The organism is Planococcus maritimus, from assembly GCF_001687625.2.
GTDB classification, from domain to species: domain Bacteria; phylum Bacillota; class Bacilli; order Bacillales_A; family Planococcaceae; genus Planococcus; species Planococcus maritimus.
Genome location: NZ_CP016538.2, coordinates 2057828 through 2173170 on the forward strand (window position 1 = coordinate 2057828; position 115343 = coordinate 2173170).

Genomic DNA, 115343 nt, shown 5'->3' on the forward strand with positions numbered 1-115343 from the left:
GGAGGCTCGATTCCCGCCCCACGGAAAGCGAGCGATCAGCTTCGGAAAATACGGCTTCTTAACTTTCTCGACAACCTGAAAAAAAACTCCGGACTGTAAAAGTCCGGAGTTTTTTATAATTTACCACCAAACGATGGTGACCATTGTGAGAACAATGGTAAAAGCAACAAATATGCCACTGAACATGAAGAATGCCATCATGCCGTGTCCTTTATTACTCATATGCATGAAGTTATACAGCTGAAGTACGACTTGAACTGCAGCCAATAGCAAAATAATTGGCACGATTAAGTAAGTCGAGAATCCGGCTGCCACCAAAGTGAACGCGATCAATGTCAAGAAAATCATCAAAGCGAATGATGTCAACTGACCACGCATCTCCGTAGCACGTTTTTTCTTAATAAATTCAAACTCTGCTCGAGATCTGTGAATATCGTGAGTATCGTGAGCCATTAACCGATCACTCCCATCAAGTAGACTACAGTGAAGATGAACACCCATACTACGTCAATGAAATGCCAGTAAAGAGCGGCAAGGTAAAACTTCGGCGCATTGTACATGTTCAAACCACGTTTAGCGTTCCGGAGCATCAATGCGATGAACCAGCTAAGACCGAAGACTACGTGAGCCCCGTGAGTTCCGACTAAAGTATAAAAGGCGGAGCTGAAGGCACTATTCGTATAGCCAAAGCCAAGATGTACATAGTGATTAAACTCGTAAATCTCCAAGCCAAGGAACGCAAGTCCTAAAAGAACGGTGATTCCTAGCCAAGCCTGCATGGCCTTGAAATTGTGATTCTTCATATGATACATCGCGTAGACACTCGTCAACGAAGATGTCAGAAGAAGCATCGTCATGGCAAAAACAAGCGGCAGTTCGAACAAGCCGGCAGCGGAAAATTCCATTCCGCTTGGGCCCTTGTCTTTCAACGCAAGATAAGTTGCGAAAAGAGAGGCGAAGGTGACGGTCTCAGCTGCGAGTAGCAACCAGAAACCAACGAACTTGTTCTTCCCTTCGAGCGTCGCCGTCTCAGGATGATCTGGCCAAGTTTGTGGGGTATATCGTTTATTTAAGTCCACCTTTTTTGCCTCCTTCCAGCGCTCTTGCTTCTTTTTGAATGCGTTCGTTATCTGCAATCAATTCTTCTTTCGAAATGTGGAATCCAAGATCATCTTTCAATGAACGAACGAGCATCGAGCCAAATGTAATCGCAAGACCTACGATTAATACAGGAAGCGCCCATGCATGGTCGTCCATATGGTACATGGCACCGAATGCAGCCGTGAACATACCAAATGAAATGACGAAAGGAATGATTGAACCGTTCGGCATGTGAATATCGCCAAGTGGCTCAGCATAGACCATACCTTCTTTATTGCCTTCCATTTTCTCGATCCAATATGGGTCAAGTCCACGGACAAGCGGTGTTTGTGCAAAGTTATAGAATGGCGGTGGTGACGGGATCGCCCATTCTAGCGTACGTCCGTCGCCCCATGGGTCATTACCGACGCGCTCATTTTTCGCAACTGTCATGACGACGTTGACGAGCATGATGATCACACCGATTGCCATCAGCAAGGCACCAGCCGAGCTGATTGCGTTAAACAAATCCCAACCTTGGTCTGCTCCGAACGTGTAAACACGGCGAGGCATGCCCATGAGGCCAAGGAAATGCTGGATAAAGAACGTCAAATGGAAACCAGTGAAGAAGAACCAGAACGTCCATTTCCCAAGTTTTTCGCTCAACATCGTACCGAACATTTTCGGCCAGTACAAATGCGTACCTGCTAAAATAGCGAGTACAACCCCACCAACGATTACGTAATGGAAGTGGGCAACGATAAAGTAAGAATCGTGCAGCTGGTAATCAAGCGGTGCAATTGCCTGCATAACGCCCGTTACCCCACCTGCTACGAACGACGGGATAAACGCGACTGCGTAAATCATTGGCACTGTGAAGGAAATGTTTCCTCCCCAGATCGTAAGTAGCCAGTTAAAGATTTTGATCCCTGTTGGAACTGCGATAATCATCGTTGCAAGGGCGAACACTGCGTTAGCTGTCGGTCCGAGACCAACTGTAAACATGTGGTGAGCCCAAACCATGAATCCGTAGAAACCGATTAGGATGGTCGCAAATACCAAAGCCGTGTAACCGAATAGGCGTTTACGAGAGAAAATCGCGAAGATTTCAGAGAAAATACCAAACGCTGGCAAGATCAAAATGTAAACTTCCGGGTGACCGAAAATCCAGAAGAAATGCTCCCAAATGATCGTGTTACCGCCCATCGTTACATCAAAGAAATTAGCCCCGAACAAACGGTCGAATACCATGAAGAAGATACCGACAGTTAGTGGAGGGAATGCCAGTAGAATCAACGCAGACGCAACAAATGTCGTCCAAGTAAAAAGCGGCATTCTCATATACGTCATCCCCGGTGCACGCATATTGATGATCGTTACAAGGAAGTTAATCCCTGCGATCAAAGTACCGAAACCGGAAATCGTCAAACCGAGTGAGTAAAAATCGATTCCGTGGCCTTCAGATGCGAGTGCCAAAGAAGCGTAGTTTGTCCATCCTGCATCCGGAGCCCCACCTAAGAACCATGAAAGGTTTAGGAAGATACCACCGAAGAAGAATAGCCAGAACCCAAGTGAGTTCAAGAAAGGAAACGCTACGTCACGCGCACCAATTTGCAAAGGTGAGACGGCGTTCATGAATGCCAAAAGAATTGGCATGGCTGCAAGGAAGATCATTGTTGTTCCGTGCATCGTTAAAACTTCGTTGTATGTTCCGGCACTGAGGAAATCGTTTCCGGCTTTCATTAGCTGAATCCGGATCATCATCGCTTCTACACCACCGACTAGGAAGAAAAATCCGCCGGAGATCAAGTAGAGGATCGCGATTTTCTTATGGTCTACAGTTGTCATGTAATCCCAAATTGTAGCGCCGAAACCCTTTTTCTGAGAGTTAGAACTCACAATAGTTTACCTCCTTTTTTAACGTTTACTCTTCAACTTTCAAGCTCATCAAATATGCAGCGAGTGCATTCAGCTCTTGGTCGGTAAGTTCTTTGCCATCATTCAATGAAGCTGCTTCAGGCATCAAGTTGCCTGGTTTGTATTCTTGTGGATTAGCAATCCAGTTTTTCAATGTTTCTTCATCATGTTCCATGAAGCCGGCAATTGTCGTACGGTCGCCGAAAGTTGTTAAGTTCGGTCCAACTCCAGTTGCTGCGCCAGCACTGTTTACAGCGTGACATTGAATACAGCTCAAACCATCTGGGCCAAACAATTCTTCACCTTCTTGAGCAAGAGCTTCAGAAGGAGCTTCTTGTTCTTCTTGCATTGCCGCTACCCAAGCATCAAAGTCTTCGCGGTTAAGCGTTTTGACTTTGAAATCCATCAATGCGTGGGACGGTCCACAAAGCTCGGCACATTTACCGAAGTAAACGCCTTCTTCAAGTTCTGAAGATTCTTTATCGAATTCCAAATAGAAGGTGTTGACGTTTTCAGGGTTGACGTCGAGTTTACCGCCAACCGAAGGGATCCAGAACGAGTGCTTAACGTCTGCCGCAATCAAATTGAAGTAGACGCGCTCGCCAGTTGGAACGACCAGTTCCTGTGCAGTGCGAATTTCCTGTTCAGGATATTCGAACTCCCACCAGTAAAGCTTACCGGTTACGTTAACGGTCAAGTTCTCAGCGACTCCCTCTTCGTCCTGTGCGTCCATCGCTGTGACATCAGCCAGGTCGAATGTAGAGTAGACCGTTGGAACAGCGAGGATCAAAAGCAAGACAATCGGAATCGCTGTCCAGATAAACTCAAGACGCGCGCTTCCTTCAACTTGTTCAGGAATCATGTCCTCCCCTACTTTTGAACGGCGGAATTTCACAATTGCCAATACATAGATGATTGTAACGACGATGATAACGAATAACATGACAATGGATGACAAAATCAGCAAGTTGAACTGATCTTGAGCAACCTTACCAGCCGGTATCAGCGTCGAAATCTCTTCGCGCCCGCAGCCTGAAAGAAAAACAAGCAATGCGGTCATCAAAGCGAAAAGGCGCCATTTCTTAGGTCCTTTCATCATAGCTTTTCATACCCCTCTCTGAATAAAATATCTTACAGTTAAGTAAAAGTGAAATTTAGACGAATACTGCGAAAATGATCATCGAGACAAATAGAATCGTCATATAATTCAACGAGTAGATGAACATTTTCTTCGCCCATTTCAAATCATCAGCTGCTTTGAAGCCCTGGATTGCAAGTACGAGCCATCCGATATTCAACGCTGTAGCTAAGATGATAAAGCCTATCCCCAGTTCCATAAGCAGGAACGGTAAGGGGAAAAGCAGGAAAACCCATGCAAGCATCGATTTTTTTGTCCGGTGGAATCCTTTTACCACCGGAAGCATCGGAATATTTGCAGCCCGATACTCTTCCGTCCGTTTCATGGCAAGCGCATAAAAATGCGGAGGCTGCCAGATAAACATAATCAGAAACAGCGCCCATGCGCCCGTGCCAAGCGTCGGCTCCACCGCAGCCCAGCCAATAAGTGGCGGAATTGCGCCGGAAATGCTGCCGACGATCGTGTTGCCGACATGCCGTCTCTTCGACCACATCGAATAGAGAACCACATAAGCCAGAATGCCGGCGATTCCAAACAGACCTGCTGAAACAGAAGCGGAAAACAAAAAGAGTTCACCTATAACGATGAAAGAAATGGCGAGTGCCAAGACAGCGGATGGCTTGAACCTGCCCGTAACTGTCGGGCGGGCTCTTTTGCTAGCCATCAATGGGTCAATATCTGTGTCGATATAATTATTCATCGCCGCAGACCCCGCAATGATCAATGCCGAACCGACGATGGTGTAGACGAGAATATCCATATGATCCAGGAAATTCTTATCCGAAAACTGGAAAGCGAGCCACAGTCCCGTAAAGACAGTAATTAAATTGGAGTTTACAATCCCAATCTTAATAAGTGCCAGAAAATCTTTAGTGAACGTGCTCGATTCTACAGCGTCAGTCGGTTCTGCAGGCAAAGACCGGCCGTTTGACATATAACTCCCTCCTTTCAAAGTTGTAAGCATATTCCGCTAACCATAACTATATCTAAATTCCAGCTTCTTTTCTACATATTACTGAAATTTCCTGATATAAATGATGATTTCACGCAATTGGTCTTACAAATATTCATCTCTAATCATACAGTAGCCCCCTCGTTATTTTAAGATAGAAAAATCGTTGTTTTTGAACAGTTTGTGAAGGTCGCCCTTAATATGTCCAATTCTTGAAAGTTTGGGCGAACGCCCATTTCTCGTTGTATTTTAAACGCAGTTTCGCTATCATCGAGTATGCAGGTAATCGTTCATGTTAAAAGTTTTTCTAAAAAAAGTAGGTGGCATTTTGAAAAGCAACATTTATATAAAAATATTTGGGGTTCTGGCATCTGTCGGCATGCTCCTCATCCTCCTCGGCGGGGCTTTGGTAACTAAAACCGACAGCGGGATGGGCTGCGGCCGCAACTGGCCTGACTGCAACGGCAACTTGATTCCCCGCGAAATCACTCCTGAGGTGCTGATTGAGTTTTCTCACCGCTTGGTCACAGGTACGGTTGGTATTCTAATCGTGATTTTGGCTGTGTGGGCTTGGCGTAAGTTCGGCCATGTGCGCGAAACGAAGTTCCTCGCCTTTATGGCTGTCTTCTTCCTCGTGCTGCAGGCTTTGATCGGCGCTGCGCAAGTTCTTTGGGGCCAAGGTGATTTCATCTTAGCACTTCACTTTGGGATATCACTCCTGTCGTTTGCTGCGGTATTGCTGTTAACCTTGCTGATCTTTGAAGTCGATCGCAAATTTGATGCAGACCGAGTGCAAATTGGCCGCAAATTGAAATTCCATACACTCGGCGTTGCGCTGTATTCGTATGTGGTTGTCTATACAGGCGCACTTGTCCGGCATACGGAATCGAGCCTGATTTGCTCCGACTGGCCTTTATGCCGCAATGATCAATTCGCACTGCCTGGTAATATGTATGAATGGGTACAAATGGGGCACCGCTTTGCAGCGGCACTTATCGTTATTTGGATCGGTGTGATTGCGCTTCACGCATATCGCCACTACCGCGACCAGCGTGTCATCTATTGGGGCTGGCTGATCGCCTTCGCGATCGTGCTTTTGCAAGCCACGTCGGGAATGCTCGTCGTCTTGACGAAATTAAACTTGGCAGTAGCCTTGCTCCACTCTTTGCTGATCTCGATGCTGTTCGGATTGTTATGCTATATGGTCCTGCTCGTCTCTAGAAGCAAATTCATTAAATCCAAATAAAAAATCCGGTGCAATATGCACCGGATTTTTTTCAGGTTGTCGAGAAAGGTGAAAAGTCTTATTTTCCGAAGCTGATCCACAGGAAAGATAAGGTCGACCTTCGGGAGACATTATCTTTGTGAAAGTAATGCGCAGCATTATTGAGCAGAAGGGGTTACGAGCGAACGCTTCTCCAAATACTGAGAGAGTTCATTAATTTTTCATTGTGAAATAGGCTCCCACTCTTTTCATTAATAGTGGATAATGGGCTTCTTCAATATGCTAAAAAAAACCGGTGCGATATGCACCGGATTTTTTTTATTGTTTGGCTTCCATTTCAATGAGCAAGTCGCCTGTTGAAATGCCGTCGCCCGCTGTTACATAGATGTCTTGGATTGTACCGTCGAATGGTGCTTGAACGGTGGTCTCCATCTTCATCGCTTCTGTGACCAATAGATGGTCGCCGCGTTTTACTTTCAAGCCTTTTTCACCAATTACTTTTAGGACCGTGCCAGGCATAGTCGCTGCAATATGGTTTTCTTTCGTCGGATCGGCTTTTGGTTTTGCTGCCGAATCGGTTTCAACCGTCATATCTTGAACACTCACTTCGCGCGGTTGGCCGTTCAATTCGAAATAGATGATGCGTGTACCATCTTTTTGCGGTTCGCCAATCGAAACAAGTTTAATCATCAAGGTCTTGCCTTTTTCGATCTCTACTTCGATTTCCTCGCTCAGACGCATGCCGTAAAGGAAAGTTAATGTATCAAGGACCGATACATTCCCAAAGGTTTTGTACATCGTGCTGTACTCTTCGAACACTTTTGGATACAAAGCATAAGCCAATACCTCGTGGCTTGTGACTGGACGTTGCAGGCGTTCGAACAATGTCTCACGGATCGCGTCAAAATCAGCAGGTTCGAGCAGTTCGCCCGGACGTACCGTAATTGGCTCGCGTTCTTTCAAAATCACTTTCTGCAATTGCTCCGGGAAGCCGCCATGCGGTTGCCCGATATACCCCTCGAAGAACTCGATGACCGACTCAGGGAAGTCGATATTCTCTCCGCGCGTCAGGACTGTTGTTTCATCCAATTCGTTCTGGACCATGAACAACGCCATGTCTCCTACGACTTTCGATGACGGCGTAACTTTTACAACGTCGCCAAACAGCATGTTGACGCGGGAGTACATTTCCTTCACTTCTTCCCAGCGCATGCCAAGGCCGACCGCTTTTGCCTGTTGTTGTAGGTTGCTGTACTGTCCGCCTGGCATTTCATGGACATAAATTTCAGAATGCGGGCTGTTCATGCCGCTCTCGAAATCACTGTAATATTTGCGAACATCTTCCCAATAATGAGACATGGTCTCTAGAGATTCGATATCCGCTTTGATTTTCCGCTTGCTGCCGCTCATCGCATAATACAGCGAGTTGGCGCTAGGCTGTGATGTAAGACCCGCCATCGTGCCGAGTGCAGTATCGACGATGTCGACGCCAGCTTCAATCGCCTTGGAGTACTGATAGATGCCATTGCCGCTCGTGTCATGCGTATGCAAGTGGATCGGCAAAGAAACCGTGTCCTTCAATTCAGAAACGAGACGGTAAGCAGCTTCTGGCTTTAATAGTCCCGCCATATCTTTGATCGCTAGAATGTGCGCGCCTGCTGCTTCGAGCTCTTTTGCCATGTCTTTATAGTATTGCACTGTGTATTTGTCACGGCTCGGATCAAGAATGTCTCCTGTATAGCAAATCGCCGCTTCTGCGACTTTTCCAGAGTTTCGGACTTCATCAATCGCGACTTCCATTCCTTTGATCCAGTTCAGGCTATCGAAAATCCGGAATACGTCGATTCCCGCTTCCGCTGATGTCCGAGCAAATTCACGGATGACATTGTCTGGGTAGTTTTTATACCCAACTGCATTAGCTCCACGGAATAACATTTGGAACAATACATTTGGAATGTCTTCACGCAATTTGATGAGGCGCTGCCACGGATCTTCTTTCAAGAAACGATAGGACACGTCAAATGTTGCCCCGCCCCACATCTCCATCGAAAACAAATCGCTTTGGAGACGAGCTGTTTCTTTCGCGACTGCAAACATATCGTGTGAGCGCATCCGTGTTGCGAGAAGCGACTGATGGGCATCGCGCAAAGTTGTATCCGTCAGCAATACATCCTCTTGCTCAAGAATCCATTTCGACAATCCTTCAGGACCACGCTCGTCAAGGATTTGCTTCGTACCGGCTGGAACTTCAGTAATGATGTCGATTTCCGGTTTACGCGGCGCTGGGTGGATCGGTTTCTTTTTCTGTTCGATGCCTGGGAAGCCGTTTACGGTTACATTGCCAATATAGCTAAGCAATTTCGTCCCACGGTCTTGACGCACCGGGAACTTGAACAATTCCGGCGTGCTATCGATAAAGCTGGTGTCAAAATCACCGTTGATGAAATTTTGATGTTTTACGACATTTTCAAGAAACGGAATATTGGTTTTGATGCCGCGAATCCGGAATTCCTGTAAATTGCGGTCCATTTTGGCTGCCGCTTCTTTAAACGTGGTTGCCCATGTGGACACTTTCACGAGCAATGAGTCATAAAACGGGGAAATAACTGCTCCTTGGAAGCCGTTTCCTGCATCCAAACGCACCCCAAAGCCGCCGCCTGAACGGTAGACCATCAGTTTTCCGGCATCCGGCATGAAATCATTTAACGGATCTTCTGTTGTTACGCGCGACTGAATCGCGAAGCCGAACAACGGAATATCTTGTTGTTGGGGAATGGCAATTGTTTCACTGTGCAACATATGCCCACGGGCGATATGGATTTGCGCATGAACGATGTCGATGCCTGTAACCATCTCGGTAATCGTATGCTCCACTTGGATGCGGGGATTTACTTCAATAAAGTAAAATTCTTCACCCGCCACAAGAAATTCGACAGTACCGGCATTTATGTAATCGATGTTTTTCATTAATTTTACGGCAGCGTCGCAAATTTCGTTGCGCAACTCATTGCTGATCGAGTTGGACGGTGCGATTTCCACGACTTTCTGGTGGCGCCGCTGGATCGAACAATCCCGCTCATACAAGTGGACGACATTGCCTTCAGCATCGCCCAAAATTTGCACTTCGATATGCTTTGGCTTATCGACAAATTTCTCTACATACATTTCGTCGGATCCGAAAGCAGCTTTCGCTTCCGATTTCGCACGTTCATACGCTGAGGCAAGTTCACTTGCATCTTTGACGATGCGCATGCCGCGCCCGCCTCCGCCGAGTGACGCTTTGATCATTAATGGGAATCCGGCTTGTTCAGCGAATGCTTCCACTTCTGCCAGCGATTCGACCGGTCCATCCGTTCCTGGAATGACCGGGATGCCTGCAGCAATTGCTTGCTCACGGGCCTTAACTTTATCCCCGAACATATCGAGATGTCTGGATGTCGGGCCAATGAATACGATACCTTCTTCTTCACAGCGCCGAGCGAAATGAACATTTTCGGATAAGAATCCGTACCCTGGATGGATAGCGTCCACTCCTGAGTCTTTGGCAATGCGAATGATGTCTTCAATGTCCAAATAAGCATCAATCGGCTTTTTGCCCTTGCCGACTAAATACGATTCGTCAGCTTTGTAACGATGAAACGAACCGCTGTCTTCCTGCGAATAAATCGCAACTGTCCGAAGATTCAGTTCTGTACAGGCGCGGAAGATCCTAATGGCAATTTCTCCGCGGTTGGCTACTAAGATCTTGTTAATCTCTTTCACTCCGACGCACACCCTTTACTTTTTCGTTTTTTCGTATTTATTGAACATGGAAACATTCATTAATACTCCCATAGCTAACGATAACAAAATTACGGAAGTTCCGCCATAGCTGATAAATGGAAGTGTTACCCCAGTTAAAGGAATAATGCCCGAAAGTCCGCCCAGATTGACGAAGGATTGGATGCCGATCATGCTTGCGACACCTGCTGCAAGCATGCGCGCAAGCGGGTCGCTAGTGGTCATGGCAATCCACAATCCACGCAGCACAACAAAGCCTAGACCGCCAATCACGACGACGACACCGAGAACCCCGAGTTCTTCCGCGATGACCGACATGATGAAATCGGTATGGGGCTCCGGCAGATAGCCAAGCTTTTGGATCGACTGGCCAAGACCAAGACCGCTAAGCCCTCCTGAACCGATGGCTAAATAGCCGTTGACAATTTGAAAGCCGAAACCAAGTTCGTCGGAAAATGGGTTGAAAAACGCATCAATGCGTCCCATGCGCTTTTCCGTAAAAATAATGTCCTGAGCGAACACCATCATGGGTACGATGACAATGGCAGTGGCGGTGATGACAATGCCCGCCAATTTGACGAACGGCTTCAAGCGCACCCCAGATGCTGCCATAACAGACAATCCGACTGCCCCAATGATAACCATGGAACCAAGGTCGGGTTCGAAAAACACTAAAATCAACACAGCTGTCAAGATAATGACTGGCGGGATAATCGATTCGTTCAGTTTGTTGATGGAGCCGTTTCGGTATTTATTGGAAAATACTCCAGCCAAATAAAAGATTAAGCCCACTTTGGCAACTTCCGACGGCTGAATATTGGCGAAACCTAGGCTGATCCAACTTTTTGCTCCCCCTGCTGCAAAGCCGATAAAGTGCACAAGAATAAGACCCGTAAAGATTACTGCGAGCACGGTGGCCATCATCCATTTTTTCTTGAAATGCTTGTACGGGAATACAGCGGCAATCAAGAACACAGGATAAGCAATGGCCAAATTAAGTAATTGCTGTTTGTAAAAGCGGGATGGGGGATCGTTATAATAATTCACAGACCAGGCCATGCTGGCAGAGTAAATCATGATCAGCCCGAAGATCGTCAGGACTAGATAGGCAAAGAGAAGCGGGTAGTCTATGTACTTGCCGTATTTCTTGATGTAGGATTTCATTGTTTTTATACCTCATTCAATTGGATTCATTAGTAAAAAAACTCAAACTGGAATCGTTTGAGTTTTAGGTCATTTATTTGTATACGCATCGTGGAGGATGGACAGTTTCTTCTCCAGCGTATCCATTAAATTTTTACCGGTCTCACGTTCGATCAAGCCGAGTTTGACGGCAAAATCGATTTCCCGTGATAAGCCAAACATTTGCGTATCAAGAACTTCTTCATATAAAGGGCAGGAAGGCAAAGTCAGATGATCCATCTGCACCTTGATCAATTGCTCAATTTTCTCTGCATCAGCTTTAAGGAGTTCCAGCGCTTTTTCTTGATAAGTCTGTTCTTCTGTATGTTCCATGAGGACTCCCCCATCACTCGTATTTCTGCTCCATTAGCCTGTTTAAAGTGTATCTTTTACGCTGTTAAATTGCAAGTCTCTCATCAAAGGGATTAAACCCTTTGGGAATTGTGGCCAAACAGTTATACTGAAGAAGAGAGATACTATAATGGAGGGTTTGTTTATGGAATTCATCATACCGTTTAAAGGGAAAGTCACATACAAATTAACTTTGGATCCTACCGTGTGGATTTTTGACGACCGCAAATTGGATCTGCGGACTTTCTTCACCGAAGAGCATGTTGACAAAGACGAGCTTGAAGAATATAAACGCGGGATGGGCGAACATTGGTCACGCGAAATTATGGAAGGCGCCACTGTTCCGCCGACCTTGAACTCTGAGAAAAAGTACAAGCGCCAGGAAAAACAAGACATGTTGACGGGAACATTCGGCATGCGCTTCCAACCATTCCTCGAGAATGCAGAGCCAGCTAGCGACGCATCGAAAGTCGTGTTCGAAACTGCTTCAGGTGAACATGATTTCCCGATTGAAGATGCCAAGCAATTGATTTTCAAATTCAGCCAAGACGGCAAACCGCTTCGTGATGACGGTCCGGTTCATATCCTATTGCCGGATGGCTCGAATATTGATCAGCCGATTACCCACGTCTCCGCGATTCGGGTCGAATAGGAGGGATAGCTATGCGTGTTCAATGTGTCATTTGCGATAAGATTGAAGAACTAGAAGACGATACTTTGCAAGCCAAACGGCTGCGTAATCGCCCAATTCATACCCATATGTGCGAAGGCTGCCACGACCGTATCACTAAACGCACCGAGGAGCGGCTGGCGACTGGCCAGTTTCATTTTTTCCGCAGCTCCCGCAGCATTGAGGATGATTTCTGATGAAAATTCTTAAAGGATTGTGGATTGGTTTCTGGAGCGGGCTCATTCTCGGATTATTGCTGAAGTGGATGCAGGCCGTAACTGGCGTGCGAAATTATGAACTATTATTGAATATCGACTTTATCCCGCTGGTCAATCAAGTGAATTGGTCGGAGTTGACCGAGTTCGTTTTTCATTTGATCATCTCGCTAGTGATCGGCATCGTCTACGTTTATATTGCGAAACGCCGGCGCTATACGTTCGGGCAATTGACGATCATCAGCTTGGTGCTGACCTTGCCCACCTATCTCCTGTTCTTCCCGCTCTCGATGCTTGCCGTCGAGGCAGACGTTCCGGAGCCGGGCGATATGGGGGCATTCCTCTATTGGATTCTGGCCCATCTGACATATGCCTTGCTGTTGCCGATCCTTTATAAGACATTTGAACGCAAAAACGCTGCTTCTCAATGAGAAGCAGCGTTTTCGCGTTTTTCGCGCCATAGGCGGATTTTATAAAGGATGAGAATCAATGCGGCAATAACCAAGCCTTCGACAACGGGAAGGAAAAAGGCTAAGAATGTAAGCCCTAGTCCACCCGCAGCCAAAAACAAGATGATGACGGCATTTTTTCCGATCGACAATTTCTTGGCAAAGCCCAGTTTGTAAACCAATGCCGATAACAGGAAGATGACTGCAAACAGTGCATATCCTGCCACATCGAAATTCGGCAAGTTTTGGTAAAGAATGCGGGCTACCGGATACATATTTTCATAGACAAAAGCCTGCTCGTCCACGGATTATACATCCTTCCAGTTGTTTATTCTTCGATGGCTACTTTCTTTTTCTTCGCCATGCGCTCGCGCTCGTTTTTGTCGAGAATTTTCTTACGCAAACGGATCGATTGAGGAGTGATTTCACAGTACTCATCATCGTTCAAGTATTCAAGTGCTTCTTCAAGGCTCATCAAACGCGCTTTTTTCATCGTCGTCGTCTGGTCTTTGTTGGCTGAACGGATGTTAGTCGCCGCTTTGATCTTAACGATGTTAACTGTCAAGTCGTTGTCGCGGTTATGTTCACCGACGATCATGCCTTCATAGATTTCAGTTCCGACTTCAACAAATGAAGTTCCGCGATCTTCGATGCCCATCAAGCCATAAGTTGAAGATTTGCCGCGCTCCATGGAAACGAGAACGCCTTGGCGACGGCCGCCTACGCGTCCTGATGCAACTGGCTGGTAGCTATCGAATGTGTGGTTAATGATTCCGTAACCACGTGTTTGCGTAAGGAATTCAGTTGTGTAACCAATCAACCCACGGGCAGGTACATTAAATACCAAACGGACTTGTCCGCTTCCGTTGTTGATCATATCCAGCATTTCACCTTTACGTTCACCGAGTGATTCGATGATTGCGCCAGTATACTCTTCAGGTACATCCACTTGAACGCGTTCAACCGGTTCGCAGCGGACGCCATCGACCATACGGACAATAACTTCAGGTTTAGATACTTGAATCTCGAATCCTTCACGACGCATGTTTTCAATCAAGATTGATAGATGCAGTTCGCCACGGCCCGAAACGACCCATGCATCTGGAGAATCCGTTGGATCAACGCGCAAGGAAACATCTGTCTCTAATTGAGCATCCAAACGCTCTTGGATTTTTCTTGATGTAATGAATTTACCTTCTTTACCGGCGAACGGGCTGTTGTTGACAAGGAATGTCATTTGCAGCGTCGGCTCATCGATACGTAGAATTGGCAAGGCTTCCTGGTGATCTTGAGGACATACCGTCTCACCGACGTTAATATCTTCTAGTCCAGAGATTGCGATCAAATCGCCAGCTTCGGCTTTTTGGATCTCAATGCGCTTCAAGCCCATAAATCCGTGAATTTTCGTAATGCGGAAGTTTTTAACAGATCCATCTAATTTCATCAAAGAGACAGATTGTCCAACTTCAATAGTTCCACGGAATACACGGCCGATACCGATACGTCCGACATAGTCGTTGTAATCCAGAAGTGCCACTTGGAATTGAAGTGGTTCTTCACGGTTGTCGATCGGTGCCGGTACGTGGTCCATGATGGCATCGTAGATAACCTGCATGTTTTCTTCTTGGTCAGCTGGGTCAGATGAAAGACTTGCTGTACCGTTCATGCCTGATGCGAAGATAACCGGGAATTCCAGTTGATCATCGTTTGCTTCAAGTTCGATGAACAATTCGATGACTTCATCGACAACTTCATCTGGACGCGCGAAATCGCGGTCGATTTTGTTGACGACTACAATCGGCTTGAGGTTTTGCTCAAGCGCTTTTTTCAAGACAAAGCGTGTCTGTGGCATACAGCCTTCGTACGCATCGACAACGAGTAATACGCCATCAACCATTTTCATGATGCGCTCCACTTCGCCGCCGAAATCAGCGTGTCCAGGAGTATCCAAAATGTTGATTTTAGCGTCTTTATATTGAATCGCGGTGTTTTTTGCTAGGATTGTAATTCCGCGTTCTCTTTCAATGTCGTTTGAGTCCATCGCCCGCTCATCAACATGTTCATTCGATCGGAAGATTCCTGATTGCTGAAGCAACTGATCCACCAATGTCGTTTTGCCGTGGTCAACGTGTGCGATAATTGCAATGTTGCGTAAATCGTTTCTAAGGTTAGTCATACTTTCACTCCAATATTCTTTTTTCGAGCCTATAACTGTGCTAGTATAGCACATATAGGGGAAAAACCCTACGATTTTATTTTCTTGTACGCAGGAGGTTAGATGGTATGAAAGAAGCGATCATAGAATCATGGCATAATATAAAATGGATTTTTGTCCTATTTTCACTGGCAGCAATCGGAGCGATGGTGCTCATTGGGGTCGCAGTGGCACTTCGCAGCGTAGTCGGCGTGTTTCTCTCCATCCTGTTGTTATTGGTTATCATGGGTTTTGGATTCAAACGAAAAAAAGAAATGCGCGACGCAGGCGCATTGTAAACGAACAAAAGAGGCCGGGATTTTCCGGCCTCTTTTTTCGATTCATGATTTAGGTTTCGGTTTAATATAATCTTGCAACAACTTCCCATGAATGGATGGATTGGCTGCTATGAAGGTGTCTGATTTCAACAAGTTTGCCGCTTCACCTGAAAAATTACTGGCGACAGCGCCAACTTCCTTCGCCATGACCATGCCTCCTGCAATATCCCAAGGCGACAGCCTCATGGAAATATAGGCATCGAGGCGCCCGCTTGCCAAGTACGCCAACTCGAGTGCCGCAGAACCATAAGAACGCATGCCGCGCGCTTCATGGACGAGGCGGATCGTCGCTTCATGCTCCACATGGCGGTTCGGTGTCGCCCACATGGAGTTCATGCCGATGATCGACTCACTGATGTCTGTATCCTTTAGCATTGGCAGCCGTTCATCGTTATAATAAGCCCCGCCGCCTGCTACTGCGTGATAGAGATCGTCGTTGACGACGTCATAAATATAGCCTAGCTTTCCGATGCCATCTTCATAAATTCCAAGCGAGATGGCGAAATTGCGCCGTTGATGCACGAAATTCATCGTGCCATCAATCGGATCAAGCATCCATACCGTGCCGCTTAACTCTTCAATCTTGTCTCCGAATCCTTCTTCGCCAAAAACGCGGTGACCTGGAAAATCTTTGCGAATATGTTCAATGAAAAACTTCTCCACATCCTTATCGACATTCGTCACCAAATCATTCGCGTGGGCTTTCGTATCTACCGAAATGTCACTCAGAAACGAATTGCGTATCCGGTGTCCGGCTTCTTTGATCATTGATTTTATGTAGCGGTCCATTGCATGCTGGTCCATATGAGCTCCCCCTTATTTCTTTTTAGTATAACGAAAAAAGCATCCACTGTCTTTAGCCAGCAGATGCTTCTACGGTATGGTCGTTTGTTTACAATGCATGAAGAGCCTCCAGTTCTACTTGTATTTCTGCCAGCCGTTTTTTGCTCTTGTCTTTTTGGCCGCCGTCATTTTGCTGCATGGCATCATACAAGGTGGCTAATTCGTAATCAAGTTCCAGCTTCAAGGTGTTGATGTACTCTTTTTCTACATCCGCTTTTCGGATAATCTGTATCATCTGTTTCATATCGAGCCCCCCCTTCCCCCATAATCGGAATATTCCGATTGTGATGTTTATTACACATCTTTACCCCCTTTTTCGCAACTGAAAACTTATTTATATTCATTCTTCCCAAACTTCGTTAAAATAAATGTGTCGATTAGTTAAGGAGGGAATGTCCGTGAATCCATACTGGACTGAACAAGATTTCGAAGTATTTGAAACCCCAGGGCTCGAAGCACGCATGGAAGCATTGAAAGCTTATGTGCGGCCGAAGTTCGAAGCATTGGGGCAAGATTTTTCCGCTTATTTCTCCGGAGAAACTGGAGATGAATTTTTTCCGCATGTCGCAAAGCATATGCGTCGGACCGTCAATCCGCCAAATGACAGCTGGGTAGCATTTGCGCCGTACAAACGCGGCTATAAAGCTGTACCTCATTTCCAAATTGGCCTATGGGAAAGCCATGTGTTTGTTATTCTCGCTGTTATCTACGAAGCTCCCGGAAAAGCAGCCATGGCAAATAAACTGATCTCGACTCAAGCTTTAGCTGAATTGCCATCCGACTTTGTGATGTCAGGCGATCATATGAAGCCCGAAGCTACTAGTATTGCTTCGCTCGGTGAAGAAGGTGTCGATAAATTGCTTTCGCGCCTGCGCGACGTAAAAAAAGGGGAATTGGTCATCGGCAAACATCTATCGCGTTCTGACGCTGCCGAACTGGACCAAGACGGATTCTATGCCTTTGCAGAAGAAACCTTCCGAGAACTGCTGCCAGTTTACCGGAATTTACTTTTAGCCCATGAAAAAACCGCCGTTCGCTGAACAGCGGTTTTTTTCAGGTTGTCGAGAAAGTGATAAAGCCGTATTTTCCGAAGCTTATCGCTCGCTTTCCGTGGGCTCGCGCCCAAGCCTCCTCAGCCGCTACGCGCCTTGCGGGGTCTCGGTCGTCTCGCTGATCCACAGGAGTCGAGCGAACACTTCTCCAAATACTCAGAGAGGTCATTAACTGTTGAAGAAAGCAAAAGACGCTATTTTTTCATAGTTGAGAGCAAACCATAGACTTCTTCAACACTCTGGAAAAAACCGCCGTTCGCTGAACGGCGGTTTTTTCTATCGTTTAATGCGAATCAAGTCGTCACCTGAAGCTTCCTTCATTTTCTTAACAACTTGGAAGCTGACATAGCCGCTTTCCTCTTCGAACTCACGGAAGTATGTTTTTTCTTCTGCCATCGATGGCACCACTTTTTTGAACTTGCGGTATTTGTCCATCAGTTCTTGACGGTTGATCCCTTTTTCATAAGCTTTTTCTATCGCTTCAAAAAATTCTACGACTTCGACAATCTCTTCAGTCGTCCAATCGATAGAAAATGGATATGAGTATTCCATTGCTGTCACCTACTCTCTTTCAATATTCCCCCAACGATTGCGGATTTCTTCTGTTTGCTGGATCATCCGGTCAAACAATTGCTGTACTGTCGGCACATCCCGGATCAATCCGGTCACTTGTCCCGCCCAGCCGAAACCACGCTCTTGTTCGCCGTCATAAATATAGCGTTTATTGGCAGATCCACTAATATAATCTTTCAACGCTTCATAGCTCGGCGTTTCTTTCTCGATTTCTAAAATTCGGTCGGTCCATGTATTCGACAAAGTACGGGCTGGTGCGCCAATGCTGCGCTTAATAATTACTGTATCGTTTTCTGTGCTGTCAATCAACTGTTGTTTATATAGTGGAGATGCGTGAATGCATTCTTGTGTTGCAATGAAACGCGTGCCCATTTCGATTCCTTCCGCTCCAAGAGCATGCGCTGCCATCCAGCCACGGCCATCGCCAATGCCTCCCGATGCGATTACAGGAATCGATACTGCATCGACTACTTGGGGGATCAAGACCATTGTCCCGATGTCATCACGACCGAGATGCCCCCCACCTTCATGACCGACCACCATGACGGCGTCAGCACCGAGCTTTTCTGCCTTTTCCGCTTGCCGCCTAGCTGCTACCAAGACCAGCTTCTTAATATCTGTGCCTTTCAATTGTTCAAAAATCGGCGTCGGATTGCCACCTGTCATCGACACCACCGGCACACGCTCTTCGATTGCGACATCTAACATATGCGAGAACGCTCGGCCATGTTCTCCTATTGCAAAGTTCACTCCGAACGGCTTGTCAGTCAATTTCCGTACTTTACGAATCTCTGTCCGCAATTCATCTGGCCCCGGTAGACTCATCGCCGTAATCTGGCCTAATCCCCCGGCATTTGAAACTGCCGCTGCTAACTCAGCATAAGCCAAATAAGCCAGGCCGCCTTGAATGATTGGATAGTCGATGCCGAGTAGTTCAGTAACTCTTGTCTGAAACGCCATAATCCCACTCCTTTTTTTCGTCCTCTCCATGTCTATTCGCTTCCATCTCAAAATTTCCTGTTGATTGCATCTACCTTATGTCAGGATGCTGAAAATAAGTCAGACATCTGTACTATATGTATAGTAACGAAGAGACTTGCATGCTATAATTTTTCTTGTTTTCATTTTGAAAAAGTGAGGTGCACGTCCCATTGTCACAACTCGAAACGCCGCTCTTTGATGCCTTATTGAAGCATCGGAATCGGCATCCCATACAATTCCACATTCCCGGCCATAAAAAAGGGCAAGGAGTCGATCCCGCTTTTCGGGAATTTGTCGGCGATAATATTCTGTCTATCGACTTAATCAATATAGCACCACTCGATGACCTCCATTCCCCAAAAGGCGCTATTAAACAAGCGCAAGAGCTGGCAGCAAAAGCCTTCGGGGCTGACCATACCTTTTTCTCGGTCCAAGGAACGAGCGGCGCCATCATGACAATGATCTTGAGCGTTGTCGGGCCAAACGATAAAATCTTGGTCCCGCGCAATGTCCATAAATCGATCATGTCGGCCATTGTTTTTGCCGGCGCTATTCCTGTCTTCATTCACCCAGAAGTCGATCCGGAATTAGGAATTTCCCACGGTATTTCACCTGAATCCGTTGAAAAAGCTTTAATTGAATACCCCGATGCCAAGGCTGTGCTCGTCATCAATCCAACTTATTTTGGGGTCGCGGCAGACTTGAAGCGCATTGTCGATGTTGCACATAGCAAGTCTATTCCCGTGCTCGTCGATGAGGCACACGGCGTTCATATCCATTTCCATAAATCGTTGCCGGTTTCCGCCATGGCAGCGGGCGCGGACATGGCAGCCACATCTGTTCATAAACTAGGAGGCTCCATGACACAAAGCTCCGTATTGAATGTGCGTGAGGGCTTGGTGTCGCCAAAGCGCGTACAAGCGACTCTGTCGATGCTTACGACTACATCGACTTCTTATCCGATTCTTGCCTCACTTGATACTGCGCGCCGCCAACTTGCCATACACGGATTTGACTTGATCGACCAAACCATCCGCCTGGCACAAGACGCACGCAAACGAATCAATAAAATTCCTCATCTCGTATGTGTTGGAAAAGAATTGCTCAATTCTTCTGCCACTTACGATATGGACCCGACCAAATTATTGATCAGCGTCAAAAACCTTGGCATTACTGGCCATCAAGCGGAGGAATGGCTGCGCGAGAATGCCAATATCGAAATCGAACTGTCCGATTTATACAATATCTTATGCTTAGTCACGCTTGGCGACAGCCGCAAAGAAATCAATTTGCTCGTGAACGCCTTGCAGCGCATGAGTGAAGCTTTGGAGACAGAACAGGCAGTGTCGGAACCTGTCGTCTTATTGCCAGAAATTCCACGTTTAGCTGTGACGCCGCGTGATGCTTTTTATGCAGAGACTGAAATTATACCGATAGATGATGCAGTTGGCCGCATTTCTGCTGAGTTTATTATGGTTTATCCTCCAGGCATTCCCATATTCATTCCAGGAGAGATCATTACCGAGGAAAACATTTCCTATATCCACACCAACGTCAAAGCAGGTTTGCCCGTGCAAGGACCGGAAGATGATTCACTTCAAACTCTACACGTCATCAAAGAACATCATGCATTCCGCTAATGGTATACAATTACAATAAAAAGGTTCCAGCGCAATTTGCGCCGGAACCTTTTTTACGATCAGATCCCTTCTATTTCGTTCGGATCTACAAATTCATACCCTTTTTTACGCAGCCCTTCAATAATTTGCGGCAAAGCTTCATTGGTCCATTCCCTGTCATGCATCAGCAGATTTCCGCCGTTATTGAGTTCAGGGGCATTGACCATAATGTCTGTCAACGCTTCAGTTTCCATATAGCCTTGCATATAATCATAGCCGTAAGTCCAGTTCATGCGTACCATGCCTTGTTCTTGAACGAGCGCTTTACTAAACTCGGTATTGACACCAAAAGGAGCACGGAAAAATTTCGGTGCCTCTCCGATGATTGCCTCAACACGATCGTTTAGCAACAAGATTTCTTCTTGCTGGACGCTTTCTGTAGACTGCTTCAAATTCACATGGGTATTCGTATGATTGCCGATTGCGAAGCCCATGTCGTGAATTTCAGACAAGTTCTCTTGTTCTTCTTCAGTATCCAGGAAATGCCCATTGACGAAAAAGATAGCTGGGACATCGAGTTCTTTCAAGGTCTCGGCCATCTCCAAAGCATATGTATCCGGCGCATCATCGATCGTGATCAACACCGCTTGTTCGTTTGCATCGCCAATCGCTTCAACTTTCGAGTTTTGAGGATTGATGCGGTAACGCGGTTTGGCAGCCTGCTCGCTGGCTTCTTCCGACTCTTGCTCCTCAGCATTTTCTTGCTCTTCTATTTGTGCTTGATCCTTTTGTTCGCTTGCCGATTCGGATGCGATATCTTCCTCAATTTCTGTTGGTGTTGCTTCATCTTGTGCTGGATCTACCGGTTCCTGTGCAGTTTCATCGGAACACGCCCCGAGTAAAAATACTGCACATGCCGACAGCAGCCAATTTCGTTTTTTCATAACCAACCTCCCTGTGTAAAATTTTAACATAGTATCGCTGGATAAGGCATAGAAAAAAGGACCGCATTTTGCGGTCCTTTTAAAGTTAATTATTTGATGATGTGAATCGGCGTACCTAGAGCTACTTCTGCCGCTTCCATTGTAATCTCAGCCAATGTCGGGTGAGCGTGGATCGTCATTGCGATGTCTTCCACAGTCATGCCCGCTTCGATTGCCAAGCCAATTTCTGCAACCATGTCAGAAGCGCCCGCTCCAACGATTTGTCCACCTAGCAACAAACCATCTTCTTTACGGGATACCAATTTCACAAAGCCTTCAGAAGAGTTCAATGACAAAGCACGGCCGTTTGCGCCAAACGGGAATTTCGCTGCTGTCACTTCAAAACCTTCTTCTTTAGCTTGTTCTTCCGTCAAACCAACACTTGCAAGTTCAGGGTCTGTAAAGCAAACCGCTGGAATCGCCATGTAGTCAACTTCTGATTTTTCACCAGCAATCGCTTCAGCAGCAACTTTGCCTTCGTAAGATGCTTTGTGAGCCAATTGAAGACCAGCGACAATATCACCGATTGCATAAATGTTCGGGATGCTTGTACGGCATTGCTTATCAACTTCGATAAGCCCGCGCTCGCCCATTTTGATGTTGAGCTCTTCAAGGCCCATTTCATCTGTGTTCGGACGGCGACCGACAGTTACCAATACGTAGTCTGCGTCGATTGTTTTCTCTTCGCCGCCTGCTTCGTATGAAACCGAAACGCCTGAATCTGATTCTTCTACGCCTTTAGCAGATGCTTTTGTGATGACTTCAACGCCTTTTTTCTTCAAGCCTTTTTTGACGATTGACGTCATTTGCTTTTCAAATCCAGCGAGAATGTCTGGTGCGCCTTCAAGGATTGTTACTTCAGAACCCATATTGGCATAGGCCGTTCCAAGCTCAGTTCCGATATAGCCGCCGCCGATGACGAGCAGTTTTTTCGGTACTTCTTTCAAAGCCAATGCGCCAGACGAATCGATCACGCGCTCTGAATACTTGAATGTTGGAATTTCAACTGGGCGTGAACCCGTTGCAATAATCGCGTTTTTGAACTTATACGTTTGAGCAGAATCCGCGTCCATGATGCGGACAGTGTTTTCGTCTACGAAATATGCTTCGCCGCGGACGATTTCCACTTTATTGCCTTTTAGCAAGGATTCAACGCCGCCAGTCAATTTCTTAACGACGCTGTCTTTGAACGATTGCGCTTTTTCGAAGTTCAAAGAAACTTCTTTTGCCACGATGCCCATATCATCAGAATGCTGGGCTTCTTCAAAACGGTGGCCGACAGAGATCATCGCTTTTGAAGGGATACAGCCGACGTTCAAACAAACGCCGCCGATGTATTCTTTCTCAACGATGGTCACTTTTTGGCCAGTCTGTGCTGCACGGATAGCTGCGACATAGCCGCCAGGGCCTGAGCCGATGACGAGCGTGTCTGTTTCGATTGGGAAATCTCCTACTACCATAAGTTTTACGCCTCCATTAATAGTAATTCTGGTTCACTTAACAAACGCTTGATGTGATTTAATGCATGTTGTGCAGTTGCTCCGTCGATCATGCGGTGATCGAAGCTCAATGACAATGCTAACACAGGAGCTGCTACAATTTCACCATTTTTCACTACCGGTTTTTCGGCAATGCGCCCAATGCCCAAAATAGCAACTTCCGGATGGTTAATGACTGGCGTAAACCATTGGCCGCCTGCAGATCCGATGTTTGTAATCGAGCATGACGCGCCTTTCATTTCAGCAGATGACAATTTGCCGTCGCGCGCTTTTGTTGCAAGCTGGTTAATTTCATCAGAGACGGAGAACACGGATTTGCGGTCTGCATGCTTGATGACCGGAACGAGCAATCCTTTATCTGTATCAGCGGCAATTCCGATATTGAAGTAATGTTTTTGGATTACTTCACCGGTTTCGTCGTCGAACGATGTGTTCAGCGCTGGGAATTCACGCAATGTGCTGACTAAAGCTTTAACGACATACGGCAAGTACGTCAACTTAATGTCTTTTTCGGCAGCGATGTCTTTGAATTTTTTACGGTGTGCTACGAGTTCGGTTACATCGACTTCGTCCATCAACGCGACGTGAGGAGCGGTATGCTTCGAATGCACCATTGCTTTGGCGATGGCTTTGCGCATGCCGGACATTTTTTCGCGCGTTTCTGGGAATTCACCTTCTGGAGCGGCTGCAGCTGCTGGCGCTTCTTTTGTTTCTTCTGTTTCTTGTGAAGCAGCTTCCTGTTCTGCTGCTGGCGCTTCTTGCTCCTGGCCGCCGTCCAAGAACGCTTCGATGTCTTGTTTCATAATGCGCCCGTTGTCGCCAGAGCCTTTGACTTTCTTAATATCGACTTCTTTTTCACGCGCAAATTTGCGCACAGATGGCATCGCGATGACGCGTTTGTTCGGATCGCTGTCTGCTTCATCAGCTTGTGGCTGATCGCCGGCACCAGTTTCGCCTTGTGGTTTGCTTTCAGGAGCTGCTTCTTTTTCGACATTTTCGCCTGATTCAGCTGTTCCTGATTGAACCTGCTCTTCTGTTTCTTCTTGTTTCTCTTCTTGTTTCGCTTCAGGAGCCGGTTTTTCTTCGTCGTCTTTCCCGCCTTTGAAGTGAACATCATCGGCATCCGGGGAATCGATTTTTACGAGTACATCTCCAACGACTGCAACCGTTCCTTCGTCTACGAGCACTTCCTCGATAGTTCCTGAAACAGGAGACGGGATTTCTACGACCGCTTTATCATTCTGTACTTCACATAGAATATCGTCTTCTTCGATCGTGTCTCCGGCCTTGATAAACCATTTTACTATTTCACCTTCGTGGATACCTTCACCGATATCCGGCAATCGAAATTCAAAAGCCATTCTAGTCACCCTTTCTATTGTACGTTCGATACGGCGCGCCATATCAAGTGCTGCCATTTCATAGTGATTCAGCCCAGGATCCGAAAAAACGGAAGTCAGATGGGCTGAATACAGTTCTTCTTTCTATATTACCGCTTAGTAAGAGCGCATTCGCTCCCCCTTACCGGTCAATTAAAAGTTCAATACTTTGTTCGCTGTTTCTACTATATCCTTAGCATTCGGCAACCAAACTTGCTCAGCTTGCGAGAATGGGAAAACAGAGTCTGGTGCTGTGACACGGAGTACTGGAGCTTCTAAGCTCAAGATTGCGCGGTCGTTGATTTCAGCTACGACGCTCGCTGCAATGCCAGCTTGTTTTTGAGCTTCTTGTACAACGATTGCACGGTTTGTTTTTTCGACAGATGCAATGATCGCTTCGATATCAAGTGGCTGGACTGTGCGCAAGTCAATGACTTCCACTGAATGTCCGTCTTTTTCCAACTCTTCTGCTGCTTTCATGCTTTCCTGTACCATCGCACCGTAAGTGATGATGGAGAGGTCTGTTCCTTCACGCTTCACATCGGCTTTGCCGAGGGGAATTGTGTATTCTTCTTCCGGCACTTCTTGGCGGAATGAACGATACAATTTCATATGCTCCAAGAAAATAACTGGATCGTTGTCACGGATTGCTGAAATCAACAAGCCTTTTGCATCGTATGGTGTTGACGGAATGACTACTTTCAAGCCAGGCTGTGAAGTCATTAATCCTTCAAGTGAATCAGCGTGCATTTCCGGTGTGTGCACGCCACCGCCGAATGGTGAACGAATCGTTACAGGAGACGTCAATGTGCCGCCGCTGCGGTAGCGCATACGTGCCATTTGGCCACTGATGGAGTCCATGACTTCAAATACGAAGCCGAAAAATTGGATTTCTGGTACTGGGCGATAGCCTTGAAGCGCCAGGCCGATTGCAAGCCCGCCGATTCCTGATTCAGCAAGTGGTGTGTCAAATACACGATCTTCGCCAAATTCTTTTTGCAAACCTTCAGTTGCGCGGAATACACCGCCATTATTACCTACGTCTTCACCGAAAACCAGAACATTTTCATCATTTTTCATTTCTGTTTTCAGAGCGTCCGTAATCGCTTGGATCATCGTCATTTGTGCCATGGCTTACTTCGACTCCTTTGCTTTATAGATATCGAGCTGTTCTTGTACATTGAATGGAACTTCTTCGTACATGATTCCGAGAAGGTCAGAAACTTTTTGTTTCGGCGTACCATCTGCTTCTTTGATTGCCGCTTTGATTTCTTCTTTCGCTTTCTCGATTACTTCGTTTTCTTTTTCTTCATTCCACAAGCCTTTAGCTTCAAGGAATTTACGGAAACGAACGAGTGGATCTTTCTTTTCCCATTCGCTGTCGATGTCTGAAGTACGGTAGCGTGTTGGGTCATCCCCTGCCATTGTATGTGGCCCGTAGCGGTAGCACATCGTTTCGATCAATGTCGGTCCTTCGCCTTTGACTGCGCGCTCGCGTGCATCGCGAGTGACCGCGTATACTGCTAGTGGGTCCATGCCATCTACAAGCACTCCTGGAATCCCTGCAGATACTGCTTTTTGAGCGATAGTTTTAGCTGAAGTCTGTAGTTCGCGTGGTGTAGAGATCGCGAATTGGTTGTTTTGTACAATGAAGATCGCTGGTGCACGGAATGCGCCTGCAAAGTTAATGCCTTCATAGAAATCACCTTGTGAAGATCCGCCGTCGCCTGTGTACGTAACTGCGACTGCTTCTTTTTTGCGCTTCTGCATGCCCAAAGCCACGCCCGCTGCCTGGATAAATTGTGCGCCAATGATAATTTGCGGAGGCAAAATGTTCAAGCCTTCAGCCATTTGGTTCCCTTTAAAGTGTCCACGAGAGAACAAGAAAGCCTGGTGCAACGGCCATCCGTGCCAGATCAATTGCGGTACATCGCGGTAGCCCGGCAAGATGAAATCATCTTTTTCCAACGCGAAATGAGAAGCCAATTGAGATGCTTCTTGCCCTGCTGTTGGTGCGTAGAACCCGAGACGCCCTTGGCGGTTCAATGAAATGGAGCGTTGATCCAAAATACGCGTGTAAACCATACGTTTCATCAACTCTTCCAATTGCTCATCGGATAAATTCGGATCGTAATCCTTATTAACAATTTCGCCTTCTTCGTTCAATACTTGAACCATTTCGAACTTTTCTTCGATCGCTTGAAGTGTTTCCACCGGATCGAATTGCTGATTCTTTTTCGCAGCCATAAAAGCAACTCTCCTTTATCTGTATTAAAATTTTAACACTAGCTTAGTGATACAATCGCCACATTCTTTTTCAGTATACGCCACCATAATATTACGGTCAATCATTGAAGAATATTACAATATACGTGTATACCCGTTTTTATAAATCTTAAAAATGTTCCCAACTGTACTATAAGGAAATAGTCATCTGTATTATAATACAAGGGATTCTAACATCGCTTTTATAGCACAGAAAAAAGCAGCCTGTCCGGCTGCTCATTCGTTTTCGGCATTCATTTTTTCAATGGTTTCGTTTTTCAATTCATTAAACTGTTCTGTTTGTTCGTTGAAAGCTGTTACTGCCTGTTGTACCAGTTCATTTTGTTCGTTTACTTCATCTGTTTTTTCCTGTAGCGTTGCAAGGTCCATCTCTTCTTCAGCTACCATGGCGTATAATTCTTTCTGTCGTTCAACCAACGCCTGGTAAGCGTCAGTGAATTCTCCATGTTTCGCGAAACGTTCGTCCATTTGTGCTTTCAACGCTTCAAGATTTGCTTGTAGCGTTTCATCTTCCGTCTCTTCGATCAATTGGCCGATTTCCGTAAATTCTTCAGCTGCCCCTTGCATCGATTCACGTTCCGTTGCCAATAGTTCAAGCCTCTCATCGGCAGAAGCAATTGCTTCCTGAGATTTTTCTTCCACTTCCGCCTGCTGTTCTTTGGTCAATGCCATAATCGATTCAAACAGTTCTTGCTCGTTCTGTTCGCGACTCTGCAATTCACTTTGCACTTCCCGGTAATCCGCTTCCTCTTCGAAAGTCGCTTCTAGTATTTCGTTCAGCTGTTGCTCAGTCGACTCGCCCGAACAAGCCGTTAGAAAGAGCGTGCCGGTCAAAACCGTGGCGATGGCTATTTTCTTCACAATAAAGTCCCCCTTGATTTCCATGAATTAACTATAGAATGATTATCGGCAAAATACAATGGTAGGAAGAGCTTTTTCTTTTTTCAAAAATGCAATCATGCGCTACAATAAGATGTACTAGCGAGCAGCATGAAAGGATGAACACACGTGATTTTAATGAATGACATTGTCCGCGAAGGACACCCTGCACTCCGCCAAAAAGCAGAAGAGGTTAAACTTCCACTTTCCGAAGAAGACCGTAAGCTTGGCGAAGAGCTATTGGAATATGTAAAAAACAGCCAAGATGATGAGCTGGTTGATAAATACGATTTGCGCCCGGGCGTTGGCATCGCCGCACCTCAAATTAATGTCTCCAAACGGATATTCGCTCTGCATTTCGACGAGCATTCCGGTGAAAACTTGAGCCTCGTTGCAGTCAATCCAAAAATCGTCAGCCATTCTGTCGAAAAAGCCTATCTATCAGGCGGCGAAGGCTGTTTGTCCGTTGACCGTTCGGTTCCGGGATATGTACCGCGTTATGCACGCATTACGGTCAAGGGCTATACGCTTTCCGGCGAAGCATTTAAAATGCGTTTAAAAGGATTGCCTGCTATCGCTTTCCAACATGAACTTGATCATTTGAACGGCATCATGTTCTACGACCACATCAACCCGAAAGATCCGTTCCAGGAAGTAGAAAATGGCTCGGCTATCGACCTCCAAGCAGAAACAGCAGAATGACGAAACCCCGCCCAATCTTGGGCGGGGTTTTATGGTGACCTTGAAATTTTTACATCCGTAACATTTTTAGCGGCTAAGTCCGAGAAACTCAAATGCGCGGGCTAGTCCGCCTTCATCAACATGCCCTGTGACATGATTTGCGCGTTTCTTGGTTTCTTCATGGCCGTTAGCCATCGCAACGCTATAGCCCGCAATTTCCATCATTTGAAGATCGTTCAAACCATCACCGAATGCAATCGTGTCTTCGAGTCGATGGCCGGTCGAACGGATCAATTGTTTGATGCCTTCTGCCTTACTGCCGCCTTTAGGCAGGATATCGCATGATACTCGATGCCAGCGCACAAAATCCACACTGTGAAATTCTTCGTGATATTGGCTTTCTTCATGTTCTTCGCAGAAGACCAACGCCTGATAAACGTCGTTTGTGCGGTAAAATTCTTTATCCTTCTCAGGATGCGGGAGCTTCAAACTTGTGATGCTTTCGTCAATGTCCGGGTGGAAATCGATAGACGATACCATCTTGTGCTCATTCAAGAACACCAAAGGATGGTCCCGTTCTTCTGCAAAAGCCAACACTTTCCCCAAAGTCTCTGCGCCGATCGCCTGTTTGTGCACCGCTTTGTTTTCATAAGCGATGTATTGGCCATTGAATGTGATGTACGTATCAATTGCTAATTCCTCCAGCAATGATCCAATCATAAACGGCGCTCGGCCCGTTGCGATAGCCAGGTGATGGCCATTTGCGCGCGCTGCATTCAAGGCTTTTTTCGTTGCATCCGGCAACTGCTTGTTCGTGTCTAGCAAGGTACCGTCGATATCCAATAACAATAATTTTGACATATTCTTATCTCCAATCTTTTGGGGCAATTCTTGATTCACCCTCTTTTCTTTTGTCAGAAAAAACAGTATACTATACATAAGGAGTGGTGGGCCATGCTGAAACGGTTGAAACGCAGACTACTCAGACAGCTCAACGGCATTATGAATAAAAAGAAGATAGCATAAGGTTTGTTTCGGCCCTTCTTAATAAATAGGAGGGCTATTCTTTATTTTAAAACAATGACATGATAATATAAAGAAAGTGCATTTATATTGAACGTGGAAAAAGGAGAGCAAAATATGATTTTTAAAGTATATTACCAAGAAAACCGTCTTGAAGTACCAGTTCGTGAAAACACAAAAAGTTTATACGTAGAAGCTTCCACCGAGCGGGAAGTCCGTTATCACCTGAAGGACCGCAACTTCAACATCGAGCTTGTACAGCTTTTAGAAGGCCAACATCTCGAATATGAACAAGCCTCCCAAGATTATCAAGTGGAGTCTATCGACGCCTAATGAAATTCGTAAAAAATGACCAAACAGCTGTTTTCGCACTCGGCGGACTGGGCGAAATCGGCAAAAACACTTATGGCGTGCAATTCCAGGATGAAATCATCCTCATTGACGCCGGCATTAAATTCCCGGAAGACGATCTGCTCGGAATCGATTACGTCATTCCGGATTACACTTACTTAGTCAAAAATGCCGATAAAATTAAAGGCCTTTTCGTTACCCATGGCCACGAAGACCATATTGGCGGAATCCCTTACTTGCTAAAGCAAGTAAACATGCCGGTTTATGGCGGTAAGCTGGCACTTGGCTTATTGCGCAAAAAATTAGAGGAACATGGTTTGCTGCGTCAGACGAAGATGATTGAAATCGAAGAGGAAGATGTCATTAAATTCCGTAAAACTTCGGTCAGTTTCTTCCGCACGACCCATAGTATCCCAGATTCATTCGGTGTGGTTGTCAAAACCCCACCCGGAAGCATCGTTCATACGGGCGATTTTAAATTCGATTTCACTCCAGTTGGTGAACCGGCCAATTTGTTGAAAATGGCTCAAATCGGAAGCGAAGGTGTATTGTGTCTATTATCTGACTCGACCAACGCAGAAATTCCGAACTTCACCATGTCCGAACGCAAAGTCGGCGAAACCATCAAAGATATTATGAGAAAAGTTGAAGGACGTTTAATTTTTGCGACCTTTGCTTCCAATATTTATCGCTTGCAGCAAGTAACCGATGAAGCTGTACGTCAGGGCCGCAAAATTGCTGTCTTCGGACGCAGCATGGATAATGCCATGACGATCGGCCGTGAACTCGGCTATATCACAGCACCTGAAGATGCATTTATCGATACTCAAACCTTAAACCGTATGCCAGCTGATAAAGTTGTCATTCTGTGCACGGGTTCACAAGGCGAACCGATGGCTGCGTTGTCACGTATTGCTAACGGAACACACCGACAAATCCAGATCCAACCAAATGACACAGTGGTCTTCTCTTCTTCCCCGATTCCGGGCAACACGAGCAGTGTCAACCGCACAATCAACTTATTGTTCCGAGCGGGGGCTGATGTCATTCATGGTTCATTGAACGACATCCATACATCCGGCCACGGTTCACAAGAAGAAAACAAATTGATGCTTCGCTTGATCAAGCCAAAATATTTCATGCCGATCCACGGCGAGTACCGCATGCAGGCTCAACACGCAGAACTTGCTGTAGACTGCGACGTTCCGCGCGAAAACACCTTCATCATGGAAAATGGTGATGTTTTGGCACTCGGTCAAAACGAAGCTTCTGTCGCTGGCCGCATTCCTTCCGGCGATGTTTACATCGACGGCAGCGGAATTGGCGACATTGGCAATATCGTGCTTCGCGACCGCCGCGTCCTATCTGAAGAAGGGCTCGTCATCGTCGTTGTCAGCGTCGATAAGAAAAAGAGCCGCATGGTCTCAGGGCCTGACCTCATTTCGCGTGGGTTCGTTTACATGCGCGAGTCCGGTACGATGATTTACGAAGCACAACAAATGCTAAACCGTCACTTAAATAAAAAAATCCACAGTAAAAATACTGACTGGGCAGAATTGAAAACCGAAATTTCAGATGTTCTTGGACCGTATCTCTATGAAAAAACGAAACGCCGTCCGATGATTCTACCCGTCATCATGGAAGTATAAAAAAAGAAGCCCTCAGCGGCTTCTTTTTTTATAGCATTGAAAAAGTCTATAATCTTCCATAAATAAAAGAATGTGACACTATTTCACAATTAAAAATCAAAGAACTATCTAAGTATTTGGAGTAGCGTTTGCTCGACTCCTGTGGGATTAGCGGGTTTGAGAGACCCCGCAGGGAGCGAAGCGAACGAGGAGGCTCGATTCCCGCCCCACGGAAAGCGAGCAATAAGCTTCGGAGAATACGGTCTTCTGAGTTCACTAAAGCAAAAAAAGAAGCCCTCAGCGGCTTCTTTTTTTCACTCTATTTAGTTCATGACTTTCTTTTCGAAACGATTAATGTCGGCATCAGATCCGATGATGATGAGGACATCCTCCCGTTCGATTTCCATATCCGCTGGTGGAGACACAATGATGTCATCCCCTCTTTTAATGGCAACAATATTGATTCCGTATTTGGCGCGAATATCCAACTCGATCAATGTGTACCCGGAGAGTTTTTCGTTAGCTTTGATTTCCATGATCGAATGCTCATCGGATAACTCCAAATAATCGAGCACGTTATTCGATAAAATGCTGTGGGCAATTCGGATGCCCATGTCGCGCTCTGGGTGTACGACTTTGTCCGCCCCAATTTTATGCAATACTTTGGCATGGTAATCGTTTTGAGCTTTCACCGTAATTTTTTTCACGCCGATTTCTTTCAACATGAGTGTCGTCAGAATACTGGCTTGAATGTTTTCACCAATTGCGACGATGACCTGTTCAAAATTCCGGACCCCGAGGGATTTCAACACCGATTCGTCTGTTGTATCGGCAACGACCGCTTGTGTGGCAATCGAGGCGAATTCGTCCACCCGCTCATGGTCTTTATCGATGGCCATTACGTCTGCGCCTTGTTCGATCAATTCACGGACGATGCTTCCGCCAAAACGCCCTAAGCCTATTACCACGAATTCCTTTTTCATGTCTATCCCCCATCTTCTTGTTTATTCTTCTTCATCATAGCCTTCTTTTGCCCATAAAAAAACCCCCGCTTATTTGCGGGGATCGAGTGGACGGTTCGGGCGATTCTCGCAGTATTCGCAGCTGATATCGCTGCAGCGTTCTTCGCGCCATTCGTTGCAGCTTGCGCAATAGCTAGCGTCGAACTCGTTATCGAATGTTAATGGGTCCATACATGTGTGGCAAAACGTATGAACGTCCATCCAGTTAATGAATTTTTTGTCGGCTAGTAAGTAAAGTCCTTTTTCTTCTTGTTTATAATTCATGATGGATGGTTTTTGCGCTACCCGGTTTTTTGGGTCGAGAAAAAAATTCATCTTTCCGTTCAAGTTGATCACTCCCGTAGTTGGTTGGACTTTAATGTCCCTGTCATCTGTCAGTTTTACACAATAGAAACTTCTATATCAGTCTTTGTAGACTTTTTGGCTTTTGCACTTTCTCTATAATAGTAATTGCCTTAACTGATTGCAATAGATTCGGATTCATTTCCTAAAGTTTTTTTCCCTTGAATTTCGGCAACAGTTTTGTATAATGAATAAATACTTTAACTAAACTAAAAGTATATTTTAACTAAACTACATTTCTTCGTACTCGCATTTGCAGGCGTCTTTGCCTGACAGGGCTTTTGCTGTCCATTACTAGTTCCCTTTATATTGTACCATTACTAAAGAATCGAGGAGACTTTATGCAAATCGGCAAAAAAATCAAGAATTTACGGCTTAAAAACGGCTTGACCCAGGAAGAGCTCGGGACACGGACAGACTTGAGCAAGGGCTTCATTTCACAGCTCGAACGCGATATGAACTCCCCTTCTATCGAAACTTTGTTTTCTCTTCTTGAAGTTCTTGGAACAACACCAAAAGAATTTTTCACTGATGCTGAGGAAGCAAAACTCGTCTTTAAAGAGGAAGATCACACAGTTCATATCGACCGAGAAGCGCGCTATGAGATCGATTGGCTTGTGCCAACATCTAATAAGAAGGAAATGGAACCAGTATACCTGACCCTGGAACCATCGGGAAAATTTAAAACTTTCGAGCCCTCGGCATCTGAAACTTTCGTTTATGTGTTGCAAGGTGAAGTCCGCCTCGATATTGGCAGCCGTTCCTACACCGCACAAGCCGGCGATTCTATTTACTATAGCGCTGACCATGAACACCAATTAGCTAATTACTCAACAAGACGTGCAGAAATGATCATCGTTGCAACGAAATCTTATTTATAACCCAGGAGGGATAGTATGACGGAACAAGCAATCATCCGCTTCGACAATGTGGTCCAATCTTTTGAAGGGGTGGGCAATGTATTAAACAATATCAGTTTTGAAATGGAAAAAGGGAAATTCTACACTTTGCTCGGTCCTTCAGGCTGCGGCAAGACGACCATCTTGCGCTTGATTGCCGGATTCAACCAGCCGACTAGCGGCGATATTTACATCAAAGGCAAAAAAGTCAATAAGATTCCAGCAAACGAGCGTCAAGTGAACACGGTGTTTCAGGATTACGCTCTATTTCCCCATTTAAATGTCTTTGAAAATGTGGCATTTGGTTTGCGCATCCAGAAGATCAAGAAATCCGAAGTCGAGCGCCGCGTAAAAGAAGCGTTAGCATTTGTCAATTTAAGCGGATATGAACAGCGCGAAATCCACGAAATGTCCGGCGGCCAGCGCCAGCGCGTGGCTATTGCACGGGCGATCATCAATGACCCGGAAGTGATCCTGCTGGATGAGCCGCTATCTGCGCTCGATTTAAAGCTGCGGACTGAAATGCAATATGAATTACGCGAGCTTCAGCAGCGGCTCGGCAAAACCTTCGTCTTTGTTACGCATGACCAGGAAGAAGCACTGGCCATGTCCGACGAAATCTTTGTCATGAATGCTGGAGAAATCCAACAAAGCGGCACCCCGATGGATATTTACGATGAACCAATCAACCGCTTTGTCGCTGACTTCATCGGAGAATCGAATATTGCTGAAGGAATTATGGTCTCCGACTACCGTGTACGTTTTGCGAATAAGGAATTCGAATGCGTCGATCAAGGCCTGTCCCCGAACGAGCAAGTGGAAATTGTCATCCGTCCGGAAGATCTGGAAATCACTAGCCCTGAAACCGGAAAGATGGCCGTGCATGTCGACAGCCAATTGTTCCGCGGCGTCCACTTTGAAATTTCGACATACGATGAAACGGGCAATGAGTGGCTCGTACATTCGACTAAACGCGTGGATGTCGGCTCCCAAATCGGCCTTGATTTCGACCCGGAAGCGATCCACGTCATGCGCTTGAACGAATCGGAAGAAGCGTTCGATGCGCGACTCGAATCATACGGAGCCGTTCCCCATGACTAATCGCTCATCACGCCCATGGTATTTGGCCCCTTATTATATATGGATTGCGTTATTTGTCATTGCGCCGATTGCGCTCGTCGTCTATTTTTCATTTTTGGATTTGGCCGGCGATTTCACCTTGGAAAACTACGCGAACTTTTTCTCATCGACGTATTTCCGAATGACGCTCAGTTCTTTCTGGTATGCGTTTCTCATCACCTTGATCTCGGTGTTAATCGCCTACCCGACAGCATACTGGCTGACAAAAACCAAGCATAAGCAATTATGGCTCTTGTTGATCATCATTCCTTCGTGGATCAACCTCTTGCTGAAAGCTTATGCCTTCATCGGCATTTTTGGGCTGTACGGGCCCGCCAACCAATTGATCCAATTTTTCGGCTCTGGGCCGCTGCAGATCCTCTTTACCGACTTCAGCTTTATTTTTGTTGCCGTTTATATTTTCATCCCGTTTATGGTATTGCCGATTTTCAACTCGCTCGATAAAATCAATCCAGCGCTCATCGACGCATCGCGCGATCTTGGGGCCTCTCAATGGACCACTTTCCGCCGCGTCATTTTCCCGCTGGCCATCAACGGTGTGAAATCCGGCGTCCAAGCCGTTTTTATTCCAGCCTTGTCATTATTCGTGATTACACGGCTGATCGCCGGCAATAAAGTGATCACACTTGGCACAGCCATCGAACAGCAATTCCTGGTGACCCAAAACTGGGGAATGGGTTCGACAATTGCCGTATTCTTGATCCTGTTTATGATCATCATCATGTTGCTCACTGGCCCGAAAGAGAAAGGAGGGGCTTTAAATGGCAAAGCTAAGTAAACTCGCTAAAATTTATTTGGCATTGGTCTTTTTCATTCTCTATGCCCCGATCTTTTATTTAATTTTCTATTCATTTAATAGTGGTGGGACGATGACAGGCTTCGAAGATTTCACCTGGGAGCATTATGCAGCAGTCTTTAACGACACACGCTTGCTCATCATAGTCTTAAACACGGTCATCGTTGCGTTATTGTCCGCGCTCATTTCGACAGCAATCGGTGTACTCGGCGCCATCGGCATTGTGTTCCTGCGCAACCGGAAAATGCGCAACGCCGTATTGTCCTTAAACACCGTGCTGATTGTCAGCCCGGATGTCATTATCGGAGCATCGTTTTTAATCCTCTTTACAATGGTCGGCGTCAAGTTAGGCTTCGCGTCCGTTCTGGTATCCCATATCGCTTTTAGCATTCCGATTGTCGTCATTATGGTGCTGCCGAAACTGCAAGAAATGAGTTCGAGCTTGATCGATGCTGCGACGGACCTCGGCGCATCACAACGCGATATTTTGACGCGTGTCATCATTCCTTATATCAAACCTGGCATATTTGCTGGTTTTTTCCTGGCCTTAACCTATTCACTCGATGATTTTGCCGTCACGTTCTTCGTTACCGGCAATGGCTTCGCCACCTTATCCGTCGAAATCTATTCAATGGCCCGTGCCGGCATTACACTGACCATTAATGCGCTGTCTGCTTTAATTTTTGTTGTCACGCTCGGTCTTGTCCTCGGGTACTATTTCTTTAATCAACGCTCCGCTGCGAACGCTGGAACAGGAGGGACACGCCCATGAAAGGCATCGTCAGAGCAAGCGCAGCTATTGTCATCATATCCGCCATTCTGTTCTACGCTGTTCACCTGTTAGAGAGCAGCACAGCAACAAGTGGAAGTGGGTCGATCTCAGTCTATAACTGGGGAGAATATATTGACACTGACCTGATCGATCAATTCGAAGAAGAAACGGGCATTCAAGTCATCTACGAAACATTTGATTCGAATGAATCGATGATGACGAAAATCGAACAAGGCGGCACCTCATATGATGTCGCTATGCCCTCGGAATACGCGATCGAAAAAATGAAAGAAAACGACTTGCTGTTGCCGATCGATCACAGCAAGATCCCGAATCTCGAAAACATCGATCCGTATTTCTTAGATCTGCCATTCGACCCCGGCAACGAATATTCCATTCCTTATTTCTGGGGCACCGTCGGCATTGCTTATAATCCGACCCTCCTTGAAGGACAGACTTTTGAGAGCTGGGATGACCTGTGGAATCCGACACTCGAACAGGAAGTAATTTTAGTCGATAGCGCACGTGAAGTGATCGGCATGGGCTTAAACAGTTTAGGCTATTCATTGAACTCGACCGACCTTGGCGAATTGCGAGAAGCTACCGATAAATTGAAAACGCTCGGGCCGAACGTCAAGGCAATCATCGGTGACGAAATCGTCGAAATGATGCGCCGCGAAGAAGCAGCTGTTGCTGTCACGTGGTCCGGTCAAGCGGCCGATATGATGTGGATCAACGAAGACATCGATTATGCTGTTCCCCAAGAAGGCTCTAATCTTTGGTTCGATAATATGATCATTCCGTCGACGGCCGGCAATGTTGACGGCGCACATCAATTTATTAATTTTATGCTGGATGCTGAAGTGGCTGCGCAAAACGCAGATTATGTTGGCTATTCCTCTCCGAATGCAGCAGCACTCAAATTGATGGATCCTGAAGTGACAGAAGACGAACGTTTTTATCCGACTGAGGAGATGAGAGATCGCCTCGAGGTCTATGAAAACCTGGGTCTTGAAATGCTTGGCGTTTACAATGAACTGTTTTTGGAATTTAAGATGGATATGGAAAAATGACAGGCAGAACTTCTGCCTGTTTTTTTCTTTGTAAATAAGGTATAGTATATAAGTTCAACACACCAAAATTTAGCCACACGAAATAATAACGAGAGAAGGTTAGGCTCATGGCCGTCAAATCAACTAAATTCGCCTTATACATTCTCATGTTCAATATGTTCATCGCCATGAGTGGAATTGGCCTTATTATCCCGATCATGCCAGCTTACCTAGAAACATTCGGTGTTGCGGGCCAGGCACTTGGCACCTTGATCGCGACTTTCGCTTTTGCGCAATTTCTTTTTTCTCCAATTTCAGGGGAGTTATCCGATAAATACGGACGCAAGAACTTGATCATTTTCGGTTTGGTCGTCTTCGGCTTGTCGCAGCTGCTATTTGGTATGGCAACTGAATTGTGGGTCCTCTACCTCGCCCGTTTCTTCAGCGGGGTCGGCGGTGCGTTTTTGATTCCGCCAATGATGGCATTTGTCGCCGACATCACCACCTATGAGGAACGCGGAAAAGGAATGGGATTACTCGGAGCTTCGATGTCACTCGGCTTCATGATTGGGCCCGGCATCGGCGGTTTCTTGTCTGAAGTCAGCCTGCAATTTCCTTTCTATGTCGCGACCTCTGTCGCTTTACTATCGGCTTTGCTGTCCTTTTTCGCCTTGCCGAATGTCAAACCGGCTGTACAAGCGGTTGGCTATAAACGCGAAAATCTATATCAGCAGATGAAACGCTCTGTCTATACTCCGTATTTCGTCATGCTGCTCGTCATGTTCATCTTCGCGTTTGGCTTGTCGAATTTCCAATCGACCATTGCCCTATACGTCGATAAGCAATTCCAATTCACGCCGAAGGAAATTTCAGTCGTCATCACAGTCGGCGGTTTTGTTGGCGTCATTGTCCAAACATTTGTTATTGACAGCTTGTTCAAGCGATTTGGTGAGATGCGCGTCATCCTTGTCAATCTGCTCATTTCTGCTGCTGCAATGATCGGTATTCTATTCGTCAATACCTTCTGGACCATCCTGCTCGTAGCCGCTATCTTTTTCACAGCAGCCTCCCTCTTACGCCCTGCAATCAACACACTCATTTCAAAACTGGCAGGAGATTCACAAGGATTTGCAGCTGGCATGAACAATGCGTATATGAGCCTCGGCAATATGATTGGGCCGGCACTCGCCGGGATTCTTTTTGATATCGATATGAGTTTCCCCTATATCACCGGAACGTTCATCCTGCTCGTTTGCTTCTTTATCGCTTGGAGCTGGTCATCTCAAAAGAAAGAATTGCTGCAGGAAAGCCGCAGCAACTAAATCATCCAAACAAAAAGCGAGATGCCGCAATGGCATCTCGCTTTTTATCGTTTCTTGAAATAGTCGTAGAGGAATGTTGGCATATATGCCAGGATGCCTTCATCTGGGATCAATTTGGCATGGTGAAGGCCGTAATCCGAGCCAACCCCTGCCCAAAACATCAAAGATGGCAAACGTTCAGTAAAATAACCGAAATCTTCTCCTGTCATGGCCGCTTTACTACGAATAGCTTGAATGCCTGGAGCATCTTGTGCGTAGCGTAAAAACGACTCCGCGAGCTGCTCATTATTGTCCACTTGACGGTAGTTTGCTCCGTAATCGATTGACACTTGGCATTCATAGCCCGTCTCAATTGATCTGCACAACGCTTCAATACGCTGTTTCACACTTTCCATCGACTCCGGCGTCAAAGTACGAATAGTCCCTTCTAAACGCGATCGTTCAGCAATGATATTCTGCACAGTGCCGGCTGACATTTTCCCAACTGTCACCACAGCCGAATCCATCGGGTCGACATTGCGGCTGACCACCGTTTGCAATTGCATGAGCAAAGCAGCTGCTGCCACCGCCATGTCGCGCGTCTGATGTGGGAAAGCGGCATGTCCGCCTTTGCCATGCAGGTCAATAAACAATTCCGAAGTATTGGCAAACAATAGCCCGGGTTTTGTCGCCACAGTGCCAAGGGGCAGTTCAGGCGCGATGTGTAAGGCGAAAAGTTCATCCGGCACCAAGTCGGGACGTTCCTGTTCAAGCCATGCTAGCAGCGGCTCAGCGCCGCCTGGTCCCTCTTCAGCCGGTTGGAACAAAATCACGGCATCGTTAGCGAGTGGATGCTCGATCAATTGCTCTAACAACCCAAGCGCAATCGCCATGTGAATGTCATGGCCACAGGCGTGCATATAACCCTCATGATGTGAAGCAAATGACAAACCCGTTTCTTCGCGTATCGGCAAGCCATCGATGTCCGTACGCCAGCCGATTGTTTTTTCAGGCGAGTGACCTTTTACTTTGGCCACAAGGCCCGTTCGCCATTCAACCAGCTCGAGACGATCGGGAGCCATTTGGGAGATGATCTTTTTTAAATAACTCTGCGTTTTGACTTCCTGAAACCCGATTTCCGGAATTTCATGCAGCGCTCTCCTGATTTGAATAAGATCCATAAATGGCCTCTTACAGCTGGCGGAGTTCTTGCTTGATTTCCGTTTTCGAACGGGTTTTTTCATCCATCAGCTTCAATACGCGTGCTGGTGTTCCTCCAACCACAGCATTCTCAGGAACATCTTCGATCACGACAGCCCCTGCAGCGACGACGGATCCTTTACCGATGCGGACGCCTTCCAAAACGACTGCGTTTGCGCCAATCATGACATCGTCCTCGACAATGACCGGTGTAGCGGATGCAGGCTCGATGACACCTGCAAGTACTGCGCCAGCTCCAATGTGGCAGTTTTTCCCGACTGTTGCGCGGCCACCCATGATGACACCCATGTCGATCATCGTACCATCACCGATCACGGATCCAATATTGATGACAGCGCCCATCATGATGATGCAATTGCTGCCAATCTCAACGTTTTCACGGATAAACGCACCGGGTTCGATGCGGGAATTAATATTTTTCAAGTCAAGCATCGGAATCGCTGAGTTTCTGCGATCGTTTTCCACTACGGAATCTTCGATGACTGAAGCATGCTGCTCAAGTGCTTTTTCCACTTCAGCCCATTCTCCGAATACTGTCGCGTGATTGCCTTCTCCGAATACTTTCGAGCCTTCGCCAAAGTTAAGCGCAGCTACGCCGTCACCTTTGACATATACTTTTACAGGCGTCGATTTCTTCGCATTTTGTATGTACGAAATAATTTGATTTGCATCCATTTGTTCCATTGATCAAAACCTCTTTCTCTCGTGTAATGGTGTTATTATATCTGATTCAGTATAATAATACATCCTTTAGCTTAACAGAGTGGCATGTTTTTTGACAATATCGACAAATGCCCCGACTTGCCGAAGCTGGAAAGACGATTCATAGCCAATCAGCCATGTGTCCCGGGTCAATTCAAGTTCCTGTTCGCTATTCGTCAGCGGCACCGTATGGACATCTTCTGCCCCTGTGAGGGTAATCGATGGCAAAATTGCATAGCCGATTCCATTGACGGCCATTTGCTTACACGTCTCGATCTGGTCGACCGTAATTTGGCGCTTCGGGTTGGAGGCGAAATGCTTTTGCCACCACTGTTGGATTTCCTCATAATAAGTGGAATCGCTTTTAAATTGGATAAACGGCCGCTCGGTCATCATCACTTCTTCGAGCGAACTGATTTCTTTGTCGACCAAATACAAAGTGTCTTTAAATAAATGAATCTTCGGGCCTTTCCAGTCGGTCTGGCCCCGAACGATGCCGATATGCGCTTCGCCGTCGTACAAAGCACGGACAATTTCAGAACTCCAGCCGGTGATCAATTGCACTTTCGCTTCAGGATACAGTGTAATAAAATCTTTCAATACTTTCGGAAGCCAGTTCTGCCCGATAATCGATGCGCAGGCAATTTTCAAGGTGCCATGCACTTTTTCACTTAAAGCATGCAGTTGTTCTACCATTTCTTCCCGCCGCACGACCGCTTCCTTTGCGTATTGGATGACTAATTCACCCGCAGGAGTGGGAGTTAAGCCTTTCTGGGAACGCACAAACAATTGTTGCCCCCACTCCTTTTCGATCGATTGCAATCGCTGTGATAAGGCTGGCTGCGACAGAAACAGCCGTTCTGCTGCTTTTCGCATATTGCCTTCTTCAGCCAGCACTTTGATAATCAGTTCTTCATTGGACATCCGGTTTCACTCCTTTCAATCCCTTCAAGCCGAAAATTAGCAAAACACTGATCAAGGCACAGAAAAATGCGATGCTGTAAACATTGCGCAGTCCAAAAGCCAATGCTTCTTGCAATACTTGCTTTTCTGCTTCAGGCAATTTGGCGCGACTATCTATGCTTAAAATAGCGTTGACCGACTCCAGCGACAGACGGCTCCCCACATCATTTAGCCGGTTTAGCAGCGAGCTATTTAATATGCTGCCGAGAAGCGCCACGCCAATCGTACTGCCAAGATTACGCATGAACATATTCGAAGCCGTAGCAGCCCCGCGCTTGTCGTAGGAAACAGCGGATTGGATGGAGACGATAAAAGCGGTACTCGTCAATCCCATGCCGACACCGACGAAAAAACTCGACATCCCTGCCCATAACGGCCCAAATCCAGGTTGCATGAAAACAAACAACGCGGTTCCAAACAGCAGGAACGCTCCTCCAAGCAGCGAAGTGCGGAAATAACCAATGCTGATCAATAGCCTGCCGGAAAAGACCGAAGCGATTGGCCAACCGATCGACATCGTCGTTAACGTGAAGCCGGCGATTGCGGCCGGCTGTTCCATGACGCCGGTCACATAAGCCGGCAAATAGCTGGATATGCCGATCAAAATAATTCCCGTTGCAAGTGAAACCAAATTCGCATAGCGGATCGCCCGGTTATGCCAAATTTCAAAAGGCATCATCGGATCATTCGACGCACGCTCTGCTTTGACGAACCAAAACAAGAACAAGGTGCCCATCACTGCAAGCCCATAAGAAGGAGCCGAGAGCCAATTGAAAGACACGCCCCCTTCAATCAGCAAATACAAGACACTGCTCAGGGCAAGCGTTAAAAACAAGGCGCCTTTATAATCGATTTTCGCCCGTTCCGTGCGCACTGGTTCTTTTAGATAAATCACGATGCCTAGCAGCGATAAGATCCCAAGCGGCAAGTTGACCCAAAACACATATTGCCAGCCAATCGTCGCCACCAAGACGCCTCCGATGGCAGGCCCCGCGATGGCTGAAATGCCCCATACGCTGGACAAATACCCTTGGATCTTTGCCCGTTCCTCTGCGGAATATATATCTCCCACAATAGTCGAGGCAATCGGCATGATGGCCCCTGCTCCCGCCCCTGGATAAAGCGAAAAGCGATCAATTGCTCCATCGAGTCCGCTAAACCGCAGAGTAATGACCCGAATAAAAACAACAGCATGCCGAAAGCAAAAATCGCTTTCCTGCCAACAAGATCCGCCAACTTGCCATATAATAACACCGTCACGGTACTCATCAATAAATAAGCAGAAAACACCCAGCTGTATTTTGAGAAGCCCCCGAGATCTGCAGCAATACTTGGCATGGCAGTCGAAACTATGGTCGCTTCAACTGCCGAGACGAACATCGCCAGCATGACTGCCAGTAAAATGAGTGGGCGTTTCGGTTGTTTCATGTTATTCCCTTCTTTCACAACCAGCAGAAAAAAAGGCCTCAATGGATGAGACCTTTTTCAGGGTGATTATCGTTTGAACTGGTATAGTTGTTTTTTTAATTGCTTTAAGACGATCCGTCTCGTTAAGATACCCATAAACATTCCATGGTCATCCACAACACACAGGAAATTCTGGTCAATCACTAAATCCAATGCTCTTTGAAAGCGGTCATTTAAATGGATCAGCGGCAAGTCAGTCTGCATGATCTCCTCGACTCGTATATTGCCTAGTTTCTCATATTCTATATGGTCCATTCCAAGAATGGCATCTGTGATGCGCTGGGCATTAATTAAGCCGTGAAACCGGTACTTCGCATCCAAAACCGGGATGGCTGAATAGCCGGTCTTCGTCAAAACCAATAAAGCATGCTCGGCACTATTGCCGATTTGGACATGTGCTACTTTTTCGGACGAGATGACAAATTCTTCAATCGGGGTTTCTAGAAAATCTTTGCTCGGTAATGAAATCATGTGCTCTACTCCTTTTGCATCGCATATGATGCTGAAACACTTCGATTACATCATAACATAATACGGTTCCCGAAACTATTTAATTGGGGATTTCGCCTTAAAAAGGAAACTTATTCAACCACTGTCCACCGTCTAAGGTCACGATTTCACCATTCATATAAGCTGCTTTTTCCGACATGATAAAAGCCGCCAGTTCTGCCACTTCTTCGGGTTTTCCAAGCCGTCCTAAAGGAACAGATTTCAAAGTCCGTTGCACCGCTTCTTGCGACTCAAACAATTTTTCCGCTCCTCCCGTCCGTTCGATTGGGCCAGGAGCAATTCCATTGACACGAATGCCGTATTGCGTACCCCATTCGACCGCAAGCGTTCGAGTCAGCGACATGACCCCGGCTTTTGCGGCGGCAGAGTGTGCAACGCCAGCGCCGGCATTCCAGGCATATGTTGCCAACATATTTAGTATATTCCCCTTTGTTCCATTTTCAATCCAATAATTCCCTACAGCATGAGAACAAAAAAACGTCCCGTTCAAGACGATATCAATGACAGAGCGCCAGCCATTTGGCGATAATTTCTCTGCATGGACGATGAAATTTCCGGCCGCGTTATTGACGAGGCCATCGATTCTCCCGAATTTTTCGTGAGCGAAACTGACCATCGCCTTAGCATGTTCGGGCTCACGGACATCCATCTGGAAAGCTTCCGCCTGTCCGCGTAGCGCTGATAATTTAGTCAAGGCCTCATTCAATTTTTCCATATCACGTCCCGTAATGATGACGTTTGCCCCTTCAGCAGCAAATTTTTCTGCCATGTGAAAGCCCATCCCACTAGAACCACCGGTTACAATTATTGTTTGCTCACTTAACATTTCAACATCCCCTTTTTTGAGTCTTATCTGCAGTTTTTTATCGAATTCGGTTTATGTACAGTGACTGAAAATTTTGATATGATAAGCAAAGATTAATTTATCCACTATTGCGAAAGGAATGAGTCCATGTCCCTGACGACGAAAGATTCGGAAATCGCTCAAGCTATCTTCACTGTTAACCGCCACGCTAAGACTGCTCCTGACAACCAATTTCTGTATGCATTAAAAAAACAATCTTTGAATCTGATGATTCAACAAAAACGAGCTCAAAAGCTTGGCCTGCACTTCAGCAAAAACCCCCGAAAAAGCCAACAACAATCATCTGTCCTCGTAAAATGCGGTAATTATTATTTTCACATGCTTCCCAAAAAGGAAGATTTCCATTCGCTCGAGCATTTTGGTGACTTGGACGAATCCTATCGCAATCCGCCAAGCCGTATGAACCTGAAGCATGCGAAAGAATTGCTTCAAAATTATACGGGGCTGAAGCCACAGGAAAAAAAGACTGCGCTCTCGGCTTTTTCCAAGCGCTATGAACCGAAAGAAACGAATCGTTTCTATACACCTAAAAAATCCTATTTCGATTGATCCACCGGCAAATGCATTTTGCCGGTTTTTTTTTGGTTATTTTTCCACAAAGTCAAAATGACGAATTAAGGCTTGTGTGCCGAAGTCACCATCTCCTCCACGTTCGAGCTCCTCATAGATGCCGAGCGATAACTTCAATCCTGGCAACTCCAAGCCCCATCGTTCAGATTCCTCTACCGCTATTTTCATGTCCTTGATGAAATGTTTGATATAAAATCCAGGTCGAAAATCGCCTTCTATCATTTTCGGAGCCAAGTTCGATAATGACCAAGATCCAGCAGCACCAGCTGAAATTGATCGCAGCACATTCTCCGGGTCCAATCCTGCTTTTTTTGCATAAATCAACGATTCGCAGACTCCTAACATATTATTTGCGATATTGATCTGGTTGCACATTTTTGTGTGTTGTCCAGAACCGGCCGGGCCTTGGAGAATGATGTTGCCTGCAAATAACCGAAACAGTGGAAGCAATTGCTTGAACACGTCTTCCTCGCCGCCGACCATAACGGACAGCACCGCGTTTTTTGCGCCGATATCCCCACCAGAAACTGGGGCATCCAGTGCATGCAAACCTTTAGCACGTGCTGCATCTGAAATTTCCTGAGCCAGTTTCGGCTGGGAAGTGGTCAAATCGACGAGCACCGTTCCTCTGCTAGCATTGGCTAATAAGCCGTTCTCGCCGAAGTAGATTTCTCTGACATCTTCCGGGTAACCGACCATCGTGAAAATCACTTCTGCATCTGTTGCCAGTTCCCGAGGCGTATCTTTCCATGATGCGCCTCGTTCCAAGAGATCGTCAGCTTTTTTTGCAGTTCTTGTAAATACAGAAAGCTCATGGCCTCCCTCCAGCAGATGGCGTCCAATGCTATTACCCATGACCCCTGTACCAATAAATCCAATTTTCATTTGATTGCCTCCTCTGTACTTCCATAATAGCAAAAATTATCAGTCTATTCACCCTTCTTTTTGGCATAAAAAAAAAGGCCGATCCATAAAGGTCCGGCCACAAAAGGGGGAAATGAGAATGTTGCTGTGTTCAAGTATACTATGCCCTCTCCAAACAAGGGCTAAACCTCTTTTCAAAAAAACTTCATCACTTTTTGTAAGACTTACGACGCAACGGCATTTTTGCTTAGATTTTATTTTGATGGTTCTATCGTATATTCGTATTGTGTTTTGCCGTGATGGAATGCGGTTCCACGAAAATGCTTGAAGTCTTCCCTTTCAGTTAAAATCTCACGGAATTTCAGGAATTCCTCTTTCGGGATGTCGAGTGTTTCGATCTCCCCCGTTTTTAATCGTTCTAGTTCATTCGCATAATCAGTCATGAAATGTTCCCCTTTCTTTTCGTTTTGTTAAAATGCTTCTGTTATAATACTATACGGACGAAACCTTACTCGTCCAGCTACATCACGCTTGACCCTACAATATGGGCAGCGTTGGTTGATTTTAGGAGGATTTTTTTATGTTTACTTTATTAAAGCGCCATACGCTGATTTGGCTGTTGCCGCTTTCGCTTTACTTGTACCACTTGGCTTTCGAAAACACCGCCATCTTCTGGTATATGCACACATTTGCGATTTTAGTCTTGATGTCGATCGCGCTTGTTCATTACTCTGTATTCGATGAATTAAAAACCTGGAAATCATTAATATATGGCCTTGTGTTCGGTACGATCATCTATGCCATTTTAGCGATTGGCTACCTGGTATTCGATGTCCTTCCACTGAATGTTGAAGGGCCTGTATCTGCTCTGCAAACCTTGTTTGCCCCGACTAGCATTTGGCATTACCTATTGCTGATGTTTGTTATCGTGCCTGGTGAAGAACTTTTCTGGCGCGGCTATATACAGCAGCAACTGAAAAAATATATGAAGCCGCCATTCGCTATCTTGGGCGCTTCGCTCTTATTCGGCATCGCCTTAGCTTTCAGCGGATTTTGGCCAAGCATCGTAGCGGGCGTTGTTGCCGGTGTATTGCTCGGCTTACTTTATGAATGGAAGCGCAGCATGCCGCTGCTCATCATCACTCATTTGGTGGTGCTCGTTCTCTTGTTCATCGTTCTTCCATTGCCACTGTAAAGCAACGCCCGGATAAAAATAGAAAAAGATCCTCCCAAGCGGAGGATCTTTTTTTAATAGGATAAGTCTTTGATCGACAAACCGATTTTTTTCATCAATTCGATGGCTTGTTCTTTTTCTTGAGTAGATAAAGCAGCCGTCAAGTCATGCAATTTTTGTTCGTGAGACGGGAAGATATCCGCCATAAATGCCTTTCCTTCTTCTGTAATTTCCGCATACGTAATGCGGCGATCGGTCGGGCAGTTGACGCGCGTAATAAAGCCGCGCTTTTCCAACTTATCGATAACATAAGTAATCGATCCGCTCGCTAGAAGGATTTTTCCGCCAATTTTTTGTAGCGGCTGGCGCCCTTTATGATAAAGCAACTCCAGCACTGCAAATTCTGTTGGATTGACGCCGTTTTCCTGAAAAAATTGGTTGGTTTGTTCCGAGATTGCTTTATGCGCACGGGACAACACGATAAACAGTTTCAATGACTGCTTAATGTCTTCATTCATTTTCGTTCACTCATTTCTGCTATAATCACTCGATTGCTTTAATTATATCCCTTTGCTGGCCGAATAGCACGCAAGGCCGACTTATCCAATGATGACACGCTCTTTCGGATAATGGAATTTTGTTGGATCTGTTTTTCCACCGATGGTAAACAAGAAGGAAATCAAGCCAACGCGGCCGATGAACATCAAAATCATGACGATCACTTTGCCGACTGAGGACAAGTCACTCGTCAGTCCCAGCGACATCCCGCACGTACCGAATGCTGAAGTGATTTCAAAGAGAATCTCTACGATCGATGCATTCGGTTCAGTGATGATCAACAGCATCGTCGCAACGATGACCATTGTCCCCGCAAGGAACAAAACTGCAAACGACCTAAACACATCAATCAACTCGATTTCACGGTTGAAAATTTGAATGGTATTCTTGCCTCTTGCAAAATTGATCAAAAACAAAATGGCGATTGCAAAAGTGGTCGTCCGGATACCGCCACCTGCTGAACTTGGCGAGGCCCCAATGAACATAAGCGCACTCATGAATACATTGGTCGCGTCGCTGAACTGGGTAATGTCGATGGTCACCAAGCCACCGGAGCGGGAAGAGACCGAATGGAACAACGCCCCAAAGAAGGTCTGATGCCACGACATTCCTTTAAATGCATTAACCGACTCCAAGATCAAGATGCCGATCGTTCCGACAACAAGCAGCATGCCGAAGATGCTCGTTGTAATTTTAGTGAACAATGAAAAGCGGAAGTTTTTGGTTTCATTCGACAAGAACTCTTTTAACTCGATCAATACAGGAAAGCCAATCGCCCCAAGAATGATTAATAACATATTGACGATTTGGACGAAATAATCATCGACATAGGGCTGCAAAGATGCACCTGTAATGTCAAATCCGCCATTGGTCGTTGCTGTGACCGATCCGAACACGCCGTGTAAAAGTGCTTCACCGAAGCTATAGAAGTATTGCGTGAAGTAGACAGTCAAAATGAGTGCACCAATCGCTTCGATCAACAAGAGAATCTTAACGATTTCGGTAATCAATTTGACGACGCCTGCCATGCTCGATTGGTTGTGGTCGACCATGATCAATTGGCGTTCTCTCAGCCCAATTCGCTTGCCGAGAAGAATCCAGAAAAATGTTCCGATCGACATGATGCCAATACCGCCGAACTGCAAGATGACCATCAAAACGATGATGCCAAACACGGATAAAGTCTGGGAGACATCAATGACGGTCAGGCCGGTAACGCTAACCGCGCTAACGGCGGTAAATAACGTATCGATGTAGGTCATGCTCACTCCAGGCTGCAGGACTCCCGGAAGCCGCAAAAGCAAAAAGGAAAAAGCAATCGCTACGAAATAATACGCTACGATTGCCTGTGCAGGTGTAAGATTTCGGACACGTTGAAATGATTTGTTCATAAGCGTAAAATTCCCTTCTGCAACTAACTCTCTTCCCATTCTATGTAAAGTACAGTGAAAAGAAAAGGGCTTTTTTGTAAAGCACCGCCTTCCTTGTAAATATTCCGCCGGAAACCGCCACTTTTGCTGTTTACTTTCCAAATGCCATAAAAAAAACGCTTTTTTCCCCTAGACATTGCCGCATGGTGCGGTGTTCGAGGAATAAGCGTTTTTTTAGATCAAACCGTCACCGGCTGTGCTACTCTTCGGCCAAATGGACAGCTGTTTTCACAAAAGGCATAACCTGTTTCTCCCTAGTCCTTCGGTTTTTTGGTCTTTTCCTTATCTGCCTTTGATGAATTGCTGTTAGTATTGCTATTTTCCTTGCTGTTGTTGCTGTTGTTATTGCTGTTGTTATTGCTGTTTTTGTTGCTGTTTTTGTTGCTGTTTTTGTTGTTTTTGTTGTTTCCGTTGTTGCTGTTGTCCTTCTCGTTGCTGTTGCTATTATTGCTATTGTCTTTGCCTTTGTTGAGTTTGTTTTCCTGGTCTTTCGGCTTGTCTGGAACTGGATTGCCTTTGCTTTGGCTGTCTTGTTTTGACTGTTCGGCTTTACTGTTACTAGAAGAAGCGGGCTCTTTTTTCGGCTTTGTTTTGGCTTTGGAATTCCCGGAATTATTGCCTTCTCCAGCATTTGAGCTTTTGGGTTTTACGGGTTCCGGTTTTTCTTGTTTTTTCGTCTCTTTTGGAGCCGCTGGTACTTTTACAGCAGGTTCTTTAACTTTGTTGTTGTCAGTGTTATCTGATGCCGGTTTAGACTGAGTGTCTGGTTTTTTGGGCTTTTCCTCTTTATTGCTATTTGTAGAAGCTGGTTCATTTTCCTTTTTAGCCTTGGGAGGTTCAGGTCGTTGAACTTTGGCAGGGGATTCCTGGTCTTCCGGTTCTTGTTTTACCTTGATGCCTTCATTTTGTGCAGGCTGCACGTCGTTTTCTTGGTTGCGCGGCGATGTAAAAGTCCGGTCTTTCTCTATCAGCCTGGCTACTGGCACTTGCTGCTCTTTCGCCTCACGCCATTGTTTTTTATTCGCTTTTTTCAAATGTATTTGTAATGCTTGATTGTTTCCCGTGAACAACGCCGCCAAAGCGATTTGTTCGACTTTGACCGTAGCATCCGTTCCATCACCTTCTTGTACTGTGGTAATGGTCACATGCTCAGTATCTTCGTCTACAGATAAACTGAGGACATTTTGCAATACCGCTTCAAATTCTTCATTTTCCCAATCCGCCAATTTGGCAATCAATTGTTTGCCATCTTCATTCAAGTCCCTCATTGAAATGACATGCCAATCGTCATTCACTCCCATTTCAATACCGGGATTGGATTCGACCTGCACATACCCATACGCTTCATCAGTAGGCAGCACCCATGTGGAAATAAACAAAAACAGCGCGGCAACGGATGCGATAAGCGGCATGGCGAATGGCTTGAAACGACGATTCGAAACCTTTACGGGTTCGAAATATGCCTCATCGCCCACGACCGTGTCAGCTGTTGGCTTGCCGGTTACAAAGCGTCCATCTGCGAGCATGTAGACAGAACGGTCTCCATCAAGTTCCATACATATGCCTTTTTGCATTTGCATTAGTTTAACCGCCCCTTTAAATAATCTTTTAAATAATGCAACTCGCTCATCATCAAGAGAGCCATTGCTATTATGTATTTCCGGTTTCGCTCAATGGTTTTCCTTGAGACCTGGACCAATGCCTCAATATCCTTGACCGGAAGTTTTTTCTTATCGAGCAAAAATTGCTTGTATTCATCTGTTTCCGCCACTAATTGCGCAATCTGGATGGCATTTCGCCTTGCGTCTTCATGCGCTGGAGAAACTTTGGCGATCATTTGGAAAGACAAATCGAACGTTGAGAGCATTTCTTCGAATTGCATGATTTCTTCACGCCGCTTAGCCGTCTGCTCCTGTTCTGAATAGAAAGCAGCCGATGCGCGGTCGCCGATAGGGTTGTGATGATCTTCATTCGGCAAAGCCATGAAATCATGGCTAAATTCCTGCCGCCTGCTCTCTTTCCGAATATGGTCGATCACTCTACGCCGGATGACCATATGGGCAAACGTTAAAAATGAAGCCTCATGTCCCGGACGGTATTGGCGAATCGCCTCATGAAAAGCCAGGAGGGCAATGCTGTATTCATCCTGATGATCGTCGATGAACCGTTTGCATACTTGTGCGGCGGTTTTTTTCACGAACGGGATATGTGAAGAAATCAATTGTTCTTCAGCGTCTTCATCGCCTTGTTGCGCGAGCTTAGCCAAAGTTTCAGCCGGCGTTTCTCGATAACCAAACAAACCGCCCAAAGCAGTCAATAGCATGCAACTCACCCCATTTCAAATCCATTTACTCTATTGTAGCTTTCAGTCTAAGAATTTAGAAGAACGAGGGGGCGTGCTGAGTATTACATTCGTGTGACAAGTCTCTCTTGTGTCCGTCATGTGAAAAATTGCAGAAAAATAACCTTGCAGAGCATTTACTCCGCAAGGTTATTTGTTAAGCGCCTACGCATTTTGTTGCTTGTTCTTTCTAAGGCCAGTTAATACGCCAACCAGAACAATGCCCAGTAATACTAGCCAGAATGTGATCGTCCACCCTGTTGAATGCGGGAAGTCATGCGGCAGGACGCCCAGTTTTTCGTGGGATAAAGTCAAAACGACCAATTTAATGCCTACCCAGCCGACCACTACAAATGCCGCAGTCTCAAGCTGAGGATACTTTTCCAATAGCCGGACGAATTTATGCGCAGCAAAACGCATGATGATTACGCCAATCAAGCCCCCCGCTAACATCACGCCAAACTGCCCTCCATTAATACCGCCGATGTCAAACTCTCCGAGATGCGGCAAAGTCACTGCCAGCGCTACGGCGGCGAGCATCGAGTCGATGGCAAAAGCAATATCGGCCACTTCCACCTTCAAGACCGTCATCCAAAAGCTTGATCCTTTTGTCGTTTCAGGCTCTATCGAATGCTCTTCACCTTGTCGTTGGTCGTATATATGTTTGGCTGAGATAAATAGCAAATATGCCGCGCCGATCGCCTGTATTTGCCATATATTCACTAATAAGGTGATCATGAACAAAGCGGCAAACCGAAAAACAAAGGCTCCTGCCAAACCGTAAAATAAGGCTTTCTTCTGCTGGCGCTTCGGCAAATGCTTGACCATGACAGCCATCACTACCGCATTATCAGCAGCGAGCAAACCTTCGAGCCCAATCAGCACAAGCAAGACCCATGCATATTCCAATAATAATGTATCCATACTTCTCCTCCTATTTTTCCCCGACAAAAAAGACCCAAGCCTACAAAAGGCAAAGGTCTTGCTAAGCGTTATACTATGCGCTATCACAACCGATGGCCAAAAGCCACGTCTTGACGACTGTGAAATAGGTTTCCCTATAGCTACTCCCCTTTGTCGAGAGTCCGAATTATTTGTCTGTAGCTGTATTATAGCACTTGCCTATCCTATGTAAACTATTAGGCAATGGTCACATGATAAGTGCGGTCTTTTTTATGCTCGTTGTAAAAGGCTACCATAGCGGGAATGGTTTCGAGAAAATCTGCTGGCCGGATGCCACTTTCTTTTAATAAGGCAAGCGCATTTTGCGTATCGAAATGCGCTTGCCAGTCCATATAATCCAAAGTTTCCGCTTCGACTCCGAGATGTTTTCGAATGGCTGGCATCGACATCGAGAACTTTGCGAGATTCTTTGGAATTCTTCCTTTCGGATAGCGTCCGGTCATTTCAAAGACCATTGCCCGGTATACTTCTTCTACAGGATGGGGCTCGGGGTCAGTCAAGTGAACGGTTGCCGATTCCGCTTTTTTGAGTTGGCTCAAATAAATAGAGGCGTCAAGGATGTAATCGACAGGCACTACATTTATGGTGGTATTCGAATGCCCAATATACGGGATAGCCGGCAAATGCTTCATTCGGTCAATCATATTCAAGAAAAAATATGGGCCGTCGAATTTGGATGTTTCCCCGCTTACTGAGTGCCCCCTGACGATTCCCGGACGGATGATCGTAGTCGGCACTTGTGGTTTCAATTGCTCGACGAGGAGTTCTGCTTCATACTTCGTCTCTTCGTAATGGTTTTTGAATGCTTGGGGACGGATGAGTTCATCTTCGCGCAATATGCCTTCTCTGTTGCCTGCTACATAAGCGGTGCTGAAATACATATAACGCTCCAGCTTATTCAATGATTTGACTAAGTCGTTGATATTTTGTGTACCGAGAATATTGACTTTTTTCGCGATGTGTTCCGGCACTGCCAAATCGTAGATAGCCGCCAAATGCCAAAAGATGAGCTGTTGGTCTTCCAACCAGGATCTATCTTCCTCTGAAAGCGCCAAGCCCGCCATTGTGATGTCTCCCGGCAGTAAACGGATCGTTCCACAGCCTGTTTGCTGCCTAATTCGATCAGCCTGCTTTTGTGCTTTTTCCATCTCGCTAGGCAAAACGATTGCCGACAAGCTAAACCCTTTTTGTGCACACGACTCCATCAACCGCGTGGCGATAAATCCCGGGAAACCCGTAAAGACCATTCTATTCATCCAATCACACCCCTTTTCTGTATTTTACTAAAAAATGAAGGGGCAAGCATGAAATTTTCAGATGAAAAACCTGTGCAGAGCTCTCTGCACAGGTTTTTTAATTTGTTTATTTATTTCTCTGCTCTAGCCGCTTTTCTTTTCTTGCTGTTCATAAAGCGCGTCTCCCGGTCAAACAAACTGTAGACAACCGGAACGACGTAGAGGGATAGGAAAGTCGAACTGATCAAGCCGCCGATAACGGCAATCCCCATCGGCTGGTTAATTTCAGTGCCTTCTCCAATGCCGATGGCTAATGGCAAGAGACCTAAAATTGTGGTCAAGGCCGTCATTAAGATCGGTCTTCTCCGGTCATGAACCGCCGTCACAATCGCTTCAAAGGAAGCGAGTCCAGCTTCTTTTCGTTGATTGATGTAATCAACGAGCACAATCCCGTTGTTGACGACTATTCCGACAAGGACCAGGACTCCGATGACGGCGGTGATGCTGATTGGCGTCTGTGTGACGAATAGCGCAATCGACACCCCGATGACCATCAATGGCACCGTGAACATGATTACCAATGGATATTTGAATGACTCGAATTGTGCGGCCATCACGATGTAAACGAGAACGATCGCCAATACAACAGCCAATAACATATCATCGATGGAATCTTCGAACAGCTCGCGGTCTCCGCCAAAGGAAACCACTGTCTGATCCGATAGATCCAAATCTGCGATTGCTTCATCGACTACAGTGGAGATATCTCCTAATGTTTGATTGGACGGATATTGCAGCGTGAATGATACACTTTCAGCCTGGTCCACTCGGCTGATCGAAACAGGCCCTTGTGCGACTTCGATATCAGCCAGGTCCTGTAACTCGACAAATGCGCCGGATGGTGTGCGCAGTGTCAGTTCACGTAAGCTTTCAACACTGTCCCGCTGCTCTTCGTCATAAGAAACAAAAACGCTGAGCACTTCATCACGTTCATCGATAACTTGTGTTGCAAGCACGCCGCGCGTGATGTTGTTGACTGTCTGAGCAATTTGCACCGGGGCCAGGCTGTTTTCAGTCGCTGCTTCCCGGTCGATCGTCATCTGTATTTCGTCGATCGTTTCCTGACGGTCGTTGGTCAATTCGACCACATTCGGTAGGCTAGCCAATTCACCGTCAATTGCAGCAACCGCTTCATCTAATCGCTGTTTGTCCGTATCGGTCACCGTAAAGCTCAATGTATTAGGTGTTGAGCCGGCTGCTGTTTGCAGATTAAAGTTGACAAGTGCATCGTCCCCAATTTCCTCAAGGACTTGCGGCTGTACATCATCGACGAACTCAAAGACCGAACGTTCGCGTTCATCCAGCGGCACGAGTTTCACGTAAATTTCTGCCGTATTGGATTCTGCGCTGCCTTGCGCCTGACCTTGTTGAGTCGCGCCGATCAAGCTGACGTATACATCGACTTCTTCTTCAGCCTTCAGTTCTTCTTCTATTCTTTGCACTACTTCGTCGGTTGCCGCTGTCGACGAACCGTTTTCGAGCTCAACCGTAACGCTGACGAATCCTTCATCTGTCGCCGGCAAGAATTCAGTTCCCACTTGGGAAACACCGAATGCGCCAAGGCCAAGGAACAACAAGGCGGTCAACAGCACAAGAATGCGGTGGCGCAATGCCCACAATACGCTTTTCTCAAATCCACGAACACCTTTAGAATCAGGCTTCACTGTCTTTGGTTTACCGTCTTTTTGGCCGAGCATCCGAGAAGCCATCATTGGAATGACAGTGAGGGCGACAGCAAGCGAAGCGATTAAGCTGAACGAAATCGTTAACGCAAACTCAAAGAAAATTTCTCCGATTAGGCCGGAGATGAAAATAACTGGAACGAATACGGCGACAGTGGTCAATGTCGAAGCAGTGATTGCCCCAGCCACTTCACGCGATCCATCTGATGCTGCTTGTTTCGGCTTTTTGCCCATCGCCAAATGGCGTTCGATGTTTTCGATGACGACAATGGCATTATCGACAAGCATCCCAATGCCAAGCGCTAAAGCACCAAGTGTCAAAATGTTCAACGCGAAGTCGGCAAAGAACATCAATACAAAGGTCACGATGACCGAATAAGGAATTGCCACACCGATGATGATTGGGCTCTTGATTCCGCGGAGGAAGAAGAACAACACCAGCATCGCGAATATGCCGCCCAGGATTAGAGTTTGTCCGATATTATTGATGGCCAGTTTAACATAGTCTCCCTGGTCAAATAGAATATCCGCCTCTACAGCCGAGAAGCGCTCTTCTGCAAGCAATTCATCGAGACGTTCTTGAAAAGCGGTCGAAACGTCTGCTGTGTTGGCACCGGATTCCTGAAGCACCGACAGCAATACCGCCGGCTCTTCATTGGCACGCGTCTCGCTGCTAGTTTCCCGTTCTGTCACTGCGACTTCCGCAACATCAGCCACTGTGACATTGTCGCCGGAAAGTGGATCGACCGTCACGATCAAGTCTTCAAGGTCCTCAACACTTTCGAGCGTGCTGACAATGCGCGTTGTTAAATTGCGCCCGTCTTCCGTTTCAATGGGGTCGCCTGGTAAGGAAATATTGTTTGCTTGGATCAATTGAACAATATCTGCTTGCTGCAATCCCCTTTCTTCGAGTTCTTCGGGGTCCAGCTTGATCGAAATATCCTCGATCAAAGAGCCGGAGACGTTCACGCTCGCTACGCCGTCTGTCTGACGCAGCTGGGTTTCCAACTCTTCTGCAATGGCACGGACATCTTGCCCAGCGTCAGTAGCGCGCAAAGACAATTGGATGATTGGGAATTGCGACGGATCGAATTTCAAGAAGCGCGGATCGTTTGAGTCGTCCGGAATCGGCGTTTGGGCGATTCGTTGTGTGACTTCTGACTGCACATCGTCAATATCTGTGTCCCAGCCAAACTCCAGCAAGATGAAATTGGATCCTTCTTGGCTATTCGACTGAACCGATTCGATTCCCGGCAAAGTCGCCAAGCTTTCTTCTAGCGGTTTGGTCACTTTTTCGTTTACTTCCGTCGGGCTGGCTCCTGGGTAATTGGTAACTACTACGCCAATCGGCGGATTCAACTCTGGAATTAACGTTACCGGTATGCGAAGAAACGATACCGCCCCTAGAATGATGACCAAAATCATCGTCACAATGGTCAGTACTGGTCGCTTAATGGAAAAATCGCTTAGTTTCATTTCTTCAATCCCTCTCTATGCCTGGTCCTTTAATCATAAGAAAAAATGCCCTGTACCGCAAACTTAAGGTCGTCTGTTCACAAGACCGCCATGTTTTCCGTAGCAATGAAAAATAATAGCTTGTTTGCCAGTATACCAAAAACAGCCTGCCAAAAAGGCAGGCTGTTGGAAATTTATTTCTTATAGAAGACTATACAAGCGGATTTCCGGATTTTTATCTTGGAACCAGCGCGTTGCAAAATCGTTTTCGAACAAGAACACTAAATTGTCATAGCGGTCTTTAACCAGCATGGAGCGGCCACTTGACATTGACTCTTTAACATCTTCCTCGTTTTCGATCCAGCGTGCAATTTTATTGCCGACTGGTTCCATTCTGACGTCTACATTGTATTCATTTTTCATGCGGTGCTCGAACACTTCAAACTGAAGCTGTCCAACTGCGCCAAGAATGACTTCTTCCAAATGCAGTGTTTTGTAATACTGGATAGCGCCTTCTTGGACGAGCTGTAGAATTCCTTTATGGAAATGCTTTTGCTTCATGACGTTTTTTGCCGTCACTTTCATAAACAATTCCGGTGTAAATTGAGGCAAGGCTTCAAATTCGAATTTCTTGCCGCTTGTGATCGTATCGCCGATCTGGTAATTGCCTACATCGTGAAGCCCAATAATATCACCAGCGACCGCTTCAGTGACCATTTCCCGGTCATCCGCTAGAAACTGGGTGGTTTGCGATAGTTTAAAAGATTTTCCGGTACGTGATAAGGTGACGTTCATGCCGCGCTCGAACTCCCCTGAGACGATGCGGACAAAAGCGATGCGGTCACGGTGCGCCGGATTCATATTGGCTTGAATTTTGAAGACAAAGCCAGAAAACGGTGTTTCTACAGGATCGACAATATCTTCTTGCTTGGTCAATCGCGGCTGCGGTTGCGGCGCAAATTGCAAATAAGTTTCCAGGAAAGTCTCGACACCAAAATTGGCCAGTGCTGAACCAAAGAATACAGGCGTCAATTCGCCTTTTTCTACGCGGTCAAAGGAAAATTTGTTTCCTGCTTCTTCCAGCAATTCGATATCTTCTAACGCTTGCGTGTAATAGGAAGTTTGCTTCATTTCATGTTCTCCAGCAAGGTGGCCGTTTTCATCAAGTTCCATAAAACGCTCGCCATCAGTGCGGAATGGTTCAACGCGCTTGTTAAAACGGTCGTAAATGCCCATGAACTCTTTCCCCATGCCGATTGGCCAGTTCATTGCGTAGGATTGGATGCCAAGCACTTCTTCCAGCTCTTCCATCAATTCAAGAGGCTCTTTACCTTGGCGGTCCATTTTGTTGATAAAGGTGAAAATCGGAATACCGCGCATTTTACAGACTTTGAATAGCTTCACGGTTTGAGCTTCAATCCCCTTGGCAACATCGATGATCATAACCGCGCTGTCGACGGCCATTAATGTGCGGTAAGTATCTTCACTGAAATCTTGGTGCCCAGGAGTATCGAGAATATTGACACGATGGCCTGAATAATCGAATTGCATAACAGATGAGGTAACGGAAATACCGCGCTGTTTCTCGATTTCCATCCAGTCGGACGTAGCGAATTTCCCGGTCTTTTTCCCTTTGACTGTTCCGGCATCGCGAATCGCGCCGCCGAACAGCAAAAGTTTTTCCGTTAAAGTCGTTTTCCCAGCATCCGGGTGGGAGATGATTGCGAAAGTTCTTCTGCTTTCAATTGCTTGTTGTAATTGGTCTGACATTGTATACGCTCCTTTAATTTCCTCTCTCTATCTTAGAGAAGGACCGTGCAAAAAACAAGAACTATCGCCCGAAGTTGCGGAAAGCGCTCATAGCTGAAACGCAAAAATGAACGGGGGAAAATACTTCGATTTCCCCGTTCTCGTTCATGATCCGAATTTACGCTGCGCTTCGTTTTCTGCTATTTCTTTATCACTATGAGGGTATTTCTTGTTTTCGATAATCTGATAATCTTCATGCCCTTTGCCAGCTAAAATGATGATATCGCCCGCTTGTGCCTGCTGTACGGCGTGACGGACTGCCTCTTCGCGGTCTCCGATGCAAGCATATTGCTCATGTTGCATGCCTGCCGCTAGATCGCTCAAGATGCTGTCGTACGATTCATAACGCGGATCGTCTGTTGTCAGGACGACATAATCCGCAACGGAGGCTTTTTCTGCCATGATGGGCCGCTTCGTCTTATCACGATTGCCCCCTGTGCCAACCAAAAAGATAAGCCGGCCGGTCTTGAAGTCCTCGACAGCGGCAATGGCTTTTTCAATTGCATCCGGCGTGTGCGCATAATCGATGAAAACCGAGACGGGTGCATCGATTTCTGCCATTTGCATACGGCCTTCGACTGGAGAAATGGCTTCGAGCGCAGCGATTACCCGTTCAATCGGATGGCCTTCTGCAAATAATGCTGCAATCGCTGCCAGTGCATTATAAACGTTAAAGTGACCGAGCAATTTCATCTGAATCGGAAAATCACCGGATGGACATTGCAAAGTAAAGAACGTTCCTTTTGCTTCTAACCGGATATCAGTCGCACGGAACATCGCGTCATTCTCCAAGCCATACGTATAGACAGGGAAAGGAGTCATGGCTGCAAATTTTTCAGACCATTCGTCATCTACATTCAAGACTGCCCGTTTGTTCTGCGTCAAATCCTGTCCGAGTTGCGAGAACAGCAGCCCTTTGGCGTGGCCGTATTCCTCCATCGTTCCGTGAAAATCCAAATGGTCATGAGTTAAATTCGTAAAAATAGCCGTATCGAACTCAACGCCAGCCAACCGGCCTAGAACGAGACCATGTGAAGAAACTTCCATCGTCATATGGGAGCTCCCCGCCTCTAAAGCGCGACAAATCATTTGCTGTGTTGTTAAGGCATCGCTTGTCGTATTCGCGGATGGATGCAGTTCCCCGTTTAAATTGAAACCAATTGTCCCGGTCAAAGCGGAGGTTTTCCCGAGTTCCATAAGCATCGCGTGAAGCATTCCCGCGACACTGGTTTTTCCGTTGGTCCCCGTCACGCCGATCATATTCAGCCGTTTGGAAGGGTGGTCATAAAAGCGCGCCGCTAAAATGCCAAGTGCCCGGCTTGTATCGAGAACTGTTACGACAGCTGCGCCTTCTAAATTCAGTGGTTTTTCCGCTAAGATAACCGCAGCGCCCTGTTTTACTGCTTGTTCAGCAAAATCGTGGCCGTCAACGGTATAGCCTTTAATGCAGACAAATAAGGAGCCTGGCACAATCTCTCTGGAATCCATTGTGATATGAGAAATAGATTCGGGCAATTCCCCTTTTATGGATGAAATTGAAATATGATTAAATAATTGCTTGCTGTCCATCTAAAATCCCCCTAGTATGATGACCCGAGCGGTGAGTTGATATACGCATGAAGAAGTGCTGCTGTTGCTTTTAAAGAATCGCTATGTGTTCGTTCATACGCGTGGGATGCTTCAATCCCAGGGCCAAATAATGCGTGTTTTACATCAGCACCAGCCCCGATTGCTGCAGAAGCATCAGATCCATAATACGGATAAATGTCCACTTTGTACTCGATGTTCCGCTCTTTTGCCAAAGCGATCAATTGGCGAGTCAGCCCGTAATGATAAGGACCACTCGAATCTTTAGCACAAATCGAAACCGTGTATTCATCGGATTGTTGGCCATCTCCAATGGCTCCCATATCGACAGCAATGTATTCTTCCGTCTCTACTGGAATATTGGAATTGCCGCCATAGCCGATTTCTTCATTATTGGAGATATAGAAATGAGTTGTCTGGGGCAAAGTTTCCCCATTTGCCGCTTGCTTTGCCAATTGCAGCAACAGGGCGGTGCTCGCTTTGTCATCGAGGTGGCGTGATTTGATAAATCCGCTTTCCGTTTTGATGAAACGCGGATCGAATGATACAAAATCTCCTACTTCAATGCCTTGTTTGCGGACGTCCTCTGCCGAACTGCATTTGAGGTCCAAGCGTACTTCCATATTGTCTGCTGAACGCTCAGCTGTGCCCGAATCGCGGTACACATGGACCGTTGTCTGATGAAGTAGAATCGTGCCAGTAATGGTTTCACCGCCTGCAGTGTGGATCAAGCAATTCTCGCCTTCAATGGCGTTGAATTTGAATCCGCCCACCAGCGATAGCTTCAAGCGCCCGGATGGCTTGATTTCTTTCACCATTGCACCGAGCGTATCGACATGTGCCGTAAGCAAGCGATGGCGTTTATCGTCCTGCCCTTTAATCGTTGCGATGACGCCGCCTTTATTTGTTGTTATGTATGGAATGGACACCTGGTCGAAAAAATCCGTGACGAAATTCATTACTTGCATCGTGTAGCCGGATGGACTCGGGATTTTCACCAATTGCTCCAAGGTGTTGATCGTTTCTTGTTCTTTCCAGTCAAAAGCCAATTTAATCACTCCTTGATTTTTTAATCATATCAAAAACTGCCATTTTCGCACAGTCCCGACTATAGTAAGATGAGTAAGACTCTTAGCATGATGAGGTGCAATTATGGAACGCTCACTGATAACCCGCAAGCGCAATCAATTATTTATCCATCTTTTCGGCTTTGGCAGCCTGGCGCATTTGGTCTTAAATTATTTTGTCGACTTTAACGCTTCCATCATCGCGCCGATATTCGGCATGCTCGCCTACTCTGCATTATTTACTCTACTATATACGAAATTGCCCCCTTCCCGGTTGCGTTTTGCCATATTAATTGCATTAAATATCTATATCTTAATTTTGCAGTTTGAATCGCTGTCGTTTATTACAGCCATTTACTTCATTCTCCCGATTGTGGCGGCGTCGCTTTATAACGATACCCGGTCCCTTCTCGCCTTGTCATTGTTGACCATTACCGAAGTGATTGTGCTGACAGTTATTTTCGGGCGCTTCCAGTCAAACGGTTCGTTAGAGTATATCTATGTTTCAATGCTGATGTTTTTCGGGCTGGTGATGCTGTTGACGATTTTGCATAGCGTTTATTTCAGTAATTATTGGCGTCAATTGGAACTGCGCAATGCCTCGATGGAAAAAGCCCTCACGTCTAAAGAAGGCTATCTCGATTTATTCTTCCAGGCAGCCAAAGACGCCATTGCCGTTTTTGACTTTGAAGGGCGCATCATCGCGATCAATCCTGCCTTCGTTCAATTATACGGCTGGACTGCTGATAGCTGTCTCGGCAAAGTCATTCCTCTTTATCCGCCAGAATGCGCAGAAGAAGCAGAACGGCGCGCAGCCAAAGTCCGCCAAGGCGAAAGCTTCACACTGGAAACCGAAGATATCAAGCATGACGGCACACGGTTCCCTGCCCAAATCACGCTGTCGCCGATTTTCGATTCGCATGGTGAGGTCATCGCCACGTCTGTCATTTCCCGTGATATCAGTTATCGCAAAGAAACAGAACGGATGCTTCTGCAAACGGAAAAATTGAAAATGGCGGGTGAAATCGCCGCAGGAGTGGCCCATGAGATTCGGAATCCGATGACCGTCATCTCTGGATTTGTCCAAATGATGCATAATGACCCGAACCACCGCTATCCGAACTACACTTCCTTGATGCAATCGGAGCTTGAGCGCATCAATTTGATCATCAGTGAATTTCTGATTCTGGCGAAACCGCAAGCTTCCCAAAAGAAACAGCTCGACATCGGCAAAGTTCTCGATGAATGTATTTTTTTGTTCGGGCCGGAATTCGTGCTTCATCATATTTCGGTCAAAGCAGACGTCTCGGGGCCATTTTTCGCAGAAGGAGAAGAGCATCACTTAAAGCAAGTGTTCATCAATATTCTAAAGAATGCAATCGAAGCGATGGAACACGGCGGCATTTTGAAAATAACTGCCCATCACGAAGGCGCACAACTGAAGATCTCTTTTAAAGACGATGGTCCTGGCATTCCGCCGCAACTCGCAGAACGGGTATTCGAACCGTTTTATACGACGAAAGCTACGGGAACTGGGCTTGGTCTATTAATTTCTCAAAAAATAGCACAAGAACATGGCGGCAGCTTAGCGATCGCAAGTTCTGAAGAACAAGGTGCCTGCGTCATTGTCACGTTGCCGCTTACGTCTGCACCCTAACCAAAAGCCTCCCACCTGAATGGCGGGAGGCTTTTTTATCTCTTTACTTATTGTCACCATTCCACAAAGCTAAAGCACACTTTTTACTTCAATACTGTCCGGATCCATTTTGCTTTGTTTTTATACGGAGGGAACGTTAAGTTGGTCGATAATTTTGTCGACTTTTTGACGATTGATTTGGCGTGCGTAAAGGTCTCAAAGCTTGCTTTTCCATGATAGGAGTTCAAGCCAGAAGATCCGACGCCACCAAAAGGCAGATAGACGCTTCCGACGTGCGAAACAGTGTCGTTGATGCAGCCTCCGCCAAATGGCAATTGATCCAAGAAGAACCGGACGGCCCGGTCGTTCTCTGAAAACATATAGGCAGCAAGGGGTTTCGGCAAACGGCGAATCTCACCGAGTAATTTTGGCAAGTCGTTGTAAGTGATAACCGGCAGAACTGGCCCGAACAATTCATCTTCCATTGACGGGCTATCCCACGTGACACCATCGATCAAAGTCGGTTCGATATACCGATCCACGCGGTCAACATCACCGCCGTAAACGATGTGGTTGCGTTCCTTCTCAAGAATTTCTGTCAGCCGGTCGTGATGTTTGACGTTAACGATGCGGCCGTAATCTGGGCTGTCTTGAGCATTGTCGCCGTAAAATTTACGGATGGTCTCGATGAACACTTTCATAAACGCGTCTTTTACCGATTCGTGGACACAAATATAATCGGGCGCCACACAGGTCTGGCCAGTGTTCATGAATTTGCCCCAGGCGATGCGCTTCGCCGCAAGCTCCAGGTTGGCTGTCTGGTCAACAATTGCTGGGCTTTTGCCACCAAGTTCCAAGGTAATAGGTGTCAGCCGCTCGGATGCCGCTTTCATGACCACTTTTCCGACAGGCACGCTGCCCGTAAAGAAAATATAATCGAACGATGCGTGGATCAGCGCCGTCACTTCCTCACGCTCTCCTTCCACTACTCTCACATAATGAGGTTGGAAACTTTCTTCTAATATTGTACGCAGAATACGCGCAACATTCGGCGTCGCCTCTGACGGCTTGACGACGGCACAGTTCCCTGATGCCAATGCGCCGATAAGCGGCTCCATTACCAATTGAAACGGATAATTGAACGGACCAATGACGAGCACCGATCCATACGGTTCACGAATGACAAAACTTTTTGCCGGTTGCAAATGAATCGGTGTTTTGACTTGCTCAGGCTTCATCCAGTCTTCAAGATGCTTTGTCATATAGCCAATACTATCGAGCACAAAGCCCACTTCTGTCGCATACCCTTCGAACTCACTTTTGCCAAGGTCGATTTGTAAGGCTTCGATAATATCATCTTCATGAGCTTGAATAGCTGATTTCAAACGCTGCAACTGGGCGATACGGAAATCCGCTGATTTTGTTACGCCTGTAAAATAATAGCCGCGTTGGTCGGCGATCATATCCTCTACGTCATTCGCTGTAAAATTCACGATTGATTACCTCCTGTGGGTTCTTGCAATAATTGATCAATGTATCGCTGAACGACTAATCCTTCATCGAAACCGACGAGAAACGTCGATTGTTCTTCCATTTCTTCAAATAGCGAAGGCACGATTGTTTCCGTTTGCACTTCCACACGTGTTTTCCCTTGTTCTTCCCGGTACAAACGCGACCAGTTTTCAAGCGTCAGCACACCATCTTCTCCGTACACTTTGAATTGCAGCAACTCCGTTTGCCCGGCACCACTCATGCCGGACAGTAGAAACGGCGATCCTTGTTGAGTCTTGCCATGGGCGATAATCCCGGTTTCACATTTTCCGGCGTCTTCCGGAAAATCTGCTTGATGCGCAGCAATATCTAATGTGCCGAACAGGCGGTGCATCAACTGGAGGTAATGAGGGAACACTTCGCGGACAAAGCCTCCCTGATCTCTTGAGCCGATCCATGGATTTTGCTGCCACGGCCGTGGCCACACAGGAAAGACGGTGTGCAATTCGATGCGGCGAATTTTGCCAATATCCCCACTTTTAATGCGAATAGCCATGTCGCGCACAATCGGCGAATACATCAACGGAAAATGCATGGCAGTGTGGATTCGGTTGTTTGTCGCAGATTCCGCCATCGCTTGGGCTGCCTGCGCGTCATGAGCAAGTGGCTTTTCACACAAAGTGTGCAAACCTCTTCTCGCTGCCGTTTCTGCAAGCTCGGCATGGCTATTCGGCGGCGTGCCAATATACACCCAGTCAATGTCGGCTTGGAACAATTCGTCTAAAGAATCGGTGACCGGTATTCCGTATTGCTGTTCGATAAAGTTTAGTCTGTCCACATTGGTGTCAAAAACGGCTTTAATCTGTGCTACGTCGTTTTGCTGGATTTGTTTGATGATACGTTCCCCTACGATTCCAGCGCCTATAATTCCAATCGCTATCAAAGCCATCGCTCCTTTTTCATTTCATTGTTTATAAGTGTAACCTTGTGGGGTATAGAATAGTCAAACAATTACATTCGGAAAGAATGGGAGGAATCATCATGAACGAACAGAAAAACTGGTGGGAGCCGATTTTTACGGGCACATTGGAAATGGGCGTCGACAAAGAAAAGCTGGAAACAATCAACGAAGACAGCCTGTTATACTTCGGAGAATCCACAAATACTTTGGAACAATAAGATGCCTAAACAATTCGCATATACATAGCAGCGCTTGATCCGGATCGATGCGGAGCAAGCGCTTTTTGATGGAATCCGGTCCGTGCATTGTCGCTTGCAATGGTTTTCGCTATAATTCGATATAGAAAGCAGGGATTGCCATGAAACCATTCATCTTACTCATCAGCTTGCTATTATTGTCAGGCTGTACTTTTTCTGAGAGCGCCGACACGGTGAATACTGAAGGCAGAACGGCTGTAGAAATCACCCAGGTCATCGATGGAGATACGGTTAAGATTATCTATGAGGGGAACGAAACGACGGTGCGTTATTTACTAGTCGACACACCGGAAACCAACCACCCTAGGTTCGGCGAGCAGCCACTCGGCCAAGAAGCGACAGAGCGCAACCGCGAACTGCTTGAACAGGCCGAGGAAATCGAAATTGAGTTCGATGACGGCGATCGCTTTGACGACTATGATCGCTTACTCGCGTATTTTTACGCGGATGGGGAGAGCGTACAGGAACAATTGCTTGAAGAAGGATTCGCTCGTGTCGCTTATGTTTTCCCGCCAAACACGCGCTATGTCGATCAATTCCGTGAGGCCGAAGCCGAAGCAAAGGATGCAGAAATCGGCATTTGGGAATTTGAAAATTATTCGACAGACCGTGGATTCAATGCAGATGCTTATCAACAAACAGAAGCAACTAGCATCGATACGGATGACGACTGCCGCATCAAAGGCAATATAAACCGAAGCGGCAATAAAATCTATCACCTGCCTGGCTCTCCATCTTATGAAGGCACCAATCCTGAACAATGGTTCTGCACAGAACAACAAGCAAGAGACGCCGGTTTCCGCAATTCCGGCCAATAATAAGAGGAGGAATATCATGCAATTGCTTGTCCTGCGCCTTGACTACCGCAGCTCTGCAGTAATCGAAGGCCTTCAAAACCAGCTGCGCCAGCCGAATGCCACACCGGCGCTTCAATTGCCACACATTCCGCTGCTAGCTTTTGAACAGACCGCCCCGCTTCAATTGAAGGCAGCACTAGAACCAATTGTTTCTACTATTGCGGCACCAGATTTTCATGCCAGCGATATTGGATTTTCAAAAGATGGCGAGCGATTTTATTTACATATCGAGCCTAGTGGAGCCTTAAATGACTTACATAGCTCATTGAAATTGGCGGGCCGTGAATTTCAAAATGGGCCAGAACTTCATTGGCCACTGCGCATCCCGCTCATCAAAAAAGTACCTGCTCCATTTTGGGGACCGCTATTTGCCAGATTGGCGTTGGAGTTTAATCCGCTGGACGGAACGGGCGCAGCGTTAGAATGCTGGTCTGTAATTGGAGACCGGACGACTATCGAATGGAGCATTTTCTTGGATAGCTAACCAAAAAAGCTGGTTTCTAAAAAGCTAAAAGTTTTTTTACAAAAGCTATTGTCTTTTTTAAAACGGGGATATATAATAATAAATGTCCTTGAGATTGCGATTCCTTAGCTCAGCTGGGAGAGCGCTACCTTGACAGGGTAGAGGTCGCTGGTTCGAGCCCAGTAGGAATCATCAAATGCATGCTACGCGCTGCACAAACACCAGCCGGTTTTCCGGCTGGTGTTTTTTATTATTGCCCAAAACAAAAAAAGAGGGGCAGTCTCTTTTCTTCTAAAGAAATGGCTGATGTCCATTTCGACGGACGCTTTCCGCGGGCACGGCCTTAGCCGCTTCCCTCGCTTCGCTCAGTCCAGGGTCTTCGGCTTGCGTCGCTCCTTCGCTTAGCTCAGTCACTGTTCCCGCTGGAGTCGCCGTCTCCATTCTCATCAGCCAACTACTCTCAGGTGCCTCACCGATAAATCAAAAACAGACAGAGAAAAAGAATTTTTTCTCCGTCTGTTTTATTTTAGGGACTTATGAGACAGCCCCCTTTTTTATTATGCCGTTTGAGCTTTTTTGGTCTTTTTCTCTCTCGACATCCATTGGATTGCGAACAAGATGATAAAGACTGCCGCCCCGATCAGATCCGTGAATCCTTCCGGGTAAATCAAGGCAATTCCTGTCACAAATGTGATGATTCGCTCAATCCAATTGAGCTTCCGGTACCAATAACCGATCAATCCGGCACCAATAGCGATCATTCCGGAGATAGCTGTAATCAACACCCAGATCAATTCGGTCCAGGTTGTATCGATCATCAATAGTTCAGGCGACAAGACGAACATATACGGAATGATAAATGCCGCAATGGCTAACTTCGCCGCATTGAACCCGGTCCGGATTGGCTCCCCGCCTGAAATACCGGAAGCTGCGAAGGCTGCGAGCGCAACCGGAGGCGTGATATCTGCGATGATCCCGAAATAGAAAACGAACAAATGCGCAGACAATGCGACCACGATCGGTACAGCAGCACCAGCAGGCTCATCGACCATCAATAAGGTAATGATGGCAGGAGCGGCAATAGTAGACGTGATAACATAGTTTGCCGTAGTCGGTGAACCCATGCCAAGCACAATTGCTGCAAGCATCGTGAAGAACAATGTCAAGAGCACATTGCCGCCAGATGCCGAAACGAGGCCGTTTGCCAATGACAAGCCGAGGCCAGTTTTAACGACGACTCCGACGATAATCCCAGCCGTAGCAGTTGCTGCAGCGACGGCGAGTGCCGTTCTGGCACCGTCTACAAGCGCATTGATGATGTCTTTAAAGCCAAGGCGTGTTTCTTTATTGAAAGCACTGACAAAAATCGTCAGCAAAATCCCGTACAATGCCGCTTGCATCGTTGGCACCCCGACCAGCAGGAACAAGATGATAGCAAGAATTGGCGTCAGTAGATAAATTTTCTTCAAGACTTCCTTGCGGTCCGGCATTTCTTCAGGCGATAGGCCTTTCAAGCCGATTCGTTTCGCCTCGAAATGCGTCATGATCCAAACTCCTGTAAAGTACAACAGTGCTGGAATCGCCGCGGCTTTGGCGATTTCCCAGTACGTGACGCCGCCGATAAATTCAACCATTAGGAACGCTGCCGCGCCCATGATTGGTGGCATCAACTGGCCGCCTGTAGAAGCTGCAGCTTCTACACCGCCAGCAAATTCTTTCTTATACCCAAGCTTTTTCATCATCGGAATCGTGTAAGATCCCGATGTTACGACGTTTGCGACTGAACTTCCTGAAATGGTCCCTTGCAGGGCACTTGAGAAAATGGCCACTTTTGCCGGCCCCCCGGTCAAATTCCCAGCCAATGACACGGCAAGGTCATTAAAATATTGCCCGACCCCTGTCTTGACCAAGAACGAACCAAATAATAGGAACGTAAAGATGAACGTCGCAGAGACCCCGATCGGTGTACCAAGAATTCCGTCCGTTGTATAGAACATCAACTGGATCAAGGAATCCAAATCCTGCCCGCGGTGGCGCAAAAATCCTGGGAAATACGGGCCGAAGAATCCATAGGTTAAAAACAGAATCCCGATGACTGTAATCGGCATCCCGACGGCCCGACGCGTTGCTTCCAGTGTCAGAATGACAGCTAAAATCCCGACAATCAAATCAAGTTCCGTCACACGGCCGATTCGGAATACCAAATCATCATACATGATCGGCCAATAAGCCCCGATACCGATAGATAATAAGGCGAGTATGTAATCGTACCAAGCCACTTTATGACGCTCGCCTTTCCGGCGGCGCATCGGGAACAAGATGAAAATGAGCGACAGCGCAAATCCTAAGTGGACCGAGCGCTGGATGTACGCTGTATATTGGCCGAAAACGGCGGTATACAATTGAAACAAGGAAAACGCTAACAGCCCGAAAAACACGACATGTTTGATGATGCCCGATAAATCACGGGTGTTCGACTCCGGATCGTATTTCTGAAGAATTTCTTTTTGCTTTTCTTCCGAGATATGGCTCTCATCTTCTGGTGGAAGTTTTTTCTCTTCTCTTTCTTCTGGCGATAATTTATCACTCATAGATGTTCACTCCTTCTAATTGCTGATAAATGGAAAGGCGCTGGGCACGGAAAGTGTAAATCTTGCCTCTTTCCAAACTCTTCTTCAAGTCGAGTTCTTTTCCTGCGATAAGGAAAGCGAGTTCCGCGTCCACGTCCCCGACTAGCAATCGGAATTCGGGCAGCTTCCGCTTCATATCTTGAATAAAGTATTTCCCGTCCTTTTCGACAAAGCGCTCCCCTTCTCCTGCATTCGACGGCATGCCGATATTGAAATCTTCGTATTCAAGTTCTGTCATCACCAATTGCCCGTCCTTATCAAGGCGGTAACTTTCGATGACATCCGATAAATGGATCGAATGCGTATAGCGAATCTTAAAGCGCTCTTCAACAACTGGAACGCGCGCTGTCACTTCATTTGTTTCCGAATCGATGAAGACGAAGTGTTTCTCATATGGGATGAAGAAAAGTGCGGAGCAAATAAGGGTGAGGATGGTTAACATAAGAAGGATTTTGAGAACTTTTTTATTCTGCAAGATGGTCCCCCTAACGACAAAAAATAAATAACGACGATAAAGCTTGCGCTTTATCGCCTGTTATTCTGATCAATTCTTATTCGTTTACTTCGTCGAAGTAACGCTGAGCGCCAGGATGGATGTCAATCCCGATGCCATCAAGAGCTGTTTCCGATTTGATGAATTCAGCTTTAGCGTGTTGGATTTGATCTGTGTTTTCATAAATAGCTTTTGTAATGTCATAGACTGTATCTTCCGAAATATCGTTTTGGACGACAAGCATAGCCAAAACAGACACTGTCGCAACTTCTTCAGTCAATCCGTACGTACCGGATGGAACGACATCTTCAGCATAGTATGGGTATTTCTCGATTAGTTCCGCCGCTTTATCAGCTGCAACAGGAACGATGTTTACATCAGAAGTGGCACTCAAGCTTTCAACTGCACCCGTTGGCGTTCCAGCTGTGATAAATGCTGCGTCAATTTGGCCCGATTGCAAGCTTTCCTGCGACTCGCCGAAGTCCAAGTTCTGTGCGTCGATATCGTCCATCGTCATGCCGTGGATTTCAAGCAATTGTTCCGCGTTGATATACGTACCTGAACCAGGTGCGCCAACAGATACGGATTTGCCAGCCAAGTCTTCAAACGCCGTGACGCCTGATCCTTCAGTCGTGACGATTTGGATTGTCTCTGGGTAAAGTGCTCCGATAGCGGATACGCTGTCGATAACTTCCCCTTCGAACATGTTCGAACCTTCAGATGCGTAGAAAGCCGTATCTGTCTGCACAAAAGCGATTTCGCCTGTGCCATCAGCAAGTGATGTCATATTGGCTGCAGAAGCCTGTGAGACTTCAGCAGTCGTATCGATGCCTGTTTCATTTTCGATGATCGTCGCCATCGCTCCGCCTAGCGGATAGTAAGTTCCTGTTGTTCCACCAGTCAACACACTAATGAATTCCGGCTCAGCTGCTCCGCCGCCTTCACCTTCAGTTGCTGCATCGTCTCCGCAGCCTGCTAGAAATACGGATCCGGCCAAAGCGACAGTCGCATAGAATCCAAACTTTTTGTTTAACATAAATCGGCCTCCCTTTATCTATAGTTTCTTTCATCCTTCATAATACCATGACTTTCTGTCCATCTGTCAATTTAATTTTTTCCAATGGAATCGGTTTCAAACCAAATTTATGGCAATAAAACCCTTTTTTTATATTTCTGCTCCAGGCACGTGAGTTTCGGGTGTCGTCTCTTCTGGTTTCAAATCTTCGAAGCTTCGGCCTTCTTCCTCTAAGTCGCGCGTACGGTGTGCGATACGTGCTGAAGCACAGGCGGCGACGCTCGATACAAGGTCATCAAGGAAGGTGTGGACGTGGTCACCGTATTTCGTATCGAGCTTATGGATAATGCCAATTTTGTTTTTATCCAAATGGCCGAATGTTGTTACGGCAATGCTGCCATACGTAAGAACTGCGCCGAGACCGATCATTTCATCCACACCGAACAAGCCTTCATCCGAACCGACGATTTGTTGGAGTGGCTGGGACAACTTCCCTTGTTCGGCCAATTCATCGAGTTCAATGCCGACTAGGAGGGCATGCTGCATTTCTCGCTTGCGCAAGACACTTTCGACTGATTCGGCACAATGTTCTACAGTCAATCCTTCATTATAAGGCAATTGCATTTCCAACACGATCTCTGCGATGTCTTTAATCGTGACACCTCTTCTTTCCAAAGCTTCATGGGTTGCTTTGGTTACTTCTTCTGAATGCACACGGAAATGTCCTCCATCCATGATACCATCCCCTCTCTCTATTTGGATTTGTCTTCCTGTCCATTATACCTTGCATAGGGGAATATGTTACAATTTTTGTACAATAGAATTTTGAAGGAGGCAACACCATGAACAAAGGAAGCGTAGAAGATTTCACGCTCTATAGCGATGCCTTGGGAGAAGAGATGCAAGTGCTCGTCCACTTGCCGGCAAACTATTCTCCCCTCTATAAATACAGCCTCGTCATCGCATCCGACGGCAAGGATTATTTCCAGCTTGGCCGTGTTCCGCGCGTCGTCGATGAACTGCTGGAAAATCAGAAAATCGAAAATATTATCTTCGTCGGCATTCCTTATAAAAGCGTAGAAGACCGCAATCGGAAATACGAACCGACCGGTGAACAGCATGGTGCTTATTTGCGTTTTCTTGCACATGAGCTAGCGCCTTATCTCGATGAAAACTATCCTAGCTACCAAGTAGGCATGGGACGGACATTGATTGGTGATTCGCTGGCAGCGACCGTTTCTTTGATGGCGGCGCTCAAATACCCTAATATTTTTGGGCGCGTCATTCTTCAGTCGCCGAAAGTTGGACCTGAAATGATTAAGGCCGTCGAGAACTTTTCGATGAACAATTCATTTACGGTCTATCACGTCATCGGATCGGAAGAAACAAACGTGAAGCTAACCAATGGAGAAACTGCCGATTTTCTAACGCCGAATCGCGAGTTGAATGAGTTGATGAAAAATAAAGGGTTTTCCCTGTTTTACGAAGAATTCAAAGGAGACCATACATGGAAATTCTGGCAGCCTGACCTGAAGCGGGCCTTGCTGATGAATTTCGGCATGTAGGCTTTCAAGTAACAAAGCGAACAATTTGATATAATTGAAGAGAAGCACATTTATTAGATGAGGAGGTCTATTGATTATGAAATATGGTATTGCAGCATTTCCATCAAAAAAACTACAAGATTTGGCGAATTCCTACCGGAAGCGCTATGACCCGCATTATGAGTTGATCACGCCCCATATTACATTAAAAGGGCCTTTTGAAGCAGATGACTCAGAAGTAAAAGCAATGGCTGAAGAACTCGGCAATATTGCCAAACGCCAAAAGCCATTCCGCATTCACGCAACGCGTGTCAGCACGTTTACTCCGGTGACGAACGCTTTATACTTCAAAATTGAGCCATCCAAAGAGCTATTGGATCTTCACGAAGACCTCCATTCTGATTTTCTTGGCGGCATGCCGGACCACCCATTTGTGCCCCATATTACCATCGCACAAAAACTATCGGATTCGGAGCATGCTGATGTGTACGGCCAATTGAAAATGGCTGGCATTGACCACGCAGAGACGATCGACCGTGTCCACTTGCTCTATCAATTGGAAGATGGTTCATGGACAGTCTTCGACACCTTCCGTTTGTCAGGAGATGAAGCTTAATTGCAGAAAGTGAAAATCGTTGAAACTGAACTGGAAAAAGAACAAGCTTTTGATATTCGCCGAAAAGTGTTCGTCGATGAGCAAGGCGTTGCTCTTCATGTCGAGATGGATGAGCATGACGACAGTGCAACTCATTTTATCGGTTATGAACTGGAACAACCAATCGCTGCTGCCCGCATTCGCGAGTATGAACAGGGCGTTGGAAAAGTCGAGCGCGTCTGTGTTTTATCAGAATACCGAGGGCATCATTTTGGAGCAGAGCTGATGGAACAACTCGAGGAATATGCTCGGTCAATCGGCTATTTCCGCTTACAGCTTAACTCTCAAAGCCATGCCATTTCATTTTACGAACGCCTTGGCTATGATGTGGTATCACCTGAATTCATGGACGCTGGCATTCCGCATCGACAAATGGAAAAAACGCTATAACAAAAAACCCCTTCCGGAAAATCTGGAAGGGTTTTTGTTATGCCTTTTTACAATACGTGGTAGCCGCTATCGACGTGCAACACTTCTCCGGTGATGCCGCGAGACATATTGCTGAACAAGAACACGGCCGTGTCGCCGACTTCTTCAGGTGTTGTATTGCGGCGAAGCGGAGCTTTTTCTTCGATTTCACGCAAAATCGAGTTGAAATCGCTGACGCCTTTAGAAGACAATGTGCGAATAGGGCCTGATGAAATCGCATTGACGCGAATATCATGCTTCCCGAGATCTGCCGCCAAATAACGGACAGACATTTCGAGTGAAGCTTTCGCCACACCCATAACATTATAGTTCGGCATGACGCGTTCTCCACCAATGTAAGTCAAGGCTACGATGCTGCCGCCTTCTGACATCAACGGTTTCGCGTATTTCGAAACAATCGTCAATGAGTAAGAACTGATATTATGCGCCAATAGGAAGCCTTCACGCGATGTATCCGAAAAATCCCCTGACAATTCTTCCGTTTTTGCGAATGCGATGCAATGCGCAAGCCCGTCAATTTTGCCATTATTTTCTTCGATGGTGTGGAAGCATTTTTCGACGTCTTCATCACTTGTCACATCACAAGGCAAAATCTGCTCATGATTGCCATCAAGTGTTGCAACTAAGTCACGCACTGATTTTTCAAAGCGCTCCCCTGCATATGTAAAGATCAAGTTCGCTCCAGCGGCATCCAATGAACGCGCAATTCCCCATGCAATGCTGCGCTTATTAGCGACACCCATGATAACGTATGTTTTGTCTTTTAATGAAATCGACATATATAGACCTCCTAATATTATTACCTGGTACTAATATTACCTCATAAAAAAAGAAAGTGCAATTGCACTTTCTAAAATCTTTCTTCATTTTACTCATTGCCTATAGATTCGTTAGAAAAGTCGTCGCTAAACCTAAATAAATGAGAATGGAAATGATATCGTTCAACGTGGTGATAAATGGGCCGGATGCCACGGCAGGGTCGATTTTCATGCGGTGAATCAATAAGGGAATAAACGAACCAGCTAGCGTCGCGACAAAAATTGAACTTGCCACTGCTGTGCCGACCAGCATCCCAATCACCAACTCCGATTTCCAAAAATAAACGAGCCCCACGACCACAACACCGCAGATGACGCCTGTAATCAGGCCAGTCCCCGCTTCGCGGAACAATAGCTTCATCTTACTTTCTTCCTCGATGTCCCCTGTCGCAATACCACGCACAGCCACAGCGAGCGCTTGCGTACCGCTATTCCCAGCCATGCCGGCAATCAGCGGGATGAACACAGCAAGCAGCGCCACTTGATCGAGCGTCGCTTCGAACATGCCCATCAAGTTTGCAGTTATCATACCGAGAAATGTCAGCAAGATAAGCCACGGCAAGCGTTTTTTCGCAGCTGTCAATGGCCCCCTGTCAAAGGTATCCATGTCGGAGACGGCGGCTAGTTTAGAGTAGTCATCGGACGCCTCTTCATCCAACACGTCGATGATATCATCGACCGTAATGATGCCGAGCAGGTGATCCTGGAAATCGACGACCGGCAGTGCGAGAAAGTCGTAGTCCTTGATCATGCGCGCGACTTCTTCCTGATCTTCGCTCACTTGGACGCTGACGACCCGGTCATTCATGATGGACCCAATTAACGTGTCTTCATCAGCTACGATTAAATCACGCAAGGTCACAATACCGGATAATTTACGGTCTTCGTCGATGACAAAGACATAGTAAATGGTTTCGGCATTCGGCGCGGCATTGCGCAGGATATTCATGGCAGAACGCACAGTTGAGTTTTTCGGGATGGCGACAAACTCTGTCGTCATGATCGATCCCGCCGTATACTCTTCGTAATGCAGCAAGTCCTTGATTTGCTGCGCGGAATCCTTATCCATAATCGTCAAATAGCTGGCGACTTGATCTTTGTTTAATTCATTCAGTACGTCAACCGCATCATCTGTGTACATATAGGACAAGATGTCTGATGCATAGCGCGTATCCATTTCTTTAAACAAATCTTCGTATTCGTCGTCATCTACTTCAATAGCTTCAAAAATATCCGCCATTTCTTTCGGAGAGAGATACTGATAGAGCAATTGCCTCGTTTCGCCTTCCGCTTTTTCGTAAAAGCTTGCCTGGTCGTATGGATGGTGGGATAAAAACTCTTCTCGGAATGCTTCCACATCCCCTTGCTGCAGCAGTTCATGCATCAATTCTTCGTTTAGTTCTTCATCACGGATCTTCGTTTCTTCCATCATGTATACTCCCTCCTTTCAATCGTTTCAGTTTTTTCCTTTTTATGCGGTACACTAAAATCAGCCATTAGCAGTTAGGAGCTGAAGAATTATGAATGTTGATGTGATTGGTGATGTCCATGGCTGTTTTGATGAGCTGATCGAATTAATCGAACAGCTCGGCTACCGATTCGAAAATGGCCTTCCTGTGCATCCGGATGGCCGTTGTCTTGCATTTGTCGGCGATGCGATGGACCGTGGCCCAAAATCCCTCGCCGTCTTGCAGCTATTGTTCGATATGCAAGATGCAGGCATCTTGCATTATTCCCCCGGCAATCATTGCAATAAACTCTATCGTTTTTTCAAGGGCAATCCTGTCGAGCTCTTGCACGGACTGGAAATGACCGTAGCCGAATGGCGCCTGCTTGAAAAAGGCGCCCAACAACAATTCAAAAAACGATTTATCCGTTTTTATGAAAAGCTTCCTTTATATCTTCAACTGCGTGATGATTTGATCGTCGTGCACGCCGGGTTGCGCCAGGATATGATTGGAGAAGCACTGAGCCGCCGCATCATTACGTTTGCCTTGTATGGCGAAATCACCGGAAGGTACCATTCCGATGGCCGTCCGGTTCGCGGCAACTGGGCGAAAAGCTATAAAGGAACGCCGTGGATTGTTTATGGACATACCCCAGTCGAAACTCCTTATTTCAAAAACAACAGCGTCAATATCGACACGGGTTGCGTATTTGGCGGAGCTTTGACTGCTTTACGCTTTCCTGAAATGGAGATTTGCCAAGTGACGTCAAAACAGGATTACCAGCCAGACCGCTTTCATCTTTATGACTGAAGCAATGCACGCATATCCTTTGCGAGGGCAGATGAAAAGGCTAACCGCTCTCCGGAAACGGGATGGTCGAGTTGCAATTCGGTGCAATGCAAGGCTTGCCTTGAAATCAACTTGCGCTCACCACTGTACAAATCATCACCAAGTAACGGATGCCCAACATGTGCTAAATGAACGCGTATTTGGTGAGTCCTGCCAGTATTCAGTTTCAAGCGGACATGGCTAATACCTGCCATCGACTGAATCAATTCCATTTCAGTTTCTGCAAACTTGCCATCTTCCCTTACTTCACGTTCGATGATGCTCGTGCCTTTTCGGCCGATTGGCGCAGTGATTAATGCCTTCTGGGAAGCAACCTCGCCGTGAACAAATGCTTCATAACGACGATTCATGCGCTTTTCCTGTTGCTGCACAGACAATAAATGATGGATATGACGGTTTTTCGCAATGCACACCAGTCCTGAAGTATCTTTATCCAGTCGCGTTGCGATGTGCAGCGTCGATGGAATGCCGTGGCGCTCGAAATGTCCAGCGACCACATTTGCGAGACTGCCATAGGGCTGCTCGCGCGATGGGATCGTGTTTTGCCCAGGCGGCTTCTCAACGATTAATAATGCATCGTCTTCATAGACGATGGCAAGTGGGCCTGCTTCCGCTGTCAGTCCTTTACCTTGAATTTCTTTCGGAAAAATAACGGTTACAGCATCCCCAGCTTCAAGCGGATGCCTAACCGTCACTTCTGATCCATTGACCAGCAAATGGCCCCCGCCATATTTCACAGAAGCCAAGGTTCTTTTAGAAATTCCATAATGCTGAAGCGCCTCTCGAAGCAGACCTTGCTTTGTTGCCGTAAATTCAACTTGAAATGCTTTCATGTGCTCAGTCCTCCGACAATTCACTGTCAATAAAGGAGTCATGAACACGGCGCCAGAACGGGAATGCACGGAAGCGGGCAAAGCGTACTTTTTCTTTTGCCACGCGGTATTCAATCGATTCAACGTCTTTATGAAGCAATTGAAGGTGATCAACAGTTACCATGAAGTCTGGCGCTTTTACCGGTAGCAAGGTGCAGCGATGATGCGATGGCAAGACTAACGGAGAACCGACAGTCCGAAACACCCGGTTATTAATCGAAGCCATTTCGGTTAATTGCATCGCCGGCAAGGATGGATGGATGATCGCTCCGCCGAGTGCTTTATTGTACGCCGTGCTCCCTGAGGGCGTTGACATACACAGACCATCTCCGCGGAAACGTTCAAAATGGCTGTCGTTTAAGAAAACGTCCATGACAAGCGTTACATCTGGGGATTTGACAGTCGATTCATTCAAGGCCAAATACGTGGAAGATTCCTGTTCGTTCCGGTAATGCACCGTCACTTCCAACAAGGGGTACTCAATGACTTCGAATTCTTTTTTGGCAATGGCCAATACGAGTTTCTCGATTTCAATCGGCTTCCAGTCTGCATAAAACCCGAGATGGCCTGTATGGATTCCGACGAATGCGACAGTATCCAAACGATCGCTATATTTATGGAAGGCGTGGAGTAAAGTGCCATCTCCACCGATCGACAAGACGATTTGCGGAAATTCTTCATTCCATTCCATTCCGAAATCCTCTAGATATTCACGTGCCTCTCCCATCAATCGATTGGATAACTCATCACTTCTCGATATGATATAAAATTTCATGAATCCTTTCGACCTCCTTCTGCATCCGCCGGAAATCTGGTTCCGGGAGATTCTTTGTATTCGCTGAAATAGGCTTGCGCTTCCTGGATTTCGTCCCGGATCTGCGTCATTTCCTCATCAAGCTGGAATGCGGCTTCCGCTGCGCGTTGCAGACGAAGCTTGATTTCTTCGGGAAACACACCTTTGTATTTATAGTTCAAAGAATGCTCAATCGATGCCCAAAAATTCATCGCCAAGGTGCGGATTTGAATTTCCGCAAGGATCAACTGCTCACCATCAATTGTTTGCACGGGATATTCCACGATGACATGATACGACCGATAGCCGCTTTGCTTTTCATGTGAAATATAATCTTTTTCCTCAACGATCCGCAAATCGTTGCGTTGGCGCAATAGCTCCACAACAGTTTCGATATCCCCTACAAATTGGCACATCATCCTCAAACCGGCTATATCCTGTAAATTACGCGCTAATTCTTCCGACGGTTCAAACAACAGCCCCTTTTCCAAGGTTTTATCATAAATGCTCGCCAACGGCTTCACACGGCCGGTAACGAACTCAATCGGTGAATTCGTGTTATTCGTTTCAAATTGTTTACGCATTCCTTTGAATTTTACTTTCATCTCGTCGACCGCTTGTTTATACGGTGCCAAAAAACGATTCCATTGCCCCATGTCTGGCCCTCCTTACTGCTTTGCTTACTCTTTCTATCTTTTAAGCCCAGCACAGGGCTGTTTCTTCATACCGCTATTTTACCACAGCAAGGCTCTACGTTGCAGATTGCATCCAACTATCCGATAATGAAATTAATGGCAAAGCCAGCAGCTATGGGCAAAGGCGTATGTCTTGGGCTGGCTGCCGGTTAATCCCCCTGCTAGTGCGATCTTCCTTGCTTTTTATAAAGACCAAGCAAGTGGCATGACAGAGCAGGGATTATGAGGTGAACAGATGACAAAAGAACTCGAAATCGAATTCAAGAACATGCTGACGAAAGAAGAATACAACTTATTACTGGCGGAGTTACAAGAAGTACCGATCAGCCAGACCAACCATTATTTCGACACAGCCGATTTCCAACTACGCGACCAAAAAGCGGCCCTTCGGCTTCGCAGCATCGGCAACCGATTTGAGTGCACGCTTAAAACACCGGCCGCTTCAGGCAATTATGAGACAACCGATGCGTTAAGCCAAGAACAAGCCTCAGCTGTTTTGGATCACAATCAATTTGACGCGCCGGAAGTTACAGCTGAACTCGAGCGGCTAGGGGTCTCCTCCTCTGACTTATCGCTCATCGGATCACTGACGACCCACCGTGTAGAAGTCGAGTACAAGGGCGGGTTGCTTGTGCTCGATCACTCAGAATATTTGGGACTAGAAGATTACGAGCTGGAATATGAAGTAACGGACGAAGCCGCTGGAAAACATTCTTTCATGTCCTTACTGGAAGAAAAACAGATCCCCATCCGTCCTTCAGATAAGAAAATCGCACGTTTTATGAAGGCTGCTTCAAAGCGCTAAAAGACGCCTACACGTGTTAAGGCATGCGATTTGTTTGAGATATTTACCATGCGTTGATAGAATGGTTTTACAGCAAACACAAAGGGGACAAGACTGATGACTGGAAAACCGCTTATTCCGTACGACCAAATCGGTGCGGAAACTTTATCAAATCTGGTGGACGCTTTTTATTCTCGCGTCTCAGCACATCCGCAGCTTGCACCCATTTTCCCTGATGATTTAACCGAGACCGCAAGAAAACAAAAACAGTTTTTGACACAATACTTGGGCGGCCCAAATATTTATTCAGCCGAACACGGGCATCCCCGTCTAAAAGCACGTCATCATCCATTCCCAATTACTCCAGACCGCGCTCAAGCCTGGCTGGAGTGCATGAGTGAAGCAATGGATGAAGTCGGGCTCAGCGGCCAATTCCGCGAGACGTTTTTCAATCGTCTCGTTTTGACCGCACACCATATGGTGAATGATTACGACAGTGAGGAGGAGTTGGAGTGAGCAATCTGGATCTGGCAGAGGATATCCGCGAACACCAAGTTTCCTGCAAACCAATGGAATTATACGTGTTCATGGATCCAATGAATCCCGCATGCTGGGAACTTCAATCGATCATCCGCAAAATGCAAATCGAATACGGCCATTATTTTTCCATGCGAATGATTTTGAGCACGCAATTGTCTACCTTGAATATGAGTATAAAAAATGCCGAAATGGATGGCGATGAGCTTGAACATCCCGCCCTTCCATCTGTCGCCATCAAAGCGGCTGAATTGCAGGGCAAACGGGCAGGCAATCGTTTCCTATACAAACTACAAGAACATCTCTTTTTACAATCGAGAAACGTTACCTCCTATGATGTATTGCTTGAAATCGCTGAGGAAGCGGAACTGGACCAAGACGAGTTCAAAGATGATTTCCATTCAGTTCATAGCGCTAAAGCATTCCAATGCGATCTTCGGATCACTAGGGAGATGGAAGTTTCTGAAGTACCAAGCATCGTTTTTTTTAATGAATGCATCGAAGACGAAGGCGTCAAAGTTTCTGGCCTTTATTCATACGACGTCTATCTGACCATCCTACAGGAAATGCTAGGGAAAGACCGGCTCAACCGGCAATCCCCGCCTTCTCTCGATGACCTATTCGTTAAGTACCCAACGATGGCTACTCATGAAGTCGCGAGTATTTACAATATCAGCGAACAAACGGCTGAACGCGAACTGAAAAAACAAGTGCTGCAACAGAAACTAGAACGCATCCCCCTGCAGGATGAAACATTATGGAAAGTAAAATAAGCTAAGCTCCTTTTGGGAGCTTAGCTTATTTTTCAGGCTGTCGAGAAAGGTGAAAAGTCGTATTTTCCGAAGCTTATCGCTCGCTTTCCGTGGGCTCGCGCCCAAGCCTCCTCAGCCGCTACGCGCCTTCCGGGGTCTCGGTCGTCTCGCTTTACCACTGGAGTCGAGCGAACGCTTCTCCAAATACTTAGAGAGGTCATTGACTGTTGAAGAAAGCAAAAGACGCTATTTTTTTATAGTTGAGAGCAAACCATAGACTTCTTCAACACTCTGTAAAATAAGCTAAGCCCCTTTTGGGAGCTTAGCTTATTTTTTTCTGTAACTATAGCGAAAGGCGCCTTCCACGTCCGGAAGGCGCCTTTCTTATCTTACACAAAGGGGATGGGAGAAATGTTCACGCTCAAACAAAGGGGTGTATGTTTGTATGTGATTAATTTCACAACTTAATAATATCACGCCATAATAGTTAAAGCAATAAATCACAAACTCTTTCACAAATCTGTCATAATAGCAAGCGCTTCCATATTTTAATTGCACTCAATAATTATATTAAAATAATTTATAGCCATCAGAAATCGAGATAAATTCGCTTCATTCAAAGGATCGTACCATTTTGAAATAATAATCCGTAAATTACTTCGAATGTTAATGTGATGGCTCCTCAGGCTTCATCATTGTCCTCTTCTCCAGAAGCTAAAAAACCTCTGCAAGAGGCTGTCTCTGCAGAGGTTGTATGGAATGTTTCTATAGATTTTTTCTAAGCAAAGTTTCCAACTCATCAAGCTTTTGACCAAAAACTTTACAAGCTTCTTCGACTGGTTCCGGCGAGGCCATATCGACGCCCGCTTTTTTCAAGACTTCAATCGGATAATCAGAGCTGCCGGCTTTCAAGAACTCGTTAATATAACGTTCAACCGCAGGCTCTCCTTCCTCCAAAATCTTCTTGCTCAAGGCAGTAGCTGCACTAAAGCCCGTTGCATATTGGAAAACATAATAATTGTAGTAGAAATGAGGAATACGCGCCCATTCCAGGCCAATCTCCTCGTCTACTGCCATATCTTCACCGAAATATTTTTTATTTAACTCATAATAGACTTCCGTCAATCGATCAGCTGTCAAAGCTTCACCATCTTGGTCCATCTGGTGGATCGCGTGCTCGAATTCAGCAAACATCGTTTGGCGGAATACTGTCCCACGGAATCCATCTAGCCAGTGATTGAGCAAATAAATACGCTCCTGCTCATCTTCAGTAGTATTGACCAAGTGCTCGTTCAATAAAGCCTCATTTGTTGTCGAGGCAACTTCTGCCACGAAAATAGAGTAATCACCATAAACGAATGGCTGATTCTCTCTCGTGTAATGACTGTGGACGCTATGGCCAAATTCGTGCGCCAAAGTGAAGAGGTTGTCTACATTGTCTTGCCAATTCATCAAAATATACGGGTTGGTTCCATATGCTCCTGAAGAATAAGCACCGCTGCGCTTGCCTTTGTTTTCTTTGACGTCTACCCAGCGATTATCGATGCCGGACTTAACGATGCCCACATAGTCTTCACCAAGCGCGTTCAGGCCATCCAGCATCATGCCGGTCGCCTTGTTATAGGGAATTTCCATTTTGACTTCTTTAACGAGCGGTGTGTACATATCATACATATGGACTTGGTCGACTCCAAGCACTTCTTTACGCAAGGCAACATAACGCTGCAATAGATGCAGGTTGTTGTTGACGGTCTCGACCAATTGATCATACACGGCTTCTGGAATATGATCATCTGACAACGCCGCTTGACGTGCTGATGAATAATTACGGATTCTCGCCTGGACATTATCCCGTTTCACATTGCCCGATAAAGTAGAAGCAAATGTATTGCGGAATTTTCCATATGTCGCATAGACTGCTTTAAATGCGTCTTCGCGCACGCGACGATCTTTGCTTTCCATAAAGCGAATATAATTGCCATGCGTAATCTGTACTTTTTCGCCGTCTTCATTTTCGATTTCCGGAAATTCCAAATCAGCGTTATTGAGCATACCAAAGGTTTCAGAAGATGCTCCAACGACTTCAGACATTTGTGCAAGCAAGGCTTCCTGTTCTGCTTTCAAGACATGCGGACGCATTGTATTCAGTTCTTCAAGCGCATGTTGGTAAAGCTTCAAACCTTTGTGTTCGTCTACGTAACGAACTAGCTCCGCTTCATCCAAAGACAAGATTTCAGGGGTCATATAAGATAAACCTGCGGCTGTTTTAGCAAATAAAGATTTAATGCGGCTGTCCATTGCTTGATAAGTCGAGTTTGTCGTGTCCTGGTCATAACGCATATGTGAGTACGCGTACAATTTACGTAAACGCTCAGACAGTTCATCTTTATAGCTCAGTGCAGCATATAAGGCATCTGGCCCTTCAGATAATGTGCCTTCGTATTGTCCAGCTTTCTCAGCTAAAATCGAAACGGCTTTAAATTCTTCTTCCCATTGTGAATCAGTCGCAAAAATATCCTCCAAGCGCCAAGTCAGTTCTGCAGGCACTTGATCTCTCGTCATTAATTTTTCCGTCATTTGGCTGCCTCCTCTATCCCTTGTTTAGGGAAACGAATTACATCTCATTTTCTCAATTTTCCCACGTTTTTGCAAGCAGATGATAGGAAATATCCACCATTTTTGAAAAACCAACATATCGTCCATTTCTATAGATAGTTTCATATGCCAAAAGCACCTTAATAAGGGAATGCTTATCCACCGCTGGAGACGCAAGTTTTACTAGCCCATCAGTTAATAAAGTTTCTACAGGTTTTCCTGATTCAATCATCAGAGCCGCTTTCATTTGCCAAATGACAGGATGCTCTAAAAACAAATGACCGCCGGCAAACGGCAGGCCAAAAATCTCTGGAATCGCTTCCCTTTCGAGCTGAAGTTCATAGCTTAAACGCCAAAAGGAATTTCTCATGCGATTCTTTGCAAATAATTGAGAACGGAAAAACTTATTGTTTTCTATGCGCATAAGAGACATGGCTTGTGCATACTCTGACGGAGTCACCATTTTCGGGACGGCAAACGGGAAACTTTGCGCATCCATCGGCAATACGGATGCCTTGCCGATCCATCTATTTCCTTGTATATAAAAAAGATTGGAGTAATAAAAAAAGAGGGAAAGCTGAGGATTAAAATGCAGAAGATGAGGATGAAGTGATGCCCCTCGAAGCATTGCTCTTTCAAAAGGGCGGATATGAAAAATAGTCATTCCTGGAGCTATTAGCTTTTCTATGCCGCGGATCCATATAGCTTGAAATCCTGACTTTGTGTATCCTTGGCTACGCTTTAGTACTTGCTCGATAGGCAATGTGCTGCACTGAAATTCGATTGCTGAGTTTTTGACCAGCAAGTCAGGACGCTGCTTGATTGAGACTAAATATTTTTCGACATGAGCTGGAATGCCTTTTTCACGAAAAAAAGAAGATAACTTGAACTTACCTAGCAAGTGTAGCTGTGTTTCCGGTTCACCACCTGGCCTACAGGAGTATTGTTGGCGATGAGCGAAATGGGGGATTTTCCTTGTGCCGACCTTTAAGACGACAGGAGCTTTGCACGCAGGACAAACAAAGGTGCCGTTCTGTCGAAGCTCAATTAGTTGTTCTCGTGTATGATGTGCTTGGACTGTAAATAATTGACCATTATTGAGTGCTGTCAGTATAAAAATCACCCTCCTTTTCTTCAGTTTACGTGGAAGAGCCGGCGAGCGCAATATTCAAAAATCCATGACTAAAAATCGATGATATTGGTAAGAACATAAAAAAACCTCCTAGAAAGGAGGTTTTTATCCGAAATAATGAAGTACGTTTGGCAACGCATCTTTTTTGAAAATCGGCTTTCCATATTCTTCAAGACGGTGGATAGTCATTGGAGTTTGCTGCAAGTATTCCGTAATGACGCTCAATTGATCTTTGATGTCTTTTTCAGAATGCAGGATTTCGTCGAACTTGACATGCATATAGTAATTGCCGTCAAAGTGGTACAATGCCGTATCGACTGGCATGTACATTAGACGCTTCGCAATTGGAAGCAATTCTTCCACTTCGGAGAGAACAAATGAGTACTCGAGTTTCTTCGAATCACCTTCGTCATAAACTGGTTCGAATTCGTCGAACTCCTGCGAGCCAGCTTCTTCTCCAGAAAACATCTTGCGGCGCTCTTCTATATCATCTGGCAAATCTAGTTTTTGCCCGTCTTTCGTCAATTGTGCACGAGTGACAGTGACTTCCAATCCTTTGTCCATGGCTTGTACTTGAATCCACAGCGGCCCTTCCATAACGAAATCGGCTTCTTCATTGACTTCATCCATCATTTCCCAGAAAAGCTCTTCGCTTTTGTCTCTGTTAAACCAAATTTCGTCACGGCTAAACCCTCGCTCTTCAACATCAAGATAGGAAATGTAAAATTTCACTGTGTTGTCGTTAATGCGTTCTATTTCCATTTTACACCTCTCCTTTTCGGATCGGATTAAGAGGAAGCTCCTCAAAAGCCGTGATTTATTACTACCTTCATTATACCTTTCCTGAAGGCTTAAAAACATTTTTCTGCCTATAGGCGGCACGAGAAGATAATTAACTTAGAGTTTAATCGAATCGACAGACTTTTGCAACTAATCAAGATGCCGGGCGTTTCATGCCTCGAACTTTCATGTCGAGTAGACGATGAAGATAAAGAAAAGCTGTCCCGTGACCCCTTATGAAAAACCATAAAGTCCGGACAGCTTTTTCCCCTTATTCTTAGTTGACCATGCGCTGAGCTTCCAGCAATTGATATGCGCGCACTTTACGTGGCAGGAATCGGCGAATTTCATCTTCGTTATAACCAACTTGTAGGCGTTTTTCATCCATAATAATCGGGCGTCTCAATAAGCCGGGATGTTCCTGGATTAGTTCATAGAGACGTTGCAACGGCAAACTCTCTACATCTACATTCAGTTTTTGGAAGATCTTCGAACGAGTCGAGATGATTTCATCCGTCCCGTCTTCTGTCATACGCAAAATTTCTTTAATTTCACTAATAGTCAAAGGTTCGGAGAAGATATTGCGTTCTGTATATGGAATATCATGTTCCTCCAGCCACGCTTTCGCTTTACGGCAAGACGTACAGCTTGGAGAAGTGAATAAAGTAACCATCATAATGGAGCACTTCCTTTCGGATTCATAGGTGTTAAGGGAATACATTCTTAAATTAGAATCACTATCGTTTAGAAGCTCTACAATCATTATACAACATTGGGCTTCAGTAATATATAGCAGACAGCAAGAATTTTAAAAAAACATTGATTCTGTCACAGTCTTGCTACATTTCTAAGAGTTTGTAAAACTTATACAATAGAAATTTACCCGTTTCTTTTATCAATTAAACTTCAATAAGAAAAAATTATTCTCATTTACCAAACTGTCTTGAAAATAACTCTTCTATTATATAGTACGTCTCAACACTTGAAAGGTTTCATTTTGATCCCCTCTTTAAGTGAATTTTAAAAATCGAAATGCCCCTGACAGTCGCTTTACTGACAGCAGGGGCATTTCGATTATTCAGGTGTATAGTCTACTCCCGGCGAGTAGCTATTGCCGGCATTCCATAGCAGAAATTCGTCGATTCCTTGTTCATTCAAGGCCCGGATTTGGGCTTCCACTTCTGACTTGCCATAGCGTTTATAATTTCCACTGCCTAAATAGCTTGCAGTAAAATCCTGCAACCACGGTCGTGATGTAGGAGCTTCCTCTAATTTAGACAATACCTTATTTTCCACTTTGGCGTATTCGGCGACTAAGTTATAGGGTTCTAAATCTGGTTTTGCAATACCAAAATAAGAAGTCCAATGACTTGGATAGATCATCGAAGAAATTACATCGACGTTCTCTGAAATTTTTGAGAAGTTCTGGCCAATTCCAGGAGCCTCAGGCAATGTCGCAGCGTAGCCGAAGATATCCACCGATACTTCTACATCATAGGGCTGGAGTTTTTCTTTTGCGTAGGCGACAAAATCTGTGACCGCTTCCACGCGGCGCTGCACAGGGTCGAGATTGGACTCCGCATAGTCGCCCATTGAATAATCGAGTTCTTCCCCAAGTCGTTCAAAGCCTTCAGGGAAACGTACATAGTCGAACTGAATTTCTTTAAATCCAAGTTTCGCAGCTTCTATGGCTACTTCTACATTATAGTCCCAAACTTCCTGCATAAATGGATTGACGAACGCTTCGCCACGGCGATTTTCCCAGACTTGTCCGCCTGAAGTAAAGGACAGCTCAGGATGCTGTTGAGCAAGCTGCGAGTCCTTAAAGACCACCACACGGGCAATTGGGTAAATCTGTTCCTCTTCCATTTGCTTAAGCACCGCGTGAGGATCTTTGATCAATGATGTACCGATGCCTTTTTCCGCTAGTGGAGAATCTTCTTCTGGCATGTATGTTAAATGCCCCATGTCCTCCTTGACATCAATGACCATAGCATTTAAATCCGTATTGCCGACAAGATCGACTAGCGAAGCAAATCGCTCCCCCCCGGCCGAGTTCCCGGTGACGAATATCCCTCTGACTGCATCAGGATAATCGAAAGTCAATCCCGAATCGAACCGGAAACGCTCGGATGTCCCGAGTAAGACCGAGTCGATTTTAACAGCTTCATATGCACGGGTTGAAAAGTCTTCTGTTTCGATTTCAGCTGCCTGAACAGCAGTGGCACTACCTAGTAAAAATACGGATGCAGCAAGCCATTTCAAGGATTTCACACAGATTCACACACCTTTTTCGCTTTTCTTCAGTCTACCATTTCTTCAGCTATTTGGCAGGGTAAATTAGTAAATTTAGAGAAACTTCGACATTTATATATAGAAATGCTTTAGTAAGCCTTCAATTCATTAAAAAAGCATGTGCCTTTTAAGGGACACATGCTTGTTAAACCATTATTTTTTTGTAGCCATACGCTCTTGTAATTCTGCAAATTCTTTTTCAGAACAGTCAACAAAATGGTTGGGTGCAACTTCACGCATTTTTACGTCTTCGCCATCTGTATAATTATGGACGGCCGGGTCGTATGCTTTACGCGTACGATTGCGCTCATAGTTCGGATCCGGAAGTGGAATGGCCGAAAGCAATGATTGCGTATAAGGGTGCATCGGATTTGCATACAACTCATCAGCTGGTGCCAATTCCACCAATTTCCCGAAATACATGACGCCAATACGGTCTGAAATGTATTTAACCATCGACAAATCATGCGCGATGAACAAATACGTCAAGCCTTTTTCTTCTTGCAATTCTTTCAGCAAGTTGACGACCTGCGCTTGGATCGAAACATCCAGTGCCGAAATGGGCTCATCGGCAATGATGAAGTCCGGATCGACTGCTAAAGCACGTGCGATGCCTAAACGCTGGCGCTGTCCGCCGGAGAACTCATGTGGATAACGGTTGGCGTGTTCTTTGTTCAAACCGACCGTCTCCAACAAGTCATAAACCATCTTTTTGCGTTCTGAGGAATCTTTCGCCAATCCGTGGATATCAATTCCTTCTGCAATAATATCCATGACTTTCATCCGCTGGTTTAATGAAGCGTATGGGTCTTGAAAAATCATTTGCATTTTGCGATTGAACTTTTTCAAGTCTTTCTTGTTTTTCTTGCCATGCACGCTCTCGCCTTCATAAAGGACTTGGCCATCCGTTGCATCATACAGACGAATAATCGAGCGGCCCGTTGTTGATTTTCCGCAACCGGACTCTCCAACAAGACCAAGCGTTTCCCCTTTATAAATGTCGAATGTAATGCCATCGACTGCTTTTACTTCGTTTGCTTTGCCAACATTGAAATGCTGCTTTAGATTCTTAATTTCAACTAATTTCTCAGCCATCAATTTGCGCTCCCTTCGTAATAGCGGCTACCAGGGAACTTTTTCATCCGTTCGATGACCATTTCAGGCGGTTCGACTGTTGGAGCTTCCGGGTGCAAAAGCCATGTAGCAGCCATATGTGTATCGCTGACTTTAAAGAACGGTGGTGGCTGTTCCATGTCAATCTTCATAGCGTATTCACTGCGCAGCGCAAATGCATCACCTTTTGGTGGATCCAATAGATCCGGCGGCGTGCCAGGAATCGCGTAAAGTTTGGCATCTTCTGCATCCATCGACGGCATCGAACTAAGAAGGCCCCATGTGTAAGGATGCTGCGGGTTATAGAATATTTCATCGACTGTGCCGATTTCTACAATTTTCCCGCCATACATAACGGCTACACGGTCTGCTACGTTCGCTACTACCCCAAGGTCATGCGTAATGAAAATAATCGACGTATCGATTTTCTTCTGCAAGTCTTTCATCAATTCCAGGATTTGCGCTTGGATTGTTACATCCAATGCAGTTGTCGGCTCATCGGCGATCAAGATTTGCGGATTGCACGCAAGCGCAATGGCAATAACGATCCGCTGGCGCTGTCCGCCTGAGAATTGGTGAGGGTATTGTTTCATGCGAAGCTCAGGTTTTGGCATGCCGACTAGACGTAATAAGTCGACTGCCAATTTCTTCGCTTCGTCTTTGCTGATTTTTTGGTGCTTCAAAATCGGTTCTGTAATCTGGCGTCCGATTGGCATTGTCGGGTTGAGTGATGTCATTGGATCCTGGAAAATCATCGAAATGTCTTTTCCGCGGATTTTCTGCATCTCTCTATCGCTCAACTTCGTCAAGTCACGTCCACCAAACAAAATTTCCCCATTTTTGAATTCTGCACTTTCTTCAGGCAGCAAACGCATGATCGATTTCGTTGTAACGGATTTACCAGAACCGGATTCACCTACGATTGCCAATGTTTCGCCTTTATATAAATCAAAGTTGACGCCTCGGATTGCTTTTACTTCTCCACCAAATGTGTTGAAGGAAAGTTCGAGGTCTTTTACTTGAAGTATCTTTTCCATCTAAGGCTTTCCTCCTTAATCTTTCATCTTCGGATCGAGCGCATCACGTAAACCGTCACCAATTAAGTTAAATGCAATCATAATCAAACTCAAGACTACAGCTGGGAACAAGAGGATGTGTGGCTGATACTGGATCAGTTTGTATCCATCATTGATCAAAGTACCAAGAGACGCATCCGGAGCTTGAAGCCCGAGTCCGATAAAGCTCAAGAACGCTTCGAAGAAAATAGCGCCTGGAATCGTGAACATCGTGTTGATGATGATAACGCCAAGGACGTTCGGCATCAAATGTTTCCAGATGATACGGGTGTCGCTTGCACCAAGCGTACGCGCTGCGAGAACAAACTCTTGACTCTTGTACTTAAGAACCTGACCACGCACTACCCGTGACATCCCGGTCCAACCAGTGATCGTCAAGGCAATGATGATTGCGAGTATCCCCGGATCCATGATGAGGATAAAGAGGATAACGACGACCAAGTTTGGAATACCAGTCAAAATCTCTACGATACGCTGCATGACATCATCTACGCGGCCTCCGAAATAACCGGAAATCCCGCCGTAAATGACACCAATCAACATATCAATCGCTGCTGCTACGAATGCGATGAATAAGGATACTTGCGTCCCTTTCCATACACGCGAGAACATGTCGCGGCCGAGGCCGTCCGTTCCGAACCAGTAATTTTGTTCGACACTTTTCATTTCATACAAATCGACTTCACGTCCGCCTAGTGTACCTACTCCATCCATGATCCCTAAGTTTTCGATTACCGGAATCTTAGGCGGCAAGTTGGCATGTGTAATCGTTTGGTCATTTGGTTCATAAGGGCTGATCACTGGTCCAAGAAAAGACATAAGGACAATCAAACCAAATAGAATCAAACTGATAATCGCGCCTTTGTTTTTCTTCAGGCTGCGCCAAGCATCCTGCCAAAAACTGACACTAGGTTTTGAAATTTTCTCTGCTTCTTGTGTATCCCTAGGGATGCGAGTAAATGCATCTTGAGGAAGTTTATCATAATTCTGTGTCATTAACTCTTACCTCCTGAAAGACGAATACGAGGATCGATGACGCCATACAAAATATCTACAACCAAAATGATAACGATCAAGAATACTGAGAAGAAAATAGTCGTACCCATGATGATCGAGAAGTCATTGACCATGATTGATTTTACAAATTGTTCACCGATTCCAGGAATTGCAAAAATCTGCTCAACTACGAGTGAACCTGTCAAAATGCTGACTGCCATTGGCCCAAGAACAGTGATCAATGGAATTAAAGCATTTCGGAATGCGTGTTTAAATGCAATTTCAGATCCGCTAGCCCCTTTGGCTTTTGCCAAAGTGATATAGTCAGAGCCTAGAACTTCAATCATCTCAGTACGGATAAATCGTGCAGCTGTCGCCAGCGGGAACATTGCCAATGCGATTGATGGCAACACGCTGGACATGAATCCATCTTTCCACAATGCCACTGGGAACAGATCCAATTTTAAACCGAGCCAATATTGTAGCATGGATGCAAAAACAAATGATGGAATGGATATACCGATAATCGCGACAATTGTACTTCCGTAATCCACCCATGTGTTTTGCCTGAGCGCCGCTACCATTCCGAACAGGATTCCGAGCACAGTTCCGAGGAGCATTCCCTGGAATCCGATCTGGGCTGACGGCCCCATGCGGCTTAAAATAACATCCGTTACGTTTGCGCCTTTGAATTGGTTAATCGAAATACCCAAATCACCTTGTAGCAAACCAAACATATAATCGAAATATTGAACAGGAAGGGGTTGGTCCAGTCCGTACCGTGCCTCTACGACTGCCCGTTGTTCAGGAGATAGCTTATCTGCGGAAGCAATTGGGGAACCTGGTAATATTTTCATCAAGAAAAATGTAAACGTGGCAATAAGCGCTAAGGTGATGAACATATAAATTAATCTTTTTCCAATATAGCGTGCCATGGTGCACCTCCAAAATAAAATCGCTCTATTATATCAAGCGTCAATCGACACTTGTATTTTTCTGATTAAGCAGAATATCGTTAATTTTCGGTGAATTTATCTACAGTAGAAAAGAGAGTATATCAATCCCTTGATATACTCTCTCTCTATTATGTTTTCCTAAAGTACATTCAGTTGGGAATAATTATTCCTTACCGGAAATATAAGCCCATTTGTAGCTGTAATCTCCACCGAATGGGTGTTTGACGATGTTGTTAACATATGGCTTTTGAAGGGACATGATACCGCGCTGATAGATCGGTGCGATAGCAGCGTCTTCTTCAACCAAGATTTTTTCAGCTTGAGCCATTGCTTCCCAGCGTCCTTCAGCATCCTGTGCCAATTCGCCTTTAGCTTGCTCTACCAAGTTATCAAACTCTTCGTTAGAGTAAGACATCAAGTTGTGAGAAGCGCCAGTTACGAATAGGTCGATGAATGTCATCGGATCCTGGAAGTCAGGGCCCCATCCAGAGTTTTGGATATCGTAGTCTTGTGCTTCATCAAGCTCAAGGCGTACGCCGAATGGTACAGCTTTCAAGTTAACTGTCAAACCTTCAAGGTTTGTTTCAAGTTGCTCTTTCAAGTAAGCATCCATTTTACCAGCAAGTTCAGAGTCGCCTCCAAGAAGTTCCATTGTCACTTCTGTTTCGCCGATTTCCTCTAGGCCTTTTTCCCAATAAGTTTTCGCTTCTTCAGCGTTGAATGGCAGCATGTCTCCGTTGATATCACGGAAGTCTTCGCCCGCTTCGTTGAAAGTGAAATCAGTTGGTACTAGGTAGTTAGCTGGAAGAGATCCGTTAGCTAGAACTACGTCTACTAGATCTTGTTTGTTGAAACCAGTAGCGATTGCTTTACGGATGTTTTCGTTAGCAAGTGGAGTTTCTTCTCCGTTACGCTCTTGGTTGAATTTCAAGTAGAACAAAGTCGGTTCAAGTTCTTTTACCACTTCTGGATCTTCAGCATATTGCATTGCGAATTCACCAGAAAGTCCGACACGGTCTTTTTCACCTGATTGGTAAAGGTTAACTGCTGTTGAAGTTTCTTTTACAACGTCAACGTTAACTGTTTCAAGTTGAACAGTTTCAGCATCCCAATACTCAGCGTTTTTCTCCATTGTCCAAGTCAGGCCAGTGCCATCCCAGTTCGTAAGAGTGAACGGTCCGTTGTATAGGATTGTTTCAGAGTTTGAAGCGTAGTCATCGCCTTGCTCAGTAACGAATTCTTCGTTCAATGGGTAGAATGTACCAAAAGCCATCAATGACATGAAGTAAGGAGTTGGGCGCTCAAGTTCTACAACAAGTGTTTTGTCGTCTTCAGCAGTGATTCCTAGTTCAGAAACTTCCATGTCCCCTTCAGATACTTCTTTAGCGTTTTTGATTGTTCCAGCCATCATGTATGGTCCGTAAGGTGAACCAGTGTCTGGGTCAATCGCGCGCTGCCAAGCATAGACGAAATCGTTAGCTGTGATCGGTGTACCGTCCGACCAGTTAGCATCACGCAGTTTGAAAGTGTAAGTCAAGCCATCTTCACTGATCTCAGGCTCGCCTTCAGCAAGTGCAGGTTCAGCAATGTTTTCTTGGTTCAAACGGAACAAACCTTCGTTTACGTTGTTAAGGATGTTGAATGCTACTGCATCCTCAGCAATCGAAGAATCCATTGATGGAATTTCTGCTCCTTCGATCAAGTTTAGTTCTTGTACAGAATCCGGCTCTCCGCCGTTGCCTTCTGCGCCTTCTGTACCTTCTGTGTCTGTGTTTTCCGTCCCAGTATCAGTGTCATCTCCGCCGCCGCAAGCAGCTAGGAAAGCACTAAGTACCAAAACCAGGCCAAGTAGCCATAAAATCTTGCTGTTTTTCACTGATTTTGCCCCCTTAAATTTTCTGAAAAATTGGTACATGATTAATTATACATAAATATTTATTGTTGTACAGCGTTTTTTTTGGAATATTTTACACTCTTCCCAGTAATCATGCTGTTAGGAAACCCATCAATAGGCTGAAAAGCGCGTCATGTAAGCGTTTTCTTTAAGATCGAAATTCGAATATTTTTTTGATTTTTTTTGCTATTTCTTCTACAATAAAGAGCGAATAGAGGTGCACTAATGAGAAAAATAATTATCGGAATCGCCGTTGTGCAGTTGCTAGTATTGCTGACAATGCTCTTCCGAAGCGAACCGTTTTCACTGTTGTCATACATTAATAACTCCTTTATTTACGGGGGTGTGCTTGTATTTTTCGGACTTTGGGTCTTCGTTGTCCAGACAGGAGTTTTCGACATCTTTACGATGAGCATGCGCAAATTTTTCAAAAGCAAATCCACCTTGGACGATGACGAAATGCGCCTGCCTTCAGAAGTGTTGGCTTTCTCCAGTTTCCCGCTACTAATTATTGGCGGCGTTACATTGCTAGCGATGGCGATTTCACTTGCAATTTATCAACAATAGAATTGCATATTGCAGCAACAATCTCTTTTGTATTATAATAAAATTAATACAAATGAGCGTTGACAAAGAGTAGTAGATGAAGTTTCTTCTATAAAAGAGAGCTTGTGGTTGGTGGAAACAAGCAGAAGCCTTCATTGAATGGACTTTCGAGCTAAAGCGGCGAAACAAGTAGCCGTTTTCGTGTTCTCCACGTTACGGAGACAAGAGGCCGCTTTGCGGCAAGCAGGGTGGTACCGCGGAACCGCACATCATTCGTCCCTTTAGTTCCAGGGACGAAGATGTGCTTTTTTATATCCATTTTTAGGATCACCACTCAGAGGAGGAATTTCATTGAAAAAAATATTTTCTGGCGTACAGCCAACCGGTACGGTCACACTTGGTAACTATATCGGAGCCTTTAAGCAGTTCACGGATCTGCAGGAAGAATACGATTGCATCTTTTGCATCGTCGACCAACATGCCATTACCATGCCGCAAGACCGTCTCGAATTAAGAAAGAGCATTAAATCGCTAGCTGCCTTGTATCTTGCTGTCGGCATCGACCCGGAGAAAGTGACGCTGTTTATCCAATCCGAAGTTCCAGCACACGCTCAGGCTGGCTGGATGCTGCAATGCGTATCGACTATCGGCGAACTCGAACGCATGACGCAGTTTAAAGACAAATCAGCAAAGGCCGCTTCGATCTCTGCCGGCCTCCTTACCTACCCGCCTTTAATGGCTGCTGATATTCTTTTGTATCAAACAGACATAGTCCCTGTCGGCGATGACCAAAAGCAACATATCGAATTAACACGTGATCTGGCGGAGCGGTTCAACAGAAAATACAACGACATCTTCACGATTCCGGATATCCGTATCCCAAAACATGGCGCACGCGTCATGTCCTTGCAGGATCCAACGAAAAAGATGAGCAAATCCGATTCAAACAAAAAATCAATCATTACGTTACTCGATGATTTAAAGACCATTGAAAAGAAAGTAAAGAGTGCTGTGACAGACTCAGAAGGAATCGTTAAATACGATCCGGAGAACAAACCGGGTGTCTCCAACCTGCTGTCAATTGAAGCTGCCTTGACGGGAGCTTCAATCGACGAACTTGTCGCTAAATACGAAGGCGGCGGCTACGGCGAGTTTAAAGCGGGTGTTGCCAAAGCAATTACCGACCACCTAGCACCGATTCAAGAACGCTATTATAAATTGCTTGACTCTGATGAACTCGATACGGTTCTCGACGAAGGCGCAGAAAAAGCCAATGTCATTGCCAACAAGACATTGAAAAAAATGGAGAACGCAATGGGTCTTGGCCGCAAACGCAAGCGTTAATACAAGAAAAAAGGATGAACAAGTGGAATGCCACTCGTTCATCCTTTTTATGTGGTTTCTGTTAGCGCAATGATTTCGGATTTAACGCATCTTTTAACCCTTCGCCGATAAAATTAATCGACAGGATCGTCAAGGTAATGATGATCGCTGGGGGCATCCAAATCCATGGCTTGCCTTGCAGCACGTCCGGCTCATTGGCAGACGACAGCATATTGCCCCAGCTCGGCGTCGCTTGTGGAACCCCAAAGCCAAGATAGCTGAGCGCCGATTCGATCACGATCATCGTCGCAAAAATCAGCGTCCCCTGAACGATGATCGTTGAAATGACGTTCGGCAGCAAATGCTTAGTAATGACTTTAAATGGAGAGCAGCCAATAGACAAGGCTGCAAGGATATACTCATTTTCTTTCTCTGCTAATACTTTACTCCGGACGAGACGGGCAACCCCGCCCCAGCTGAGCGCACCGATGACCATGATCAAGACCCATAAACCATCGACGATGCCGTAAAGGATAGTGTTCAAGACGATGACAAATACCAGGAATGGGAAATTCAACACGAAATCGGTAAAGCGCATCAAAATGCTATCGATCATGCCACCAAAAAATCCGGCCAATGCCCCGACTAACGTTCCGAGCACGATGACCATCAGTGTCGCACTAAAGCCAACGAGGAGTGAAATCCGCCCGCCGTAGAACAAGCGCGTCAAAACATCCCTGCCGCTTTTATCCGTACCCAATAGATGCTCGCTATTCGGCTCGATATTCATCGCTCCGATGTTCACTTTCGAGATATCAGGAAGCGGCGATAATACCGGTGCGAGAAACGGTGCTGACAGCGACATTAATGTCACCAGCACGATGAAACACGAGCTGATCATCGCCAATTTATTGCGGACAAACTTTCTTCTCGCTATTTGCCATGGAGATAAACTTCTTTCCGGCTTTTTTTGTTGAGCAATGGTAGTTGATGATGCCATTTTACTGCTTCCTCCTCAATCCAGGCGAATTCGTGGATCCACGACGCCGTATAGAATATCAGCCAATAAATTACCGAATAACGTAAGGAACGACAAAAGCATGGTCAAAGCCATCAAGGTCGGATAGTCACGGCTCGTCACTGACTCCAAGAACAATTGCCCGATTCCCGGGTATGTAAAAATCGTTTCTGTAATAATCGCTCCACCGATCAAGGCAGCAAAATCAAATCCAAGGAACGTCACCAAGGGAATGATGGAATTGCGCAGGATATGGACATTGTAAATCTTTTTCATCGGTGTCCCTTTCGCGCGTGCTGTACGGACAAAATCCTTGCGGGAGTTTTCAATGATGTCGTTGCGTAAAAATTGGGTATAGCTCGCTGTACTCATCGCTCCTAGCACAATTGCCGGCAACAATACGTGGTGCATGCGGCTCAAGTAGTATTCGAAGCTGCCCTCTTGTGCCAAAATATCGACAGAGCCGGCAAACGGGAACCAATTTAGCTGGAAGGCAAAAATATAAATCGCAAAAACGGCAGCGACGAACGATGGAATCGCAAGCATAATATAGTTGAATCCTGCGATGGCATTATCCCCTAACGTATATGGACGCCTTCCGGAATACATGCCCATGAGGAATGCCATGATATACGTAATAATGAGCGCCGTGATGCCGAGCAATAAAGTATTCGGTATTTTTTCCATTATCAAGTCGAATACCGGAATCTGAAAACGCGTGGATTTGCCAAACTCCCCCTGGACGAATCCACTGATCCAATTAACATATTGAACCGGCAATGGGTCATTATAGCCGAGCTTTTCACGCATTTCTGCTATGTATTGAGGGTCGGTATTGCGCGGATCGATTTCCCCGCTGAGCGAATCGCCCGGCATTAGTTTAGCGAGGCTGAAGACCACGATAGAAATTAAAATCAGCATCGGAATCATTCCAAGCAATCGTCTAATCGAATATTTAAGCATAGGTACTCTCCTTGTCTGGTAGGTTCTGGGCTATGCTCTTTTGCACGGGAAGGGGTATTTGGCAAAAACAGCCCTTCCCGTGCATAAGAGCTTCATATAAAGATTCAACGATGGGCGACACGCCCATCGTTGAAAGTTTGTGCTGAGTTTATTCGGTTACGAACCATTCAGCAGGGCTGTTTTGACCAGATACATCATATTCAACTCCACCGACACGTGTGTTCAATGCCTTGATTTCTTCAAGTTCCGCGATGTAGAGCATCGGGAGGTCTTCATTGACGATCTTCTGCCACTCTACATACAATTCTTTGCGTTTTTCCTGATCCGTGCCGACGATTTCGATATCAAGTGCATCGTCTAGCAATTGATCCGCTTCAGGATTGTTGTAGCGTGGGTAGTTCCACAGTTGATCTGCTTTCCATAGGCCAGATGGATCCGGGTCAGTGCCAGTTCCCCAGCCGCCAAAGAAGGTTTCAATGGAAGCATCGTCTTTTTCGACCATATCGTAGTAAAGATTGACTTCGACCATTTCCACTTCAGAACGCAGTCCGACTTCTTCGAAATACTGTGCAATTTGCTGGGCACGGGATTCGAAAGTCGGGTTGCCTGTTGCGTAGTGGGAGAATTTCACGATAAACTCATCGCCATTCGGGTCTTCACGGAATCCGTCGTCATTCGTATCGACGTATCCTGCGTCTTCCAGCATTTGTTTCGATTTTTCAGGATCGTATTCATATTGAATCAACTCGCTGTCATCCGCTGAATTCCAGTGGGAAGACGGTACCGGCTTGTTGACGACATCCGCATAGCCGAAGAAGAATGCATCCACCCATTCCTGGCGGTTCAATGCATACATCATCGCCTGGCGAAGCTCCTTGCTTTGGTATTTCGGAAGTTCTTCTGTGATCGTTTGGGATTCGTTATCGAATTTGCCAAGCTTGAATCCTACATAATAATACGTCAATCCAGGATACGTAACGATTTCCACGTTTTCCAAAGGCTCAACTTCAGGGCCGGATACCGGCTGAAGGGAGATCATGTCAATGTCGTTGTTCTGCAAAGCCCCGACAACAGAAGAGTTATCGATTACGCGCAGGACGATTTTATCCAAATTGACATCTCCGTTCCAGTATTCATCGAATTTCGAGAATTCGACGGACTCGCCAGGAACGATTTTATCGATTTTGAACGGCCCGATTCCGATTGGAGTCGAACGCACCCATTCCGAAGCCGACATTTCAGCGACCGGCACATCGCCGAGAACGGATTCAGGAAGCGGATATGCCCAAAGGTTGGTTAAGTTATTGACTCGCGCTTCGTCGAAAGTGATATTGATTTCGTAATCGCTGACCACTTCGATCCCTGAAATGGAATCGGCGTCGCCGCTGCGGTATGCTTCAGCGCCTTCGATTGTTTGAACATTTGCATAGCGGGGGCCGTCATAGTCAGGATCTGCGATGGTTTCTAGCGCAAACACCCAGTCGTTGACAGTCAATTCTTCGCCATTATGCCATTTCACGCCTTCTTCGAATGTGAAGTTGAAGACTTTGCTGTCCTCGGTTTCCCAAGAAGCGACGTTCGGTTCTGGCTCTAAGTTTTCGTTATAGCTGATTAACGCTTCATCGAATAGTTCAATGACTTCAAAATCAGTGGCAATGCCATAAAACGCGGAAGAGAACAAACCTTCCGGTGGTGCATCAAGACCGTAGACCAGCGTTCCGCCTTCTTGCGGCTCGCCATCAGAAGATCCCCCTTCTGAGCCTGACTCACTGGATCCATCGTCGCCGCCGCATGCCGCCAGAAACGCAGACAGGACAAGCACTAGCGCGAAAAGCCAGAGTAACGATTTTTTCTTCATCTCTTTTCCCCCTAAAAAATTTTTTGATCAATACAAATGGCACGCAACTTGATGGCCTGGCCGCACTTCTGTCAACACGGGTTTCTGTTGTGAGCAGACTTCCATCGCCACCGGGCAGCGCGTGTGGAACGGGCAACCGGCAGGCGGGTTTTGAGGGCTCGGCACATCCCCTTTCAAGACAATCCGCTCTTTCCGCTTTGCCGGATTTGGTTCCGGAATTGCGGAGATGAGCGCTTGTGTGTAAGGATGCAGCGGTTCTTTGTATAAATCTTTATTTGAAGCAAGCTCTACGAGGTTGCCCAAATACATCACGCCGATTCGATCGCTCATATGCTTTACGACACTCAAGTCGTGCGCAATGAAGAGATAGGTCAGATCGAATTCGATTTGCAGTTCTTTTAATAAGTTCAGCACCTGGGATTGCACAGACACGTCGAGCGCGGATACCGGTTCATCTGCGACAATCAACTTAGGGTGCAGTGCCAGCGCGCGGGCGATGCCGATGCGCTGTCTTTGGCCGCCTGAAAATTCATGGGCGTATTTATAATAAGCCTCTTCAGGCAAGCCAACCCGCTTCAGGAGCGTCTTGATTTCCTGCTCCAATTCTTTTTTATTGCGCTTTTCGTAATTGAGGATCGGCTCGGCAATGATGTCGCCGACCATCTGCGTCGGATTCAGCGACGCGTAGGGATCTTGAAACACCATTTGAAAATTTCGTCTGGCCTTTTGCAATCTAGACCCTGATAACCGGGTGATGTCTTTTCCTTCAAAAAGGATTTCGCCTTCCGTCGGTTTCATCAGCCTCAAGATGGTTCGCCCGGCAGTTGATTTGCCGCAGCCTGATTCACCGACCAAGCCAAGCGTCTCCCCTCTCCTAATCGCAAACGACACGTCGTCCACCGCTTTAACATTGCCGATGGTCCGCTTGAAAAAGCCGCCAGTGACTGGATAGTATTTTTTCAAATTCCGGATTTCGAGAAGATTTTCACGCTTATCTAAGTGATCGATTCGGTCCTGGATAAAGTCTCTAGTGGTCATAATGCCGCGACTCCTTGTCGTTCTCTTTTTTGGTCACTGGGCCAACTTTCTTCATATAATAGGCACGCGGCTTCGTGTCGATTGTCCACTTTTGCAAGCTGCGGTGTTACCGTCAGGCATTCTTCCATCGCTTTCGGGCAACGGTTCGCAAAACGGCAACCTACTTGCGGCATGTTGATAACAGATGGCACAAGCCCTTCAATCGTCGCAAGCTCCTCGACATCTTCGTCCATTTTCGGGATCGCTTTCATCAGCAATTCCGTATATGGATGCTTGGGACTACTGAACAAATCATCCACAAATGCGCGTTCTACGATTTTGCCTGCATACATGACCAATACTTCGTCGCAGATTTCTGCTACGACTCCTAAGTCGTGTGTGATGAGGATGATCGACATATCGTTCGCTTCTTGTATGCCTTTCATCAATTCGAGGATTTGCGCTTGCACCGTCACGTCCAAAGCGGTCGTCGGCTCGTCGGCGATCAGCAATTTCGGTTGGCACGCAATCGCCATGGCAATCATGACGCGCTGGCGCATCCCCCCGGACAATTGATGGGGGTATTCAGTAACAATTTGTTCAGCCCTCGGTATCCCCACTTGCTTCAATAAAGCGACTGACCGCAACCGAGCTTCTTTTTTGGTCAGTTTCTCATGATTCAAGATCACTTCCTCAATTTGATAGCCAATGGTGAATACCGGATTGAGCGAAGTCATCGGTTCTTGGAAAATCATCGAGATGTCTTTTCCGCGAATATCATTCATTTTCTTATCGGAAAATTTTGAAATTTCTTGTCCTTCGAATTCGATTTTGCCGCCTCGGATCTTACCGACGCCATTTGGCAGCAATTGCATAATCGATAGCGACATGACGCTTTTGCCGCAACCTGATTCTCCTACCACCCCGACGATTTGCTTCGGCAGGACATCAAAGCTGACGCCATCGACTGCGTTATAATAATCGCCGTCAATTTTGAAGCCAGTTTGGAGGTTTTTAACCCGCAAGAGCGGTGTAGACTCATTTATTCCATAAGCTGTCATGAAAACACCTCAAAATTCTTTTTTTTCTGTTAATTCCAACTAGTTTTAAGCATATTACAAAAGTATTACATGCGCAATATAATTTTTGTATTTTAAGAAATGATTACCATATAGAGAAAATCATTTCTTTTCCCATGTCTTGCTTTTGCTATGTATCGCTGATGATAGCCCACTTTGAAATGATTGCCATATTAAAAATTATATAAAAAAACTCCTGTTTCCAGGAGTTTTTCGCAGGTTGTTGAGAAAGTTTAGAAGCCGTAATTTCCGAAGCTTATCGCACGACTCCGTGGGCTCGCGCCCAAGCCTCCTCAGTCGCTTTGCGCCTTGCGGGGTCTCGGTCGTCTCGCTGATCCACAGGAGTCGAGCGAACGCTTCTCCAACTACTTATAGAGGTCATTAATTGTTGGATATAGAAATGGTTGTCTTTTTTCTTAATAGATAGCGAACTATGAAATTTTTCAACACTCTGAAAAAAACTCCTGTTTCCAGGAGTTTTTCGATAAGCCTTATACTTTTTTGAAGACGAGTGAAGCGTTATGTCCGCCAAAGCCTAGTGAATTGCTCATTGCATAAGAGAAATCAGCTGTTCTAGCTTCATTCGGTACATAATCCAAATCCAATTCCTCGTCTGGTGTTTCGTAATTGGTCGTCGGTGGCATGATGCCTTCTTTCAAGGCCAAAGCCGTGAAGATAGCTTCGATGCCGCCTGCTGCGCCTAGCAAATGCCCTGTCATTGATTTTGTTGAACTCATGCCGAGCTTGTAAGCGTGGTCGCCAAAGACCGTCTTGACTGCCATCGTTTCGAACATATCATTATAAGGCGTGCTCGTGCCATGTGCATTGATATAGCCGATCGCGTCTTTTTCAACGCCTGCATCTTCAATTGCCTGTTGCATAGCGCGTGCTGCTCCTTCGCCGCCTGGAGCTGGAGCCGTAATATGATGCGCATCTCCAGTGGAGCCATAGCCGACCACTTCTGCATAAATTTTCGCGCCGCGTGCTTTGGCGTGCTCGTATTCTTCCAGAATGACAATACCAGCACCTTCGCCGATGACAAAGCCGTCACGGTTTTTATCGAATGGGCGTGATGCCGTTTTGACATCTGCATTCGTTGTCAATGCCGTATTTGCTGTAAAGCCGGCTACCGACAAGCGTGTGATTGGAGCTTCTGCGCCGCCTGAAATCATGACATCCGCATCTCCACGCTGGATAACCTTAAAGGCGTCGCCGATCGAATTCGTGCCGGATGCACAAGCCGTTACCGAGCAAGAGTTGATGGCTTTCGCACCGAAGTGGATCGATACTTGGCCTGATGCCATATCGGGAATAATCATTGGCACGAAAAACGGGCTGATGCGACGAACACCGCGTGAGTTCAACACGTCCATTTGGTTTTCGATCGTTTCCATTCCGCCGATGCCGGATCCGATCCAAACGCCCGTGCGGAGAGCCGTTTTCTCATCTAGCTCTAGTTGCGCATCTTTCATTGCCATGATCGATGAAGCGAGTGCGTAATGAGTAAAACGGTCCATCTTACGTGCTTCTTTGCGTTCGATGTAATCTTCAATTGAAAAGTCTTTTACTTCTGCAGCTACTTTCGCAGGATACTGATCGGCATCCAAGCGAGTTAGCGGGCCTACGCCTGACTTGCCTGCTTTGACCGCTTCCCATGTGCTTTCCGCACTATTTCCAAGCGGCGATACTGCACCAATACCTGTTATGACGACACGACGATTTTCCATTTGATTTACTTCCTTTCGCATATCCGATTATTTCCCCCACTTCATAGCAATTGCGCCCCAAGTCAATCCACCGCCGAAGCCGACCATGACAACTACATCGTCATCTTTGATACGGCCTTCCTCTAAATCTTCTACAAGTGAGATTGGAATTGACGCTGCTGAAGTGTTTCCGTATTTTTGTATTGTTTTCGACATTTTCTCTACCGGTAAATCAAGACGAGCCCGAGATGATTCCATGATTCGGATATTCGCTTGATGCGGGATAAGAAAGTCGACATCTTCTTTGTCTAAGCCAGCTTTTTCGATCACATTGATGGCGGATTCCCCCATTTGGCGCACCGCAAATTTAAACACTTCACGGCCATTCATGACCAAATGCTTGTCTTGATACAAATGTTCGCCGCCAGTGCCGTCCGCCCCAAGTTCGAACGATAGAATCCCGCGGCCTTCTGACACTTTGCCAATTACAGCCGCGCCAGCTCCGTCGCCGAATAAGACAGCCGTGTTGCGATCTTCCCAATTGGTGATTTTTGAGAGCTTCTCAACACCAACTACTAGGACGTAGCGATACGTATCCGATTCAATGAATTGTTTCGCTGTGATGACTCCGTACATGAACCCCGCACATGCGGCAGAAATATCCATAGCTGCCGCATTCACCGCACCGATCTGCTGCTGAATGTCGCATGCGACAGAAGGAAATGGGCGGTCAGGCGTGACAGTCGCTACTAGGATCAGTCCGATGTCTGCTGGATCGATTCCAGCAGATGCGATTGCCTGTTGTGCCGCGACCCGGGCCATATCCGATGTATCTTGTTCATCGCGTGCAATCCGGCGTTCTTCAATGCCGGTCATGGTTCGAATCCATTCATCCGAGGTGTCCATGCGCTGCTCCAAATCAAAGTTGGTCAATTTATCTTCCGGCAAGCATCTGCCGGTACCAATGATTCCAGCATTCATATCTATATCCCTCATTTCGATTAATATCAATTATTAGTACCTGGTATTAATAATACGCCCTTTTCCAATCGATTTCAAGTTGGCGACATATTTCCGACAAAAACTTTCGAAACGCGCGAAACTTTCTTTCTGAAAAGGCTTCCTTATGCTATGATAAAACTAGTTATTCTATGTATAGAGGTGAAAACAGATGCAATATATCGGAACTCTTTTCTGGTCTGTCCTTATTATTTCCATGTTGAATTATGTAGTAAGTGCTGTACAAAACGTGCCATTCGACTTTCCAATCGGTCTCGTCATGGCAGTAGCAGTTACTGTATTGATCATCGTTATGGATGCCATCATCCCGAAAGAAGCAGCAAAAGAATATTGATCACAATAAAAACGGAAGCCCTTGTGGCTTCCGTTTTTTTTATTTGGCTTGATCTTTTCGACGGCTATTTAAAGTGGAGCTAGCTTTTAAATACCTTTTTCAAGATTCATAACGGCTGATGGGAATGGAGACGGCGACTCCTGCGGGGACAGCGCGAGCTGAAGCACTAGACTGAGCGAAAGCGAGAAAAGCGGCTGAAGCCGTGCCCGCGGAAAGCGTCCGTCGCACTGGACATCAGCCTTCTCTTATACAGTGATAAGCAATTGTTTATCAGCGTCCATCGACACTCTCAGTGTAGATCCTGGAGTGACGTCTCCCTTGATCAATTCCTTGGCGATGCGCGTCTCGATTTCACGCTGGATAAAGCGTTTCAACGGGCGTGCACCAAATACAGGGTCCGTACCAGCTTCAATGATGTAATCGATAACCGCATCATCCACTTCCAAAGAAATTTGTTGTTTTTTCATTCGGACAGCCAGTTCACCGATCATTTTCTTGGCAATGCCGTAGAAATGCTCATTGGACAATGAATGGAAAATGACGATATCGTCGATTCGGTTTAATAGTTCCGGGCGGAAATGCTTACGGAGTTCCATCATAACGATATCTTCTGTGTCGTGCTGGCTGCTCGTACTAATGTGCTGGGAACCGATATTCGAAGTCATGATGACGACGGTATTGGAAAAGTTCACGAGCCGCCCTTGGCTGTCAGTGATGCGCCCATCATCCAAAATTTGCAATAAGATATTCGCGACATCCGGATGGGCTTTTTCGATTTCATCCAGCAACACGACTGAATACGGATTACGGCGAACCGCTTCGGTCAATTGGCCGCCTTCCTCGTAGCCAATATATCCAGGAGGGGCACCGACAAGACGCGACACGCTATGCTTTTCCATATACTCGGACATGTCGATACGGATAAAATGATCTTCCGAATCGAATAAATTCGCAGCGAGCGACTTCGCGAGCTCCGTTTTCCCGACACCAGTCGGTCCAAGGAAAATGAACGAGCCAATCGGCTTTTGTTCATCTTTAATGCCGGCACGTGCGCGCCAAACCGCTTCTGTCACGAGTTCGACAGCTCTGTCCTGCCCAATGACGCGCTCTTTCAGCGTGTCTCCAAGTCGCAAGAGTTTTTCGCGTTCGCCTTCGACCAACTTGGTCACCGGAATCCCCGTCCAACGGGCGACGATGCCAGCAATTTCTTCTTCTGCCACTTCCTCGCGAAGCAAGCGTTCTCCTCCGTCACCTGCAAGTTCCACTTCCATTGCGCTCAATTCTTTTTCAAGCTCTGGAATCTTCCCGTGGCGCAGCATTGCCGCAGTATTCAAATCGTATTTGTTTTCCGCATCTTCCAACTGACGGCGATACTGATCCAGTTGTTCCCGTTTTTGCTGAACCTTCTGAAGCGATTGTTTTTCTTCATTCCATTGCTGCTGCATGCCTTCAGAGGACGCTTTCAACTCTTTGATTTCTTCTCGCAGTCCGGCGAGGCGACTCTTGCTCGCTTCGTCTTTTTCTTTGCGAAGTGCCTGCTCTTCAATTTCGAGCTGCATGAGGCGCCGTGTCACTTCATCAAGTTCCTGTGGCATGGAATCGATTTCCGTGCGAATCATGGCACATGCTTCATCGATCAAGTCGATTGCCTTATCTGGCAGGAAACGTTCGGTAATATAGCGGTCCGACATTGTAGCCGCTGCCACGATCGCCCGGTCATGAATGCGAACCCCGTGGTGGAGTTCAAAGCGTTCTTTCAAGCCCCGCAGGATGGAGATCGCATCTTCAACAGAAGGCTCACGCACCATCACTTGCTGAAAACGCCGCTCGAGCGCTGCATCTTTTTCGATATGCATACGGTATTCATCCAATGTCGTAGCCCCGATGCAATACAGCTCGCCGCGCGCAAGCATCGGTTTGAGCATATTGCCGGCGTCCATTGCGCCTTCTGTTTTCCCGGCGCCGACGATCGTATGGATTTCATCGATAAAGAGGATGATTTGCCCTTCGCTGTCTTTTACTTGCTTTAAGACGCTTTTCAGCCGCTCTTCAAACTCCCCGCGGTATTTGGCACCTGCTATCAACGCACTCATATCAAGTTCGTAAATGACACGGTTCTTTAACCCTTCCGGCACATCGTTTCGGACGATGCGCTGTGCCAGCCCTTCAACAATTGCTGTCTTGCCGACGCCAGGTTCACCGATCAGTACCGGATTGTTTTTTGTTTTTCTAGAAAGAATCCGGATAACATTGCGGATTTCTTGGTCGCGGCCGATGACTGGATCCATTTTTCCGGACTGTGCTTGTTCGACCAGGTTGCGGCCGAATTGTTCCAATGGCGATTTCTGCTGATCGTTTGGATTTTGGAATTGAACCAATCGAATCACGCTCCTTCAAAATTAGTTTGACTATCTTTGACTAATTAGATTATATGTCCGCCCGCCCCCTTTTGCAACGAAAACGCTCATCAAAAAAGCCGCAAGGAGTCTCCTCCCTGCGGCTTTTTACGGTTCTATTATCGAACGCCGAGCGCCATTTTAGCATAGCGCGACATATGATCTTTGCTCCAGACAGGCTGCCAGACGATTTTTACATCGACTTCTTCAACCTCCGGCAATTCATATAAGGATGTTTTGACCATCTGGACGATTTGCGGCCCCATTGGACATCCCATTGAAGTGAGTGTCATAGTGACCACGCAAAAACCGTCTTCGGATAATTCCACATCATATACAAGGCCCAAATTGACGATATCAACACCCAATTCTGGGTCGATGACATTTTCGAGTGCACCTAATAGATAATCTTTTGTTTCTTGATCCATTTGGAATCCCTCCTTTTCCTGTTAATGCTTATCTTACCAAACATCCTGGCGAATTGAAATCGACTTGCTTATTCCGTTAATCGTGCGGTGACCCACGAAGTCGCAGCGAGCATCCCTTTTCGGCTGACTGCGTGCGCTGCCTCTGTTTCTTTCATGAGCGACAAGCGTTCAGGATATGCAGCATAATCTTGCTGCAACGCATGGAAAAGTCGGTTGGTCGGTTCAAACGGAACGGTCGGGTCTTTCACACCATGCCAGAAAAAGACCGGGCGTCCGCCAAAGGCTTGACGATTCAAGCTAATGTCAAAGCGTGACAAAGCCTGAAGCATGCCTTCCCGTTCTTTATCAGTCAATGGCAAATCGAAACCGCGCGATTCATACTGCCTCATTTGCGCTTTCGCCAGCTCCACATAGTTTCCGGACCCCATCATGACGGCTGCTGCTTTAATCCACGGATGGGCGGTCAAAGCACCGAGTGTCGTGATTCCACCCATCGATGTACCTCCGACAGCTGGCTCTCCTGCTATCAATTGACGCTTATGCAATTCTGCGTGTATAAATCCAAGCTCTTCAATTGAAGTTAAAACAATTTCCCAAAAGCGCAAGCTAATCTCAACTTCATCGAGCGATTGATCCCGCTCCCCGTGAAGCAAGGCATCCGGCAGAATGACACGTACCCCTTGCCGTGCCCATTGCCATGCATAATGTAGATTATGTTCTTTCGCACTCGTATGGCCATGCAAAAAAATGACCGTTGGCAACGGCCCTTCATCATGTCCATCAGGTGTTATATGTAAGATCGGGATATTTCCCCATAGTTCATTTGTTACTTTCATATGCTTCACTCCTCACCTAAATCCTAGCAATTATTCTTTGTTCCCGCAAATTCAGGCATCGTCGTCGGCTTTTTTTGACGGATAGCCTCTATTATCGCTAAACTGAAGAGAGATAGAAGGGAGCCGGATTTTTATATGAAACAGCATTTAATCGTACTTGACTTGGACGGTACGTTATTGACCGACCAAAAAGTCATTTCACCGAAAACTAAAGCAATTTTGAACCAAGCACGAAACGATGGCCACCAAGTCATGATCGCTACAGGTCGGCCTTACCGCGCGAGTGAAATCTACTACCGGGAACTTGGCCTCAATACGCCGATTGTCAACTTCAACGGAGCTTTCGTCCATCATCCCGATAATGAACATTGGGGGCTTCACCATACGCCGATTGGCTTGGACGTCGTACACGAAGTTGTCGAATCGATGCACGACTTCGATTTCCACAACATTGTCGCAGAAGTGATGGATGATGTCTATGTTCACCATCACGACGAGAAACTCATGGACATCTTCAACTTCGGAGATCCAAGTATCACAACTGGCGATTTGCGCAATTACTTGAAAACCGACCCCACTTCGATGCTCATCCATGCGCCATACGAAAAAGTACACGCCATCCATGATCATTTGTCGGAAGTCCATGCGGAAGTTATTGACCATCGCCGCTGGGGCGCACCGTGGCATGTCATTGAACTGGTCCGGGCAGGCATGAACAAAGCTGTCGGCATCGACCGTGTGTCGAAATCACTCGGCATCGCCAAAGAACATATCATTGCTTTCGGAGATGAAGACAACGATCTGGAAATGTTGGATTTTGCAGGTGTCGGAGTCGCTATGGGCAATGCCATTGAGCCTCTAAAGAATATCGCCAATGAAATTACTTTAACCAATAATGAAGACGGCATCGCTGAATTGCTGATGGACCGCTTGAAACTGAAACTTTAAAGGGGGAAATTTTGTGAGATTGTTTGCAGACAGCGCTTCTGATTTACCAAAAGATTTCTTTGAACAGGAACAGGTCGTCCTGTTCCCTTTGCGTGTCCATATTGGCGAGGCGGAATATGAAGATATTAGGACGATCGATTCCATGAAAGTTTATGACGCTATTCGCTCGGGTGTCCATCCAAAAACCTCTCAAGCCTCTCCTGAAGAAATGCTCAAGGCATTTGAACAATTGGCGAAAGATGGGGAAACTGGATGCTATATCGCTTTTTCTTCAGAGTTGTCTGGAACCTATTCGACAGCGGTCATGGTTGCAGGCCAAGTACGAGAGGAATATCCGGACTTGAACTTGACGATTGTCGATTCCAAAGCAGCTTCGCTCGGCTATGGGCTGCTTGTCAAAGAAGCGGTGAACTTACGCAACGCCGGCACAAGCTACGACGAGATCATTCAAAAAGTGCGTTTCAAGGCCAATCATCTCGAGAGCCTGTTTACAGTGGAAGATTTGGATTATATGGCACAAGGCGGACGCATTTCAAAAGGCAGCGCATTTGTTGGCGGCTTATTGAATATTAAACCTTTGCTTCACGTGGAAGACGGCAAACTCGTGCCAATTGAAAAATTGCGCGGGCGTAAAAAAGTCATCAAGCGCATGATCGAGCTGATGAAAGAACGCGGAAGCAATTTGGACCAGCAAATAATCGCTATCAGTCATGCCGACGACTTGGAATTTGCTGAGGCTTTAAAAGGCGAAATCGAATCCGCCTACCATCCAAAAGATATCGAAATTCATATGATCGGTTCCGTGATCGGGGCCCATACAGGACCTGGTACACTTGCGTTATTCTTCTTCAACCAAACCGATTAAGGAGTGAATTGTTGATGAAAAAAGTTCTTATAGTCGGTGCGGTAGCCGGTGGTGCGACTGCAGCGGGCCAACTCCGTTTCTACGATAAAGAAATGAGTATTACTGTTTACGACAGGGATTCTACCATGTCGTATGCCGCTTGCGGGACGCCTTACGTGATTGGCGAGGTCATCGAAGACGAAACTTCGCTCTTGATGGCCGATCCGGAAAAATTCCAGCAAAAAAGAAATATCAAGGTCAAACTTGAACACGAAGTCGTGGAAATACTCCGCGCTGAGAAAAAAATACTTGTCCGCAACATAAACACCGGCGAAGAGTTTCACGATTCCTATGATGTTTTGATCCTATCGCCCGGTGGCAGTGCCATCAGGCCAGATATTGAAGGCTCACAGCAAAAGCATGTATTCACCCTACGTAGCTATGGTGACATGCAAGACATCCATTCCTACATCCAAAGAGAGAAGCCTTTGCGTTGTGTCATTTCAGGAGCTGGATTCATTGGGCTTGAAATGGCGGAAAACCTGAAGCATCTCGGCCTGGAAGTCGATCTTGTCCATAAGTCGAGTGCTATCTTGTCGATTTTGGATAAAGACCTATCACAGCTATTGCATGCTGAACTAGAGAAAAATGACGTTCGCGTGCATACAGAAACCGTCATCGACAAGATTGATGATCGACACGTCTATTTATCAGATGGAAAAAGCCTGAAAGCCGATTTTGTCCTTATGAGCATCGGCTTAAAACCAAATACCGTTCTTGCTGAAAGTTCCGGACTCAGCTTAGGGGAAACTGGGGGCATTCGTACCAATGAGTTTATGCAGACCGAGGATGAAAGCATCTATGCTATCGGGGATGCGTCGGAGAATGTCGATTTTATTACCGGAGACCCGAAACGCGTACCACTCGCTTGGCCTGCACACCGTCAGGCTTTTCTCGTCGCGCAGCATATTGTCGGCAATCCGATTGCGAAAAAAGGCTTGCTTGGCACTTCCGCCTTAAAAGTTTTCAGTTTGGACGCAGCGATGACGGGATTGACGGAAACAGCGATCAAAGAAAAAGGGCTGAACGCCCAAACAGTCACACATACAGGAAATTCGAACGCAGGTTATTACCCAGATCATGAGAAACTGACTTTAAAAGTTCATTATAACCCTGAAACTAGACAAATTTTAGGGGCGCAATGCGTTGGCGGAAAAGGCGTCGACAAGCGCATTGATGTCCTAGCGACAGCCATTTTTGGCGGATTGACCATTGATGACTTGCAAGCGCTCGAGCTATCCTATGCTCCTCCTTTTTCTTCACCAAAAGATCCTGTCAATATGATCGGCTATAAAGCCTTTGACTAATTGTGTTGAAAGCGCCTGGAAACAGGTGCTTTTTTTATGCAAAAAAGGCTGCGGACAGGTAGGAACCTGTTCACAGCCTTTTGTTTATTTAGTTTGTTTAGCCGCTTCATCAGCTTTCCGCTGCTTGCCTTTTCTCCAGACAATCCATAAAAAGCCCATGAAAATCAAATACATTAGCCCTAAAGTGACGATGTACGCCGTGTTTAGCCCACGTTTTTCAGTGATGTGGTAGGTTTCCACCAATTCCCGGTCTAATGTGAGGCGGTACTGCCCATCCTCATCTGGGCGGACAATATCGCTTTCAAACAGCCCGCGAAGTTCCATGCCTTCACCAATAACATCCGGCGCCAAACTCAAACTTTTCGTTTCGGAAGAGTTATTGATTGCAATGATCCAAGATTCTTCGTCATTCGAACGCTTATAGACCATCCACCCCTCTTCTGCATGGAGTATTTCCAAGTCCCCTGTGCGCAATGCTTCAGATGAATTACGCAAAGAGTTCAAGTTGGTAATGTGGTCGATCAATTCCTTTTCAACCGCCATGTCCAAAATTTGATGAGATTCCGGCAAGGCTTCGCCGTTCATCGCCGTTTCAGAACCATACTGCACGACCGGAACACCCGGCATCGTCAGCAATTGTGAAAACAGCATGCGCCAGCGTGTCGGTGGATAGCCTCTTGATTCAACGATATCGAATGTAAAGCGTGAACCGTCGAGTGAATCAACACGGATCAATTTGCCATCTGCTTGCTGCATCAATTCAGGGACCTCAGCCAAAGACTGATCAAAATTGCGGTAGCTGTCGCGGAGAGTTTGTTCTACCCCCTCTTGCACGACCGCATCAAATCCAGCTTGATTATCCATTTCTGCATCTGCCAGCACATAAAATTCTTCCTCCTGCTTTATATCAGCAGAAAAGGTTTCGACAAATACCGGATCCAGTGCCTCAGCATTTAACAGGCGGACGCCATCAATTGCGTATGTATCGCGGAAGTCAGCGAACATTTTAATTAAAGCTTGCTGCGCCTCTTTATTGCTTGTATCGAGCGATAGCGTCTCGTTTTCATTTTCAGTAAACCATTCAGGGTGTTCTTGCACCCATACGTGCTTCGCGCTCACTTCTTGCGTTGGCAAGTCGACAATCACTTTCATTTCACCTTCATGCACTTCCTCGATCAACGACTGAAATTCTTCCGCTGTTCCAAAATGGCGTTCCAATTGGCTATAATCGAGTACTTGGCGCCCATCGTAGCTGGCAGTCTGGAATACTGGCCCAACCGACAGCATCGTAAAACCCATATCCCGGACATGAGCCAGTTCGCTTTCCATCCCTGCGAAATCACCACCGCTAAATGATGCCGGATCGGTGGAATCGACTTCGTAATCGTTTTGGATCAGTTTATTGAAATAGCGGTCTACAAGAACGTCGTAGATGCTTTCGTCTTCAATTGTGCGGTCTTCTTCAGCTGCCACACCCGTTGTTGCCGGTAATAGCAATACTGCTACCAGTGCCCAAATCATGGTTATTCTTTTCAATTCTGTACTCCTCCTTCACTGAGGCCTAGATGATGCTCACCCGGTCTATTTTATCAAATTCGCCTGTTTGCCGCTATGTCATATTCGTGAAAGCGATATTGTTTGGTCATAGTTTCGTCCAAACTGTGAAATCCCGCAGGCAGTTGAACCGAAATCATCTTTTCGTAAAAAAAAACTGCCCGTTCCTTGTCGGTAAATACCGATAAAGAATGGGCAGTTTTAATTTGAGTACAGCGAATAAATTATGCGAAGAAATTAAAGCCGATCGGCAATTTAAAGCCGAGGAATAAAGTCACAAGCAAGAATACTACAAACAAGGCCCAGAACAAAGTTACCGGTTTTTGTTTCTTGCCGCGAACGAGCACCATTTCCATCATGCCGATGGTCAATAGGCCGAATAGGAATTTCAAGCCGTAGAGCATAGCGTCGAATGACGAATGCGCAACGAACAATGTCAGTCCCGTAATAATGATTAAAACATACACCAATCTTGTAATCATGTGGACAATTTTACGTCCTTTGCTGTCGCGGTGCATAAACGCAGCCACGAGGAATAGCACGATGCCTACTACCCACATGGTAATGTGTAAATGCGTTGTATCAGTTAAAAATCCCAAAAGCTCACCTCATTTAATATAGTCCCCTCAAGTTTACCACATGCAGGACGGCAGGAAGTGATTGTTCCTTATGACAAATGTGTGACGAGTGTGCCAATGGACTGGATCGATACTTTGATCGTATCGCCCGCTTTCAAGAACTTCGGCGGATTGAATCCTTTGCCGACACCAGCCGGGGTTCCAGTCAAGATGACATCTCCCGGTTCGAGCGCCACTGATTTGGAAATTTCGGCAATCAGTTCATCGACACGGCGAATCATGTTTTCCGTATTGCCATTCTGGCGGACTTCGTCATTGACTTTCGTCACAAGAGACAGGTTCTGCGATTGCGGAATTTCATCTTTGGTAACAAGGTATGGTCCCATCGGGCAAGAGCCTGGCAAGCTTTTTCCTAGGAAATATTGCTGATGCTTTTCCTGGAGGTCACGCGCAGTCAAGTCAAGCGCGATGGTATAGCCGAACACGTAATCATAAGCCAACTGTTTCGGAATTTTATGGCCTGCCTTGCCAATCACGACAGCTAGTTCACCTTCGTAGTCATATGAATCGGTGACATCTGCATGTGCAGAGACCTTTTCTTCGTCTGCCGCGACCGTGTTAGGTGCTTTCGTGAAAACAACCATATCTGCCGGTGCTTGTCCGCCCATTTCTTCGGCGTGGTCAGCGTAGTTCTTGCCAATGCAGATAAAATTCTTCGGAGGTCTCGGGACAGGTGCCTGCCATTCGATTTCCGAAAAAGAGTGTTTGAATTGCTCAGGGGTTTCCGATTGGACAGCCGCTTCTGTCAATTTGCGGATCTGTTCCACAAACTCCATTCCTTGTGACACTCCATCAATCAGCTTTGCAGGAAATTCCGGCAAGACATTCAACTGCTGTTGGATAGCAAGGACATCCCATACGGCTTCTTCTTTTTTTACCTTAGGTCCAAAACGTTCTTCTCCATGTAAGCGAAACGATAAAAGTTTCATTCGTCAAACACTCCTTTTCTGTGATTGCATTCATTATACACATTCATCGTTTTGAATTGTTGCTTTTTTCAAAATTTCTTCCGTAAGTCCACCGGCGCCAAATCATTTCGATCGGGCCACGCTTAAATTTGCTGAACCACAGTTCTGCAAAGATCAATTGAACAACGAAAATACCTAGGGCGATCAAAGTCCCCGTCAGTAAGTCCACTTGGCCATACAAGCCAAGTCCAAAGGAATAAAAGATCGAGGTCGCGATGATGGATTGTGTCAGATAGATCGTCATCGACATCCTGCCTGCTTTAACTACCGGAGACAAAGCCTTCATAAAGTTCAGGTTCATCGATAATAACGCGATGATCCCCGCATAACCTACAGCCACCAACGGCCCTCCGAATATTTCCTGGACATATTGAAAGGCATAATTGGTGTCGAATAAGTAAGGAGTGGATTTCAACAACAAGCCGAGCACAAGCGAACTGAAGGTCAGTAGCAACCACGTTTTTTTCTTAGCGGCAACTTGTTCAATCATCCGCCATTTGGCCGCAGCTGCCCCCACCATCATCAATGGCAAGATGGTAACGGCATAAATAATAAAACTGAATGGATTG

The 115343-nt window shown here is 46.1% G+C and carries 110 protein-coding genes, 1 tRNA gene, 1 pseudogene and 1 other annotated feature (1 of these 113 cut by a window edge); of the genes and pseudogenes, 36 read left to right on the forward strand and 76 right to left on the reverse strand.

Annotation, left to right across the window (positions count from 1 at the left end; genetic code table 11):
• Positions 1-120: 120 nt before the first annotated feature.
• Genes ctaF through cyoE form a run of 5 tightly spaced genes read right to left on the reverse strand, consistent with a single transcriptional unit; the run spans position 121 to position 5069 of the window.
• Complete coding sequence (gene ctaF, locus BBI11_RS10375; protein WP_068463019.1) at positions 121-453, reverse strand: cytochrome c oxidase subunit IVB; 333 nt, start codon at positions 451-453, stop codon at positions 121-123.
• On the reverse strand, positions 453-1079 hold the full coding sequence (locus BBI11_RS10380) for a cytochrome (ubi)quinol oxidase subunit III (RefSeq protein ID WP_068463021.1): 627 nt from the start codon (positions 1077-1079) through the stop codon (positions 453-455). The genes ctaF and BBI11_RS10380 overlap by 1 nt, the downstream gene beginning before the upstream one ends.
• Positions 1066-2979: a cytochrome c oxidase subunit I gene (locus BBI11_RS10385; protein WP_068463023.1), complete on the reverse strand. Its 1914-nt coding sequence runs from the start codon at positions 2977-2979 to the stop codon at positions 1066-1068. Before BBI11_RS10385 ends, BBI11_RS10380 begins: the two co-directional genes overlap by 14 nt.
• A 25-nt stretch (positions 2980-3004) precedes the next feature.
• The gene (coxB, locus tag BBI11_RS10390) at positions 3005-4096 is read right to left on the reverse strand and encodes a cytochrome c oxidase subunit II (RefSeq protein ID WP_068463025.1); all 1092 of its coding nucleotides are present in this window, start codon (positions 4094-4096) and stop codon (positions 3005-3007) included.
• Positions 4097-4151: 55 nt separating this feature from the next.
• Positions 4152-5069, reverse strand: a complete 918-nt coding sequence (cyoE, locus tag BBI11_RS10395; RefSeq protein ID WP_068463027.1) for a heme o synthase — start codon at positions 5067-5069, stop codon at positions 4152-4154.
• Positions 5070-5379: 310 nt separating this feature from the next.
• On the opposite strand from cyoE, the gene BBI11_RS10400 reads away from it, so the two are divergent.
• A complete protein-coding gene (locus BBI11_RS10400; RefSeq protein WP_156889059.1) occupies positions 5380-6333 on the forward strand; it encodes a COX15/CtaA family protein in 954 nt (317 codons plus the stop codon).
• Between the two features lie 297 nt (positions 6334-6630).
• Here BBI11_RS10400 and pyc read toward each other — a convergent pair whose 3' ends face one another.
• The 3 genes from pyc to BBI11_RS10415 all read right to left on the reverse strand — a co-directional run bounded on the left by pyc (position 6631) and on the right by BBI11_RS10415 (position 11607).
• Entirely contained in the window at positions 6631-10074 is a 3444-nt protein-coding gene (gene pyc / locus BBI11_RS10405; protein WP_068463029.1) for a pyruvate carboxylase, read from the reverse strand.
• 15 nt (positions 10075-10089) lie between these two features.
• Positions 10090-11256 (reverse strand): FtsW/RodA/SpoVE family cell cycle protein, encoded by a 1167-nt coding sequence (locus BBI11_RS10410; RefSeq protein ID WP_068463030.1) that lies wholly within the window; start codon positions 11254-11256, stop codon positions 10090-10092.
• A gap of 69 nt (positions 11257-11325) precedes the next feature.
• Entirely contained in the window at positions 11326-11607 is a 282-nt protein-coding gene (locus BBI11_RS10415; RefSeq protein ID WP_058383475.1) for an Fpa/YlaN family protein, read from the reverse strand.
• A 163-nt stretch (positions 11608-11770) separates the two neighbouring features.
• On the opposite strand from BBI11_RS10415, the gene BBI11_RS10420 reads away from it, so the two are divergent.
• From BBI11_RS10420 to BBI11_RS10430, 3 genes are read left to right on the forward strand one after another with little or no spacing between them, the layout of a single operon-like run.
• Complete coding sequence (locus BBI11_RS10420) at positions 11771-12277, forward strand: hypothetical protein (RefSeq protein ID WP_068463032.1); 507 nt, start codon at positions 11771-11773, stop codon at positions 12275-12277.
• 11 nt (positions 12278-12288) lie between these two features.
• Complete coding sequence (locus BBI11_RS10425; RefSeq protein ID WP_068463034.1) at positions 12289-12492, forward strand: YlaI family protein; 204 nt, start codon at positions 12289-12291, stop codon at positions 12490-12492.
• On the forward strand, positions 12492-12941 hold the full coding sequence (locus tag BBI11_RS10430) for a hypothetical protein (protein WP_068463035.1): 450 nt from the start codon (positions 12492-12494) through the stop codon (positions 12939-12941). The genes BBI11_RS10425 and BBI11_RS10430 overlap by 1 nt, the downstream gene beginning before the upstream one ends.
• On the opposite strand, the gene BBI11_RS10435 is transcribed toward BBI11_RS10430, so the two are convergent.
• The gene (locus BBI11_RS10435) at positions 12935-13264 is read right to left on the reverse strand and encodes a YlaH-like family protein (protein WP_068463036.1); all 330 of its coding nucleotides are present in this window, start codon (positions 13262-13264) and stop codon (positions 12935-12937) included. The two genes, BBI11_RS10430 and BBI11_RS10435, sit on opposite strands and share 7 nt — an antisense overlap.
• Before the next feature lie 23 nt (positions 13265-13287).
• On the reverse strand, positions 13288-15135 hold the full coding sequence (typA, locus tag BBI11_RS10440) for a translational GTPase TypA (RefSeq protein ID WP_068463037.1): 1848 nt from the start codon (positions 15133-15135) through the stop codon (positions 13288-13290).
• 107 nt (positions 15136-15242) lie between these two features.
• Here typA and BBI11_RS10445 point away from each other — a divergent pair, with 107 nt between their 5' ends.
• Positions 15243-15452 carry a YlaF family protein gene (locus BBI11_RS10445; protein WP_068463038.1) on the forward strand — a complete coding sequence of 70 codons (210 nt, stop codon included), beginning with the start codon at positions 15243-15245 and terminating at the stop codon, positions 15450-15452.
• A gap of 42 nt (positions 15453-15494) precedes the next feature.
• Here the strand turns inward: BBI11_RS10445 and BBI11_RS10450 are convergent, their stop codons facing one another.
• Positions 15495-16295 carry an inositol monophosphatase family protein gene (locus BBI11_RS10450; protein ID WP_068463040.1) on the reverse strand — a complete coding sequence of 267 codons (801 nt, stop codon included), beginning with the start codon at positions 16293-16295 and terminating at the stop codon, positions 15495-15497.
• An 88-nt stretch (positions 16296-16383) separates the two neighbouring features.
• Positions 16384-16578, reverse strand: a complete 195-nt coding sequence (locus tag BBI11_RS10455; RefSeq protein ID WP_068463042.1) for a hypothetical protein — start codon at positions 16576-16578, stop codon at positions 16384-16386.
• A gap of 148 nt (positions 16579-16726) precedes the next feature.
• Between BBI11_RS10455 and BBI11_RS10460 the strand changes: the two genes are divergently transcribed.
• On the forward strand, positions 16727-17374 hold the full coding sequence (locus BBI11_RS10460) for a YktB family protein (protein WP_068463044.1): 648 nt from the start codon (positions 16727-16729) through the stop codon (positions 17372-17374).
• 288 nt (positions 17375-17662) lie between these two features.
• On the opposite strand, the gene BBI11_RS10465 is transcribed toward BBI11_RS10460, so the two are convergent.
• Both BBI11_RS10465 and BBI11_RS10470 read right to left on the reverse strand, forming a co-directional pair.
• Positions 17663-17938: a UPF0223 family protein gene (locus tag BBI11_RS10465; RefSeq protein WP_068463046.1), complete on the reverse strand. Its 276-nt coding sequence runs from the start codon at positions 17936-17938 to the stop codon at positions 17663-17665.
• Between the two features lie 9 nt (positions 17939-17947).
• Positions 17948-18919 carry an NAD(P)H-dependent flavin oxidoreductase gene (locus tag BBI11_RS10470; protein ID WP_068463048.1) on the reverse strand — a complete coding sequence of 324 codons (972 nt, stop codon included), beginning with the start codon at positions 18917-18919 and terminating at the stop codon, positions 17948-17950.
• Between the two features lie 191 nt (positions 18920-19110).
• Between BBI11_RS10470 and BBI11_RS10475 the strand changes: the two genes are divergently transcribed.
• Complete coding sequence (locus BBI11_RS10475; RefSeq protein ID WP_068463050.1) at positions 19111-20580, forward strand: aminotransferase class I/II-fold pyridoxal phosphate-dependent enzyme; 1470 nt, start codon at positions 19111-19113, stop codon at positions 20578-20580.
• 59 nt (positions 20581-20639) lie between these two features.
• Here the strand turns inward: BBI11_RS10475 and BBI11_RS10480 are convergent, their stop codons facing one another.
• The 6 genes from BBI11_RS10480 to BBI11_RS10505 all read right to left on the reverse strand — a co-directional run bounded on the left by BBI11_RS10480 (position 20640) and on the right by BBI11_RS10505 (position 27567).
• Positions 20640-21503 (reverse strand): polysaccharide deacetylase family protein, encoded by an 864-nt coding sequence (locus BBI11_RS10480; RefSeq protein WP_068463052.1) that lies wholly within the window; start codon positions 21501-21503, stop codon positions 20640-20642.
• Positions 21504-21592: 89 nt separating this feature from the next.
• Complete coding sequence (gene lpdA, locus BBI11_RS10485) at positions 21593-23002, reverse strand: dihydrolipoyl dehydrogenase (RefSeq protein ID WP_068463054.1); 1410 nt, start codon at positions 23000-23002, stop codon at positions 21593-21595.
• A 5-nt stretch (positions 23003-23007) separates the two neighbouring features.
• Positions 23008-24402, reverse strand: a complete 1395-nt coding sequence (locus BBI11_RS10490) for a dihydrolipoamide acetyltransferase family protein (RefSeq protein WP_068463055.1) — start codon at positions 24400-24402, stop codon at positions 23008-23010.
• A gap of 171 nt (positions 24403-24573) precedes the next feature.
• Positions 24574-25551 carry an alpha-ketoacid dehydrogenase subunit beta gene (locus tag BBI11_RS10495; RefSeq protein ID WP_068463056.1) on the reverse strand — a complete coding sequence of 326 codons (978 nt, stop codon included), beginning with the start codon at positions 25549-25551 and terminating at the stop codon, positions 24574-24576.
• Positions 25552-25554: 3 nt separating this feature from the next.
• On the reverse strand, positions 25555-26667 hold the full coding sequence (pdhA, locus tag BBI11_RS10500; protein WP_068463057.1) for a pyruvate dehydrogenase (acetyl-transferring) E1 component subunit alpha: 1113 nt from the start codon (positions 26665-26667) through the stop codon (positions 25555-25557).
• A gap of 255 nt (positions 26668-26922) precedes the next feature.
• On the reverse strand, positions 26923-27567 hold the full coding sequence (locus BBI11_RS10505; protein ID WP_068463059.1) for a YkyA family protein: 645 nt from the start codon (positions 27565-27567) through the stop codon (positions 26923-26925).
• A gap of 147 nt (positions 27568-27714) precedes the next feature.
• Here BBI11_RS10505 and def point away from each other — a divergent pair, with 147 nt between their 5' ends.
• A complete protein-coding gene (gene def / locus BBI11_RS10510; RefSeq protein WP_068463060.1) occupies positions 27715-28287 on the forward strand; it encodes a peptide deformylase in 573 nt (190 codons plus the stop codon).
• Between the two features lie 66 nt (positions 28288-28353).
• Here the strand turns inward: def and BBI11_RS10515 are convergent, their stop codons facing one another.
• A complete protein-coding gene (locus BBI11_RS10515) occupies positions 28354-29127 on the reverse strand; it encodes a Cof-type HAD-IIB family hydrolase (RefSeq protein ID WP_068463062.1) in 774 nt (257 codons plus the stop codon).
• Between the two features lie 279 nt (positions 29128-29406).
• Here BBI11_RS10515 and BBI11_RS10520 point away from each other — a divergent pair, with 279 nt between their 5' ends.
• Together BBI11_RS10520 and rnjA are read left to right on the forward strand one after the other, a co-directional pair.
• Positions 29407-29622, forward strand: a complete 216-nt coding sequence (locus BBI11_RS10520) for a DNA-dependent RNA polymerase subunit epsilon (RefSeq protein WP_068463064.1) — start codon at positions 29407-29409, stop codon at positions 29620-29622.
• Positions 29622-31289 carry a ribonuclease J1 gene (gene rnjA / locus BBI11_RS10525; protein ID WP_068463065.1) on the forward strand — a complete coding sequence of 556 codons (1668 nt, stop codon included), beginning with the start codon at positions 29622-29624 and terminating at the stop codon, positions 31287-31289. Before BBI11_RS10520 ends, rnjA begins: the two co-directional genes overlap by 1 nt.
• 302 nt (positions 31290-31591) lie before the next feature.
• On the opposite strand, the gene BBI11_RS10530 is transcribed toward rnjA, so the two are convergent.
• Positions 31592-32251 carry a potassium channel family protein gene (locus BBI11_RS10530; RefSeq protein WP_068463067.1) on the reverse strand — a complete coding sequence of 220 codons (660 nt, stop codon included), beginning with the start codon at positions 32249-32251 and terminating at the stop codon, positions 31592-31594.
• A gap of 69 nt (positions 32252-32320) precedes the next feature.
• On the reverse strand, positions 32321-32605 hold the full coding sequence (locus tag BBI11_RS10535; RefSeq protein WP_237150259.1) for a hypothetical protein: 285 nt from the start codon (positions 32603-32605) through the stop codon (positions 32321-32323).
• Positions 32606-32973: 368 nt separating this feature from the next.
• On the opposite strand from BBI11_RS10535, the gene BBI11_RS10540 reads away from it, so the two are divergent.
• From BBI11_RS10540 to BBI11_RS10565, 6 genes are all read left to right on the forward strand, one after another.
• Complete coding sequence (locus BBI11_RS10540) at positions 32974-33513, forward strand: helix-turn-helix domain-containing protein (protein ID WP_068463071.1); 540 nt, start codon at positions 32974-32976, stop codon at positions 33511-33513.
• Positions 33514-33528: 15 nt separating this feature from the next.
• Complete coding sequence (locus BBI11_RS10545; protein ID WP_068463073.1) at positions 33529-34632, forward strand: ABC transporter ATP-binding protein; 1104 nt, start codon at positions 33529-33531, stop codon at positions 34630-34632.
• Entirely contained in the window at positions 34625-35449 is an 825-nt protein-coding gene (locus BBI11_RS10550) for an ABC transporter permease (RefSeq protein WP_068463074.1), read from the forward strand. The genes BBI11_RS10545 and BBI11_RS10550 overlap by 8 nt, the downstream gene beginning before the upstream one ends.
• The gene (locus BBI11_RS10555) at positions 35433-36239 is read left to right on the forward strand and encodes an ABC transporter permease (RefSeq protein ID WP_068463076.1); all 807 of its coding nucleotides are present in this window, start codon (positions 35433-35435) and stop codon (positions 36237-36239) included. Before BBI11_RS10550 ends, BBI11_RS10555 begins: the two co-directional genes overlap by 17 nt.
• Entirely contained in the window at positions 36236-37312 is a 1077-nt protein-coding gene (locus tag BBI11_RS10560) for an ABC transporter substrate-binding protein (RefSeq protein WP_068463078.1), read from the forward strand. The genes BBI11_RS10555 and BBI11_RS10560 overlap by 4 nt, the downstream gene beginning before the upstream one ends.
• 107 nt (positions 37313-37419) lie before the next feature.
• A complete protein-coding gene (locus BBI11_RS10565) occupies positions 37420-38613 on the forward strand; it encodes an MFS transporter (RefSeq protein ID WP_068463080.1) in 1194 nt (397 codons plus the stop codon).
• Between the two features lie 44 nt (positions 38614-38657).
• On the opposite strand, the gene BBI11_RS10570 is transcribed toward BBI11_RS10565, so the two are convergent.
• The 6 genes and pseudogenes from BBI11_RS10570 to fadH all read right to left on the reverse strand — a co-directional run bounded on the left by BBI11_RS10570 (position 38658) and on the right by fadH (position 44281).
• Positions 38658-39773 (reverse strand): N-acetyldiaminopimelate deacetylase, encoded by a 1116-nt coding sequence (locus BBI11_RS10570; RefSeq protein WP_068463082.1) that lies wholly within the window; start codon positions 39771-39773, stop codon positions 38658-38660.
• A gap of 10 nt (positions 39774-39783) precedes the next feature.
• On the reverse strand, positions 39784-40497 hold the full coding sequence (dapD, locus tag BBI11_RS10575; RefSeq protein ID WP_068463084.1) for a 2,3,4,5-tetrahydropyridine-2,6-dicarboxylate N-acetyltransferase: 714 nt from the start codon (positions 40495-40497) through the stop codon (positions 39784-39786).
• A gap of 66 nt (positions 40498-40563) precedes the next feature.
• Positions 40564-41439 carry a transcriptional regulator CcpC gene (locus BBI11_RS10580; protein ID WP_068463086.1) on the reverse strand — a complete coding sequence of 292 codons (876 nt, stop codon included), beginning with the start codon at positions 41437-41439 and terminating at the stop codon, positions 40564-40566.
• Positions 41429-42906 (reverse strand): annotated as a pseudogene (locus tag BBI11_RS10585) (MDR family MFS transporter). Before BBI11_RS10585 ends, BBI11_RS10580 begins: the two are co-directional and overlap by 11 nt.
• Positions 42907-42972: 66 nt before the next feature.
• The gene (gene cbpB / locus BBI11_RS10590; protein WP_068463087.1) at positions 42973-43416 is read right to left on the reverse strand and encodes a cyclic-di-AMP-binding protein CbpB; all 444 of its coding nucleotides are present in this window, start codon (positions 43414-43416) and stop codon (positions 42973-42975) included.
• A gap of 97 nt (positions 43417-43513) precedes the next feature.
• The gene (gene fadH, locus BBI11_RS10595) at positions 43514-44281 is read right to left on the reverse strand and encodes a 2,4-dienoyl-CoA reductase (RefSeq protein WP_068463088.1); all 768 of its coding nucleotides are present in this window, start codon (positions 44279-44281) and stop codon (positions 43514-43516) included.
• A gap of 126 nt (positions 44282-44407) precedes the next feature.
• Between fadH and BBI11_RS10600 the strand changes: the two genes are divergently transcribed.
• Complete coding sequence (locus BBI11_RS10600; RefSeq protein WP_068463090.1) at positions 44408-44869, forward strand: YkyB family protein; 462 nt, start codon at positions 44408-44410, stop codon at positions 44867-44869.
• 36 nt (positions 44870-44905) lie between these two features.
• Here the strand turns inward: BBI11_RS10600 and BBI11_RS10605 are convergent, their stop codons facing one another.
• Positions 44906-45775: an NAD(P)-dependent oxidoreductase gene (locus BBI11_RS10605; RefSeq protein ID WP_068463092.1), complete on the reverse strand. Its 870-nt coding sequence runs from the start codon at positions 45773-45775 to the stop codon at positions 44906-44908.
• A gap of 233 nt (positions 45776-46008) precedes the next feature.
• Positions 46009-46197 carry a hypothetical protein gene (locus tag BBI11_RS10610; RefSeq protein WP_068463097.1) on the reverse strand — a complete coding sequence of 63 codons (189 nt, stop codon included), beginning with the start codon at positions 46195-46197 and terminating at the stop codon, positions 46009-46011.
• 137 nt (positions 46198-46334) lie between these two features.
• Here BBI11_RS10610 and BBI11_RS10615 point away from each other — a divergent pair, with 137 nt between their 5' ends.
• Positions 46335-46949, forward strand: a complete 615-nt coding sequence (locus BBI11_RS10615) for a CPBP family intramembrane glutamic endopeptidase (RefSeq protein WP_068463099.1) — start codon at positions 46335-46337, stop codon at positions 46947-46949.
• Positions 46950-47002: 53 nt separating this feature from the next.
• On the opposite strand, the gene BBI11_RS10620 is transcribed toward BBI11_RS10615, so the two are convergent.
• The 10 genes from BBI11_RS10620 to BBI11_RS10665 form a co-directional block, all read right to left on the reverse strand.
• Positions 47003-47446: a MarR family winged helix-turn-helix transcriptional regulator gene (locus BBI11_RS10620; protein WP_068463101.1), complete on the reverse strand. Its 444-nt coding sequence runs from the start codon at positions 47444-47446 to the stop codon at positions 47003-47005.
• A gap of 81 nt (positions 47447-47527) precedes the next feature.
• Positions 47528-48877, reverse strand: a complete 1350-nt coding sequence (locus tag BBI11_RS10625; protein ID WP_068463103.1) for a TrkH family potassium uptake protein — start codon at positions 48875-48877, stop codon at positions 47528-47530.
• Between the two features lie 293 nt (positions 48878-49170).
• The gene (locus tag BBI11_RS16370; RefSeq protein ID WP_068463105.1) at positions 49171-50496 is read right to left on the reverse strand and encodes an anti-sigma-I factor RsgI family protein; all 1326 of its coding nucleotides are present in this window, start codon (positions 50494-50496) and stop codon (positions 49171-49173) included.
• The gene (gene sigI, locus BBI11_RS10635; RefSeq protein WP_083389059.1) at positions 50496-51239 is read right to left on the reverse strand and encodes an RNA polymerase sigma-I factor; all 744 of its coding nucleotides are present in this window, start codon (positions 51237-51239) and stop codon (positions 50496-50498) included. The genes BBI11_RS16370 and sigI overlap by 1 nt, the downstream gene beginning before the upstream one ends.
• Before the next feature lie 183 nt (positions 51240-51422).
• On the reverse strand, positions 51423-52181 hold the full coding sequence (locus BBI11_RS10640) for a TerC family protein (protein WP_068463107.1): 759 nt from the start codon (positions 52179-52181) through the stop codon (positions 51423-51425).
• 215 nt (positions 52182-52396) lie between these two features.
• Complete coding sequence (locus BBI11_RS10645; protein WP_068463108.1) at positions 52397-53476, reverse strand: SDR family oxidoreductase; 1080 nt, start codon at positions 53474-53476, stop codon at positions 52397-52399.
• A gap of 110 nt (positions 53477-53586) precedes the next feature.
• Positions 53587-56673, reverse strand: a complete 3087-nt coding sequence (locus BBI11_RS10650; protein WP_068463109.1) for an efflux RND transporter permease subunit — start codon at positions 56671-56673, stop codon at positions 53587-53589.
• Positions 56674-56853: 180 nt separating this feature from the next.
• On the reverse strand, positions 56854-58422 hold the full coding sequence (locus BBI11_RS10655) for a peptide chain release factor 3 (RefSeq protein WP_068463115.1): 1569 nt from the start codon (positions 58420-58422) through the stop codon (positions 56854-56856).
• A gap of 144 nt (positions 58423-58566) precedes the next feature.
• The gene (locus tag BBI11_RS10660; protein WP_068463116.1) at positions 58567-60030 is read right to left on the reverse strand and encodes a UDP-N-acetylmuramoyl-L-alanyl-D-glutamate--2,6-diaminopimelate ligase; all 1464 of its coding nucleotides are present in this window, start codon (positions 60028-60030) and stop codon (positions 58567-58569) included.
• An 11-nt stretch (positions 60031-60041) separates the two neighbouring features.
• Positions 60042-61097: a M42 family metallopeptidase gene (locus BBI11_RS10665; RefSeq protein WP_068463117.1), complete on the reverse strand. Its 1056-nt coding sequence runs from the start codon at positions 61095-61097 to the stop codon at positions 60042-60044.
• 103 nt (positions 61098-61200) lie between these two features.
• Between BBI11_RS10665 and BBI11_RS10670 the strand changes: the two genes are divergently transcribed.
• Entirely contained in the window at positions 61201-62772 is a 1572-nt protein-coding gene (locus tag BBI11_RS10670; protein WP_068463118.1) for an ATP-binding protein, read from the forward strand.
• Positions 62773-62855: 83 nt separating this feature from the next.
• Here BBI11_RS10670 and BBI11_RS10675 read toward each other — a convergent pair whose 3' ends face one another.
• Both BBI11_RS10675 and BBI11_RS10680 read right to left on the reverse strand, forming a co-directional pair.
• A complete protein-coding gene (locus BBI11_RS10675; RefSeq protein ID WP_068463120.1) occupies positions 62856-64244 on the reverse strand; it encodes an aldehyde dehydrogenase in 1389 nt (462 codons plus the stop codon).
• Positions 64241-65191, reverse strand: coding sequence for a Gfo/Idh/MocA family protein (locus BBI11_RS10680; RefSeq protein ID WP_068463122.1), 951 nt, complete (start codon positions 65189-65191; stop codon positions 64241-64243). Before BBI11_RS10680 ends, BBI11_RS10675 begins: the two co-directional genes overlap by 4 nt.
• 92 nt (positions 65192-65283) lie before the next feature.
• Between BBI11_RS10680 and BBI11_RS16485 the strand changes: the two genes are divergently transcribed.
• The 4 genes from BBI11_RS16485 to BBI11_RS10695 all read left to right on the forward strand — a co-directional run bounded on the left by BBI11_RS16485 (position 65284) and on the right by BBI11_RS10695 (position 66972).
• Positions 65284-65421, forward strand: coding sequence for a hypothetical protein (locus BBI11_RS16485; RefSeq protein ID WP_167358155.1), 138 nt, complete (start codon positions 65284-65286; stop codon positions 65419-65421).
• A 140-nt stretch (positions 65422-65561) separates the two neighbouring features.
• Positions 65562-66278: a thermonuclease family protein gene (locus BBI11_RS10685; protein ID WP_068463124.1), complete on the forward strand. Its 717-nt coding sequence runs from the start codon at positions 65562-65564 to the stop codon at positions 66276-66278.
• Between the two features lie 16 nt (positions 66279-66294).
• Positions 66295-66801: a hypothetical protein gene (locus tag BBI11_RS10690; protein WP_068463126.1), complete on the forward strand. Its 507-nt coding sequence runs from the start codon at positions 66295-66297 to the stop codon at positions 66799-66801.
• Positions 66802-66899: 98 nt separating this feature from the next.
• Positions 66900-66972: transfer RNA gene (locus BBI11_RS10695), tRNA-Val, on the forward strand.
• A gap of 365 nt (positions 66973-67337) precedes the next feature.
• Here the strand turns inward: BBI11_RS10695 and BBI11_RS10700 are convergent.
• The 4 genes from BBI11_RS10700 to BBI11_RS10715 all read right to left on the reverse strand — a co-directional run bounded on the left by BBI11_RS10700 (position 67338) and on the right by BBI11_RS10715 (position 71653).
• Positions 67338-69371 (reverse strand): TRAP transporter permease, encoded by a 2034-nt coding sequence (locus tag BBI11_RS10700; protein ID WP_068463128.1) that lies wholly within the window; start codon positions 69369-69371, stop codon positions 67338-67340.
• A complete protein-coding gene (locus tag BBI11_RS10705) occupies positions 69364-69852 on the reverse strand; it encodes a DUF1850 domain-containing protein (RefSeq protein ID WP_237150260.1) in 489 nt (162 codons plus the stop codon). The genes BBI11_RS10700 and BBI11_RS10705 overlap by 8 nt, the downstream gene beginning before the upstream one ends.
• Before the next feature lie 109 nt (positions 69853-69961).
• Positions 69962-70939, reverse strand: a complete 978-nt coding sequence (locus BBI11_RS10710; RefSeq protein WP_068463132.1) for a TAXI family TRAP transporter solute-binding subunit — start codon at positions 70937-70939, stop codon at positions 69962-69964.
• A 129-nt stretch (positions 70940-71068) separates the two neighbouring features.
• On the reverse strand, positions 71069-71653 hold the full coding sequence (locus BBI11_RS10715) for a phosphatidylglycerophosphatase A family protein (RefSeq protein ID WP_068463134.1): 585 nt from the start codon (positions 71651-71653) through the stop codon (positions 71069-71071).
• Positions 71654-71760: 107 nt separating this feature from the next.
• Here BBI11_RS10715 and BBI11_RS10720 point away from each other — a divergent pair, with 107 nt between their 5' ends.
• The 3 genes from BBI11_RS10720 to BBI11_RS10730 all read left to right on the forward strand — a co-directional run bounded on the left by BBI11_RS10720 (position 71761) and on the right by BBI11_RS10730 (position 73507).
• Positions 71761-72483, forward strand: a complete 723-nt coding sequence (locus tag BBI11_RS10720; protein ID WP_068463139.1) for an alpha/beta hydrolase — start codon at positions 71761-71763, stop codon at positions 72481-72483.
• 76 nt (positions 72484-72559) lie between these two features.
• Positions 72560-73078, forward strand: a complete 519-nt coding sequence (locus tag BBI11_RS10725; RefSeq protein ID WP_068463141.1) for a YjcG family protein — start codon at positions 72560-72562, stop codon at positions 73076-73078.
• Entirely contained in the window at positions 73079-73507 is a 429-nt protein-coding gene (locus BBI11_RS10730) for a GNAT family N-acetyltransferase (RefSeq protein WP_068463143.1), read from the forward strand.
• A gap of 47 nt (positions 73508-73554) precedes the next feature.
• Here the strand turns inward: BBI11_RS10730 and fabI are convergent, their stop codons facing one another.
• Both fabI and mgtE read right to left on the reverse strand, forming a co-directional pair.
• Entirely contained in the window at positions 73555-74325 is a 771-nt protein-coding gene (fabI, locus tag BBI11_RS10735) for an enoyl-ACP reductase FabI (protein ID WP_068463145.1), read from the reverse strand.
• A gap of 100 nt (positions 74326-74425) precedes the next feature.
• Positions 74426-75796: a magnesium transporter gene (gene mgtE / locus BBI11_RS10740; RefSeq protein ID WP_068463147.1), complete on the reverse strand. Its 1371-nt coding sequence runs from the start codon at positions 75794-75796 to the stop codon at positions 74426-74428.
• An 88-nt stretch (positions 75797-75884) separates the two neighbouring features.
• On the opposite strand from mgtE, the gene prpE reads away from it, so the two are divergent.
• A complete protein-coding gene (prpE, locus tag BBI11_RS10745) occupies positions 75885-76622 on the forward strand; it encodes a bis(5'-nucleosyl)-tetraphosphatase PrpE (RefSeq protein WP_068463149.1) in 738 nt (245 codons plus the stop codon).
• On the opposite strand, the gene BBI11_RS10750 is transcribed toward prpE, so the two are convergent.
• Genes BBI11_RS10750 through yjbM form a run of 3 tightly spaced genes read right to left on the reverse strand, consistent with a single transcriptional unit; the run spans position 76613 to position 78982 of the window.
• Entirely contained in the window at positions 76613-77494 is an 882-nt protein-coding gene (locus tag BBI11_RS10750; RefSeq protein WP_156889060.1) for an RluA family pseudouridine synthase, read from the reverse strand. The two genes, prpE and BBI11_RS10750, sit on opposite strands and share 10 nt — an antisense overlap.
• A 4-nt stretch (positions 77495-77498) precedes the next feature.
• Entirely contained in the window at positions 77499-78308 is an 810-nt protein-coding gene (locus BBI11_RS10755) for an NAD kinase (protein WP_068463152.1), read from the reverse strand.
• The gene (gene yjbM, locus BBI11_RS10760) at positions 78305-78982 is read right to left on the reverse strand and encodes a GTP diphosphokinase (RefSeq protein WP_068463154.1); all 678 of its coding nucleotides are present in this window, start codon (positions 78980-78982) and stop codon (positions 78305-78307) included. Before yjbM ends, BBI11_RS10755 begins: the two co-directional genes overlap by 4 nt.
• 274 nt (positions 78983-79256) lie before the next feature.
• Between yjbM and BBI11_RS10765 the strand changes: the two genes are divergently transcribed.
• The 3 genes from BBI11_RS10765 to BBI11_RS10775 all read left to right on the forward strand — a co-directional run bounded on the left by BBI11_RS10765 (position 79257) and on the right by BBI11_RS10775 (position 81115).
• Positions 79257-79826, forward strand: a complete 570-nt coding sequence (locus BBI11_RS10765; protein ID WP_068463163.1) for a CYTH domain-containing protein — start codon at positions 79257-79259, stop codon at positions 79824-79826.
• Between the two features lie 96 nt (positions 79827-79922).
• Positions 79923-80321 (forward strand): globin domain-containing protein, encoded by a 399-nt coding sequence (locus BBI11_RS10770; RefSeq protein WP_068463165.1) that lies wholly within the window; start codon positions 79923-79925, stop codon positions 80319-80321.
• Positions 80318-81115, forward strand: a complete 798-nt coding sequence (locus BBI11_RS10775; RefSeq protein ID WP_068463167.1) for a ClpXP adapter SpxH family protein — start codon at positions 80318-80320, stop codon at positions 81113-81115. Before BBI11_RS10770 ends, BBI11_RS10775 begins: the two co-directional genes overlap by 4 nt.
• A gap of 744 nt (positions 81116-81859) precedes the next feature.
• Here BBI11_RS10775 and pepF read toward each other — a convergent pair.
• The 10 genes from pepF to BBI11_RS10825 form a co-directional block, all read right to left on the reverse strand.
• Positions 81860-83671, reverse strand: coding sequence for an oligoendopeptidase F (pepF, locus tag BBI11_RS10780; protein WP_068463169.1), 1812 nt, complete (start codon positions 83669-83671; stop codon positions 81860-81862).
• A gap of 52 nt (positions 83672-83723) precedes the next feature.
• Positions 83724-84812 carry a competence protein CoiA gene (locus BBI11_RS10785; protein ID WP_068463171.1) on the reverse strand — a complete coding sequence of 363 codons (1089 nt, stop codon included), beginning with the start codon at positions 84810-84812 and terminating at the stop codon, positions 83724-83726.
• A gap of 114 nt (positions 84813-84926) precedes the next feature.
• Complete coding sequence (gene mecA / locus BBI11_RS10790; RefSeq protein WP_068463173.1) at positions 84927-85583, reverse strand: adaptor protein MecA; 657 nt, start codon at positions 85581-85583, stop codon at positions 84927-84929.
• Positions 85584-85878: 295 nt separating this feature from the next.
• Positions 85879-86274, reverse strand: coding sequence for a transcriptional regulator SpxA (spxA, locus tag BBI11_RS10795; protein ID WP_008429739.1), 396 nt, complete (start codon positions 86272-86274; stop codon positions 85879-85881).
• A 401-nt stretch (positions 86275-86675) separates the two neighbouring features.
• Complete coding sequence (locus tag BBI11_RS10800) at positions 86676-87881, reverse strand: putative glycoside hydrolase (RefSeq protein ID WP_068463174.1); 1206 nt, start codon at positions 87879-87881, stop codon at positions 86676-86678.
• A gap of 168 nt (positions 87882-88049) precedes the next feature.
• A complete protein-coding gene (locus BBI11_RS10805; protein WP_068463176.1) occupies positions 88050-88991 on the reverse strand; it encodes an ABC transporter ATP-binding protein in 942 nt (313 codons plus the stop codon).
• Positions 88991-90046, reverse strand: a complete 1056-nt coding sequence (locus BBI11_RS10810) for an ABC transporter ATP-binding protein (protein WP_068463183.1) — start codon at positions 90044-90046, stop codon at positions 88991-88993. Before BBI11_RS10810 ends, BBI11_RS10805 begins: the two co-directional genes overlap by 1 nt.
• A gap of 15 nt (positions 90047-90061) precedes the next feature.
• Positions 90062-91081, reverse strand: coding sequence for an oligopeptide ABC transporter permease (gene opp3C, locus BBI11_RS10815; protein WP_068463185.1), 1020 nt, complete (start codon positions 91079-91081; stop codon positions 90062-90064).
• Complete coding sequence (opp3b, locus tag BBI11_RS10820) at positions 91081-92016, reverse strand: oligopeptide ABC transporter permease (RefSeq protein WP_068463186.1); 936 nt, start codon at positions 92014-92016, stop codon at positions 91081-91083. Before opp3b ends, opp3C begins: the two co-directional genes overlap by 1 nt.
• 184 nt (positions 92017-92200) lie before the next feature.
• On the reverse strand, positions 92201-93913 hold the full coding sequence (locus BBI11_RS10825; RefSeq protein WP_068463190.1) for a peptide ABC transporter substrate-binding protein: 1713 nt from the start codon (positions 93911-93913) through the stop codon (positions 92201-92203).
• Positions 93914-94156: 243 nt separating this feature from the next.
• Here BBI11_RS10825 and BBI11_RS10830 point away from each other — a divergent pair, with 243 nt between their 5' ends.
• Both BBI11_RS10830 and trpS read left to right on the forward strand, forming a co-directional pair.
• A complete protein-coding gene (locus BBI11_RS10830; RefSeq protein ID WP_068463192.1) occupies positions 94157-94498 on the forward strand; it encodes a DUF3899 domain-containing protein in 342 nt (113 codons plus the stop codon).
• Between the two features lie 50 nt (positions 94499-94548).
• Positions 94549-94761: a binding site (T-box leader), on the forward strand.
• Between the two features lie 67 nt (positions 94762-94828).
• Entirely contained in the window at positions 94829-95821 is a 993-nt protein-coding gene (gene trpS, locus BBI11_RS10835) for a tryptophan--tRNA ligase (RefSeq protein WP_068463194.1), read from the forward strand.
• 61 nt (positions 95822-95882) lie between these two features.
• Here trpS and opp4C read toward each other — a convergent pair whose 3' ends face one another.
• The 7 genes from opp4C to BBI11_RS10870 all read right to left on the reverse strand — a co-directional run bounded on the left by opp4C (position 95883) and on the right by BBI11_RS10870 (position 104422).
• A complete protein-coding gene (opp4C, locus tag BBI11_RS10840; RefSeq protein ID WP_068463196.1) occupies positions 95883-96800 on the reverse strand; it encodes an oligopeptide ABC transporter permease in 918 nt (305 codons plus the stop codon).
• Between the two features lie 15 nt (positions 96801-96815).
• On the reverse strand, positions 96816-97781 hold the full coding sequence (gene opp4B / locus BBI11_RS10845; protein ID WP_068463198.1) for an oligopeptide ABC transporter permease: 966 nt from the start codon (positions 97779-97781) through the stop codon (positions 96816-96818).
• Between the two features lie 148 nt (positions 97782-97929).
• Positions 97930-99639 carry an oligopeptide ABC transporter substrate-binding protein gene (gene opp4A / locus BBI11_RS10850; RefSeq protein ID WP_068463200.1) on the reverse strand — a complete coding sequence of 570 codons (1710 nt, stop codon included), beginning with the start codon at positions 99637-99639 and terminating at the stop codon, positions 97930-97932.
• Positions 99640-99666: 27 nt separating this feature from the next.
• Positions 99667-100677 carry an ABC transporter ATP-binding protein gene (locus BBI11_RS10855; protein ID WP_068463202.1) on the reverse strand — a complete coding sequence of 337 codons (1011 nt, stop codon included), beginning with the start codon at positions 100675-100677 and terminating at the stop codon, positions 99667-99669.
• Complete coding sequence (locus BBI11_RS10860; RefSeq protein ID WP_068463203.1) at positions 100674-101717, reverse strand: ABC transporter ATP-binding protein; 1044 nt, start codon at positions 101715-101717, stop codon at positions 100674-100676. Before BBI11_RS10860 ends, BBI11_RS10855 begins: the two co-directional genes overlap by 4 nt.
• 509 nt (positions 101718-102226) lie before the next feature.
• Entirely contained in the window at positions 102227-103462 is a 1236-nt protein-coding gene (gene fabF / locus BBI11_RS10865) for a beta-ketoacyl-ACP synthase II (RefSeq protein WP_068463206.1), read from the reverse strand.
• Positions 103463-103489: 27 nt separating this feature from the next.
• Positions 103490-104422 carry a beta-ketoacyl-ACP synthase III gene (locus BBI11_RS10870; RefSeq protein WP_068463208.1) on the reverse strand — a complete coding sequence of 311 codons (933 nt, stop codon included), beginning with the start codon at positions 104420-104422 and terminating at the stop codon, positions 103490-103492.
• Positions 104423-104612: 190 nt separating this feature from the next.
• On the opposite strand from BBI11_RS10870, the gene BBI11_RS10875 reads away from it, so the two are divergent.
• The gene (locus BBI11_RS10875) at positions 104613-104795 is read left to right on the forward strand and encodes a YjzD family protein (RefSeq protein ID WP_068463209.1); all 183 of its coding nucleotides are present in this window, start codon (positions 104613-104615) and stop codon (positions 104793-104795) included.
• 245 nt (positions 104796-105040) lie between these two features.
• Here BBI11_RS10875 and BBI11_RS10880 read toward each other — a convergent pair whose 3' ends face one another.
• The 3 genes from BBI11_RS10880 to BBI11_RS10890 form a co-directional block, all read right to left on the reverse strand.
• Entirely contained in the window at positions 105041-107173 is a 2133-nt protein-coding gene (locus BBI11_RS10880; RefSeq protein ID WP_083389064.1) for an ATP-dependent Clp protease ATP-binding subunit, read from the reverse strand.
• A 137-nt stretch (positions 107174-107310) separates the two neighbouring features.
• Positions 107311-107619 (reverse strand): metal-sulfur cluster assembly factor, encoded by a 309-nt coding sequence (locus BBI11_RS10885; RefSeq protein ID WP_058383381.1) that lies wholly within the window; start codon positions 107617-107619, stop codon positions 107311-107313.
• Between the two features lie 68 nt (positions 107620-107687).
• Positions 107688-108455 (reverse strand): alpha/beta fold hydrolase, encoded by a 768-nt coding sequence (locus tag BBI11_RS10890; RefSeq protein ID WP_068463212.1) that lies wholly within the window; start codon positions 108453-108455, stop codon positions 107688-107690.
• A 135-nt stretch (positions 108456-108590) separates the two neighbouring features.
• Here BBI11_RS10890 and BBI11_RS10895 point away from each other — a divergent pair, with 135 nt between their 5' ends.
• From BBI11_RS10895 to BBI11_RS10905, 3 genes are read left to right on the forward strand one after another with little or no spacing between them, the layout of a single operon-like run.
• A complete protein-coding gene (locus BBI11_RS10895; RefSeq protein WP_068463214.1) occupies positions 108591-109403 on the forward strand; it encodes a Cof-type HAD-IIB family hydrolase in 813 nt (270 codons plus the stop codon).
• 13 nt (positions 109404-109416) lie between these two features.
• A complete protein-coding gene (locus BBI11_RS10900) occupies positions 109417-110268 on the forward strand; it encodes a DegV family protein (protein ID WP_068463216.1) in 852 nt (283 codons plus the stop codon).
• A 14-nt stretch (positions 110269-110282) separates the two neighbouring features.
• Positions 110283-111614 (forward strand): CoA-disulfide reductase, encoded by a 1332-nt coding sequence (locus BBI11_RS10905; RefSeq protein ID WP_068463218.1) that lies wholly within the window; start codon positions 110283-110285, stop codon positions 111612-111614.
• An 84-nt stretch (positions 111615-111698) separates the two neighbouring features.
• On the opposite strand, the gene BBI11_RS10910 is transcribed toward BBI11_RS10905, so the two are convergent.
• The 4 genes from BBI11_RS10910 to BBI11_RS10925 all read right to left on the reverse strand — a co-directional run.
• Positions 111699-113150, reverse strand: a complete 1452-nt coding sequence (locus BBI11_RS10910) for an alpha-amylase family glycosyl hydrolase (protein ID WP_237150262.1) — start codon at positions 113148-113150, stop codon at positions 111699-111701.
• Between the two features lie 242 nt (positions 113151-113392).
• Complete coding sequence (locus tag BBI11_RS10915) at positions 113393-113767, reverse strand: YisL family protein (RefSeq protein ID WP_068463221.1); 375 nt, start codon at positions 113765-113767, stop codon at positions 113393-113395.
• A gap of 68 nt (positions 113768-113835) precedes the next feature.
• Entirely contained in the window at positions 113836-114735 is a 900-nt protein-coding gene (locus tag BBI11_RS10920) for a fumarylacetoacetate hydrolase family protein (RefSeq protein WP_068463223.1), read from the reverse strand.
• A gap of 43 nt (positions 114736-114778) precedes the next feature.
• Positions 114779-115343 carry the final stretch of a DUF418 domain-containing protein gene (locus BBI11_RS10925; RefSeq protein ID WP_068463224.1) on the reverse strand. It continues 614 nt past the right edge of the window, so 565 of the gene's 1179 nt are visible here — the last part of the coding sequence; the start codon falls outside the window, past its right edge; it ends in the stop codon at positions 114779-114781.

Excerpts from the sequence above, each read along its gene's own strand:
- BBI11_RS10855 (WP_068463202.1), bottom strand. The coding sequence starts at position 100,677 with ATGACCACTAGAGACTTTATCCAGGACCGAATCGATCACTTAGATAAG.
- BBI11_RS10560 (WP_068463078.1), top strand. The coding sequence starts at position 36,236 with ATGAAAGGCATCGTCAGAGCAAGCGCAGCTATTGTCATCATATCCGCC.
- opp3b (WP_068463186.1), bottom strand. The coding sequence starts at position 92,016 with ATGGCACGCTATATTGGAAAAAGATTAATTTATATGTTCATCACCTTA.
- BBI11_RS10655 (WP_068463115.1), bottom strand. The coding sequence starts at position 58,422 with ATGTCAGACCAATTACAACAAGCAATTGAAAGCAGAAGAACTTTCGCA.
- BBI11_RS16485 (WP_167358155.1), top strand. The coding sequence starts at position 65,284 with ATGAACGAACAGAAAAACTGGTGGGAGCCGATTTTTACGGGCACATTG.
- prpE (WP_068463149.1), top strand. The coding sequence starts at position 75,885 with ATGAATGTTGATGTGATTGGTGATGTCCATGGCTGTTTTGATGAGCTG.
- BBI11_RS10520 (WP_068463064.1), top strand. The coding sequence starts at position 29,407 with ATGATTTTTAAAGTATATTACCAAGAAAACCGTCTTGAAGTACCAGTT.
- BBI11_RS10885 (WP_058383381.1), bottom strand. The coding sequence starts at position 107,619 with ATGGATCAAGAAACAAAAGATTATCTATTAGGTGCACTCGAAAATGTC.
- BBI11_RS10400 (WP_156889059.1), top strand. The coding sequence starts at position 5,380 with ATGTTAAAAGTTTTTCTAAAAAAAGTAGGTGGCATTTTGAAAAGCAAC.
- BBI11_RS10600 (WP_068463090.1), top strand. The coding sequence starts at position 44,408 with ATGTCCCTGACGACGAAAGATTCGGAAATCGCTCAAGCTATCTTCACT.
- BBI11_RS10715 (WP_068463134.1), bottom strand. The coding sequence starts at position 71,653 with ATGGATGGAGGACATTTCCGTGTGCATTCAGAAGAAGTAACCAAAGCA.
- coxB (WP_068463025.1), bottom strand. The coding sequence starts at position 4,096 with ATGATGAAAGGACCTAAGAAATGGCGCCTTTTCGCTTTGATGACCGCA.
- BBI11_RS10810 (WP_068463183.1), bottom strand. The coding sequence starts at position 90,046 with ATGGAAAAGATACTTCAAGTAAAAGACCTCGAACTTTCCTTCAACACA.
- BBI11_RS10700 (WP_068463128.1), bottom strand. The coding sequence starts at position 69,371 with ATGAGTGATAAATTATCGCCAGAAGAAAGAGAAGAGAAAAAACTTCCA.
- opp3C (WP_068463185.1), bottom strand. The coding sequence starts at position 91,081 with ATGACACAGAATTATGATAAACTTCCTCAAGATGCATTTACTCGCATC.
- BBI11_RS10770 (WP_068463165.1), top strand. The coding sequence starts at position 79,923 with ATGACTGGAAAACCGCTTATTCCGTACGACCAAATCGGTGCGGAAACT.
- BBI11_RS10680 (WP_068463122.1), bottom strand. The coding sequence starts at position 65,191 with ATGGCTTTGATAGCGATTGGAATTATAGGCGCTGGAATCGTAGGGGAA.
- BBI11_RS10570 (WP_068463082.1), bottom strand. The coding sequence starts at position 39,773 with ATGGATCTTATTCAAATCAGGAGAGCGCTGCATGAAATTCCGGAAATC.
- BBI11_RS10660 (WP_068463116.1), bottom strand. The coding sequence starts at position 60,030 with ATGGACAGCAAGCAATTATTTAATCATATTTCAATTTCATCCATAAAA.
- BBI11_RS10530 (WP_068463067.1), bottom strand. The coding sequence starts at position 32,251 with ATGAAAAAGGAATTCGTGGTAATAGGCTTAGGGCGTTTTGGCGGAAGC.
- BBI11_RS10830 (WP_068463192.1), top strand. The coding sequence starts at position 94,157 with ATGAGAAAAATAATTATCGGAATCGCCGTTGTGCAGTTGCTAGTATTG.
- cbpB (WP_068463087.1), bottom strand. The coding sequence starts at position 43,416 with ATGATTTCATTACCGAGCAAAGATTTTCTAGAAACCCCGATTGAAGAA.
- BBI11_RS10705 (WP_237150260.1), bottom strand. The coding sequence starts at position 69,852 with ATGTTAACCATCCTCACCCTTATTTGCTCCGCACTTTTCTTCATCCCA.
- BBI11_RS10610 (WP_068463097.1), bottom strand. The coding sequence starts at position 46,197 with ATGACTGATTATGCGAATGAACTAGAACGATTAAAAACGGGGGAGATC.
- BBI11_RS10535 (WP_237150259.1), bottom strand. The coding sequence starts at position 32,605 with ATGAATTTTTTTCTCGACCCAAAAAACCGGGTAGCGCAAAAACCATCC.
- BBI11_RS10580 (WP_068463086.1), bottom strand. The coding sequence starts at position 41,439 with ATGTCCAATGAAGAACTGATTATCAAAGTGCTGGCTGAAGAAGGCAAT.
- rnjA (WP_068463065.1), top strand. The coding sequence starts at position 29,622 with ATGAAATTCGTAAAAAATGACCAAACAGCTGTTTTCGCACTCGGCGGA.
- ctaF (WP_068463019.1), bottom strand. The coding sequence starts at position 453 with ATGGCTCACGATACTCACGATATTCACAGATCTCGAGCAGAGTTTGAA.
- dapD (WP_068463084.1), bottom strand. The coding sequence starts at position 40,497 with ATGGAACAAATGGATGCAAATCAAATTATTTCGTACATACAAAATGCG.
- BBI11_RS10905 (WP_068463218.1), top strand. The coding sequence starts at position 110,283 with ATGAAAAAAGTTCTTATAGTCGGTGCGGTAGCCGGTGGTGCGACTGCA.
- BBI11_RS10450 (WP_068463040.1), bottom strand. The coding sequence starts at position 16,295 with ATGGACCAGCATGCAATGGACCGCTACATAAAATCAATGATCAAAGAA.
- BBI11_RS16370 (WP_068463105.1), bottom strand. The coding sequence starts at position 50,496 with ATGCAAATGCAAAAAGGCATATGTATGGAACTTGATGGAGACCGTTCT.
- BBI11_RS10625 (WP_068463103.1), bottom strand. The coding sequence starts at position 48,877 with ATGAACAAATCATTTCAACGTGTCCGAAATCTTACACCTGCACAGGCA.
- BBI11_RS10550 (WP_068463074.1), top strand. The coding sequence starts at position 34,625 with ATGACTAATCGCTCATCACGCCCATGGTATTTGGCCCCTTATTATATA.
- BBI11_RS10710 (WP_068463132.1), bottom strand. The coding sequence starts at position 70,939 with ATGTTAAACAAAAAGTTTGGATTCTATGCGACTGTCGCTTTGGCCGGA.
- BBI11_RS10495 (WP_068463056.1), bottom strand. The coding sequence starts at position 25,551 with ATGGCACAAATGACGATGATCCAAGCGATTACGGACGCTCTGAAAACA.
- BBI11_RS10430 (WP_068463035.1), top strand. The coding sequence starts at position 12,492 with ATGAAAATTCTTAAAGGATTGTGGATTGGTTTCTGGAGCGGGCTCATT.
- mecA (WP_068463173.1), bottom strand. The coding sequence starts at position 85,583 with ATGGAAATAGAACGCATTAACGACAACACAGTGAAATTTTACATTTCC.
- BBI11_RS10540 (WP_068463071.1), top strand. The coding sequence starts at position 32,974 with ATGCAAATCGGCAAAAAAATCAAGAATTTACGGCTTAAAAACGGCTTG.
- BBI11_RS10685 (WP_068463124.1), top strand. The coding sequence starts at position 65,562 with ATGAAACCATTCATCTTACTCATCAGCTTGCTATTATTGTCAGGCTGT.
- BBI11_RS10555 (WP_068463076.1), top strand. The coding sequence starts at position 35,433 with ATGGCAAAGCTAAGTAAACTCGCTAAAATTTATTTGGCATTGGTCTTT.
- BBI11_RS10920 (WP_068463223.1), bottom strand. The coding sequence starts at position 114,735 with ATGAAACTTTTATCGTTTCGCTTACATGGAGAAGAACGTTTTGGACCT.
- BBI11_RS10545 (WP_068463073.1), top strand. The coding sequence starts at position 33,529 with ATGACGGAACAAGCAATCATCCGCTTCGACAATGTGGTCCAATCTTTT.
- BBI11_RS10725 (WP_068463141.1), top strand. The coding sequence starts at position 72,560 with ATGAAATATGGTATTGCAGCATTTCCATCAAAAAAACTACAAGATTTG.
- BBI11_RS10490 (WP_068463055.1), bottom strand. The coding sequence starts at position 24,402 with ATGGCTTTTGAATTTCGATTGCCGGATATCGGTGAAGGTATCCACGAA.
- yjbM (WP_068463154.1), bottom strand. The coding sequence starts at position 78,982 with ATGGGGCAATGGAATCGTTTTTTGGCACCGTATAAACAAGCGGTCGAC.
- pepF (WP_068463169.1), bottom strand. The coding sequence starts at position 83,671 with ATGACGGAAAAATTAATGACGAGAGATCAAGTGCCTGCAGAACTGACT.
- BBI11_RS10410 (WP_068463030.1), bottom strand. The coding sequence starts at position 11,256 with ATGAAATCCTACATCAAGAAATACGGCAAGTACATAGACTACCCGCTT.
- BBI11_RS10650 (WP_068463109.1), bottom strand. The coding sequence starts at position 56,673 with ATGAAACTAAGCGATTTTTCCATTAAGCGACCAGTACTGACCATTGTG.
- fabI (WP_068463145.1), bottom strand. The coding sequence starts at position 74,325 with ATGTCGATTTCATTAAAAGACAAAACATACGTTATCATGGGTGTCGCT.
- lpdA (WP_068463054.1), bottom strand. The coding sequence starts at position 23,002 with ATGGTAGTAGGAGATTTCCCAATCGAAACAGACACGCTCGTCATCGGC.
- BBI11_RS10465 (WP_068463046.1), bottom strand. The coding sequence starts at position 17,938 with ATGGAATACTCATATCCATTTTCTATCGATTGGACGACTGAAGAGATT.
- BBI11_RS10445 (WP_068463038.1), top strand. The coding sequence starts at position 15,243 with ATGAAAGAAGCGATCATAGAATCATGGCATAATATAAAATGGATTTTT.
- BBI11_RS10470 (WP_068463048.1), bottom strand. The coding sequence starts at position 18,919 with ATGGCGTTTCAGACAAGAGTTACTGAACTACTCGGCATCGACTATCCA.
- spxA (WP_008429739.1), bottom strand. The coding sequence starts at position 86,274 with ATGGTTACTTTATTCACTTCTCCAAGCTGTACGTCTTGCCGTAAAGCG.
- BBI11_RS10875 (WP_068463209.1), top strand. The coding sequence starts at position 104,613 with ATGCAATATATCGGAACTCTTTTCTGGTCTGTCCTTATTATTTCCATG.
- BBI11_RS10670 (WP_068463118.1), top strand. The coding sequence starts at position 61,201 with ATGGAACGCTCACTGATAACCCGCAAGCGCAATCAATTATTTATCCAT.
- BBI11_RS10425 (WP_068463034.1), top strand. The coding sequence starts at position 12,289 with ATGCGTGTTCAATGTGTCATTTGCGATAAGATTGAAGAACTAGAAGAC.
- typA (WP_068463037.1), bottom strand. The coding sequence starts at position 15,135 with ATGACTAACCTTAGAAACGATTTACGCAACATTGCAATTATCGCACAC.
- cyoE (WP_068463027.1), bottom strand. The coding sequence starts at position 5,069 with ATGTCAAACGGCCGGTCTTTGCCTGCAGAACCGACTGACGCTGTAGAA.
- BBI11_RS10460 (WP_068463044.1), top strand. The coding sequence starts at position 16,727 with ATGTCCGTGAATCCATACTGGACTGAACAAGATTTCGAAGTATTTGAA.
- opp4B (WP_068463198.1), bottom strand. The coding sequence starts at position 97,781 with ATGCTTAAATATTCGATTAGACGATTGCTTGGAATGATTCCGATGCTG.
- BBI11_RS10640 (WP_068463107.1), bottom strand. The coding sequence starts at position 52,181 with ATGGATACATTATTATTGGAATATGCATGGGTCTTGCTTGTGCTGATT.
- sigI (WP_083389059.1), bottom strand. The coding sequence starts at position 51,239 with ATGCTATTGACTGCTTTGGGCGGTTTGTTTGGTTATCGAGAAACGCCG.
- BBI11_RS10515 (WP_068463062.1), bottom strand. The coding sequence starts at position 29,127 with ATGTCAAAATTATTGTTATTGGATATCGACGGTACCTTGCTAGACACG.
- BBI11_RS10565 (WP_068463080.1), top strand. The coding sequence starts at position 37,420 with ATGGCCGTCAAATCAACTAAATTCGCCTTATACATTCTCATGTTCAAT.
- BBI11_RS10895 (WP_068463214.1), top strand. The coding sequence starts at position 108,591 with ATGAAACAGCATTTAATCGTACTTGACTTGGACGGTACGTTATTGACC.
- BBI11_RS10645 (WP_068463108.1), bottom strand. The coding sequence starts at position 53,476 with ATGAATAGAATGGTCTTTACGGGTTTCCCGGGATTTATCGCCACGCGG.
- BBI11_RS10615 (WP_068463099.1), top strand. The coding sequence starts at position 46,335 with ATGTTTACTTTATTAAAGCGCCATACGCTGATTTGGCTGTTGCCGCTT.
- mgtE (WP_068463147.1), bottom strand. The coding sequence starts at position 75,796 with ATGATGGAAGAAACGAAGATCCGTGATGAAGAACTAAACGAAGAATTG.
- BBI11_RS10805 (WP_068463176.1), bottom strand. The coding sequence starts at position 88,991 with ATGGCTGAGAAATTAGTTGAAATTAAGAATCTAAAGCAGCATTTCAAT.
- BBI11_RS10455 (WP_068463042.1), bottom strand. The coding sequence starts at position 16,578 with ATGAAACAGATGATACAGATTATCCGAAAAGCGGATGTAGAAAAAGAG.
- BBI11_RS10480 (WP_068463052.1), bottom strand. The coding sequence starts at position 21,503 with ATGAAAAAACGAAATTGGCTGCTGTCGGCATGTGCAGTATTTTTACTC.
- BBI11_RS10605 (WP_068463092.1), bottom strand. The coding sequence starts at position 45,775 with ATGAAAATTGGATTTATTGGTACAGGGGTCATGGGTAATAGCATTGGA.
- BBI11_RS10765 (WP_068463163.1), top strand. The coding sequence starts at position 79,257 with ATGACAAAAGAACTCGAAATCGAATTCAAGAACATGCTGACGAAAGAA.
- BBI11_RS10620 (WP_068463101.1), bottom strand. The coding sequence starts at position 47,446 with ATGAATGAAGACATTAAGCAGTCATTGAAACTGTTTATCGTGTTGTCC.
- BBI11_RS10720 (WP_068463139.1), top strand. The coding sequence starts at position 71,761 with ATGAACAAAGGAAGCGTAGAAGATTTCACGCTCTATAGCGATGCCTTG.
- BBI11_RS10755 (WP_068463152.1), bottom strand. The coding sequence starts at position 78,308 with ATGAAATTTTATATCATATCGAGAAGTGATGAGTTATCCAATCGATTG.
- BBI11_RS10420 (WP_068463032.1), top strand. The coding sequence starts at position 11,771 with ATGGAATTCATCATACCGTTTAAAGGGAAAGTCACATACAAATTAACT.
- fadH (WP_068463088.1), bottom strand. The coding sequence starts at position 44,281 with ATGTTAAGTGAGCAAACAATAATTGTAACCGGTGGTTCTAGTGGGATG.
- BBI11_RS10750 (WP_156889060.1), bottom strand. The coding sequence starts at position 77,494 with ATGAAAGCATTTCAAGTTGAATTTACGGCAACAAAGCAAGGTCTGCTT.
- opp4A (WP_068463200.1), bottom strand. The coding sequence starts at position 99,639 with ATGAAGAAAAAATCGTTACTCTGGCTTTTCGCGCTAGTGCTTGTCCTG.
- BBI11_RS10415 (WP_058383475.1), bottom strand. The coding sequence starts at position 11,607 with ATGGAACATACAGAAGAACAGACTTATCAAGAAAAAGCGCTGGAACTC.
- BBI11_RS10890 (WP_068463212.1), bottom strand. The coding sequence starts at position 108,455 with ATGAAAGTAACAAATGAACTATGGGGAAATATCCCGATCTTACATATA.
- pdhA (WP_068463057.1), bottom strand. The coding sequence starts at position 26,667 with ATGGCTGCGAAAAAGAATCAGCAATTCGATCCGGTGGAAACACTTCAA.
- BBI11_RS10860 (WP_068463203.1), bottom strand. The coding sequence starts at position 101,717 with ATGACAGCTTATGGAATAAATGAGTCTACACCGCTCTTGCGGGTTAAA.
- fabF (WP_068463206.1), bottom strand. The coding sequence starts at position 103,462 with ATGGAAAATCGTCGTGTCGTCATAACAGGTATTGGTGCAGTATCGCCG.
- BBI11_RS10690 (WP_068463126.1), top strand. The coding sequence starts at position 66,295 with ATGCAATTGCTTGTCCTGCGCCTTGACTACCGCAGCTCTGCAGTAATC.
- BBI11_RS10870 (WP_068463208.1), bottom strand. The coding sequence starts at position 104,422 with ATGAATGCTGGAATCATTGGTACCGGCAGATGCTTGCCGGAAGATAAA.
- opp4C (WP_068463196.1), bottom strand. The coding sequence starts at position 96,800 with ATGGCATCATCAACTACCATTGCTCAACAAAAAAAGCCGGAAAGAAGT.